This is a genomic window from Bartonella sp. bp_1 (assembly GCF_055808085.1).
In genome coordinates, this window is the sequence record NZ_CM147851.1 from 1,842,501 (window position 1) to 1,956,963 (window position 114,463).

123 protein-coding genes, 5 tRNA genes and 1 pseudogene (2 of these 129 only partly in view) are annotated in these 114,463 nt (G+C 45.1%); 45 read left to right on the top strand and 84 right to left on the bottom strand.

Features of this window, described 5'->3' with window-relative positions:
• Positions 1-1,372, top strand: partial view of a M23 family metallopeptidase gene (locus ACYZ97_RS09115; RefSeq protein WP_473298264.1) — the 3' portion only. The gene continues 599 nt to the left of window position 1, outside the view; the window shows 1,372 of its 1,971 coding nt (coding positions 600-1,971); its start codon lies off the left edge, out of view; it ends in the stop codon at positions 1,370-1,372.
• 3 nt (positions 1,373-1,375) lie between these two features.
• Here ACYZ97_RS09115 and ACYZ97_RS09120 read toward each other — a convergent pair whose 3' ends face one another.
• From ACYZ97_RS09120 to ACYZ97_RS09130, 3 genes are read right to left on the bottom strand one after another with little or no spacing between them, the layout of a single operon-like run.
• Entirely contained in the window at positions 1,376-2,113 is a 738-nt protein-coding gene (locus ACYZ97_RS09120; RefSeq protein WP_473298265.1) for a hypothetical protein, read from the bottom strand.
• 25 nt (positions 2,114-2,138) lie between these two features.
• Positions 2,139-2,840 (bottom strand): SDR family NAD(P)-dependent oxidoreductase, encoded by a 702-nt coding sequence (locus tag ACYZ97_RS09125; RefSeq protein WP_473298266.1) that lies wholly within the window; start codon positions 2,838-2,840, stop codon positions 2,139-2,141.
• A complete protein-coding gene (locus ACYZ97_RS09130; protein WP_473298268.1) occupies positions 2,833-3,546 on the bottom strand; it encodes an IspD/TarI family cytidylyltransferase in 714 nt (237 codons plus the stop codon). The genes ACYZ97_RS09125 and ACYZ97_RS09130 overlap by 8 nt, the downstream gene beginning before the upstream one ends.
• Before the next feature lie 261 nt (positions 3,547-3,807).
• On the opposite strand from ACYZ97_RS09130, the gene ACYZ97_RS09135 reads away from it, so the two are divergent.
• Positions 3,808-5,496 (top strand): tetratricopeptide repeat protein, encoded by a 1,689-nt coding sequence (locus ACYZ97_RS09135; RefSeq protein ID WP_473298269.1) that lies wholly within the window; start codon positions 3,808-3,810, stop codon positions 5,494-5,496.
• 8 nt (positions 5,497-5,504) lie between these two features.
• On the opposite strand, the gene ACYZ97_RS09140 is transcribed toward ACYZ97_RS09135, so the two are convergent.
• Positions 5,505-6,707 carry a L,D-transpeptidase gene (locus tag ACYZ97_RS09140; protein WP_473298270.1) on the bottom strand — a complete coding sequence of 401 codons (1,203 nt, stop codon included), beginning with the start codon at positions 6,705-6,707 and terminating at the stop codon, positions 5,505-5,507.
• Positions 6,708-6,806: 99 nt separating this feature from the next.
• Positions 6,807-9,410 carry an ATP-dependent chaperone ClpB gene (gene clpB / locus ACYZ97_RS09145; protein ID WP_473298272.1) on the bottom strand — a complete coding sequence of 868 codons (2,604 nt, stop codon included), beginning with the start codon at positions 9,408-9,410 and terminating at the stop codon, positions 6,807-6,809.
• Positions 9,411-9,639: 229 nt separating this feature from the next.
• On the opposite strand from clpB, the gene ACYZ97_RS09150 reads away from it, so the two are divergent.
• Positions 9,640-10,458: a VanW family protein gene (locus tag ACYZ97_RS09150; RefSeq protein ID WP_473298274.1), complete on the top strand. Its 819-nt coding sequence runs from the start codon at positions 9,640-9,642 to the stop codon at positions 10,456-10,458.
• 7 nt (positions 10,459-10,465) lie between these two features.
• Here the strand turns inward: ACYZ97_RS09150 and ACYZ97_RS09155 are convergent, their stop codons facing one another.
• From ACYZ97_RS09155 to ACYZ97_RS09205, 11 genes are all read right to left on the bottom strand, one after another.
• Positions 10,466-10,948 (bottom strand): hypothetical protein, encoded by a 483-nt coding sequence (locus ACYZ97_RS09155; RefSeq protein WP_473298276.1) that lies wholly within the window; start codon positions 10,946-10,948, stop codon positions 10,466-10,468.
• Positions 10,949-10,979: 31 nt separating this feature from the next.
• Positions 10,980-11,786 (bottom strand): glutamate racemase, encoded by an 807-nt coding sequence (locus tag ACYZ97_RS09160; protein WP_473298277.1) that lies wholly within the window; start codon positions 11,784-11,786, stop codon positions 10,980-10,982.
• Positions 11,786-12,001, bottom strand: a complete 216-nt coding sequence (yacG, locus tag ACYZ97_RS09165; protein WP_473298278.1) for a DNA gyrase inhibitor YacG — start codon at positions 11,999-12,001, stop codon at positions 11,786-11,788. The genes ACYZ97_RS09160 and yacG overlap by 1 nt, the downstream gene beginning before the upstream one ends.
• Before the next feature lie 12 nt (positions 12,002-12,013).
• Positions 12,014-12,649: a Maf family nucleotide pyrophosphatase gene (locus tag ACYZ97_RS09170; RefSeq protein ID WP_473298279.1), complete on the bottom strand. Its 636-nt coding sequence runs from the start codon at positions 12,647-12,649 to the stop codon at positions 12,014-12,016.
• Positions 12,650-12,670: 21 nt separating this feature from the next.
• Complete coding sequence (infA, locus tag ACYZ97_RS09175; RefSeq protein ID WP_461721255.1) at positions 12,671-12,889, bottom strand: translation initiation factor IF-1; 219 nt, start codon at positions 12,887-12,889, stop codon at positions 12,671-12,673.
• Positions 12,890-13,003: 114 nt separating this feature from the next.
• The gene (locus ACYZ97_RS09180; protein ID WP_473298280.1) at positions 13,004-13,450 is read right to left on the bottom strand and encodes an arsenate-mycothiol transferase ArsC; all 447 of its coding nucleotides are present in this window, start codon (positions 13,448-13,450) and stop codon (positions 13,004-13,006) included.
• Between the two features lie 2 nt (positions 13,451-13,452).
• Entirely contained in the window at positions 13,453-13,929 is a 477-nt protein-coding gene (locus ACYZ97_RS09185) for a UPF0262 family protein (protein WP_473298281.1), read from the bottom strand.
• A gap of 4 nt (positions 13,930-13,933) precedes the next feature.
• Complete coding sequence (hisD, locus tag ACYZ97_RS09190; protein WP_473298283.1) at positions 13,934-15,226, bottom strand: histidinol dehydrogenase; 1,293 nt, start codon at positions 15,224-15,226, stop codon at positions 13,934-13,936.
• A 34-nt stretch (positions 15,227-15,260) separates the two neighbouring features.
• Positions 15,261-15,704, bottom strand: a complete 444-nt coding sequence (locus ACYZ97_RS09195) for a DUF2948 family protein (RefSeq protein ID WP_473298284.1) — start codon at positions 15,702-15,704, stop codon at positions 15,261-15,263.
• Between the two features lie 86 nt (positions 15,705-15,790).
• Complete coding sequence (gene murA, locus ACYZ97_RS09200) at positions 15,791-17,083, bottom strand: UDP-N-acetylglucosamine 1-carboxyvinyltransferase (protein WP_473298286.1); 1,293 nt, start codon at positions 17,081-17,083, stop codon at positions 15,791-15,793.
• Positions 17,084-17,187: 104 nt separating this feature from the next.
• Positions 17,188-17,349, bottom strand: coding sequence for a hypothetical protein (locus ACYZ97_RS09205; protein WP_473298288.1), 162 nt, complete (start codon positions 17,347-17,349; stop codon positions 17,188-17,190).
• Between the two features lie 169 nt (positions 17,350-17,518).
• Here ACYZ97_RS09205 and ACYZ97_RS09210 point away from each other — a divergent pair.
• A tRNA-Thr gene (locus ACYZ97_RS09210) sits at positions 17,519-17,593 on the top strand.
• Here the strand turns inward: ACYZ97_RS09210 and ACYZ97_RS09215 are convergent.
• From ACYZ97_RS09215 to fdhE, 5 genes are all read right to left on the bottom strand, one after another.
• Positions 17,572-17,703 carry a hypothetical protein gene (locus ACYZ97_RS09215; RefSeq protein WP_473298290.1) on the bottom strand — a complete coding sequence of 44 codons (132 nt, stop codon included), beginning with the start codon at positions 17,701-17,703 and terminating at the stop codon, positions 17,572-17,574. The genes ACYZ97_RS09210 and ACYZ97_RS09215 overlap by 22 nt on opposite strands.
• Positions 17,660-17,755: transfer RNA gene (locus ACYZ97_RS09220), tRNA-Sec, on the bottom strand. Before ACYZ97_RS09220 ends, ACYZ97_RS09215 begins: the two co-directional genes overlap by 44 nt.
• A 42-nt stretch (positions 17,756-17,797) precedes the next feature.
• Complete coding sequence (selB, locus tag ACYZ97_RS09225; protein ID WP_473298291.1) at positions 17,798-19,720, bottom strand: selenocysteine-specific translation elongation factor; 1,923 nt, start codon at positions 19,718-19,720, stop codon at positions 17,798-17,800.
• Positions 19,717-21,108, bottom strand: a complete 1,392-nt coding sequence (selA, locus tag ACYZ97_RS09230) for an L-seryl-tRNA(Sec) selenium transferase (RefSeq protein WP_473300673.1) — start codon at positions 21,106-21,108, stop codon at positions 19,717-19,719. Before selA ends, selB begins: the two co-directional genes overlap by 4 nt.
• A 7-nt stretch (positions 21,109-21,115) precedes the next feature.
• A complete protein-coding gene (gene fdhE, locus ACYZ97_RS09235; RefSeq protein ID WP_473298293.1) occupies positions 21,116-22,030 on the bottom strand; it encodes a formate dehydrogenase accessory protein FdhE in 915 nt (304 codons plus the stop codon).
• A 275-nt stretch (positions 22,031-22,305) separates the two neighbouring features.
• Between fdhE and ACYZ97_RS09240 the strand changes: the two genes are divergently transcribed.
• From ACYZ97_RS09240 to ACYZ97_RS09255, 4 genes are all read left to right on the top strand, one after another.
• Positions 22,306-23,304: a sulfate ABC transporter substrate-binding protein gene (locus ACYZ97_RS09240; protein WP_473298295.1), complete on the top strand. Its 999-nt coding sequence runs from the start codon at positions 22,306-22,308 to the stop codon at positions 23,302-23,304.
• 65 nt (positions 23,305-23,369) lie between these two features.
• On the top strand, positions 23,370-24,218 hold the full coding sequence (cysT, locus tag ACYZ97_RS09245) for a sulfate ABC transporter permease subunit CysT (RefSeq protein WP_473298297.1): 849 nt from the start codon (positions 23,370-23,372) through the stop codon (positions 24,216-24,218).
• A gap of 3 nt (positions 24,219-24,221) precedes the next feature.
• On the top strand, positions 24,222-25,094 hold the full coding sequence (gene cysW, locus ACYZ97_RS09250; protein ID WP_473298298.1) for a sulfate ABC transporter permease subunit CysW: 873 nt from the start codon (positions 24,222-24,224) through the stop codon (positions 25,092-25,094).
• Positions 25,091-26,128, top strand: a complete 1,038-nt coding sequence (locus tag ACYZ97_RS09255) for a sulfate/molybdate ABC transporter ATP-binding protein (protein ID WP_473298300.1) — start codon at positions 25,091-25,093, stop codon at positions 26,126-26,128. Before cysW ends, ACYZ97_RS09255 begins: the two co-directional genes overlap by 4 nt.
• On the opposite strand, the gene ACYZ97_RS09260 is transcribed toward ACYZ97_RS09255, so the two are convergent.
• From ACYZ97_RS09260 to fdnG, 4 genes are all read right to left on the bottom strand, one after another.
• Positions 26,108-26,641 carry a YcxB family protein gene (locus tag ACYZ97_RS09260; protein WP_473298302.1) on the bottom strand — a complete coding sequence of 178 codons (534 nt, stop codon included), beginning with the start codon at positions 26,639-26,641 and terminating at the stop codon, positions 26,108-26,110. The genes ACYZ97_RS09255 and ACYZ97_RS09260 overlap by 21 nt on opposite strands.
• A 71-nt stretch (positions 26,642-26,712) precedes the next feature.
• On the bottom strand, positions 26,713-27,396 hold the full coding sequence (locus ACYZ97_RS09265; RefSeq protein ID WP_473298303.1) for a formate dehydrogenase subunit gamma: 684 nt from the start codon (positions 27,394-27,396) through the stop codon (positions 26,713-26,715).
• Positions 27,386-28,339: a formate dehydrogenase subunit beta gene (gene fdxH, locus ACYZ97_RS09270; RefSeq protein ID WP_473298305.1), complete on the bottom strand. Its 954-nt coding sequence runs from the start codon at positions 28,337-28,339 to the stop codon at positions 27,386-27,388. The genes ACYZ97_RS09265 and fdxH overlap by 11 nt, the downstream gene beginning before the upstream one ends.
• A complete protein-coding gene (gene fdnG, locus ACYZ97_RS09275) occupies positions 28,336-31,431 on the bottom strand; it encodes a formate dehydrogenase-N subunit alpha (RefSeq protein WP_473298307.1) in 3,096 nt (1,031 codons plus the stop codon). Before fdnG ends, fdxH begins: the two co-directional genes overlap by 4 nt.
• Positions 31,432-31,637: 206 nt before the next feature.
• Between fdnG and selD the strand changes: the two genes are divergently transcribed.
• Together selD and ACYZ97_RS09285 are read left to right on the top strand one after the other, a co-directional pair.
• Positions 31,638-32,678 carry a selenide, water dikinase SelD gene (gene selD / locus ACYZ97_RS09280; RefSeq protein WP_473298308.1) on the top strand — a complete coding sequence of 347 codons (1,041 nt, stop codon included), beginning with the start codon at positions 31,638-31,640 and terminating at the stop codon, positions 32,676-32,678.
• 266 nt (positions 32,679-32,944) lie between these two features.
• Positions 32,945-33,574: a DUF4167 domain-containing protein gene (locus ACYZ97_RS09285; protein ID WP_473298310.1), complete on the top strand. Its 630-nt coding sequence runs from the start codon at positions 32,945-32,947 to the stop codon at positions 33,572-33,574.
• A gap of 37 nt (positions 33,575-33,611) precedes the next feature.
• Here ACYZ97_RS09285 and ACYZ97_RS09290 read toward each other — a convergent pair whose 3' ends face one another.
• Positions 33,612-34,088: a hypothetical protein gene (locus ACYZ97_RS09290; protein ID WP_473298312.1), complete on the bottom strand. Its 477-nt coding sequence runs from the start codon at positions 34,086-34,088 to the stop codon at positions 33,612-33,614.
• Positions 34,089-34,223: 135 nt separating this feature from the next.
• Between ACYZ97_RS09290 and ACYZ97_RS09295 the strand changes: the two genes are divergently transcribed.
• Complete coding sequence (locus ACYZ97_RS09295) at positions 34,224-35,228, top strand: RluA family pseudouridine synthase (RefSeq protein ID WP_473298314.1); 1,005 nt, start codon at positions 34,224-34,226, stop codon at positions 35,226-35,228.
• 164 nt (positions 35,229-35,392) lie between these two features.
• Positions 35,393-36,292 carry an RNA polymerase sigma factor RpoH gene (gene rpoH, locus ACYZ97_RS09300; RefSeq protein ID WP_473298316.1) on the top strand — a complete coding sequence of 300 codons (900 nt, stop codon included), beginning with the start codon at positions 35,393-35,395 and terminating at the stop codon, positions 36,290-36,292.
• A gap of 111 nt (positions 36,293-36,403) precedes the next feature.
• Here rpoH and ACYZ97_RS09305 read toward each other — a convergent pair whose 3' ends face one another.
• From ACYZ97_RS09305 to ACYZ97_RS09370, 14 genes are all read right to left on the bottom strand, one after another.
• Positions 36,404-38,095, bottom strand: coding sequence for a hypothetical protein (locus ACYZ97_RS09305; protein WP_473298317.1), 1,692 nt, complete (start codon positions 38,093-38,095; stop codon positions 36,404-36,406).
• Positions 38,096-38,165: 70 nt separating this feature from the next.
• Positions 38,166-39,455, bottom strand: coding sequence for an adenylosuccinate synthase (locus ACYZ97_RS09310; RefSeq protein ID WP_473300674.1), 1,290 nt, complete (start codon positions 39,453-39,455; stop codon positions 38,166-38,168).
• 280 nt (positions 39,456-39,735) lie between these two features.
• Complete coding sequence (locus tag ACYZ97_RS09315; RefSeq protein ID WP_473298319.1) at positions 39,736-39,909, bottom strand: hypothetical protein; 174 nt, start codon at positions 39,907-39,909, stop codon at positions 39,736-39,738.
• 77 nt (positions 39,910-39,986) lie between these two features.
• The gene (locus tag ACYZ97_RS09320; RefSeq protein ID WP_473300675.1) at positions 39,987-41,747 is read right to left on the bottom strand and encodes a GMC family oxidoreductase; all 1,761 of its coding nucleotides are present in this window, start codon (positions 41,745-41,747) and stop codon (positions 39,987-39,989) included.
• Between the two features lie 4 nt (positions 41,748-41,751).
• The gene (locus ACYZ97_RS09325) at positions 41,752-42,498 is read right to left on the bottom strand and encodes a gluconate 2-dehydrogenase subunit 3 family protein (RefSeq protein ID WP_473298321.1); all 747 of its coding nucleotides are present in this window, start codon (positions 42,496-42,498) and stop codon (positions 41,752-41,754) included.
• Between the two features lie 18 nt (positions 42,499-42,516).
• Positions 42,517-43,785, bottom strand: coding sequence for a cytochrome c (locus ACYZ97_RS09330; protein WP_473298323.1), 1,269 nt, complete (start codon positions 43,783-43,785; stop codon positions 42,517-42,519).
• Positions 43,786-44,027: 242 nt separating this feature from the next.
• Entirely contained in the window at positions 44,028-44,507 is a 480-nt protein-coding gene (locus ACYZ97_RS09335) for a GNAT family N-acetyltransferase (protein WP_473298325.1), read from the bottom strand.
• Between the two features lie 90 nt (positions 44,508-44,597).
• Positions 44,598-46,202 (bottom strand): phosphoglycerate dehydrogenase, encoded by a 1,605-nt coding sequence (gene serA / locus ACYZ97_RS09340; RefSeq protein WP_473298326.1) that lies wholly within the window; start codon positions 46,200-46,202, stop codon positions 44,598-44,600.
• Between the two features lie 66 nt (positions 46,203-46,268).
• The gene (locus ACYZ97_RS09345; RefSeq protein WP_473298328.1) at positions 46,269-47,432 is read right to left on the bottom strand and encodes a phosphoserine transaminase; all 1,164 of its coding nucleotides are present in this window, start codon (positions 47,430-47,432) and stop codon (positions 46,269-46,271) included.
• A 106-nt stretch (positions 47,433-47,538) separates the two neighbouring features.
• On the bottom strand, positions 47,539-48,396 hold the full coding sequence (locus ACYZ97_RS09350; protein ID WP_473298330.1) for an NmrA family NAD(P)-binding protein: 858 nt from the start codon (positions 48,394-48,396) through the stop codon (positions 47,539-47,541).
• 234 nt (positions 48,397-48,630) lie between these two features.
• Positions 48,631-49,584, bottom strand: coding sequence for a transaldolase (tal, locus tag ACYZ97_RS09355; protein ID WP_473298332.1), 954 nt, complete (start codon positions 49,582-49,584; stop codon positions 48,631-48,633).
• A gap of 898 nt (positions 49,585-50,482) precedes the next feature.
• Positions 50,483-51,205, bottom strand: a complete 723-nt coding sequence (locus ACYZ97_RS09360; RefSeq protein ID WP_473298333.1) for a N4-gp56 family major capsid protein — start codon at positions 51,203-51,205, stop codon at positions 50,483-50,485.
• 197 nt (positions 51,206-51,402) lie between these two features.
• A complete protein-coding gene (locus ACYZ97_RS09365; protein WP_473298335.1) occupies positions 51,403-51,900 on the bottom strand; it encodes a dihydrofolate reductase family protein in 498 nt (165 codons plus the stop codon).
• Positions 51,901-52,174: 274 nt separating this feature from the next.
• On the bottom strand, positions 52,175-53,152 hold the full coding sequence (locus tag ACYZ97_RS09370; protein ID WP_473298337.1) for a quinone oxidoreductase family protein: 978 nt from the start codon (positions 53,150-53,152) through the stop codon (positions 52,175-52,177).
• Between the two features lie 87 nt (positions 53,153-53,239).
• Here ACYZ97_RS09370 and ACYZ97_RS09375 point away from each other — a divergent pair, with 87 nt between their 5' ends.
• A complete protein-coding gene (locus ACYZ97_RS09375) occupies positions 53,240-54,070 on the top strand; it encodes a LysR family transcriptional regulator (protein WP_473298339.1) in 831 nt (276 codons plus the stop codon).
• 62 nt (positions 54,071-54,132) lie between these two features.
• Here ACYZ97_RS09375 and ACYZ97_RS09380 read toward each other — a convergent pair.
• The 3 genes and pseudogenes from ACYZ97_RS09380 to ACYZ97_RS09390 all read right to left on the bottom strand — a co-directional run.
• Positions 54,133-54,279 (bottom strand): annotated as a pseudogene (locus tag ACYZ97_RS09380) (transposase); the annotation flags it as partial.
• Entirely contained in the window at positions 54,276-54,563 is a 288-nt protein-coding gene (locus ACYZ97_RS09385) for a hypothetical protein (RefSeq protein WP_473298341.1), read from the bottom strand. The pseudogene ACYZ97_RS09380 and the gene ACYZ97_RS09385, both read right to left, overlap by 4 nt.
• Positions 54,564-54,792: 229 nt before the next feature.
• Positions 54,793-54,867, bottom strand: a tRNA-Glu gene (locus tag ACYZ97_RS09390).
• Between the two features lie 159 nt (positions 54,868-55,026).
• On the opposite strand from ACYZ97_RS09390, the gene ACYZ97_RS09395 reads away from it, so the two are divergent.
• Positions 55,027-55,102, top strand: a tRNA-Phe gene (locus tag ACYZ97_RS09395).
• A 293-nt stretch (positions 55,103-55,395) separates the two neighbouring features.
• Here ACYZ97_RS09395 and ACYZ97_RS09400 read toward each other — a convergent pair.
• The 7 genes from ACYZ97_RS09400 to ACYZ97_RS09430 form a co-directional block, all read right to left on the bottom strand.
• Complete coding sequence (locus ACYZ97_RS09400; protein ID WP_473298343.1) at positions 55,396-55,800, bottom strand: hypothetical protein; 405 nt, start codon at positions 55,798-55,800, stop codon at positions 55,396-55,398.
• Positions 55,801-56,161: 361 nt separating this feature from the next.
• On the bottom strand, positions 56,162-56,599 hold the full coding sequence (locus ACYZ97_RS09405) for a hypothetical protein (RefSeq protein ID WP_473298345.1): 438 nt from the start codon (positions 56,597-56,599) through the stop codon (positions 56,162-56,164).
• Positions 56,600-56,761: a hypothetical protein gene (locus ACYZ97_RS09410; RefSeq protein WP_473298347.1), complete on the bottom strand. Its 162-nt coding sequence runs from the start codon at positions 56,759-56,761 to the stop codon at positions 56,600-56,602.
• Positions 56,754-57,017, bottom strand: coding sequence for a hypothetical protein (locus ACYZ97_RS09415; protein ID WP_473298349.1), 264 nt, complete (start codon positions 57,015-57,017; stop codon positions 56,754-56,756). Before ACYZ97_RS09415 ends, ACYZ97_RS09410 begins: the two co-directional genes overlap by 8 nt.
• A complete protein-coding gene (locus ACYZ97_RS09420; protein ID WP_473298351.1) occupies positions 57,010-57,246 on the bottom strand; it encodes a hypothetical protein in 237 nt (78 codons plus the stop codon). The genes ACYZ97_RS09415 and ACYZ97_RS09420 overlap by 8 nt, the downstream gene beginning before the upstream one ends.
• Positions 57,243-57,461 carry a hypothetical protein gene (locus tag ACYZ97_RS09425; protein ID WP_473298353.1) on the bottom strand — a complete coding sequence of 73 codons (219 nt, stop codon included), beginning with the start codon at positions 57,459-57,461 and terminating at the stop codon, positions 57,243-57,245. Before ACYZ97_RS09425 ends, ACYZ97_RS09420 begins: the two co-directional genes overlap by 4 nt.
• 2 nt (positions 57,462-57,463) lie before the next feature.
• Positions 57,464-57,772, bottom strand: coding sequence for a hypothetical protein (locus ACYZ97_RS09430; RefSeq protein WP_473298355.1), 309 nt, complete (start codon positions 57,770-57,772; stop codon positions 57,464-57,466).
• Between the two features lie 204 nt (positions 57,773-57,976).
• On the opposite strand from ACYZ97_RS09430, the gene ACYZ97_RS09435 reads away from it, so the two are divergent.
• Entirely contained in the window at positions 57,977-58,360 is a 384-nt protein-coding gene (locus ACYZ97_RS09435; RefSeq protein WP_473298357.1) for an Arc family DNA-binding protein, read from the top strand.
• A 28-nt stretch (positions 58,361-58,388) separates the two neighbouring features.
• Here the strand turns inward: ACYZ97_RS09435 and ACYZ97_RS09440 are convergent, their stop codons facing one another.
• Positions 58,389-58,619 (bottom strand): hypothetical protein, encoded by a 231-nt coding sequence (locus ACYZ97_RS09440; protein ID WP_473298359.1) that lies wholly within the window; start codon positions 58,617-58,619, stop codon positions 58,389-58,391.
• A 151-nt stretch (positions 58,620-58,770) separates the two neighbouring features.
• On the opposite strand from ACYZ97_RS09440, the gene ACYZ97_RS09445 reads away from it, so the two are divergent.
• Entirely contained in the window at positions 58,771-59,274 is a 504-nt protein-coding gene (locus ACYZ97_RS09445; protein WP_473298361.1) for a hypothetical protein, read from the top strand.
• A gap of 1,213 nt (positions 59,275-60,487) precedes the next feature.
• Here the strand turns inward: ACYZ97_RS09445 and ACYZ97_RS09450 are convergent.
• The 4 genes from ACYZ97_RS09450 to rarD all read right to left on the bottom strand — a co-directional run bounded on the left by ACYZ97_RS09450 (position 60,488) and on the right by rarD (position 63,523).
• Positions 60,488-60,802, bottom strand: a complete 315-nt coding sequence (locus ACYZ97_RS09450; protein WP_473298363.1) for a hypothetical protein — start codon at positions 60,800-60,802, stop codon at positions 60,488-60,490.
• Between the two features lie 31 nt (positions 60,803-60,833).
• Entirely contained in the window at positions 60,834-61,040 is a 207-nt protein-coding gene (locus ACYZ97_RS09455) for a helix-turn-helix transcriptional regulator (RefSeq protein WP_473298365.1), read from the bottom strand.
• A 186-nt stretch (positions 61,041-61,226) separates the two neighbouring features.
• A complete protein-coding gene (locus ACYZ97_RS09460; RefSeq protein WP_473298367.1) occupies positions 61,227-62,432 on the bottom strand; it encodes a tyrosine-type recombinase/integrase in 1,206 nt (401 codons plus the stop codon).
• A gap of 197 nt (positions 62,433-62,629) precedes the next feature.
• The gene (rarD, locus tag ACYZ97_RS09465) at positions 62,630-63,523 is read right to left on the bottom strand and encodes an EamA family transporter RarD (protein ID WP_473298369.1); all 894 of its coding nucleotides are present in this window, start codon (positions 63,521-63,523) and stop codon (positions 62,630-62,632) included.
• Between the two features lie 261 nt (positions 63,524-63,784).
• Between rarD and ACYZ97_RS09470 the strand changes: the two genes are divergently transcribed.
• Entirely contained in the window at positions 63,785-64,420 is a 636-nt protein-coding gene (locus ACYZ97_RS09470) for an acid phosphatase (protein ID WP_473298371.1), read from the top strand.
• Positions 64,421-64,432: 12 nt separating this feature from the next.
• Here the strand turns inward: ACYZ97_RS09470 and ACYZ97_RS09475 are convergent, their stop codons facing one another.
• Genes ACYZ97_RS09475 through ACYZ97_RS09495 form a run of 5 tightly spaced genes read right to left on the bottom strand, consistent with a single transcriptional unit; the run spans position 64,433 to position 69,914 of the window.
• Positions 64,433-65,398, bottom strand: coding sequence for a glycosyltransferase family 2 protein (locus ACYZ97_RS09475; RefSeq protein ID WP_473298373.1), 966 nt, complete (start codon positions 65,396-65,398; stop codon positions 64,433-64,435).
• An 11-nt stretch (positions 65,399-65,409) separates the two neighbouring features.
• A complete protein-coding gene (locus tag ACYZ97_RS09480) occupies positions 65,410-65,889 on the bottom strand; it encodes an acyltransferase (RefSeq protein ID WP_473298375.1) in 480 nt (159 codons plus the stop codon).
• Positions 65,890-65,899: 10 nt separating this feature from the next.
• The gene (locus tag ACYZ97_RS09485; protein WP_473298377.1) at positions 65,900-68,107 is read right to left on the bottom strand and encodes a glycosyltransferase family 2 protein; all 2,208 of its coding nucleotides are present in this window, start codon (positions 68,105-68,107) and stop codon (positions 65,900-65,902) included.
• A complete protein-coding gene (locus ACYZ97_RS09490; RefSeq protein ID WP_473298379.1) occupies positions 68,100-69,158 on the bottom strand; it encodes a hypothetical protein in 1,059 nt (352 codons plus the stop codon). Before ACYZ97_RS09490 ends, ACYZ97_RS09485 begins: the two co-directional genes overlap by 8 nt.
• Positions 69,159-69,191: 33 nt before the next feature.
• Entirely contained in the window at positions 69,192-69,914 is a 723-nt protein-coding gene (locus tag ACYZ97_RS09495) for a class I SAM-dependent methyltransferase (protein ID WP_473298381.1), read from the bottom strand.
• A gap of 454 nt (positions 69,915-70,368) precedes the next feature.
• On the opposite strand from ACYZ97_RS09495, the gene ACYZ97_RS09500 reads away from it, so the two are divergent.
• Positions 70,369-70,782, top strand: coding sequence for a sugar 3,4-ketoisomerase (locus ACYZ97_RS09500; protein ID WP_473298383.1), 414 nt, complete (start codon positions 70,369-70,371; stop codon positions 70,780-70,782).
• The gene (locus tag ACYZ97_RS09505) at positions 70,779-71,873 is read left to right on the top strand and encodes a DegT/DnrJ/EryC1/StrS family aminotransferase (protein ID WP_473298385.1); all 1,095 of its coding nucleotides are present in this window, start codon (positions 70,779-70,781) and stop codon (positions 71,871-71,873) included. The genes ACYZ97_RS09500 and ACYZ97_RS09505 overlap by 4 nt, the downstream gene beginning before the upstream one ends.
• On the opposite strand, the gene rfbD is transcribed toward ACYZ97_RS09505, so the two are convergent.
• The 4 genes from rfbD to rfbA are packed head-to-tail and all read right to left on the bottom strand — an operon-like array spanning position 71,866 to position 75,249.
• Positions 71,866-72,741: a dTDP-4-dehydrorhamnose reductase gene (gene rfbD, locus ACYZ97_RS09510; RefSeq protein WP_473298387.1), complete on the bottom strand. Its 876-nt coding sequence runs from the start codon at positions 72,739-72,741 to the stop codon at positions 71,866-71,868. The genes ACYZ97_RS09505 and rfbD overlap by 8 nt on opposite strands.
• A 33-nt stretch (positions 72,742-72,774) precedes the next feature.
• Entirely contained in the window at positions 72,775-73,806 is a 1,032-nt protein-coding gene (rfbB, locus tag ACYZ97_RS09515; protein WP_473298389.1) for a dTDP-glucose 4,6-dehydratase, read from the bottom strand.
• Positions 73,803-74,375: a dTDP-4-dehydrorhamnose 3,5-epimerase gene (rfbC, locus tag ACYZ97_RS09520; RefSeq protein ID WP_473298391.1), complete on the bottom strand. Its 573-nt coding sequence runs from the start codon at positions 74,373-74,375 to the stop codon at positions 73,803-73,805. The genes rfbB and rfbC overlap by 4 nt, the downstream gene beginning before the upstream one ends.
• A complete protein-coding gene (rfbA, locus tag ACYZ97_RS09525; protein WP_473298393.1) occupies positions 74,368-75,249 on the bottom strand; it encodes a glucose-1-phosphate thymidylyltransferase RfbA in 882 nt (293 codons plus the stop codon). The genes rfbC and rfbA overlap by 8 nt, the downstream gene beginning before the upstream one ends.
• A gap of 151 nt (positions 75,250-75,400) precedes the next feature.
• Between rfbA and ACYZ97_RS09530 the strand changes: the two genes are divergently transcribed.
• A complete protein-coding gene (locus ACYZ97_RS09530) occupies positions 75,401-76,972 on the top strand; it encodes a rhamnan synthesis F family protein (RefSeq protein WP_473298395.1) in 1,572 nt (523 codons plus the stop codon).
• 28 nt (positions 76,973-77,000) lie between these two features.
• On the opposite strand, the gene ACYZ97_RS09535 is transcribed toward ACYZ97_RS09530, so the two are convergent.
• Positions 77,001-79,010 carry a hypothetical protein gene (locus ACYZ97_RS09535; RefSeq protein WP_473298397.1) on the bottom strand — a complete coding sequence of 670 codons (2,010 nt, stop codon included), beginning with the start codon at positions 79,008-79,010 and terminating at the stop codon, positions 77,001-77,003.
• Positions 79,011-79,090: 80 nt separating this feature from the next.
• Between ACYZ97_RS09535 and ACYZ97_RS09540 the strand changes: the two genes are divergently transcribed.
• Complete coding sequence (locus ACYZ97_RS09540) at positions 79,091-79,813, top strand: NAD-dependent deacylase (protein WP_473298398.1); 723 nt, start codon at positions 79,091-79,093, stop codon at positions 79,811-79,813.
• A 43-nt stretch (positions 79,814-79,856) separates the two neighbouring features.
• On the opposite strand, the gene ACYZ97_RS09545 is transcribed toward ACYZ97_RS09540, so the two are convergent.
• The 3 genes from ACYZ97_RS09545 to ACYZ97_RS09555 form a co-directional block, all read right to left on the bottom strand.
• Positions 79,857-80,237 (bottom strand): arsenate reductase family protein, encoded by a 381-nt coding sequence (locus ACYZ97_RS09545; protein ID WP_473298400.1) that lies wholly within the window; start codon positions 80,235-80,237, stop codon positions 79,857-79,859.
• Positions 80,238-80,514: 277 nt separating this feature from the next.
• Positions 80,515-80,724, bottom strand: a complete 210-nt coding sequence (locus ACYZ97_RS09550; RefSeq protein ID WP_473298401.1) for a cold-shock protein — start codon at positions 80,722-80,724, stop codon at positions 80,515-80,517.
• A gap of 306 nt (positions 80,725-81,030) precedes the next feature.
• Positions 81,031-81,115: transfer RNA gene (locus ACYZ97_RS09555), tRNA-Leu, on the bottom strand.
• 175 nt (positions 81,116-81,290) lie between these two features.
• Here ACYZ97_RS09555 and ACYZ97_RS09560 point away from each other — a divergent pair.
• Genes ACYZ97_RS09560 through gluQRS form a run of 3 tightly spaced genes read left to right on the top strand, consistent with a single transcriptional unit; the run spans position 81,291 to position 83,327 of the window.
• On the top strand, positions 81,291-81,878 hold the full coding sequence (locus ACYZ97_RS09560) for a YqaA family protein (protein ID WP_473298403.1): 588 nt from the start codon (positions 81,291-81,293) through the stop codon (positions 81,876-81,878).
• 10 nt (positions 81,879-81,888) lie between these two features.
• Positions 81,889-82,416, top strand: a complete 528-nt coding sequence (locus tag ACYZ97_RS09565) for a disulfide bond formation protein B (protein ID WP_473298404.1) — start codon at positions 81,889-81,891, stop codon at positions 82,414-82,416.
• A 2-nt stretch (positions 82,417-82,418) separates the two neighbouring features.
• Positions 82,419-83,327: a tRNA glutamyl-Q(34) synthetase GluQRS gene (gluQRS, locus tag ACYZ97_RS09570; protein ID WP_473298406.1), complete on the top strand. Its 909-nt coding sequence runs from the start codon at positions 82,419-82,421 to the stop codon at positions 83,325-83,327.
• A gap of 20 nt (positions 83,328-83,347) precedes the next feature.
• Here gluQRS and ACYZ97_RS09575 read toward each other — a convergent pair whose 3' ends face one another.
• The gene (locus ACYZ97_RS09575; protein ID WP_473298407.1) at positions 83,348-83,857 is read right to left on the bottom strand and encodes a hypothetical protein; all 510 of its coding nucleotides are present in this window, start codon (positions 83,855-83,857) and stop codon (positions 83,348-83,350) included.
• 134 nt (positions 83,858-83,991) lie between these two features.
• Between ACYZ97_RS09575 and ACYZ97_RS09580 the strand changes: the two genes are divergently transcribed.
• From ACYZ97_RS09580 to ACYZ97_RS09590, 3 genes are read left to right on the top strand one after another with little or no spacing between them, the layout of a single operon-like run.
• A complete protein-coding gene (locus ACYZ97_RS09580) occupies positions 83,992-84,408 on the top strand; it encodes a MerR family transcriptional regulator (protein WP_473298409.1) in 417 nt (138 codons plus the stop codon).
• Between the two features lie 36 nt (positions 84,409-84,444).
• A complete protein-coding gene (locus tag ACYZ97_RS09585; RefSeq protein WP_473298411.1) occupies positions 84,445-85,428 on the top strand; it encodes an aldo/keto reductase in 984 nt (327 codons plus the stop codon).
• Between the two features lie 56 nt (positions 85,429-85,484).
• Positions 85,485-85,982, top strand: coding sequence for a GNAT family N-acetyltransferase (locus ACYZ97_RS09590; RefSeq protein WP_473298412.1), 498 nt, complete (start codon positions 85,485-85,487; stop codon positions 85,980-85,982).
• On the opposite strand, the gene ACYZ97_RS09595 is transcribed toward ACYZ97_RS09590, so the two are convergent.
• From ACYZ97_RS09595 to ACYZ97_RS09610, 4 genes are all read right to left on the bottom strand, one after another.
• Positions 85,979-86,707, bottom strand: coding sequence for a GH25 family lysozyme (locus ACYZ97_RS09595; RefSeq protein WP_473298413.1), 729 nt, complete (start codon positions 86,705-86,707; stop codon positions 85,979-85,981). The two genes, ACYZ97_RS09590 and ACYZ97_RS09595, sit on opposite strands and share 4 nt — an antisense overlap.
• A 62-nt stretch (positions 86,708-86,769) precedes the next feature.
• Positions 86,770-87,105: a DUF6616 family protein gene (locus ACYZ97_RS09600; RefSeq protein ID WP_473298415.1), complete on the bottom strand. Its 336-nt coding sequence runs from the start codon at positions 87,103-87,105 to the stop codon at positions 86,770-86,772.
• Positions 87,102-87,839 carry a DNA alkylation repair protein gene (locus tag ACYZ97_RS09605; protein ID WP_473298416.1) on the bottom strand — a complete coding sequence of 246 codons (738 nt, stop codon included), beginning with the start codon at positions 87,837-87,839 and terminating at the stop codon, positions 87,102-87,104. Before ACYZ97_RS09605 ends, ACYZ97_RS09600 begins: the two co-directional genes overlap by 4 nt.
• Complete coding sequence (locus tag ACYZ97_RS09610; protein ID WP_473298418.1) at positions 87,836-88,330, bottom strand: MarR family winged helix-turn-helix transcriptional regulator; 495 nt, start codon at positions 88,328-88,330, stop codon at positions 87,836-87,838. The genes ACYZ97_RS09605 and ACYZ97_RS09610 overlap by 4 nt, the downstream gene beginning before the upstream one ends.
• Positions 88,331-88,440: 110 nt before the next feature.
• Here ACYZ97_RS09610 and mbfA point away from each other — a divergent pair, with 110 nt between their 5' ends.
• Positions 88,441-89,439 (top strand): iron exporter MbfA, encoded by a 999-nt coding sequence (gene mbfA, locus ACYZ97_RS09615; RefSeq protein ID WP_473298420.1) that lies wholly within the window; start codon positions 88,441-88,443, stop codon positions 89,437-89,439.
• Between the two features lie 98 nt (positions 89,440-89,537).
• Positions 89,538-89,996 (top strand): dUTP diphosphatase, encoded by a 459-nt coding sequence (gene dut / locus ACYZ97_RS09620; protein ID WP_473298422.1) that lies wholly within the window; start codon positions 89,538-89,540, stop codon positions 89,994-89,996.
• A 12-nt stretch (positions 89,997-90,008) separates the two neighbouring features.
• Here the strand turns inward: dut and ACYZ97_RS09625 are convergent, their stop codons facing one another.
• From ACYZ97_RS09625 to ACYZ97_RS09640, 4 genes are all read right to left on the bottom strand, one after another.
• Positions 90,009-90,827, bottom strand: a complete 819-nt coding sequence (locus tag ACYZ97_RS09625; RefSeq protein WP_473298424.1) for a TonB family protein — start codon at positions 90,825-90,827, stop codon at positions 90,009-90,011.
• Complete coding sequence (gene exbD, locus ACYZ97_RS09630) at positions 90,824-91,258, bottom strand: TonB system transport protein ExbD (protein ID WP_473298425.1); 435 nt, start codon at positions 91,256-91,258, stop codon at positions 90,824-90,826. The genes ACYZ97_RS09625 and exbD overlap by 4 nt, the downstream gene beginning before the upstream one ends.
• Positions 91,259-91,263: 5 nt before the next feature.
• Positions 91,264-92,226 carry a tonB-system energizer ExbB gene (gene exbB / locus ACYZ97_RS09635; RefSeq protein ID WP_473298426.1) on the bottom strand — a complete coding sequence of 321 codons (963 nt, stop codon included), beginning with the start codon at positions 92,224-92,226 and terminating at the stop codon, positions 91,264-91,266.
• A 146-nt stretch (positions 92,227-92,372) separates the two neighbouring features.
• The gene (locus ACYZ97_RS09640) at positions 92,373-93,641 is read right to left on the bottom strand and encodes a glycerate kinase type-2 family protein (protein WP_473298428.1); all 1,269 of its coding nucleotides are present in this window, start codon (positions 93,639-93,641) and stop codon (positions 92,373-92,375) included.
• A gap of 127 nt (positions 93,642-93,768) precedes the next feature.
• On the opposite strand from ACYZ97_RS09640, the gene ACYZ97_RS09645 reads away from it, so the two are divergent.
• Positions 93,769-94,080 (top strand): ElaB/YgaM/YqjD family protein, encoded by a 312-nt coding sequence (locus ACYZ97_RS09645; RefSeq protein WP_473298430.1) that lies wholly within the window; start codon positions 93,769-93,771, stop codon positions 94,078-94,080.
• Position 94,081: 1 nt separating this feature from the next.
• On the top strand, positions 94,082-94,519 hold the full coding sequence (locus tag ACYZ97_RS09650) for a phage holin family protein (protein ID WP_473298432.1): 438 nt from the start codon (positions 94,082-94,084) through the stop codon (positions 94,517-94,519).
• Between the two features lie 82 nt (positions 94,520-94,601).
• Here ACYZ97_RS09650 and ACYZ97_RS09655 read toward each other — a convergent pair whose 3' ends face one another.
• Both ACYZ97_RS09655 and ACYZ97_RS09660 read right to left on the bottom strand, forming a co-directional pair.
• On the bottom strand, positions 94,602-95,156 hold the full coding sequence (locus ACYZ97_RS09655; RefSeq protein ID WP_473298434.1) for an RNA polymerase sigma factor: 555 nt from the start codon (positions 95,154-95,156) through the stop codon (positions 94,602-94,604).
• Positions 95,153-95,359: a NepR family anti-sigma factor gene (locus tag ACYZ97_RS09660; protein WP_473300676.1), complete on the bottom strand. Its 207-nt coding sequence runs from the start codon at positions 95,357-95,359 to the stop codon at positions 95,153-95,155. Before ACYZ97_RS09660 ends, ACYZ97_RS09655 begins: the two co-directional genes overlap by 4 nt.
• A gap of 185 nt (positions 95,360-95,544) precedes the next feature.
• Between ACYZ97_RS09660 and ACYZ97_RS09665 the strand changes: the two genes are divergently transcribed.
• The 3 genes from ACYZ97_RS09665 (at position 95,545) to ACYZ97_RS09675 (ending at position 97,829) form a co-directional block, all read left to right on the top strand.
• The gene (locus ACYZ97_RS09665) at positions 95,545-96,336 is read left to right on the top strand and encodes a response regulator (RefSeq protein ID WP_473298435.1); all 792 of its coding nucleotides are present in this window, start codon (positions 95,545-95,547) and stop codon (positions 96,334-96,336) included.
• The gene (locus tag ACYZ97_RS09670) at positions 96,336-97,340 is read left to right on the top strand and encodes a sensor histidine kinase (protein WP_473298437.1); all 1,005 of its coding nucleotides are present in this window, start codon (positions 96,336-96,338) and stop codon (positions 97,338-97,340) included. Before ACYZ97_RS09665 ends, ACYZ97_RS09670 begins: the two co-directional genes overlap by 1 nt.
• A 147-nt stretch (positions 97,341-97,487) precedes the next feature.
• On the top strand, positions 97,488-97,829 hold the full coding sequence (locus ACYZ97_RS09675) for a hypothetical protein (RefSeq protein WP_473298439.1): 342 nt from the start codon (positions 97,488-97,490) through the stop codon (positions 97,827-97,829).
• A gap of 7 nt (positions 97,830-97,836) precedes the next feature.
• On the opposite strand, the gene ACYZ97_RS09680 is transcribed toward ACYZ97_RS09675, so the two are convergent.
• The 3 genes from ACYZ97_RS09680 to secA all read right to left on the bottom strand — a co-directional run bounded on the left by ACYZ97_RS09680 (position 97,837) and on the right by secA (position 102,753).
• Positions 97,837-98,256, bottom strand: coding sequence for a Fur family transcriptional regulator (locus tag ACYZ97_RS09680; protein ID WP_473298441.1), 420 nt, complete (start codon positions 98,254-98,256; stop codon positions 97,837-97,839).
• A 46-nt stretch (positions 98,257-98,302) separates the two neighbouring features.
• Positions 98,303-99,928 carry a phosphoethanolamine transferase gene (locus ACYZ97_RS09685; protein ID WP_473298443.1) on the bottom strand — a complete coding sequence of 542 codons (1,626 nt, stop codon included), beginning with the start codon at positions 99,926-99,928 and terminating at the stop codon, positions 98,303-98,305.
• Positions 99,929-100,035: 107 nt separating this feature from the next.
• On the bottom strand, positions 100,036-102,753 hold the full coding sequence (secA, locus tag ACYZ97_RS09690) for a preprotein translocase subunit SecA (protein WP_473298444.1): 2,718 nt from the start codon (positions 102,751-102,753) through the stop codon (positions 100,036-100,038).
• 408 nt (positions 102,754-103,161) lie between these two features.
• Between secA and ACYZ97_RS09695 the strand changes: the two genes are divergently transcribed.
• From ACYZ97_RS09695 to ACYZ97_RS09720, 6 genes are all read left to right on the top strand, one after another.
• On the top strand, positions 103,162-104,100 hold the full coding sequence (locus ACYZ97_RS09695) for a peptidylprolyl isomerase (protein ID WP_473298446.1): 939 nt from the start codon (positions 103,162-103,164) through the stop codon (positions 104,098-104,100).
• A gap of 91 nt (positions 104,101-104,191) precedes the next feature.
• Entirely contained in the window at positions 104,192-105,424 is a 1,233-nt protein-coding gene (gene argJ / locus ACYZ97_RS09700) for a bifunctional glutamate N-acetyltransferase/amino-acid acetyltransferase ArgJ (RefSeq protein ID WP_473300677.1), read from the top strand.
• Positions 105,405-106,172, top strand: a complete 768-nt coding sequence (locus ACYZ97_RS09705) for a GNAT family N-acetyltransferase (protein WP_473298448.1) — start codon at positions 105,405-105,407, stop codon at positions 106,170-106,172. Before argJ ends, ACYZ97_RS09705 begins: the two co-directional genes overlap by 20 nt.
• Positions 106,169-106,588 carry a (deoxy)nucleoside triphosphate pyrophosphohydrolase gene (locus ACYZ97_RS09710; protein WP_473298450.1) on the top strand — a complete coding sequence of 140 codons (420 nt, stop codon included), beginning with the start codon at positions 106,169-106,171 and terminating at the stop codon, positions 106,586-106,588. Before ACYZ97_RS09705 ends, ACYZ97_RS09710 begins: the two co-directional genes overlap by 4 nt.
• Positions 106,589-106,659: 71 nt before the next feature.
• Positions 106,660-106,962 carry a hypothetical protein gene (locus ACYZ97_RS09715; RefSeq protein ID WP_473298451.1) on the top strand — a complete coding sequence of 101 codons (303 nt, stop codon included), beginning with the start codon at positions 106,660-106,662 and terminating at the stop codon, positions 106,960-106,962.
• Positions 106,963-107,127: 165 nt separating this feature from the next.
• Positions 107,128-108,519: an L-cystine transporter gene (locus tag ACYZ97_RS09720; protein ID WP_473298453.1), complete on the top strand. Its 1,392-nt coding sequence runs from the start codon at positions 107,128-107,130 to the stop codon at positions 108,517-108,519.
• A gap of 2 nt (positions 108,520-108,521) precedes the next feature.
• On the opposite strand, the gene ACYZ97_RS09725 is transcribed toward ACYZ97_RS09720, so the two are convergent.
• Positions 108,522-109,394 (bottom strand): methyltransferase domain-containing protein, encoded by an 873-nt coding sequence (locus ACYZ97_RS09725; protein WP_473298454.1) that lies wholly within the window; start codon positions 109,392-109,394, stop codon positions 108,522-108,524.
• A gap of 68 nt (positions 109,395-109,462) precedes the next feature.
• On the opposite strand from ACYZ97_RS09725, the gene ACYZ97_RS09730 reads away from it, so the two are divergent.
• The 3 genes from ACYZ97_RS09730 (at position 109,463) to ACYZ97_RS09740 (ending at position 110,966) form a co-directional block, all read left to right on the top strand.
• Entirely contained in the window at positions 109,463-110,218 is a 756-nt protein-coding gene (locus tag ACYZ97_RS09730) for a ComF family protein (RefSeq protein ID WP_473298456.1), read from the top strand.
• Positions 110,219-110,289: 71 nt separating this feature from the next.
• A complete protein-coding gene (grxC, locus tag ACYZ97_RS09735) occupies positions 110,290-110,544 on the top strand; it encodes a glutaredoxin 3 (protein WP_473298458.1) in 255 nt (84 codons plus the stop codon).
• The gene (locus ACYZ97_RS09740; RefSeq protein WP_473298460.1) at positions 110,541-110,966 is read left to right on the top strand and encodes a DUF1178 family protein; all 426 of its coding nucleotides are present in this window, start codon (positions 110,541-110,543) and stop codon (positions 110,964-110,966) included. The genes grxC and ACYZ97_RS09740 overlap by 4 nt, the downstream gene beginning before the upstream one ends.
• A 22-nt stretch (positions 110,967-110,988) precedes the next feature.
• On the opposite strand, the gene ubiG is transcribed toward ACYZ97_RS09740, so the two are convergent.
• On the bottom strand, positions 110,989-111,732 hold the full coding sequence (gene ubiG / locus ACYZ97_RS09745) for a bifunctional 2-polyprenyl-6-hydroxyphenol methylase/3-demethylubiquinol 3-O-methyltransferase UbiG (RefSeq protein ID WP_473298462.1): 744 nt from the start codon (positions 111,730-111,732) through the stop codon (positions 110,989-110,991).
• A gap of 321 nt (positions 111,733-112,053) precedes the next feature.
• On the opposite strand from ubiG, the gene ACYZ97_RS09750 reads away from it, so the two are divergent.
• Positions 112,054-113,307, top strand: coding sequence for an aspartate kinase (locus ACYZ97_RS09750; protein ID WP_473298463.1), 1,254 nt, complete (start codon positions 112,054-112,056; stop codon positions 113,305-113,307).
• 154 nt (positions 113,308-113,461) lie between these two features.
• Positions 113,462-114,463, top strand: partial view of a phosphoenolpyruvate--protein phosphotransferase gene (gene ptsP / locus ACYZ97_RS09755; protein ID WP_473298465.1) — the beginning only. The gene runs 1,269 nt beyond the window's last position; only the first 1,002 of its 2,271 coding nucleotides appear in the window; its start codon is at positions 113,462-113,464; the stop codon falls past the right edge of the window.

The following is a 114,463-nucleotide window of genomic DNA, read 5'->3' on the forward strand; positions in this document are numbered from 1 at the left end:
AGAGCAGATCGTCCGTTCGACTGGCATGGGGCTAAGCAATGACGCTGCCCAAGTTGCAGTTCTTCGCTATATGGATCCTATCCAATTTGGCAGTTTCAACTCATCCTTTTCATTTTCTAACACGCCCGATGTAAAAATTGTGCAAGAGAATGTCAGCGTATCTCCTCGCGAAACCGGCGATGATGGATCAGAAGGCTATGCCGAAGATATTATTCCCTTCCGCAAAAAAGAAAAAATCCTCAAAGCACTAAATGACGCCAATTATCAGGGGCAGGATGCCGAAAATATAGCAGAAGCACTGGCAAGCTATAATAAAAGCGATACATTGGAAGCTGGCAGTGTCTTACGCATCGGCATTGAGGCCAAAGCTGAAGGCAATGACCGTATTGTCCGTGCCAGTATATATAATGGCATGCGCCATATACTCAGCGTCGCCATGAACGATCAAGGTCAATATGTATCAAGCGCCGAGCCGGAAATGACACCGGTCCTTAAAACCGCCTTTGAAGGGGGCGTACCAACGGTAAGAGTTGCCAGCAGCAATCTACCGACAGTTTATGATGCAATATATAAAGCAGCACTTTCTTACGACCTTAATACCGATATGGTGCGTCAGCTTATAAAAATGCTGGCGAGTGATATTGATTTACAAAGCCATATATCCATCAATGACAGCCTTGATGTCTTCTATCCGTTAAATGATGAAAATGAAAACACTGCCGACAAGGCAAAAGACCGCGAAATTCTCTATGTCAGCGCAACTTTTGGCGATATTACAAGGAAATATTATCGCTTCCAGTCCAAAGACGGGACCGTAGACTATTATGATTCAGATGGACGCAGCTCCAAACAATTTCTCATCCGCAAACCCGTGCCCAATGGTATTTTCCGTTCCCCCTTTGGCGGTCGACGCCATCCGATCCTGGGCTATGTTCGTATGCATACAGGGGTAGACTGGGCCGCACCGCGCGGCTCACCCATTATTGCAGCAGGAGACGGTGTCGTCATCAAAGCTGGCACAATGCGCGGTTACGGCAATCACACCGAAATCCAGCATGCCAACGGCTATGTTTCATCCTATTCACATCAACAGGGTTTTGCCAAAGGCATTAAAGAAGGTGCGCGGGTACGACAAGGTCAGGTTATCGGCTATGTTGGCTCTACCGGTCTTTCCACCGGCCCGCATTGTCACTTTGAAGTTATTGTAAATGGCACCAAGGTCGATCCGATGCGTATCCGCCTGCCTGACAGCAAAGCACTCAAAGGCAAAGAACTCGAAGCCTTCAAACGCGATCGAAACCGTATCGACAGCTTGATCAGCGGACAGGATTCAACAAAAATGGCAGCAACCTCATTGCCATCCACAAATTAAGCTTTAATCGATAACAATATAAGATGTGGACGGGCTATAGCTGATACGTTTTATGGCATAGCTATCCAAACCTAGAACTTCATGAAGCGCTCTTGTTTCTCCTGGGAAATTCTTATGATTAAGCTCATCGAACGCCAAAACTGTTCCCTTGGTCAAAAATGGACGGATAGCGGTCAGGCAATCTCTCGTTGGTTCATAAAGATCAAAATCAAAATAAGCCATAGCTATAATCGTTTCAGGATGACGTTCAAGGTAATCTGGAACCGTCTTTGACGCATCGCCCTTTACCAATTCATTTTTACTGATATGCGACAAAGGTGCATCTTGCTCATGGTGATGCAAAATATCATTCAATTGATCTTTCCAATGCTCTGTCACCGCGAAATCACCTTTGGAAACTTTGTCACTGTCAAACTGGTGAACTTTTGGAAATCCTTCAAATGTATCAAAGCCTATAATACGCCTGCTAAAATTATACGGCTCATATATACTTCGCATCGCACTGAACAACGATAAATTTTGCCCCCACCTCACTCCGAACTCCATGATAACGCCATGAACCGGCAAAATCATTTTATAAAGTTCATTCATATATTGAATACGCGCGAAATTCTGCCGCGACAGATAAATACCAATATTATCGATCAACTCATCGTCTGGAATAGGAGAGTGACGTAATTTTTGTGCAAGAAATGTTCGATTCTCTATATCCTGCTGGGTTCTTTGAACAACAGTTTTCATATGGCTTATCCTTTATATTCCAGCATTATCTTCGTACGACCAGATTTTGACTATCAATCAACCGACCGATTTTTGAACACATAAGATTAACAATCTGGGCAAGTTGCTCAGGTTGCATGATGACAGAGGGATCTTCATCCGGCGCCAGCTTTTTTCGTAAATCCGTAGCGCAACGCCCGGGGGACAGACACACAACCTTTGTACCGTAAGGCTTTAATTCTTCCCGCATTATATCGCTCATATTAATCATTGCAGCCTTACTGGCCGAATAGGTAAGCCATCCAGGTCTACCATTTATGCCTGCTGTTGAAGCAATATTAATAATTAGCTCAGGCCGAACTTGTCTTTTTATAAAATTCTGAACAAGAAAAAAGGGAGAGAGAAGATTTACATGAAGTGTTTTTAAAAATTCTTCGTGGGATATTTCGTTGATACTCTGAGGGCAGGTATAACCAGCATTATTTATCAAAGTATCAACACTCAAATCCTCTTCTTCTATAAAGTCAAAAATATTTCCAATGTTCTCATGATCATTTAAATCATAAAAAATAGGAATTATTCTTACTTTTTTATGTATATTTTCAAGCTCATTTATCAAGTTATTAAAATGTGCGCTCTCACGTGAAACAGCAATAATTGTTTTTATTTCGCTATTCTTTGTAAGTTCCCTGACAATTGCCGCACCTACACCTCGCGAGGCCCCTGTAACCAATATATTTTCAGTCATAGTGAAGCCCTTTGAGTATATGTTCTGCAAACATAAAATCTTCATAGTTTGTTATTTTGATATTAGAAGCTTTCCCTATCATGTAATGGACAACCAAACCTATCTGCTCGATACACATAACAGCATCTTCATGATAGACTTTTTCACAAGTTGCCGCTTTTTCATGCGCCAGAAGTAGTTTTGAAGTTTCAAATTTCTGCGGCAGCTGAATATTATAGGTTTTTGCCCTATCAACCAAACCTATAATACGATTTTCCTTCTCATCAACTTCACACATCGAATAACTAATGGGCGCACAATAGGATAGATTGGCATATTCACTATTGATGATAGCCTCTATTTCATCCATGGACACCGATGGTCGAGCGGCTTCTTGTAAAATAACATGCTCTTGAGATGCTGCCTGAACCAATATACAGGAAGACTTTTGTCGTGTACTGCCTGAATCAACAATTTTAAAGGGTTTATTATGTATATAAGCCCGTGCTACCTTAAACGTCTCATCATGGAACCCTTCAGGTGCATTAATGATGACTTCTTTAATCGTTGCGATTTTATCGGCCGCAATCATGGAATAGGCCAACATAGGATGCCCATTTATGAGATGGAATTGTTTAGGATAGCGCAACCCAGAACGACTGCCGATACCACCAGATAGCAATAAAAAGCTATAACTGCCCACCCCATAACCTTTTTCAGTAAACAACAAGCTTGCCCCCCTAATATTATTGCAAACTGATATATTGACCTTATCAAGTCATATATTCGCAATAAAAATCCATAAATACACATACATATTAAATAAAAGTTAAGTTTTAATAAAAATTAACTAAAAATAAACCATATAAATATAAATAAATTTTTATTTATCTGTTGTTATAAAATAATAAGACGAAACAGTTTATCATCAACTTGTTTCAGGATGCTTGAGTCCAAGATTAGTAAATCAACAGATTGCTGGGGTTATATGCCTATATTCAAAGAAAAAATGGATGCCGCTTTTCAAGCCATACAGAAAAAAGATTGGCAAAATGCCGGATTGATTTCACTCGAACTGATCGACCTCAATCCGACCATTGCCGAATCTTACGCCTTGGCTATTTTGGCTATGCGCCATCTGCAGCTCTTCGAAAAAGCCGAATCTCTTGCAAAAGTTGCAATCAATAACCTACCACCAAACTTCGCTATTTTGATGGGATACGCCAATATTGCCATCGCACAAAACCAATTCGAAGAAGCCTATAAGCGGTATAAGGAAGTTTTTAAATACTTTCCTTCCGAGCCAACACTATATGATAATCTGATACCGCTCAGCGAACATTTGGGATACAAGAACGAAAAGTTTTATTTTATCCGAAAGCATCAAAATTATCGTTTTCTTTCATACCGTGATAAAACGGATTTACCCCGTTATAATTATCTGAAACGTTTTTTTGATTCCAATAATCCGGATGAAAGATTACGTACAATCGCCAATGGCGACATTTGTTATCGCCCCCGAGAAAAAGGAACGCCTATTCGTATTGGCTTTTTATTCCAATCATTGGCACAGCGCGAAAACCTCATTCCTCTCATTGATAAAATGATTGATGACGAGGATTTTGAAATTGTCATCATTGCGACTAATCGTGTTCCGGACCAGCCCTATAATACTAAAGACTGGTTCGTCACCAATTATTTACAAACCGATAGACTGCAAATTGTTGGGCATGAAGATGCCTCACAATTACCAGATCTATATTCATTAAATCTAGATATCTTATTTTGGCAAATGCCTTATATGTATTCGCTACCTCTTGACTATCATCCGATATGCTCAGCAATGCACATCCGAACAGCCTATACAGCCTATGCCTTTTCCTCTGGAATGGGACGCAAGGATGTCTATGGCATGGGGTTGATGGATTCCATGTGGAAGTTTTACGCTGAAAGTGAAATGGCGGCTGAACATTATAAACAATATGGACGCGACGAAACGGTTAAAACCGTCGGTAATATAAAAATAGAAAACTTGAGAAACATCCTGAATCAGAAAGGAAATTATCCTGTTGTTCTCAAACCTATTACCGGTAGAAAGCCAAAAATACTATTCAACACCCATTTCACTGGAAACTCATTCTATAACTATCATGATATTATTATAGAACTGGCAAGAACCAGAAAATATGACATTACATACCGCCCACATCCCTATACAAGAAGTAAAATGAACGAAGGGGGCGTTTTAAGCTTTGCAGAATTCGATAAAAAGATACAAGATATTATCGATGCAGGCGTTAACTATGATAATGGCGATAGTAAAAGTTCATATGCGGATGCCTTAATGGAAGCTGATTTATTTATCAGCAGTATGACATCATTGGTTTTTGAATATAGTATTACAAGACGTCCGGTACTTTATCTGAAAGACAAGGTTACTGATGAACATTACCATGGTGATTTTTATAAAAAATATATTGAGGATTGTCTTTATACATGCGCTAATCCGCACGAATTGCCCAAGCTGGTCGAAGAAATTTTTGCAAACTACACCACCGATCCCAAAATAGAAAATCGGGAAAAATTCTGGAAAGAGCAAAACTTTCTGGGTGACACCGACCCAAGCGATCTAATTATTCAGGATATCAAAACTTCGCTGGATGCAGAATCATCATAAAACCGGAACTAGTCGACGAACTCTACCGTCACGCCCTTTTTGACCAGATGGGCGAGCTGCTCAGCATCCCAATTGGTCAAACGGATACAGCCATGGCTTGATGTCTTGCCTATACGTGAAGGTTCAGGCGTACCATGAATACCATAAGTCGGTTTTGACAAAGCAATCCATACCGTACCAACAGGCCCGTTTGGGCCAGGCGGAATTGTTAGAACCGTATTATTGTCCCCCTGACGGAAATTGACATGCGGATTATAAGTGTAATTCGGATTCAAAGCGATCCGTTCAACCTGTACCGTTCCGGAGGGGGATGGATTATCGGATGATCCGATCGTCGAAGGATAGGCAACAACCAATTTCCCTTCTGCATTAAAACCACGCACCTGCTTGCGTATCTTATCCGCTTCAATCCGTGTAACAGGCTCATATTGGGGTAACTTCAAATTGGGTACGACGATTGTCTCACCCGATTGTGTAAACCGACTTGTCGGATTGAGTGCCTGCAAATAGGCCTCATCAATATGAAATTTCTCTGCCAGCATTTCACGTACCGATGTATAAGCCATCGCCGGCATTTGTGCCTTCAATGCATAATCAGCCGGAATAGAGGCGACATAAGTCTGATTTATATCCACTTGCGTAATTATATAATGTGTAAAAGCCGGTCCGCCTGTTGCCATCAAGGCCGTTTCAATGGCCGCATGATCATTGGGATCGATAAACTTTCCTGATATTTGGCCGGCCGCAGCAGCAGCTTTATCAAAATTGGAGCCGACAATCCCGTCAATAGCACCTGGTGAAGCTCCAAGCCGTGCCATCAATATCTGTAGACTGGCAATAGCCTCACGCGCTTGCGGTCCTTTGGGCATCTCAATAGCAGGTGCATCATTTTCTGGCAGCCCATCCTTTTCAGCCAATACATCATCAGAAGGCGCTCCCCCTCCCACGACTGCATTTTGGGTGTTGTTACGGTCAAAAGACAAAGGCGGCGGCGTTATACCCTCCGGATAGGATGAGGGTTCGACAATTCGCACAATTTGATTACGATTATTTATATAAATATGGCGACCGAACTGATCGACAAATTCACGCAAGTTTTCTTGCCTGCCTGATAAATCACTAGGGTCATAAAGCTGTGCAGTAGCCACATCAGGATAAAGACCTGAAATAGCAAGGCAGGAAACAAAAAGAGCAAGAAAAACTTTGTACATACAATCACCCGATGATTGCTGCTTTATAACGCTTTCACAGTTAATAAAGAACCCAAAATAAAAAGGCCACACTATCATGTGGCCTTTCTCTTCATTCCATCATACCGCCTGTTCACCAACATGGGCAGGCGACGGCTTGAAATTCAATCGGTCTGATCCGCGTGTAACCTTAACGGTCGCACCATCCAAAATATCGCCCATCAGCAATCTTTCGGCAAGCGGATCCTGCACCTCACGCTGGACAACGCGCTTGAGTGGTCGCGCACCATAAGCCGGATCATATCCCTTATCGGCCAAAAATTCACGGGCATCTTCATCAATATCAAGCTTGATCTTGCGATCTTCAAGCAGTGCTTGCAAACGCAGTATCTGGATATCAACAATCGCACCCATTTCCTTACGATGCAGACGATGGAATAAAATGATTTCATCAACACGGTTCAAAAATTCCGGTCGGAATGAAGCCTTGACCACTTCCATTACCTGTTCACGAGCTTTTTCGGCCTCTTCATCATCTTTAAGAGCTGTCAGATATTCTGCTCCCAGATTGGACGTCATGATGATCAACGTATTACGGAAATCGACAGTACGCCCCTGACCATCCGTTAAACGTCCATCATCCAAGACCTGCAGCAAAACATTGAAGACATCAGGATGAGCTTTTTCAATCTCGTCGAAAAGCACCACCTGATAAGGTCTGCGTCGCACAGCCTCGGTCAAGGCACCACCTTCTTCATAACCCACATAACCGGGAGGGGCCCCAATCAAACGGGAAACAGAATGTTTCTCCATAAATTCCGACATATCAAGACGGACCATTGCCGTTTCATCCTGAAACAGGAATGACGCCAACGCCTTGGTAAGTTCTGTCTTACCAACACCGGTCGGCCCCAAGAAGATGAAAGAACCGATCGGACGGTTGGGGTCCTGCAAACCCGCACGGGCACGGCGTACAGCACGCGACACGGCTTGGACAGCCTCACCCTGACCAATCACCCTCTTGCCGATCTCGTCTTCCATACGAAGAAGCTTTTCACGCTCACCTTCCAACATCCGGTCAACCGGTATACCTGTCCAGCGTGAAATAACCTGTGCAACATGGTCCGGCGTAACCGTCTCTTCTACCATCGAGCCATGGTTTTCATGACTTTCCGCATCAGAGAGCTGCTTTTCCAGTTCGGGTATTGTCCCATAAGCCAACTCACCGGCCTTCTGGAATTCACCATTACGCTGGGCAATCGCCAGTTGGTTACGGGCATCTTCAAGCTGTTTTTTCAAATCCGCAGCATGACCAAGCTTCTGCTTTTCGGCCTGCCATTTCGATGTCATCGCATGGGATTCTTCTTCCAGTTCAGCCAGTTCATTTTCAAGCCGCTCAAGACGATCCTTAGACGCATCGTCTTTCTCAACTTTCAAGGCTTCCCGTTCAATCTTCAATTGCAAAATACGCCGATCAATTTCATCCAACTCTTCAGGCTTTGAATCAACCTGCATACGAAGTCGCGAAGCGGCTTCATCAACCAGATCAATCGCTTTATCAGGCAGAAAACGATCGGTTATATAACGGTTAGAAAGCGTTGCAGCCGCAACCAGTGCCGAATCCGCCACACGAACTTTATGATGCTGCTCGTATTTTTCCTTAATGCCACGCAGAATAGAAATCGTATCCTCGACTGTCGGCTCATCGACAAAAACCGGCTGGAAACGACGGGCAAGTGCAGCATCCTTCTCGACATATTTACGATACTCTTCCAAGGTTGTTGCACCGACACAATGCAATTCACCACGTGCCAAAGCCGGCTTCAACAGATTGGAAGCATCCATGGCTCCGTCGGTTTTACCGGCACCCACCAATGTATGCATTTCATCGATAAATAGTATAATCTCCCCCGCAGCCGCTTGGACTTCTGACAAGATGGCTTTCAGGCGCTCCTCAAATTCACCGCGATATTTCGCGCCGGCAATCAAGGCCCCCATATCCAATGATAACAAGGATTTGTCGCGCAACGATTCTGGCACATCACCATTCACAATACGCAATGCCAACCCTTCGATAATTGCTGTCTTGCCAACACCTGGCTCACCGATCAATACAGGATTGTTTTTCGTGCGCCGTGACAGAACCTGAATCGTACGCCGAATCTCTTCATCACGTCCAATAACCGGATCCAGCTTGCCTTCACGTGCATCCGCCGTCAAATCACGGGCATATTTCTTGAGCGCATCATATTGACTTTCAGCTGAAGCCGAATCTGCAGTTCTTCCCTTGCGCATTTCATTAATCGCCTTGTTCAAGGCCGTTGGCGTGACGCCGCCCTTTGATAAAATTTCCGATGTTTTAGCCGATTTTTCCATAGCCAGCGCTTGCAAGAGACGCTCAACGGTTACAAAGCTGTCTCCGGCTTTCTGCGCCAACTCTTCAGCCGTTGAAAAGACCTTTGCCAAAGGTTGCGACATATAAAGCTGTCCATTGCCACCGCTTACCTTCGGTATGGCAGATAAAGCCGCTTCCAGCGCTATCTTGACATTCTTGATATTGCCACCTGCTACTTCAATCAGGCTAGCACACATACCCTCGCTATCATCTACCAGAACCTTTAAAAGATGCTCAGGCAAAAATTGCTGGTTATCCGATGAAAGCGCATAATTCTGCGCAGATTGTAAAAAACCCTGCACGCGCTCACTATATTTTTCCAAATTCATTCTTGTCTCCTTTTTCCCATAGCCTTTTAAAGCACCATGAGAGTCTTAAGTGACAGGCCTCCTATTATGATAAGGCAAGCCATGTTCTTACAATGATATGGTTATAAACATATACAGCGACAAGGGGCACACATAAATATGAAGAGCCAGCCTTTCGTATCTTATTTTCGCATCATACTTTGGCATACTCCTATCCATCTTCCCTATCCATCTTCAACGGAACCCATGCATGCCCCGAAAACCCTTAAGTTCATATCATCCAATTCTTTATCGCCTATCTGTCGGTTTGCGTCGCTTCATCCGTCAGTGCCAATGGCATCTGGATGGGCGCCACTATGCGATGAACCGACAGAACACTGCACTGCCCTACCGTATAAAAAAACACCAATCCGTGCTGTTGAAAAAATTGGGCGAAACCGACATGCAGTTACAACGTAACAAAGTCGTCAATCTGCAAATCGCTGTTAAAACGCTCAATGGGCTGACGATCCATCCAGGTGAAGTCTTTTCTTTTTGTCGTCTTGTAGGCAAACCGACCGCCAAGCGCGGTTTTTTAGAGGGAATGGAAATTTCCTTCGGCAAGCCACGTGCCGGTATTGGCGGCGGAATCTGCCAGATATCCAACCTCATTCATTGGCTGGTCATACACTCCCCACTCACTGTGACAGAACGCTATCACCATTCCTACGATCCATTCCCCGATGATGGCCGCGTACTACCTTTTGGCAGTGGCGCGACAGTCTTTTATAATTATCGTGACTATCAATTTCGTAATGACACACCGCATACATTCCAGATCAATTTATGGTTTTCAGAAAAATGTCTGGAAGGTGAATTACGCTGTTCGGATGCGTTGGGCTATCGCTATCATGTGGTAGAAGAAAACCATGCCTTTATCAAAGAAGCCGATGGGCGATTCTTCCGCCGCAATGAAATCTGGCGGATCAAAACCGAAAAAGGGCATGGCGGACAAGAGCTAGCCCGCGAACTTGTCACAAAAAACTATGCCCGTGTTGCCTATGAACCGAAAAATTACGAAACAGGTTAAACGACATTCAACGACGAATAACAGGGCCGCCTCGATTATGTGAAGGAACCGACTTCTTAGGAGGGGTTTTACGCTGAGTAACAGGTGCAACAATTGCTTGTTCTTCCTGTAATGCCGGTCCAGTCAATGATGCGGGTGCAGCCGCCTCTTCCACAACAACCGCCTCAACGGTTTCTCCCACATTCAAATGCGCAATAAAGTCGGCTGTATGATCATAGCCGCCCGTCAAATTCTTACCCAGACATTGGAGGCTATAAATCGGCCCCCACGGCACACCCCACCAGCCCAAAATCAATGTCAGCAAAGTAAAAGGAAGGCCTTTTTTGAAGACTGATTCATCCGCACGCAGAAAATAGATGGACGAGCCACGTTTAAAAGTCATTATCAGAATGGAAACACACCATATATATTGGACAAACCGTCCACCCTTGGCGATTTCGACGCGAATTTCCTCTTCACTCAGATTTTCAATGCCGACAATATCGACCATATGTCCCCCTAAAAACAATGTAATGTCTGATTTATTGTGGTGAAACTACATGTAATTTAATATTTACATCAAGCTTATTGAGCATTTCTTGAAATGAATCAACACCATAATCAGCACTCTCGCTAACAAGCGCCAGAATTTGTCCTGTCCCGCTTTCCTCAACATTCGCCAGATCGGCAACAACTGCTTCTGCCGGATCAAGAAAACGAATATCGGGTTTCGCCCGTTCAAAATAGGAAAGGAGCCATGGCAAATGGGTGCTGGACAAGGTAACGACATCAATTTTGTCATCTTGGCGCAGCAACATATCCATAAATTGGTCAACAGCTTTCTGTGTTCCTTCTTTATCAAAAAGAAAAGCACCATTTTCAACACGCTCGACCAATACAGAAGCATTCACCAGAGAAACCAGCTCAGGTGCTTTACTATTGGCTTTGACAAAGGTACGTCCCATTTCGCTATTGACCATCGAAGCAACACCGCAAATAGCGACATGGCCACTCTTGCTGAGACGCTCGGCCTCTTTCAATGGTGGGAAAACACCATAAAGCGGTACTTTGCAATCCTCTCTGATGCGGTCAAAAACCATGATGGAAGGTGCGTTGGATGCAATGATAATGGCAGAGGGATCATAATTTTCCAAAAAACGGAAAGTCTGACGCATAATAGTTTCAAGCTGTTCGGATGTTTTGCTGCCATAAGGAAAACTGGCCCGATCGGCAAAATATAAAATATCACGTTTCGGTTGCTTACGACGAATCAAATCGACAATCGCATAGGAACCGATGCCGGCATCAAAAACAGCAATCGGCTTTATCAATTTTTTGGCGGCAGCCATTACTCTTCTCCATCTGCATCATCAAGCGATTTTCCAGGCAAAACATAAGCACCATTCAACCAACGATTAAGATCTAGAGACCGGCAGCGTGACGAACAGAACGGATAGAATTCACGGATGGATGCCTTACCGCATTCAGGGCATGGCCGTGATGGTCGTAACGGCGTTACTCTTGAATCAGGCTTTGGCGAGATATCTTTTGGTTGATCACTCACAATATGACTACCTTAAAACTCGCCACCGGCCCATTGGGCATAAGGCAGATAATTTTCAGCCTCAAGCAGTTCTAGCGTTTCAGCTAAAGGCAAGCCTACAACATTGGTATAAGAGCCGACCAGTTTAACCACAAACGCACCGGCATAACCTTGTATTGCATAGCCCCCCGCTTTACCTTCCCATTCAGCCGATGCCAGATAGGCATCAATCTGCCGGATATTCAATTTACTAAAGCGCAAACGGCTTTCCACAAGGCGGCTATGCATACGGCCCTTGGCATTAATCAGGCAAACGCCGGTATGAACCTTATGGGTACGACCCGAAAGAAATTTAAGGCACTCACGGGCCTCATCCTCATTTTCCGGTTTTGGTAAAATTGTACGGCCAACACTCACCACTGTATCGGCAGCCAAAACAAGCGCTTGTGCCAATTCCGGCAAGCGATGTACTTCAGCCGCGGCTTTCACAGCCTTCTGCTGCGCCAGCCTCTTGGCAAGAAAGCGCGGATGTTCAAGCCGCTTTGGTGTCTCATCAATATCGGCAGGATGCAGATGATCGGGATTGACGCCGATTTGGTGCAAAAGCTGCAAGCGCCGCGGCGACGCCGAAGCCAGAACCAAAGATTGCGGCTTATTCTTTTCACTCATCCGATTGATCCGGCATTGTTGTTATTTATAGCGGTAGGTAATACGGCCTTTGGTTAGGTCATAAGGTGTCATTTCCACCATAACCTTGTCACCGGCAAGAACACGAATACGGTTCTTACGCATACGTCCCGCAGTATGGGCGATAATTTCATGATCATTATCAAGCTTTACCCGAAACATCGCGTTAGGCAATAACTCGGTGATGATACCTGAAAATTCCAAAACTTCTTCTTTGGCCATGTGTTTCCTGTTGTCATTAGAATGGCAGCAACGGACAAAATTATCCGCTGTTTGCGCGGAACCTATATCATGAACGCCGCTTTGTGAACAACTATTGTTATTTTTACGCCTATATCACGCTTTAAATCGCGCTTGAATACGATTTTTCAGGGTCTCGCGCACATTTCGATAGGCATCCAATATCTGTTCACGCGAACCTGTCGCCAAAGCCGGGTCGGGTGTAGGCCAATATTCAACATCAACAGAAAAGGAGCGCATCTCTTCTAAAACCGCATGATGGGCTTGCGGTGTCAAAGTAATGACAAGATCAAAAAAACCGTCCGACAACTCTTCCAGACCACGCGGATTATGGTCATCCAGCGACATACCATCCTCGGCAATCACGCATGCGGCAAAAGGATCCCGCTCACCACGCTTGATACCGGCAGAGGCCACATAGATATCGGGGAAAAACTTATGGGTTAGCGCTTCGGCAATCGGTGAGCGAATAGAATTCATTCCACACACAAACAAAACAGAACCCGGTCTTGATGTTTTTGATAGAGAGGTAAAATCAGCCATTTTCATCCCCTCCAATGCAAAACACAAAGCAATGTGAAAAGACGTCGCGCTGTTTTAAAATCAATCTCCAGCTTGCCACTTAAGCGTTCCTGCAATGTCGTGGAACCTTCATCATGCAAACCACGACGTCCCATATCGATGGCTTCGATCCGACTGGGCGTTGCCGATCGGATTGCCTCATAATAGGTGTCACAGATCATATAATAGTCTTTGACGATTCGGCGAAACGGCGTCAGGGATAATATATGGGTGGTTACCCATTCACCATCTTCACGGGTGATATCGAATACCAGACGCTTATCAACCAAAGACAGTTTAAGCCGATAGGGTCCCTCACCGGTATCACCAATGGGACTGAAACTATTTTCTTCGATCAGATCAAAAATAGCAGCCGCGCGTTCATGCTCGACATCCGGGGTCGAGCGACCGATGCTCTCGTCAAGTTCTACATCGATAAGACACGCTTTACCCAAGTCCATACCTTTACATATTAAGCCTGATCGCTACCGAACGACCATGGGCTTGTAATCCTTCAGCTTCGGCCAATTCTATTGCTGCAGGGCCAAGCGCCCGCAATTGATCCGCACCCAATTTCAAAATCGAAGTCCGCTTGATGAAATCAAGGACCGAAAGACCGGATGAAAATCGTGCCGAGCGCGCTGTCGGCAAGACATGGTTTGAGCCGCCGACATAATCACCGATAACCTCAGGCGTATAGCGACCGACAAAAACAGCGCCGGCATTACGCACCTTGCTTAACAATGCTTCCGGTTCCTCCACTGCCAACTCCAGATGTTCGGCCGCAATCCGATTGACAAGAGGCATCGCCTCGTCAAAATTCTCGACCAATATAATAGCACCGAAATCCTTCCAACTGGAAGCAGCTGTTTCACCTCGCTTCAGCTTCTTGATTTGGGCATCAACAGCCTGCGCTACCTGATTTGCAAAATCTTCGTCATCGGCAATCAGAATAGATTGCGCCATCGTATCATGCTCAGCCTGAGCCAGAAGATCGGCTGCAATCCAATCAGGATCATTATTTTTGTCTGCAACGATAAGCACTTCGGAAGGCCCTGCTATCATATCGATGCCAACCCGCCCGAATACCTGACGTTTTGCAGCCGCAACATAGGCATTGCCGGGCCCGACAATTTTGGCAACCGGTTTGATTGTCTTAGTGCCATAAGCCAAAGCAGCAACAGCCTGCGCGCCGCCAATGCGATAGACTTCGCTGACATCCGCCAATTTGGCAGCAGCCAAAACCAGCGGATTGATATGACCATCCGGTGCCGGCACAACCATGGTAATCCGCTCTACACCTGCAACCTTGGCCGGTACTGCATTCATCAACACAGAGCTTGGATAACTAGCCGTCCCCCCCGGTACATAAAGCCCTACCGATTCAACAGCTGTCCAGCGCCAGCCAAGTTCGACACCCAAAGCGTCGGTAAAACGTTCATCCTTTGGCAACTGCTTACTGTGATAGGCTGCAATACGGTCATGAGCCAACTTCAAGGCTTCCATAGTCTGCGGCTTGACACAATTATAAGCCGCATCAATTTCCGCTTGGGAAACACGCAAACCCAATTTTTTTAAATCGACACGGTCAAACTGGGCTGAATAATCAATTAAAGCATCATCACCGCGATCACGTACCGCCTCGATAATAGTACGCACAGAATCATCAACTGTTTGCGACACTTCCCGTTTAGATCCGAGAAATTGCACGAAAGCCGTTTCAAAATTATGATCACTCTGACGCAGTACCAAAACCATTTGTGCCTCGCTTTAACTGAAAACAAATCCTATATTACTTATGTGTAGGCCGTGAACGCGCCTGCCAAGCGGATCCAAGGTCACTTAATTGCGCTTCAATACATTCTACATCAAGCCGGATAGCCGCTTCACCAGAAAAGATAAGCGTTATTATGCCGGCTGGCAAATCCTTCGGTAGAAACTGGATCGTCAACAATGACAGAACATCATCTTTACGGTTACGATCAATACCGCGTGTCGCCACTTTCAAAACACGATCGAAACGTAACAGACTACGATGACGTGTTTTATTTTTATGCCGCTGGATTATACCGCCGCTTAAAGTTTCTTCCCAGCCGAAACGATTAAGGGCCAATAAGAAATGTCCTTCCTTGGCCATCCATTCAATATCGCCAACCTTAATGACACTATCTTGCAAATGGGCTGAAATGATCTCCAGATCTTCATCATCCATGGCCAATAGTTTTAATAACGTCATTTAAAAACCTCGAACCGGTTATCCATACAACTCTGGTTAGAGAACTTTGAAGGTGATGTGAAGAGACTTTATGTCCTTATCGATCATCAACCGCTGATACGCTCGATTATAGCACCACATTGCGATAGCTTTTCTTCCAATCTTTCAAAGCCGCGATCAAGATGATAAACGCGATTGACAGTGGTTTCACCTTCAGCAGCAAGACCTGCAATCACCAAGGAAACAGATGCGCGCAGATCCGTTGCCATCACCTGCGCTCCTTGCAGACGCTCAACCCCTTCAATGGTTGCTGTCTGGCCGGAAAGTGTAATGTGGGCGCCAAGGCGGGCAAGCTCCTGCACATGCATAAAACGGTTTTCAAAAATTGTCTCGGTAATATGCGACACACCTTTGGCGCGTGTCATCAACCCCATGAATTGCGCCTGAAGATCGGTTGGAAAACCTGGAAAAGGCTGTGTTTCTATATCAACTGGCTCAATTGCATGACCATTACGGGCAACACGGATACCATCACTTTGACGTTCAATTTCAAGGCCGCTGCGGGCCAATGTATCGAGTACACTTTCAAGTAAAGCGGGTTCTGCCCCTTTAAGCAGGACATCACCACCCGTCATAGCGACAGCCATGGCATAGGTTCCAGCCTCGATGCGATCGGATATAACCCGCACCTGTGCTCCCGACAGGCTTGTTACGCCTTTAATATGGATAGTTGGTGTACCGGCGCCGGTAATTTTTGCCCCCATGACGTTGAGACATTCGGCAAGATTGACAACTTCCGGCTCGGCAGCCGCATTTTCTAAAACAGTCTCGCCCTGGGCAAGGCTCGCAGCCATCAACATCACATGCGTCCCGCCAACCGTTACTTTGGGAAAATGATAATGCGCACCTTTCAAACCACCTGAAGGGGCCTTGACATGGGCGTAACCATTTTCAATTTTCACTGTCGTTCCCAAAGCCTCCAGACCATGAAGAATAAAGTCGACAGGGCGCGTACCAATCGCGCAACCACCGGGCAATGATACGGTTGCTTCCCCCATACGTGCCAAAAGCGGACCAATCACCCAAAAACTTGCACGCATTTTCGAAACCAGTTCGTAGGGCGCGCGTGTTGTTACAATATGGCGGGCCGTAAAATGGACTGTGCGTGAATAAGCCCCATCCTGATGCTCACGGCGGCCATTAACCGAATAATCAACACCATGATTGCTTAAAATACGGATGAGCTGTTCGACATCGGCAAGATGGGGGACATTTTCAAGGCTGAGCGTATCGTCACTCAACAAAGAAGCAATCATCAAAGGCAGAGCAGCGTTTTTAGCACCTGAAATCGGAATAATGCCGTTAAGTCGGTTGCCACCAACAATCTTGATCCGATCCATAACGCTTTTGCCTTTCTTTGTCTGCTGAAGAGAAGAGGATGATTCGCCACCACGTCATTAATACCACCCTTCATGGTATTTATGTGGCGCCTGCCATCCCTTTATCAAGAGGAACGTAAAGGAGCCTTTTTTATTTCGTCTTGGCCTGCATCGTGTGTATTCAAACCGGCCTCACGTTGACGGGCCTGCGCTTTGCGTCGTTTCAAATTGTCACGCAACTGCTTGGCAAGACGTTCATTCTTTTTTTGTTTAGCGACATCATCCATGAGAAAACATGCTATAAAAATTTCGTTGCGTTGCTCATATCACCGCTGTTTGATAAATTCCAGCCCTGCGATTATATCCCGTCATCGCAATTTTTCTTGATGCAAATGCGATTGCCCGCTTGCCTAATTGACCGTGATATGGCAGAACGCCGCCCAACAGCATAAAAATGCTGCAGTAGCTCAGTGGTAGAGCACTCCCTTGGTAAGGGAGAGGTCGGGAGTTCAATCCTCCCTTGCAGCACCATTCTTTCCTAGAAAAATATCACGTTCATAATAATGCCCATGACTGGCCTCTACATAAATCCAATGCTGGCGGAAGAGCATGGGAGTCGAACCCACCCAAGACCGTCTCACGGCCCCTTACGGCTTTGAAGGCCGCATCCATCACCGGATGAAAAGCCCTTCCATTGGTGTTATGGATTTTTTCAGTCCAATAGGCAAGCAGCGCTCAAGAAAAAAGGTCGAGACGATGCGGATTCAAACGGCGGATATCGCCGCGCCGGATCGTCACGCCATGACGGTCGAAGAATTCCAATATAAGAATTGTTACCTTACGGCCATTATCCAGCCGGTCACGCAAATCAGCTGCAACAAATTCACCCTTCACGGCATGTTCGGCAATATCTTTGGCAATCATAATGATTTCAGCCAGCACTTCCCGCGGGAAAAAATAGTCCTGGGCTACTTCATAAAGCCTTCCCATACGGGACAAAGATTTTAGAATACGACGCATATGCGTTTCTTCAATTGCGAACATTTGCGCAAAATCGCGTGTACGTTGAGGGCGAAACCGCTCTTCTCCTATCAAAAATGGCTCGACCTTTTGCCATATTTTTTCATCATCGTCTCCCAATTTTGCCTCATGGCTTGCCAGACCAATCCATGCGCCACGGATTTTGATCAATCCCGCCTCGATCTCATCTTCAATCAAGGCTTTAAAAAATGGCGCCTTGATTTGTGGAGCAATATCACGGCGCAGTTTTTCAAGGCCGACACCAAAAAGATCCGGATCATGCACATGAAATTCTTCAAGATAAAGCATGACAGCATGACGTAACCTATCACGCTCCTTTTCACTCAAGACAAAACGGTCCGCACCATAATCAAAAACCGCCAATTCATGCACATCAAGCAAAATATTGGCTTCCTGTGCCGATAGATTACGGGCTCGACAAAAGCTGACCCAATCGACAAAATAGGGCTTTTCAGCCAAAAGCGCATCAAGCGCTAGCGCATGATCGCTAATTTCCATCGCTTGCAGCTGCGCCAAACGCTGTGGGCTGCGACGCCGTCTTGCTGGCGCGAACGGATTAATCAGTATACCGCCGCCAATGGTCCGGCTGGCTGAAATATCGCGAATGATAATCCGGTCACCGCAAATACCGATCAGCGGTTTTTCTGTCACAATCTGTGCCAGAATCGTATCACCACCCATTGCTTTTTCGCCCTGTAAAAAAACAAGTCGTGCATTGGTTTCAAGCGCACCGTGATGAAGCCGCACAGGAAACCATTGTTCCAATATCTTTGTCTCGGATTTCAAAATATGCAATCGAGCATCAAACCGCGTCGTCGGATAATTGAGAAAAGAATCAACAACCATATAACCGCGCTTCAGTTTTTCCTTCAGCGCATTATCACCGGATAGATTAAGGGCGGCACGATCCCCCTGACATGTATTTGAAGCGGGTTCATCTTGCACATGAATAGAGCGCAAACGTACCGCTTCATCAATCGGTGCCACAACAAGCCGCTCATCGTTTTCAGCACTTCCTGAAATTACAGTGCCTGTAACAATCGTACCTTGTCCGGCCAATGTGAAAACACGGTCAACAGCATGGCGAAAACGACCATGCGGTTCCTTTTCTCCAACGGCCAAAGAAGCTTCATCCAATGCCAACCGCAAAGCATCGATCCCGTCTCCATTTAATGAACAAACAGGGTAGATGGAGGCATTTTCCAAAAAGCTACCAAGTGTAAAATTATCAATTTCATTTTTGACCGCGTGTAAACGATCGCTATCAACAAGATCTATTCGCGTTAATGCAACAAGCCCGTGCTGGATACCCATCAATTGCAGAATATCAAGGTGTTCACGTGTTTGCGGCATAACACCATCATCCGCAGCAATGACCATCATAACAAAATCAATACTGCCTGCGCCGGTTAGCATCGTATGAATAAGTTTCTCGTGCCCCGGCACATCGACAAAACCTATACGTTTGCCGTTTTTCAAAGTCTGATAGGCAAAGCCCAGCTCGATTGTAATGCCGCGCTTTTTTTCTTCTTTCAAACGATCCGTATCAACCCCTGTCAATGCTTTGACAAGACTAGTCTTCCCATGGTCAATATGCCCTGCCGTACCAATAATCATAGGGATAACATAGCTATATTGCTGGCAAATTTCTCCACATCATCCAATGTACGGCAATCCAGTATCAGCGCATCATTTTTGATACGTCCGATAACAGGCATCGGCAATCGACGCATGGATGCCGCCAAATCAGAAATCAAATGAGCCACCTGTGCACGGATAGCCAGACCATAGCTATCAATCGTTTGCGATGGCAAAGCACCTGAACCGACCTGACTTTGGCAGACAATAATATCAATACCGAAATCGGCTCCTAGCACATTTTCAAGAATGGGATGCAAACGATGGGCGCATTGTTCGATCTCCTTTGCAGGACGTGCAATATAACGCAGTGTCGGCAGATTTTTAACAAGCCTTTCTTCATGCTTATAAAGTTTAAGCACGGCCTCCAAAGCCGCTAGGCGCATTTTATCAACGCGCATGGTACGCTTCATTGGATTGGCATTGATTTGAGCAATTAAGGATGCTTTGCCAACAATAAAACCGGCTTGTGGCCCACCCAATAATTTATCCCCGGAGAAGGTGACAATATCGGCGCCGGCCTCGACCGTCTGGCGGACTGTCGGCTCATCATAAAGACCGAAACGTTTCAAATCAATCAATGTACCCGAACCCAAGTCCTCGACTAACGGATAATCGCTTTGCTGGGCGAGAGCTGCAAGTTCTGCCGTAGTGACCGCTTTCGTAAAACCTTCAATATGATAATTGGATGTATGTACCTTCAAAATAATACCGTTATCATCCTGAGCAGCTTGCAGGGCTTTTTGATAATCTTTTACATGGGTACGATTAGTTGTGCCGACCTCGATTAACCGACAACCGGCCGCCGTCATAATATCCGGCATGCGAAACGCACCACCGATCTCGATCAGCTCACCGCGCGAGATAATAGCCGGAGCACCATGGCCCGCAAGTGTATTCAATGTCAAAAGGACAGCGGCTGCATTATTATTGACAATTGTTGCATCTTCGGCCCCCGTCAATTCGCATAGAAGGCTTCGTAGATGATCATCACGCTCACCGCGTTTTCCATCTTGCAAATTATATTCAAGCGCCACAGCATAGCGCATGGCTTCATTGGCTGCAGCGATTGCTTCTTGCGGCAATTGTGCCCGACCAAGGTTGGTATGTAAAATGGTTCCGGTCATATTAAATACAGCCCGCAAAGACGACACAGCCTCATCGGCCAGACGCTTCATGGCCAGCGCGGCCAGCGCCTCCTCATCGCGCCCACTCTTGCCCGCACGCAATAAAACCCGTTCATCGGCCAAGACTGCACGAACCGCTTCAACCACACTGCGATGGCCATAAAAATCAACAGCCTCTACACCACACGATGTTGCCAATATCCGGTCGACCGATGGTAGAGATGAAAAATCTATACGCATAAGTCCCTCAATATCCTGCCATAAACGGATTGAATGCACCACGTTTGAACCGTTCATTCTGCTGCATGAGAAGATCAAGCGCAATAGAGCCGATATCATCGGCAAAGACCTCAAAACCTGCATCCTTTTGATGGTCGACAATCTTGCAATATTTCAAACAATTCTTGCAGGTTTCTGCCAAGATAGTCCCCGGTCCGCCATCGATTTCCTGATATTCAATTCCGCCGGTTGCCTCGCAGAATGTACATTTGACACGCACATAATGCCACAATGTGCCGCAATAGAGACAAGAACAAAAACGCGTCCCTTCACTTTCTTCCCAGCCGACAACGATGGACGCAGTATGGGTACCACCGCAGGCCGGACAAAGATTATGATCAAGCGGCTTCAGTTTCTTGGCATCAAGCCCCTTGGCAGCATGGGCATAAAGCACCTGCATGGCCCCTGTCATCATGATATGATGGGCCATTTTTTCCTGTGGCAATTGCTGATTGATGATATTTTTGGCTATAGCAGTCCAACTTTCCTTATCATCCAACAGATCATCCAGTACCAATTGCAACTCAGACGAAAGTTTTTGCGCTTTCAGGACTTTAAAAAAAGTCTGTGTTACATCATTGAACAATGGCATCTCGATCAAAGCCGGACGATCAAGCGGTGGCATAGCAAAATCGCTTGCTTTCGGATTAATGGCAGCTGAAAAATCCTGAGACACAAAATCAAGCGCCGTTTTATGCTGAGCCCGACTGAACAAAATAAGAAAATCGATATAGTCCTTTACCGGACTGGTTGGCGCCAGTTTTTCAAAACGTCCGGCACGCTCGTCAAAAAGACGATGGATATCGGGAAGCTTGGCAAAAGGTGGCGTACGCACCTTGCCGATTTGTGTCATGTCGCCTTCAAATTTTTTATTGCGTGGCATAACTTACCTAATCCTCAACCATTATTTATATCCTGAAGGAATAGATATAATCAAAAAGATAGCGTACGTCTAATCATCCCTGTCTGATTGCAAAATATCATCCAAGTATAATTTCATTCATCGCCCGATTTTAAGCCCTATGATAAAACAATTATTCTACGCAAGCAGAATTCATTAGATTTATATTCCACACATAATAATGCGATGGCATCTTCATCCCTTTGTTTTTGACATAGCTTTGGTCATTTTATAGCCGAAATTAAATTTGAGGGTTTATGATGAAAAAACTTATTCTGGCATTAGGCATAGCAACAACCTTGTTGACAACAAACGCTTATGGTGAATCGCAAAAGATTTTGAATGCATCTTACGACATTGCGCGTGAACTTTATGCCAAGGTCAATGAGCAATTCATTCCCTATTATAAAAAAGAAACAGGCATTGATCTGACCATCGACCAGTCCCATGCCGGATCTTCCAAACAAGCCCGTTCCATCCTTGAAGGTTTGGAAGCTGATGTTGTCACTTTCAATCAGGTAACCGATATTGATATTCTGGCCAAAAACGGTTTTGTCGATAAAGACTGGCAGAAAGCCTATCCAAACAATGCATCGCCCTATTATTCATTTCCGTCCTTTCTGGTCCGCGCGGGCAATCCTAAAAACATCAAGAACTGGGATGATCTTATCCGCGATGACGTAAAAGTCGTCTTCCCCAACCCAAAAACATCAGGCAATGCACGCTATACCTATCTGGCAGCCTATGCCTTTGCGAAGGAAAAATATGGATCCGATGAAAAAGCACAGGAATTTGTCGGCAAACTATTTAAGAATGTACCTGTTTTTGACACAGGCGGACGAGGCGCCACCACAACCTTTATCGAACGTAATATCGGTGATGTGCTGATTACTTTCGAAACCGAAACATTGAATATCGCTAAAGAATTTGGCGCAGATAAAGCTGAAACAGTTACACCGGAAGTCAGCCTCAAAGCAGAGTTTCCTGTGGCCGTTGTCGACAAAGTAGCCGACAAGCGTGGCACTAAAAAAATCGTTCAGGACTATCTCAGCTATCTCTATTCAAAAGATGGACAGAAACTGTTGGCCGAAAATGGTAACCGCGTTAATGATGAAGAAGTCGTTGCCGAATATGCCGATCGTTTTCCCAAAATCCGTCTGCTGACAGTGGAAGATGTTTTTGGTTCATGGGATGCGATCCAAAGCGAACATTTTGCCTCTGGTAAAATTCTCGACACACTTTACGAAGGCCGTTAAACGCGCCGTCTATCTTAAACAGGATAAAGGCGGTTCACCGCCTTTTCTCTTTTGAAAGGCTTAATGTGTCCAGACACGTCCTCCCCGGTCTAAAGCTCTCTCTCGGCGTAACATTGCTTTATGTTGCGGTGATCATCGCTTTGCCCCTGATTGCCCTGATATTGAAAGCGGCTGGCCTCGGCTTTGCTGACTATTGGGCCATTATTTCATCACAGCGTGCGGTTTCAAGCTATATTGTAACAGCATCATCCTCGCTCATTGCAACCGCTTTCAATATGGTCTTCGGTTTGGCACTGGCTTGGGTGCTGGTCCGATATCGCTTCCCCGGCCGTCGTTTACTTGATGCTGTTGTTGATCTGCCTTTTGCCTTGCCGACAGCCGTCGCTGGTATTGCCCTTGTTACACTGCTTTCAGATGGTGGCTCTCTCGACAAAATATTTGCTTCCCTCGGCTTTTCATTTACCCTCAAGGATATCGGCCTCAATATTGCCTATACGCCACTTGGCATCATTATCGCGATGGCTTTTACCAGCCTCCCTTTTGTCGTGCGCACTGTACAACCGGTACTGGAAGACCTTGACCCCACTCTGGAAGAAGCTGGGCAAAGCCTTGGCGCGAATGATGGAAAAGTTTTCCTGCGTGTTGTATTGCCACAATTAACACCCGCTTTATTGACGGGACTGGCACTTTCTTTCGCCCGTGGTCTGGGTGAATATGGCGCCATTATTTTTATTGCCGGTAACAAACCGTTCAAAACAGAAATCACCGCATTGCTAATAGCCATCCGCTTGGATGAATATGAGTATGGCGCTGCCGCCGCAATCGCATCGGTTTTACTGATAACCGCCTTTACCATGCTGGTTATAACCAATATCGCACAAAACCGTGCGCTTCGCTATTTGAAACGGAGCTGAGCCATGTCTACCCATGATAACCGTTCTGTACGTATCGGCGATCAAGCGGCCATCCGTATTCCGCTCATCATTATTATTGTTGTGGTCTCAGCCCTATTTCTATTGGCGCCATTGGGCGTCATCACCTATCAGGCCTTTGCCCGTGGTCTACCGGTGTTTCGTGCCGCACTTGCCATGCCAGATACAAAGAACGCTATTTTTCTCACTGTGACAGTCGCGTTGATTGCCGTTCCCGTCAATACTATTTTTGGTATCATGTCTGCATGGGCCATTACCAAATTCGATTTTATCGGACGCCGCCTACTATTGGTTATCATTGAAATCCCATTCTCTATTTCACCAATCGTTGCCGGCACATCCTATCTTTTCGTCTATGGCCTACAAGGCTTTTTCGGTGAGTGGTTGAACGACCATAATATAAAAATCATGTTTGCCCTGCCCGGTATCATATTGGCATCCATGTTTGTGACGGCTCCCTTTGTTGCACGCGAACTCATTCCTTTAATGCAGGCACAAGGCCGAGACATGGAAGAAGCCGCTACATCACTTGGTGCAAGCGGATTAAAGACCTTTTTTCAGGTCACACTGCCCAATATCAAATGGGCGCTGCTTTATGGTGTTATTTTATGCAATGCACGTGTCATGGGCGAGTTTGGTGCCGTCTCTATTGTTTCAGGCAATATACGTGGCGACACCAATACACTGCCACTGCATATCGAACTCCTCTATCATGATTATGATACAGTCGGGGCTTTTGCTTCGGCCTCTATTCTGGCCATTTTGGCCGTTATTACCATTATCGCCAAGGTCTGGCTTGAAAAACACGGGGCCGGACGGCGCAAGCCTCAAAAAGATACAATCGGAGAAGCCTCATGAAAATTACACTCGATCATGTGGTCAAAACCTTCAGCACCTTCCGTGCTGTACATGATGTCTCACTTGATATCAAAAGCGGCGAGCTTATTGCATTGCTCGGCCCCTCCGGTTCGGGCAAGACAACGCTGCTACGTATGGTTGCCGGCCTTGAGTTTCCCGATTCCGGCCATATCCTTTTCGGCGAGGAAGACGCAACCAATATCGCTGTACGCGAACGCGGCGTTGGTTTTGTCTTCCAACATTATGCACTCTTTCCCCATATGACCATTGCAGAAAATATCGCTTTTGGCATGAAAACAAAGCGTGCCAAAAAGCGTAGCAAAGCCGAAATTGACGCCCGTGTCAAAGAACTGCTTGCACTCATCCAATTGCCTCAATTAGGCAATCGTTTTCCGGCACAACTCTCCGGCGGTCAAAAACAGCGTGTCGCCTTGGCCCGTGCTTTGGCCGTTGATCCGAAAGTATTGCTACTCGACGAGCCTTTCGGGGCATTGGATGCCAATGTACGCCGTGATTTACGCCGCTGGTTACGCAAGATTCATGATGATCTGGGCATTACCACACTCTTCGTTACCCACGATCAGGAAGAAGCGCTTGATCTTGCTGATCGCGTTGTCATCTTGAAGCAAGGCAAAATCGAACAGCTTGGCACTCCACGCGAAGTTTGCACCGAACCTGCATCATCCTTTGTCATGCAATTTCTAGGTGATACCCATATTCTCAAAACAACCGTCAAAGACGGCAAAGCTGCATTCGGCGGACGCATATTCGATGCAAGCCATCTCCAGGACGGACCGGCCGAAATCTATATCCGCCCCGATGATCTCATCTGGCAGAAAAAAGCCAAGGATACAATCGAAGTCAGTGTTACAAGGATTATGGACCGCCCCGGTAAGCGCCGCTTAATTGTAACCACAAAAGACCATGAAACTTTGGAGCTGGATGTCGCGCCAGAAGTTGAAGTGGCTATCAATGATACAGGCTATCTTGGTATTTCCCGTGCCCGTATTTTCTCATCCCCTCGTGACATATGAGCAAATTTGCTCGATCTGCGAGGGCGTCAGATATTTCTTCGGTATCGGCATGGTTTGTCTGTCGCTAATCCAGAAAGATAGATAATTTTTAAGCGGTACAATCTTGCGAAACATGTGCCACTCATAATGGTTTTCACCAAAAGAGCTCTTGAATATCGCTTTCTTATCATTCCATGACATTTGAACTTCGATCATAAGCTGCTGATTATTACGATAATATTTACGAGCCATCCACGGCGCGACACCATAGGCCATAACCATTACAATCAACATTTCAGCCAATATCAACACAGCAAAAAAAAGCAGCGCATAACCGGCTATTTCTTGGATATCAACAGTCACACCGTCCGACAGCCAGAAGATTAAAAAGGCAATGCCGCTGGCAACAAAAACCAACATAACCAGCAATACCTTGATCATGGCTTTGCGATTGAAAAAACGGGTCAGCATCAGTTCTTGCGCATATTGTGCCATTTCATCAACACTAATGGCCATGCTGATCTTATTGTCCATATCTTTCCACACTCTCAAAACCAAAAAGGCCATCCCTTCATAGGGATGGCCCTTTCTATCAAAATAAAATATTATTTTGCTTCATCGGTCTTTTTTGTTTTCAACATCGCATCATACCATTTCCGGTGATGGACATTGGCAAAACCGCCAGTCACCTTGCCACGAACCATCGCCCGCAAGGAACCACGAATCCAATAAACGGCATACATATGGAAAATCCAGACCGCGATAATACCGGCAGCCACCATCGAATGGACAATCAAAGCCCAACGCTGCATCGGAATAGAAAAGAAACTGCCGAAATAGACATTCCAGATCATAAGCCCTGACACAATCAGCATGACAAGCCCGATTGACATCACCCAGAAAATACATTTCTGGCCGAAATTATATTTACCGATAGCTGGCAACTCTTCCTCATTACCCGCCAAAACATCCTTGATCTTCATTGCCCACTTCAAATCTGAATCTTCCCAGATATTCAAGCGCCAGAAGCGAAAGAACAACCCGGCAAAACTGAACAGCATAACAACACCAATCCATGGATGGACAGCACGGATAAGCTGACCGCCACCAACAAATTCCGACAAAGGAAAAAACAGGGGCCAATACATCATCAAGCCTGTAAAGGCCAAAATAATCATTGAACCCGCAGCAACCCAATGGTTAATCCGTGCGCCAACCGTATAACGGCTGACAATCACCGGATCACCATCGTGAACGGCATCTCCTTTTTCAACAAGCTTAGGATTCATGTTCAGCCTCCTCCAGCTTTTTCTTGGCTTCTTCCTCATCCCGCTTCTTCAAACGGCTCGGTCCGAAGATAAACGCATGAGCCCCGGTTGCAACGATAGCCGCACCAATAGCCCCAAGCCCGAAATATTTAGAAATGCCTTTCCATGTTTTGACAATTGGCGAAATACGTGGCGCCTCAGGAAGATTGGCATAGATAGATGGCTTATCGGCATGATGTAGAAGATACATCACATGGGTGCCACCCACGCCTTCTGGATCGTAAAGACCGGCATCTTTGTAACCGCGTGATTGCAGATCGGTAATCCGTTCTTTGGCATGCTCTTTCAATTCTGCCTTGGGACCGAACATAATCGCCTCGGTTGGACAGGATTTAGCACAGGCCGGTTTTTGACCAACGGCAAGCCGATCCGAACAAAGCGTACATTTATATGCCTTGTGGTCTGTTTTTGATACACGCGGAATATTGAACGGGCAGCCTTTGATACAATAGCCGCAACCGATACATTTATCATGAACAAAATCTACCACGCCATTGGAATATTGTACAATTGCACCCGGTGCCGGACAGGCGGTTAGGCAACCCGGTTCCGCACAATGCATGCAACCATCCTTACGGATCAGCCACTCGAATGTATCGGTCTCGGGATTGACCCATTCAGTAAAACGCATAATCGTAAACGCATCGGGTGAAAGATCATGCGGATTTTCATAAACACCGACATTTTCCTCGATTGCCGGTGACAATTCGTTCCATTCGGTACAGGCAGACTGACAGGACTTGCAACCGATACAACGTGATACATCGATCAGTTTAGCAATTTCTTCCAACTTGCGTGTCGGCGTTGGCAACTCAGATGTTGCCGAAACCCGGATATAATCTTCAGGACCGAACTGATGGGTAACATCCTTTGCTTCAGTTGGAGGATTTACACTGATCGTCATGATTTTACTCCTCCTTTATCAACCGGTGCTCTTGATTTTTCCATATTGATCAAGAAAGCCTTGAACTCGGGGGTTTGCGAATTGGCGTCACCGACAAAGGGGGTCAGACTGTTGGGTCCAAATCCCTTACGTGCAGCACCGACAAAACCCCAATGCAATGGAATGCCAATCACATGGACAGTCTTACCATCACAGATGAGCGGACGGATACGTTTGGTAACAAGCGCTTTAGCAAAAACCTGCCCGCGTTTATTCCAGACACGTACCCAATCCCCCTTGACCACACCTTTTTCAGCAGCCAATTCTTCCGAGATTTCCACAAAGAACTGGGGCTGCAAAGCCGCATTTACACGGTTATTTTTAGTCCAGTAGTGGAAATGCTCAGTCAGACGATAAGAGGTTCCCGCATAAGGAAACTCATCACTGGTACCCAACTGCTTGAGATCTTCTTCGAAAATGCGTGCAACTGGATTGCCCCGAATATGTGGCGCAACCGGATTGACAATCGGCGATTCGAACGGCTCGTAATGAGTCGGGAACGGCCCGTCACGAAGACCGGCAAGCGAAAACAGACGGGCAGAACCTTCCGCATTCATGATGAAAGGACCAACATCACGCGGTTTGGATGTAGGCGGAATATCCGGCACATCGAAACCGGTCCACTTGGTACCGTCCCATTCAATGATTTTACGGGTAGGATCCCACGCCTTGCCATCAAGATCAGCCGATGCACGATTGTAAATAATGCGTCGGTTGGCCGGCCAGGAGAAAGTCCATTTAGGATAAAGACCACTTTCATCATAGTCGGTATTGTCACGCAATGCCATGATGTTACCAGCTTCTGTATAGCTGCCCGCATAAATCCAGCAACCTGAAGCCGTCGTACCATCGTTACGCAAAGCGGCAAAACCCGCAACCTGTTTGCCTTTCTCAAGGATCTTCTTGGTCGGGTCGTCAGGATCATAAACATCCTCCAACACATACCCATTCATTTCCTTGGCCAGCTCAGCCGGATGTGGTTCGTTCTCATCCTCATAGGGCCAATGCAGATTGACAATCGGATCAGGGAAGGCCCCACCCTCTTTTTCATAGAGCTTTTTCAGCCGCAACCAGATCTGCGCCATAATCCATGTATCAACCTTGGCATCTCCCGGCGGCTTCTGTCCCGGCCAATGCCATTGCAGCCAGCGGCCCGAATTGACAACAGCACCTTCATCCTCGGCAAAACAGCTGGTTGGCAACTGGAAAACTTCTGTCCGGATCTGTGATGAATCAACATCGTTAAAATCACCATGATTTTCCCAGAACCGCGCTGTCTCTGTTTCCAGAGGATCCATAACAACCAGATATTTCAACTTGCCCAAAGCCCGTGTCACCTTGCCACGATTAGGGAAAGCCAAAACAGGATTGAAGCCCTGACAGAAATAACCGTTCATCTCGTTGTTATCCATCAGGTCAATGGCTTTCAAGATATCATAATTGGCGATATCAAGCTTAGGCAGATAGTCATAGGCCCAATCATTATCGACTGTTGCCGCGCTGCCCCACATGGACTTCATGAAGGAAACAAAGAACTTGTCATAATTCTGCCAATAGCTGACCTGATTAGGACGCAATGGTTTGAATTTACGGGTCGAGAGATATTTCTCAAGTGTCGTCTCGGCTTCCATCGGAATATTCATATAACCCGGAATAAGATTCGACATCAGACCGACATCTGTCAAACCCTGAATATTCGAATGGCCGCGCAACGCATTCATTCCACCGCCACGAACACCAATATTGCCAAGCAGCAATTGCAGCATCGCCATCGTCCGGATATTCTGAGATCCTTTGGAATGCTGGGTCCATCCAAGCGCATACATGGATGTCATTGTCTTGGTCGGACTTGAAGTCTCTGCAATCATCTCACACACTTTAAGGAATTTTTCCTTCGGTGTGCCACAGATACGTTCGACCATTTCCGGCGTATAAATGCTGACATGCTTTTTCAACAGCTGCCAGACAGAACGCGGATGGGTCAGCGTTTCATCGATTTTTGCATATCCGTCATCGTCCATTTCATAGGACCATGTCGAACGGTCGTAATCACGCCTGGTTTCATCATAGCCACTGAACAAACCATCTTCGAATGTAAAACCTTCCTTGATGATAAGACCGGCATTGGTGAAGTGCTTGACATATTCATGCTGCACCTTGTCATTGGTCATACAATAATTGATGACGCCTGACAAAAATGCAATATCCGTGCCTTGACGGATCGGCGCATAATAATCAGCAACCGACGCAGAACGGGTAAAGCGTGGATCAACAACAATAAGCTTTGCACCGCGATGCTCTTTGGCATGAGTAACCCATTTGAAGCCACAGGGATGCGCTTCAGCAGCATTACCACCCATAATGACAACCAAGTCAGTTGCTCGGATATCTGTCCAAGCATTTGTCATCGCGCCACGACCGAAAGTTGGGCCCAGACTGGACACCGTGGGGCCGTGTCAAACGCGTGCTTGATTATCGAATACAAGCATCCCGGCCGAACGCACAACCTTATAAGTGCAAAAAGCCGTTTCGTTGGTTGTAGCGGAAGCCGCCAAAAAACCCGTTGTTAGCCAGCGATTGACGGTCTGGCCTTTATCGTTCCTTGCCTGAAAATTGGCATCACGATCATCTTTCATGTAACGGGCAATCTTATCCAGCGCCTCATCCCATGAAATTTCTTCAAACTTATCAGAACCCGCCTTACGGATTTTAGGTTTCGTCAACCGGGTTTCAGAATGGATGGTATCGAGCAGAGCCGCACCTTTTGGGCATAGCGTCCCCAAATTGGTCGGATGATCGACATCGCCTTCAACGTGAACGACCTTGGCCGAACCATCTTCTAGCGAACCTTTGGAATACAGAATAATTCCACAGGCGACAGAACAATAGGTACAGGTTTGACGCGCCTGCGTGGTTGCCGCCAGCCGGAACGGTTTGATAGCCGAAACTACCGCCGCTTCCGCTGCGCCAAAACCAAGAGCCCCAAGGGCTGTAGCGCCTACACCCGCACCAGCACCCTTTAAAAAGGCGCGACGCGAGATTTCAATATTCATCGGGCATCCCTCCGATTTTGTTATAGCTGTAACCACATAAATATAGAATTATTCTAATTTAAAGTCAAAGTTTCACCTGTGGTTTTGCATAAAATCAAAGGAAAACGACAATCATTTACTAAAATCTATTCGATATAATATGATATATTGCATATAAAACGTATAATGGAACAATACGCATGAACGTATGACATAAAGGATTAAAAATGAACACCGTACCGTTGACAAGTCTTGCTCACGGTGGTGGCTGCGGGTGTAAACTCGCCCCCTCCGTCCTGCAATCAATGCTTAAAAACCAGCCGGATTACGGCCCTTTCAAACATCTTCTGGTCGGCACTGAAACCAGTGATGACGCGGCCGTCTACGAACTTGATAACGGCACCTGTATCATTGCCACCACCGACTTTTTCATGCCAATGGTCGATGATCCAGCTACTTTTGGTCGTATTGCCGCCACCAATGCCATTTCCGACATCTATGCCATGGGTGGAAAACCAATCATGGCACTCGCCATTCTTGGCATGCCGATTGATAAGCTGGCACCGGAAGTCGTCGCTGAAATTTTACGTGGAGGCCGTGAAAAAGCAGCCGAAGCAGGCATCGCAGTTGCTGGCGGCCATTCGATCGATTGCCCCGAGCCTGTCTATGGCCTTGCTGTAATCGGTACTTGTGACAAGCAGAATCTACGCCGCAATATGGATGCCCAAACCGGCGATTGCCTCTTATTGTTGAAGGGCCTCGGTGTCGGCCATTATTCGGCAGCCTTCAAAAAAGGCAAACTGGACACACAAGCCTATGATGAAATGATTGCCTCAATGACACAACTCAATACCATCGGCGCCGAACTTGGCGGTGAGAGCGACATACATGCAATCACAGATGTTACAGGTTTCGGTATATTGGGCCATAGCCTTGAAATGGCCAAAGGAGCCAACAAAACACTGCAAATCCATTTCGACCGGCTGCCATTCTTATCACAAGCAGAAGAACTGGCTGCTGCGGGCTTTGTCACCGGTGCATCCAAACGCAATTGGGAAAGCTATAAAGAATTTATCAAACTCGATGAATCCCGTCCACTTCACCATCGTCATATGCTGACCGATCCGCAAACGTCGGGCGGCTTATTGCTTTCAGTTGCGCCCCAAACAGTTGAAAGAACTCTGGCATTGGCCCAAAAATGTGGTTATCATCGTGCTGCTAAAATCGGTAATGTTATAGACGGCCCCCCTCAAATCAGCATTATTTAAAATATTTTCTTGGGGGGAATTTCTATCCATCAAGCTTTTTTAAAAAAAAGACTTGGCTTTTCATGCGAACATCGTTAAGTTCCAAACTGTTAGTGAGTAAGAGGTTACGGTTTATACGTATTATATAATCCTGCTCATGACCAAGCCCTTCTGTAAAATTGATGCAGACTTGCAAACAGAAACCGGCACTGTCGTGGACGAAACAAATACAATTTGTCTGCCACCTGCTTAATAATTGATAATAAAACTGTCCTGAAGAGAAAACTATGAGGCCACAACAAAATAGACGTATGCGCGGTCGCAACAACAATAATAACAACAATAATAACCGCCGCGGTCCCAATCCACTGTCACGCAATTATGAAAGCAATGGACCAGATGTAAAAATCCGCGGCAATGCCCAGCATATTGCTGATAAATATATGTCGCTTGCGCGTGACGCACAGGCATCTGGTGACCGTGTTATAGCCGAAAACTATCTCCAGCATGCAGAGCATTATATGCGTATTATTCTGGCTGCTCAGGAACAACTGGCCCAACAAGCCCAGCATCGATCAGAAGATTCAGATGAAATCGGCGATGACGATAATCAAAATAATGTCGAAAGCAACACCAGTGATAGCCAAAACAACGAAGATGATAATCTGGCAGGCAGTGGACCGCAGCCAGACGTTGATGGCATCCCAGGCGAAGTCGCATTAAGCAATGATGATGCTGACAATAATCGTGAAAAACGCCCAATACGTCGACGTCAGCCACGCCGTACATTGGCCGAAAAAACTGACAATAATGATGACACGAATAATCAAAAAATCAAACCGGTAGAACAGGCTTCTGATGAAACCGAACGTCCGCGCCGTCGTCGACGGACTATCAAACAAGTTGAAGAAGCATAAAAAAGGGCGGTTCAACCGCCCTTTCTAATATCCTGAATTATCGTTGCTCTTGACCACCATCATCGGTTTCTTCCTGTTGATCAGCACTCGGCACAACAATTCTAATTGTCGCAAGCTCGCGTCCTTGCTGATAATCATAGATGACCAGATCATGTTCACCATTTTCATTCAGCGTCTCGATTGAAACAATCGTACCAGAAACACTTTGTGACAATATTCGTGTATTGGGTGCAAGTTTGATGAAGCGCTGAAGCGGTCCATTGGATGATGCAGCCATCTGCGACACAGATGTTGCATTTTCAGGCACATCGACAGCAACCGGCTTTTTCGATTGCACAACCTTGTAGATCACCGCTACCAGCACAGCAAGAATCAATATCATGGTGATCGCAACAGAAATCACCATCAAACGCATCAATTTTCGCCGCACCCGCTCGACAGCAGGATCCAACGGCTTTTCTTCCACGCCTTTTGACGCATAGGAATCATTATAAGAATCGTTACGGTTATTCATAAAGGCTCCAGCTCTTCAAAAATGAAGTGTCATACCTTGGATATAAAGGAAACAGTTATAAATGAAAGCCCAGCCGCAAGAAGCCACCAAGTAATTTGATTTTGCTTTTCAGTTATAGACGATCTATGAACAAGCATGACCATTGAAATTAAAACCGGTGAAGATAGTGAAGGACTGCGGCTCGACCAATGGTTGGCCGCCCAAAAAGATATCGCATTATCGCGCTCCCGTCTTCAAGCCTTGATCCGTGAAGGTGCGTTGACAATTGACGGGCAGCTCATCACAGAACCCAAAAACAAGCTCAAAGCAGGCCAGAATCTTGCCCTGACTCTTCCACCACCTGCTGATCCCCTCCCTAAGGGAGAAGATATCCCGCTAGATATTATTTATGAAGATCATGACATTATTGTCATCAACAAACCAGCTGGTCTTGTTGTCCATCCCGGCAATGGCAATGCAACCGGCACACTGGTCAACGCCTTGATCCACCATTGCGGCAATACACTTTCGGGTGTTGGTGGCGTCAAGCGCCCCGGTATTGTCCATCGCCTCGACAAAGATACAAGTGGCGTTCTAGTGGTTGCCAAAAATGATCACGCCCACCAACATTTGAGTGCGCAATTTGCCGACCATGGCCGTTCTGGCGCCCTGAAACGTGCCTATCTTGCCCTGATCTGGGGAACACCTGCGCGCAGCAAAGGAAGTATTGATGCCGCATTGGGTCGTTCAACACGAGAGCGTACCAAGCAGGCTGTTGTCAATGAAAACAGACCGGATGCCCGCCATGCAATTACCCACTTTACCGTTCTTGAGAAATTCGGGGCGCATGAAGATGCAACCGCAACAGCCAGTCTTGTTGAATGCCGTCTGGAAACCGGACGCACACACCAAATACGAGTCCACATGTCCTATATCGGCCACCCACTGATCGGGGACATGGATTATGGCAGCGCTTTCAAAACCAAAGCCAATAAACTACCTGATCCGTTACGCAGACAAATCGCTAATTTTCCCCGTCAGGCACTTCATGCCGCCGAACTTTCTTTTGCACATCCAACAAGCGGTGATATCATGGATTTTTACGCCGATATACCAGCGGATATGGCAGCTCTCATCAATGCTTTTAAAACTGCAGGATAAAATTCTATTACAGCAGAAATGCGAATAGAACACGTTTTGGCCAGACTGCACCATATTTTGACAAAATTTTCTTTTATCATTGTTATTGAAATATAATATACCTATCTACAGTCGTTAGCGAATTCGCCTTATGAAAGGGAATTCCAGAAAAAGGAGGGTGCTTTATGGCCCGATCGACACTACCATCTGTAACCGCCGGTGATGGCGGGCTTACGCGATATCTTGAAGAAATACGCCGCTTTCCGATGCTCGAACCTCGGGAAGAATATATGTTAGCCAAGCGCTATCATGAGCATAACGACCCTAAAGCCGCCCATAAACTCGTTACCAGCCATTTGCGACTGGTAGCAAAAATTGCCATGGGCTATCGCGGATACGGCCTGCCAATCGGTGAGGTGATCTCCGAAGGCAATGTCGGCTTGATGCAGGCCGTCAAACGTTTCGAACCCGAACGCGGTTTCCGTCTCGCTACCTATGCCATGTGGTGGATCAAAGCCTCTATTCAGGAATATGTGCTACGCTCATGGAGCCTTGTTAAAATGGGCACCACCGCCAATCAGAAACGGCTGTTTTTCAACCTACGCAAAGTTAAAAGCAAAATTCAAGCCTTGGATGATGGCGACCTTAATCCCGATCAGGTCAAAGAAATTGCAACGCGGTTGAAGGTCAGCGAAGATGAAGTTGTATCGATGAACCGGCGTTTATCCGGTGATAGCTCGTTGAATGCTCCGATCCGCGCCAGCGAAGGCGAAAGCGGTGAATGGCAGGATTGGCTGGTCGATGATTCCGATTCTCAGGAAGAAATCTTGATTGAACAGGACGAGTTGGAAAACCGACGTCATATGCTTGAAAAGGCGATGGATACTCTGAACGAGCGCGAGAAAATTATTTTTCAAGCCCGCCGATTGAATGACGAACCGATCACACTGGAAGAACTATCTTCACGCTTCAATATCAGCCGCGAACGCGTACGCCAGATTGAAGTCCGTGCCTTTGAAAAAGTTCAACAGGCCGTCAAACAATCAGCCTTAGCCCAAAAACAAGCTTTGCGCCCTATCCATTAGGGCGCAATTTCCAAATCTGGACAATATTAAATATAAAAGCTGATTCAGCAGCCAATTATGCTGCATCCTTTATAGGTATCTATCCTCTAACCAATTTTATAGATCCGGCTATCAAGGTTGCTGGCTGGCATCCGTACCATTTTGACGATTACTCTGCTCATCAAAAAGAGTCGGACGACTTTGTTCCTTGCTCCATGAATCAATCACTTCATTAAAAATCGCTTCACCCGAAGGCCCTTTGGAAAAAGTTAATTCACCAATACGTTTGTTCTGATATTCATTGACCAAACGTATCCATGACAATTGCCGCATCACATTCAGATCCCCATCAATAAAGGGACGCATACTACTAACGGTAAAGTAGAAGAAATTGTCATTGATCTTGAAATAACTCAAACCATTAAGCTTTTGCCCATAAGACTGTTCTGAAGCCTTGAATGTCAATTCTTTGACAGCTTGTATGGTACCACCGGAAAAATCTTCCGGCAAACTATAAACAAGTTCGATAATATAGGCCGCAGGAATAGATTCATCATGATTGCGGCGAATGGTCATGATCAGCGATATATTTTTCTTAGGAATCGTAATATTGCCGCGGATTGCTAATTCTTCAGGACCGTCATTATGTCCCGCCTCATGCAACAAGGTCCACTTGACCTCGCCGGTCTCAACGCTCTCCATATCGTTTTCGGTGCGTGATTCATAAAGTACAGCTTCACCCGGCACATCTGGCAATGCAGCAGGTGTTGATGTTGCTGTTGTCGTACCTTCAACACCGACATTAGTCCCTTGGGCCGGACCAGGATCCGTCTCGCTTCCATCTGGCAAAAGTCGCTGGGTCAACTTTTCTTTTGGCGTTTCAACATCCTTGCTACTATCGGTAGCGACCGGTACATTGCCATCGGTTTTTGTATTCAGACGCGAACCAAGAAAATCCCACGCAATAAACAAAATAGCAGTGACCAAAAGCAGCAAAGCAGCAACAGATGAACCGATAATAAGAAATTTGCGCTTTTTCTCTTTACGCTCACCGCGCTTGGCTGCCTGAGTAAAAATATCAGAAACCAGATCAAAATCGCCGGTTTGTCCCTTTGCCTGACCGGCAGTCGCATTCACGCCAGCCTGATCGACCGATTGTTTATGCGCCTGCGCTGCAAGAACACCATCCATATTAACCGGTTCGGCATCAGGAACATTAGTAGCAACAACCGATGGGACAATATTATCCAGTGGTTGTGCTACAATATGAGAGGCCGCGGCGCCAATCGGCATAATACCCGACGCGTCCTGCACCTTCTGTCCTGTTACAAAAACAGGTTCGGCTGCAGGCACAGATGTTGCACCAGCCCCAACAACCATTGGCGAATCTTTCTGTACCCCACTTGAGGTTATATCGACAGGCTTGGCAAAAATAAGCGGTTCAGCATCCGGAACAATCTTAGATGCTGATACGGGCAAAGCTGGCTCTATAGCAGGTGTCTCCACCGGTGCCGTATTCATTGTTTCTTTTGCAGGCGCTTCGCCCTTAACAATATTTACAGCCTCTTTTGTCTCTTCAGGCTCGACTGTCAAAATAGGCTCAAGCAATGCTTTTTCAACATTGGCATATTCAGCCTCGACCTCTTTTATCGCGGCTTCCAAAGCTTCTAGCTGCTGATCGGCAACCTTTTTAGGGACATCGACATCAACAAGTTTTTTAGCAACCGTTGCACGGGCACGATCATAAACGCGCGCGCGCAACTGCGGTGTCGGCTGAGCCTGACCATCAATCGTCTTTTTCAATAAACCGACAAAATCTGCCATGGATTTTTTTTAGCCTTTTAGCTTTACCTGATTATGTACGGTGCTATCTAGCATTACTAATACGTTGTTATCAATCTTCAAAGGGATCGGTTACCAAAATCGTATCTTCACGCTCAGGACTGGTTGACAAAAGTGCCACCGGCGCGTCAATTAGCTCTTCGATATGACGAACATACTTGACTGCTTGTGCTGGCAAATCAGCCCATTTACGTGCACCGGCTGTTGTTTCTTTCCAGCCTTCCAGCGTTTCATAGATAGGCTTTACCCGTGCCTGTGCGCCCATAGATGCTGGCAGATAATCAATACGTTTGCCATCAAGCTCATAGCCGATACAGACCTTGATTTCATCAAGACCATCCAACACATCAAGCTTGGTCAAGGCAATACCATGAATACCGCAAACAGCGACCATCTGTTTGACCAGAACAGCATCAAACCAGCCACAACGTCGTTTACGTCCCGTTACAGTACCGAATTCATGTCCCTTAGTGCCAAGGAAATTACCAATATCATTATCCTGCTCGGTCGGGAATGGCCCTTCACCAACACGCGTTGTATAAGCCTTGGCAATGCCAAGCACATAATTGATCGCACCCGGCCCCATGCCCGAACCTGTTGCAGCCTGACCAGCAACCGTATTGGATGAAGTCACAAAAGGATAAGTCCCGAAATCATTATCAAGCAAGGCACCCTGCGCTCCTTCAAACAGGATGCGCTCTCCCTTGCGGCGACGTTCGTCAAGTAGACGCCATGTCTGATCCATAAAGGGAAGAAGGGTTGAAGCAACCTGCATCAATTCATCATAAAGGGCTTGAGCTTTGATTTCTGGTTCGCTCATGCCGCGGCGTAACGCATTGTGATGGGTCAGCAACCGTTCAATCTTGGCCATCAATGTATCCGGCTCGGCCAAATCCATAACACGGATGGCACGACGGCCAACCTTGTCTTCATAAGCCGGACCGATGCCGCGCTTAGTCGTACCGATTTTCAAACCTGAAGTCGCGTTCTCACGTGCAGCGTCAAGATCACGATGTAAAGAGAGGATCAATGGAGCATTTTCAGCAACACGCAATATTTCAGGCGTAATCGTAATGCCCTGTGCCGTCAGCTTTTTGATTTCTTCCACAAAATGGTGCGGATCAACGACAACACCATTTCCGATAATCGACATCTTCCCCCGAACCAAGCCGGAAGGAAGCAGTGAAAGCTTATAGCTTACCCCATCAATAACCAGTGTATGTCCGGCATTATGACCACCCTGATAACGTACCACGACATCGGCACGCTCAGAAAGCCAGTCAACAATTTTACCCTTGCCTTCATCGCCCCATTGGGCGCCGACAACAACGACATTGGCCATCATATCACTCCACTAAGAAAAACAAACGATTTCCTTATAGCGAAGCCATAATCAAAGTGCGACTCCTGATTTCACTTTTACAAGGATAAGATAACCATTGCGGCACCGAACCTTGATCCTGACAAGACATATAAAGCTTTTCAGAAGCAAACAGGTGGATAATCTCAATGGTTTGAGCATTGGCAAAGTGGCAAAACGCTATCAAGAAAACGACAATCTATAGACAATGTGCCATTCTCGTCATCCTTGCCTTCTCTTTTGTAATATCAAAATCAATCTGTCATTCATGGAAAAAATAGCTGACCGCCAACATCAGGATAACGACAATCAGTACCTTCATCCATTGGGCGCGCACATCATAAGGCTGACCACGCTGTATGGCCTGTTTTTTTTGCCGCGGAATCACGACACCCGCAATAATAATCAAAATTGCCGGAAAAACATAAGAGATCATAAAAGCGCACCACCACAATCAACAAACTAGATGCGCATCTATATAGACAAACAAATACCCTGCTTCAACCATCGTCCTTACATAAGCGGGCCGGGATCTTTAAGATAAAGTCTGCAGATGGCATCAGCAGCCTTGAAAGCCAAAGCACCGACAGTACCAGTTGGATTATAACCAGGATTTTGCGGAAAAGCCGAAGCACCGACGACAAACAGATTATAAACATCCCAGCTTTGCAGATATTTATTGACGCAACTGTTAGAAGGATCATTACCCATGACAAATCCACCAACCACATGCGATGACTGGTATGGTACAGTATTCCAGTGCCCTTTGGAGGGATGTTCGACAATTTTTGCCGGGTTCATCGCACGCGCAATTTCGGCAACCTTGGATGTGCAATAAGCCGCCATTTTGCGTTCATTATCGGTAAAATCATAGGTCACACGTAATATTGGACGACCGTGTGGATCCTTATAAGTCGGATCAAGCGATAGATAATTGGCGGGCGACGAATAGTTAGAGGCTTCACAACCGATCGACATAGTCGAGAGATAGTGTTTTACTGTCGCCTTCTTCCATTCAGAACCCCATTTCGGCGTACCGGGGGGAACCGGACGAGACGCAATCGGTGCTGCACCGATCGGTGCCACGCGCACACTGCCACCCCCAAAAAAACCTAAGCCTGAATGATCGAAATTATCATTATTGAAATCATCGATACTCATGCCAACGGCACCACCACCAATGAAGCTATTAAAGTTCTTGTCATCAAAGAACAACTGGACATTATTAGCCGTCTGATAGGCATAATTCCGGCCTGTTGTACCTTTTTGTGTCACAGGATCATACGCTTCACCAATGCCGGAAAGCAGCATCAGGCGGACATTCTCAAAAGTAAAAGCGGCAATTACGACAATATCAGCTGGCTGTTCCCATTTTTCACCATTTTCATCCATGAAAACAATACCGGTTGCACGCTTCTTATCGCTATCAAGAACAACTTCAAGGACTTCGGAATTAACCCGCGCCGTAAAATTTTTCTTACGCATTAATGATGGGATAACACAGGTAATAGCACTCGCTTTTGAATAGTTGGCACAACCATAATTGGTACAGAAACCACAAAATGTACATGGTGCCATACTGATGCCGTACGAATTGGTATAGGCTTCCGATACAAGCGAAGAGGGAATAGGAAAAGCATTATATCCCATTTCTTCAGCGGTCTTGGCAAAAAGCGTCGGCGCATAGGTCTGATCAATCGGCCGTGTCGGATATTCGCTTGAGCGTGCGCCCTCGAACATGTTGCCGCCTTTGATTTTTTTCCCTTTCAGATTGCCGGCTTTACCTGACGTACCGGCCACCTTCTCGAACTTGTCATAAAAAGGTTCCATCTCCTCCCAATCGGTACCCCAATCCTGAATAGAAAGAAAATCAGGAATAGAATCTGCGCCATAGCGCTCCATCAAATGACTTTTCAAACGGAACTCTTCCGGTTGAAAACGATAGGTAATACCAGCCCAATGGTTACCGGCACCGCCAATACCATTACCAGGATGAAACGAACCCCAATTACGCATAGGCAATGCAGTTTCACTACTATTATTACGAATGGTAATACCGCTTTGTTTAGGCGGCACCATCAACGCTTGACGCGCATTATAACGCAGTTCATCTGCAACAGTTGCGATATTGAAATCACGTGCCGTATCGCGCCAAGGACCACGCTCAAACCCGATAACATTCAGCCCCGCATCTGCCAATTCATGGGCGATGATAGAACCTGCCCAGCCTAAACCGACAACAACGGCATCTACATGTGGTAATTTACGGGCCATCATTTCAGCCTCTCTTGCTTAGGTTCAATTGACCGGCAATACTGACCGGCTCAAGTGCGAGTTTTTGATTATGTTTATGAATAAAGGCACGGTAATCGTAACGCGCACCGGGAAAGCCGATCATGCGCCAACTCACCATATTTTTATTGCCACCATAAATGGGATCGGCAAAAAAACCTTCCATCGTATTTTGCAACATGATTGAGAAGAACAGTTTGGCATCTATGCCTTGAAGCTCAATATCGCCGGTCTCAAGTTTTGCAAGAATCTTGTCGCGTTCATTCTCATCCAATGCAGCAAAGCGTTTCGAATATTGTGACTGACAATAATCGTTAAGCGCTTTTAATCCGATCCTATAGCGTTGCTGTGGCACCAACTCGGACTGATCCCCCTGATAGGGAGTGCCTTTAACAAAAGGCGGTTGCATATAATAACGTTCAAAAGTACCATAACTTCCAGCCAGCTGCCGGTCTATAAATTCTACACAGCCCGCTTCCTTACCGCTGATACTCAATTCATCAGCCGGTATAAGGCGCTCGACGACAGCCCCCAATGTTTCAACCTCATCAGGAGCCAAAAAATACCAACTCCCATCTGGCAAATATTCTGGCAGGCTGACATCTCCCGGCTGCCATTTCGGTATAGCCGAAACCACACGGGCAAAGCTTGGTGCTGTCGCTGAAAAAACCACAAAAGCAGTGCTGGCCAACAAAAAACTGCGACGTGAGAAGCGGGATGATTGTTTTTTCATAGTCATAATCCTTCAATCTCATCGAATATCTTTGCGATGCTGTGTAACATCCTGTTCATTTACAACACCGTCATGATTACCCCAGCTGTTACGGATATAGGTAAGCACAGCCGCCACTTCGCCATCTGAGAGGACATAACGGAAGCTTGGCATAGCAGGTGCCGTCGGTTTGCTATCGGTAGCAACAGCCCTGGTACCATCCAGTATGGCTTTCACCAGATTGACAGTATTAGGTGTATGGATCGCGGAACTATCTGCAAATGAAGGAGCAATACGGTTTGTTCCTTCACCTGAAACACCATGACAGGCACTGCAATGGGCCGAGAAAATCCTCTCACCTGTCACCATTGCAATCGCATCCGGTTTGACCGTGGCGGCCGGTGCCTTACGCTGGGAACCGACATGACTTTTCAAATAGGTTGCAATAGCGCCAAGATCTTCCTTGTTCAGATGCTGCAGCGAATCATTAACAACCTCTGCCATTGGACCGGTCGCAAAAGCATGTTTGGTACTTCCAGACTGTAAATATTCCACGATCTCATCTTTGGACCATCCACCAATACCTGAATAGCTATTCGATGTCAGCTCGGGCGCATACCACCCCTGCAATACCAGTCCTTGGAAAGCTTGATCCGACTTATCGGCACCAAACATGTTTTTAGGCGTATGGCACATACCACAATGCCCTAAACCGTTGACAAGATAAGCCCCGCGATTCCATTCATCCGATTGTGCGGGATCCGGTTGAAACCCATTCTTATCAAAGAAGAGCGTATTCCATCCCATAACCAATGGACGAATATTGAAAGGAAAATGCAGCTGGTTTTTAGGTGCTTCTTTTCTAACTGCCGGAACTGTTTCCAGATAGGCCTTGATTGCCAGAATATCTTTATCGCTGGCTTTAGAAAAATTTGGATAAGGCATAGCAGGATAAAGAAATTTTCCACCCTTGGCACGACCATATTTGACAGCATTGAGGAAATCCTGATCACTCCAATTGCCAATGCCGGTTTCTTTATCTGGTGTAATATTACCACCTGTAATCTGGCCAAAAGGCGTCAACAACGGTGCACCACCTGAAAAGGGTTCACTTCCTTCTTTAGTATGACAAGCCGCACAATCGGCAGCCATTGCAAGGTATTTACCACGCTCGACCTCGCTTTCGGCAACCGGCCCCAAAGACTTTGGCGCCACACCATCACGCCCCTTGCCAAAATTGACATAGCCAACAAAAGCCCCAGCCAATATGATAACGACACCCAGAACTATAAGGATTTTTCGTTTCATCAGCGCCATCCATTTCACGATTCAATGGGAAAGTCGTTAAAGCACAAAGGAATATGCTTTTCACAATGTTCATCTCCGATGGTATAATGCGCTGTCAAACCAAAACAATATACGAAATCGTGATAAAAGAACCGCACCTACGGTTAGGCTAGAAAAACTGGAACCATTCTAAAAAACACTTTTATGTGAATCATCGACACACACAATCATTCTAGAAAAGACGGGCCCCAATCCGGTTTGGATCAAGAAAACATCTTCACCATATAAATCGCATCTTCACTATAGCTCAGAAGCTTTTGAATGATCTTTCTATCCGGCAATTGCATCACAAAGCCCATTTTCTCCCAAAAAGGAGAAGACCGGTTGACCGCTACCAATGAAGCAGCCTCAAGATTTAACATATTGGCCGCATTGAAAAAATGCTGGACACCTTCTCTGGCCCATCCACTGCTACGCGCCTGTGGCAATAGTGCAAGGTCATGAAGATAAAGCGTATTACTACCAGCCGGAATATCATCAATCATGGTATTTAATGCCGGCAGTTCCTTCAATAACCATGGGTGGGCAATCAGATAACCTGCCGGTTTATTATCCAGATCCAAAACAAAACAGCTTTGCGGTGAAAGCTGCCGCTTTCTGTCCAGCACAACGGCGTCTTCAGGAAAATCAGGATGACAAATATCGGCGATCCGGCAAATATCAGCCAGATCGCCTTCAGACATTAATCGCCAACCATCATAGGTCATAGATATAGTTTTCTATTGATTCCAAAAATGTTTTCGATCCAAATCGAAACCCGTTTAGAATAGGTTTTAAGCCTGCATCATATCGAACTCAAGCGGTCGGGCCTGCTTAATGCCCTGAACCTGCAACAGTTCATCCAAAACAACCTGCGGCACCTGCGCATCAAGATAAAGAAGCGCAATAGCATCACCACCGGGTTCATTACGGCCCAATGCAAAATTGGCAATATTGACACCGTGACGTCCGAAGATCGAACCGATTGTGCCAATAATACCGGGTGTATCGGAATTGGTGATATAAAGCATATGTGAACCGGCTTCAGCGTCAAGATTGATACCCTTGATCTGGATAAAACGTGGCTTGCCATCCACAAAACATGTTCCAGCAATAGCACGGGTACGCTTTGATGTCTTAACGGTCATCTTGATATAGCCATCGAAAATACCAGACTTGTCACGCTTGACTTCCGAAACGATAATACCACGTTCCTTGACCATAATCGGTGCTGAAACCATGTTTACGTCGGCCATCTGCGGACGAATAAGCCCGGCTAAGGCGGCACTGATCAACGCACGCGTATTCATACCTGCCGTTGCACCGTCAAAGACAATCTCGACTTCCTGAATATCTTCCTCTGTCGACTGACCGACAAAAGCCCCAAGAACTTCTGCCAATTTGACAAAAGGCTTCAGACGCGGTGCTTCTTCGGCTGTGATTGACGGCATATTGATCGCATTACTGACAGCCCCTTGAATAAGGTAATCCGACATCTGCTCGGCAACCTGCAAGGCGACATTTTCCTGAGCTTCCGAAGTTGACGCACCAAGATGTGGCGTACAGACAACATTATCAAATGCAAAAAGCGGATTGTCGGCTGCCGGCGGTTCGGTTTCAAAAACATCAATGCCCGCACCGGCAACTTTACCGGATTTCAAAGCCTCAACCAGATCCTTCTCGACAATCAAACCACCACGGGCACAATTGATAATCCGCACACCATTTTTCATTTTCTGGATCGCGGCCGCATCAATGATATTGCGGGTCTTATCCGTCAACGGCGTGTGAAGGGTAATGAAATCGGCACGCTTGAACAGATCATCAAGTTCGACTTTTTCTATACCCAACTCTTCGGCGCGAGATTCTGAAAGGAAAGGATCAAAACCAATCACTTTCATTTTTAGGGCGACTGCACGGGTTGCCACAATCGTACCAATATTACCGCAACCGATAATCCCCAGTGTCTTACCGGTAATTTCAACACCCATAAAACGGTTCTTTTCCCATTTACCCGCTTTGGTTGATGCATCCGCAACCGGCAACTCCCGTGCCACTGCAAACATCATGGCGATGGCATGTTCAGCTGTTGTAATCGAATTGCCAAAAGGCGTATTCATCACAATAATACCGCGGCGTGAGGCTGCCGGAATATCGACATTATCAACACCGATACCGGCACGACCGACAACTTTGAGTTTTTTGGCTGCTTCAATCAATTTTTCAGTAACCTTGGTCGCCGAACGGATCGCCAAACCATCGTATTGGTCAATGACTTCAAGTAATTTTTCTTTGTCTTTGCCAAGATCAGGCAAATAATCGACTTCAACGCCGCGATCTTTAAAAATCTGCACGGCAGCAGGAGACAATTTATCGGAAATAAGAACACGGGGTGCCATAAGGGCCTCCATTAAAAAATAAAAGAAAGAGAAAAGATGGCGCATTCGCCATCTATGAATACACGTTTAAAGAGCGGCTTTTTCTAGCTTGAATGCCCAGTCAAGCCACAGAACCAATGCTTCCAGATCGGAAGATTCAACCGTAGCACCAGCCCAGATACGAAGGCCGGAAGGCGCATCACGATAGGCGCCGATATCATAGGCGACGCCTTCCTTATCAAGACGATTGACAATCGCCTTGGCAAAAGCAGCCTGTTTCTCGTTATCGAGTGCCCGAATTTCAGGATCGACAATAGTTAAGCAAACAGACGTATTGGAACGCGTTGCCGGATCCTTGGCAAGATTTTCAATCCATGGCGTTTTCTGGACAAAAGCATCCAATGTTGCAAAATTTTTGTCAGCACGTGCCATCAAGGCCTTAAGACCACCAAGCGACTTGGCCCATTTCAAAGCATCAATATAGTCTTCAACACACAACATAGACGGCGTATTGATCGTTTCACCCTTGAAAATACCTTCAATCAATTTGCCGCCCTTTGTCATGCGGAAAATTTTTGGCATCGGCCATGAAGGCGTATAGCTTTCCAGACGGTCAACGGCCCGCGGGCTTAAAATCAAAATACCATGGGCACCCTCACCGCCCAGCACTTTTTGCCATGAAAATGTCACGACATCGAGCTTGGCGAAATCGAGATTTTGCGCAAAAGCTGCCGATGTTGCATCACAAATGGTCAGACCATCACGATTATCAGGAATAAAATCGGCATTCGGCAAGCGTACACCCGATGTTGTACCATTCCATGTAAAGACAACATCACGGTTAAAATCAACATCACTCAAATCCGGCAACTCGCCGTAAGGCGCATTGAATGTACGCACATCAGCCAATTTGAGCTGCTTGACAACATCGGTAACCCAGCCTGCGCCAAAGCTTTCCCATGACAACATATCAACGCCGCGCGCACCCAAAAGCGACCAAAGAGCCATTTCAACGGCACCTGTATCGGATGCCGGTACAATGCCGATCCGATAATCGGCTGGTACCTGCAATACTTCACGGGTAAGATCAATCGCTTCAGCCAGCTTGGCTTTGCCAATCTTGGCACGATGGGAACGGCCCAATGGCGCATCAGCTAAAGCCTCAGGCGTCCAACCGGGACGCTTGGCACAAGGACCAGAAGAAAAGTTGGGATTATTCGGGCGTAGGCCCGGCTTATTCAGATCAGTCATTAGTCTACCCTTTCAGATAGGAAGCCTCTCGTTGGGGAGAGGTGGCCCACTGACCCGTCTAATAGAAGTTTTTAAAAAAAACAAGTAAAATAAAAACGAACAACTATTATTTCGTTGGGCAGATAGAACGAATGAATGCATCAAGGTCTGTCGTTCCAAACCATGGGTTATCGGGTAATTCAATTTCATGATTGATATTTGCTAAAGCCATATTGGCATAGGATAAAGCGGCAGCTTGTGAAAAACCAAGCGCGCGATAAGCCGGTTGAAGGTGTTCCTTCGCTATAACATTCAGCTTTATTGCTTTGCCAAAAAAGGAACTGAAAGATTGTTTGACATCCCCTATACTGTAGCGTTTTGGCCCTTCTACGTAATAGCGTTCGGATCGCGCCTTGCTTAATAGAATTTGTGCACAATAATCGCCAACATCCTGCGGCGCAACCATCGGCATAACAAGATCCTCAGGGTAGAAGCTAGTCATTACACCTGTCTGACTGATTTCATCAAATGCAGACTTCCAGTTAGACATTAAAAATGCTGAACGAACAATACTGACATTGGTACAAACCAGTTCGACAGCATGCTCCAATTGATAAAGCGTGCCAAGATCCCCAATATGCTTACCAAACTGGGCACCGTAGGTCGACAAGACAACAACATGTTGCAAATCACTATCTATCAAAGCATTTTTGATAGAATCAATTGTTCTTATTTCCTCAATATCCGGATCACATTGAACGCTTGCTGGCGGATTAAGAACGAATAATCGGTTGCCTTTCGAAAACACGTCGCGCAAACGCGCCGTGTCATGCAAGTCAACGACAACGACTTTCGCACCTTTCTGCTTTAAAGTTTCAGCTTTTAGTGCATTGCGCGTCATTAGCATGACGGGTTCACCACGCTCGATCAAAGCATTTACAACAGCTGAGCCGATATGGCCTGTTCCACCCATAATAATATTCACAATCTTAATACGTCCTTGTTTGATATGGTAGCTTAATAACACAATATCGATGATAGTTTTTGTCAGCAGTAAAACGAATAAACCACGTTATTTGATTCCGTTCCCCTTTGATGATGAAAAGGGCCTGTTTTTCAAATCAGACGCTTTGGCCGCAGGAGTCGTCATCAAGCACTGTCAAATCTCAATAAAAAAGCGGCTTACATGCCGCTTTTCTGTATACCTGTCCCGAATGGATCAGGCCAACCGTCGAGAAACGATTTTAGTCAACGCACAAAGATCAACGGCAAAAGCGCGAATTCCTTCGGCCAACTTTTCGGTTGCCATCGCATCTTCATTCAAATGCCAACGGAAAGCTTTCTCATCCATAATAATTTTTTCAACCGCAGTGACATTATCAGGTGATAATTTCCGTTCAAGCGTGCCCTGATCACTATCAAGAACATCTAAAAGTGCGGGGCTAATTGTCAACTGGTCACAACCGGCCAAGGCTTCGATTTCACCGACATTGCGGAAAGAGGCGCCCATCACAATGGTCTTGATGTCATGTGCCTTATAATAATGATAGATATTGCGCACCGACTGAACACCGGGATCTTCTTCACCCACATATTCACGCTGGTTCTTATTTTTGTACCAGTCATAAATACGACCGACAAAAGGTGAAATAAGAAACACACCGGCATCGGCACACGCAACAGCCTGTGCCTGACAGAAAAGCAGTGTCAGATTACAGTTGATCCCTTCCTGTTGCAAAATTTTCGCGGCCTGAATACCTTCCCATGTCGCAGCCAATTTGATGAGAATACGATCTCGCTCAATTCCGGCTTGATGATAAGCGGCAATAATGGCACGTGCCTTTGTTATTGAGGCCTGAACATCAAAAGAAAGATTGGCATCGACTTCGGTCGAAATGCGTCCCGGTACGTGCTTGAGCAATTCAAGACCGACAGCAACAGCCAAACGATCCGCCACCGCTTGCGAGACTGCCTCTTTACTACCGTTTTGGCTTTTACCCCATTTTACCGCCTGATCAAAAATTTCACTGAAACTTTCAAGCTCCAATGCTTTCAACACAAGTGACGGATTGGTTGTGCAGTCAACCGGTTTCAGACGTGCAACAGCTTCCATGTCCCCCGTATCAGCAACAACCACAGTCATTTTACGTAGCTGGTCCAGTTTTGATACCATTTCATACATCCCCTCTAAAAACGGTAGCCTATACCACCACTCAAAAATATTTTTTGCATGATTTCTGATGACCATACAACCATAATCGACAATGCACAGGCTTGGCGGCCCAAAACACATCAATTATGTTTCACAATTCTCGCCTTCCAATACTGTAATATCATATCAATACATGTCATACTTAGTTTATCGCTCCTGACAATCTCTCAGGCTTTGGCAATTAATACTCAAGCCGATTTTGACGATTTAATAAATAATGGAACCGGCGCAGTTAATGGTGCAGCCAAGGCTGATCTTAGTGGCCATATCATTTATAATGGGTAAGATGACATCTTAAATTACGACGGCTTGAAAGCAATGAATTACCCACCGGTACTGGTACGCCTAAGGGGCATAAAAATATTATCTAACTATTTGCTTTTCAATGACTAATTTATCAATCGATCTCAAGATGTGGCTCAATAACTGCCTCATTATGGGGCACAGTAAATTGCCTCTTCATCATAACAGATTTATCGAAAAAGACAATGTTATCTAAAGCGTAGATTTTATGTTTTCTACAGACACATGACATGCTGAAAATCCTCGACTTGCGCCACAAACCGGCTTTGGCCATTGATTGTCATCTCATTAAAATATAGGGCTGGCCGCTAACAGCTGTCTCGACGGCTCCTAGCTTGCATTCAATCAATGGCATGTTTGCCTCCTGTTGTTTTTGAAAGAGTGGACGGTTGCCTGTTTGATCGGGGGGCAGGCAACCGTCCGACAGGGCGTGGGCAGAGCAATTCCTGAAAAGTGGGAACCGGTTTTCAGATAAGAATTGCGAAAAACAAAATCTTGGAGAAAATCGGTAGTCCAACAAAAGCAAGATTTTCTCCAATGCGCCCTGTATGGGAACTCAAGACCTGATGAAGAGTGTAATGGAGACCGCGCCAGCGGCAGGCGTTCCACCGGTGATCTTCAAGCCGATGGAACGTTCAACATTTGACGAAGCAATGCGATAGGCGCTGGCCTTGTCAGGCTTGATAACCCCGCCTGCCGTGCCGATAGCGCAGGCGGCAAATAGTTCTTTGCCGCACTCACGCTGTTTTGACGTGTCGCCTGATGTTCCGGTCATGATACCGGCATCGAAACTAATCCCCACCGCATCGGCAAAGATCGTGCAGTCACAGATCATGTTGTTCTGCGGCAATACACCGATTTCAAGATAGATAAAACGCATCTCGTCAATATATTTCGACCAGTAATCGGACAGGCGCGCACGGGCAATCTTGCGGATATTATGGATGGTGCGCTTGCGGCTCATTTTACCACCAGCCGAAACACCGTGGCACAACTGGTCGATCTGCACTTCATCCGAGAAGAATTTGAGATTTTCTTCCTTGCCTTGCAGGCGGTTGTCACCGGCGGTCGGCTTTTGCCTCAATTGGACGGACAGGTCATAGCTGATCTTGTCACCGGCATCCTGTTCCAGATCGGTAAGCTGCTGGATAACGGCATTGTCATCGGTGGAAACGAATTTGCGGTCAAAATAGCTTTTCTTGACAGTATCAATGAACAGCAAACCCGACCACCGTTTGGCGGCTTTGGGGTCGCCAAGAGGGATATTGGTAACGGCCATAATAAGTGCCTCTCCTTCGATCGTGAAAGAAAGCACTTTCTGCGCTTATGTTGGGAAATGGGGCAGCACATTTTGCGCTGCTTTGTTTTCAATACGCGATTTTTGATTGTTGCGCAATGGCTTTGCATTTGCACCATCGGTTATGGGCAGTTTTGTCAAAGCACATCCAAGAAGGTTTCACTTGCGCCACTACGCAATTACCAGATGATTGCTGGCTTGATGCGGAGCGGTTTTGTGACAGGCAGCACCTGCACGCCGTTGCCGATGAATACCGGAATGGTGGTGATAATCATCTCGTCAATCAAACTGGCATCGGCAAATTGAGCGGCAGTCTTGCCACCACCCAATAGCCAAACATCTTTGCCATCGGCCATATGCCTTGCTTCATCGAATACGCTTTCTATTGGCTGGTTGATAAAACGAATATCAAGCCCGTCCGGTGATGATAAATCCCGATGCGTCATGACAAGGCATGGCCGTTTTTGATAAGGCCATTTATCATGAAATCCCCATATCCATTCATAGGTATTCGCCCCCATGATAATGCAACCGATCTTGTCATAGAAATTTGCATAGGGCGTTGCATCAGGACCGAGAACAAAGTTCTCCAGCCAATGCAACGAACCATCTTCCGAAGCACTGTACCCGTCCAATGACATGGCGACGTAGTAATAGAGTTTCATCTTTTTGAACATATTTTTAAATTGCGTTACTTAGCTATAACGTGCTGAAGGAGACATGATTTTCATGCTCAAGCGGCTGGATGTCGTGTAATATGCGTGCGGAGCAGAGTTTTTGACTGCACATCGGTCAGAAATGGACCAACTGATGTGATTTTTTGGCATTGTTTTTCTTTGAAGGTGCAGTTTGTATCATGGGAAGAAATAGATTGAATTGGTTTTGTAGCGAAACTCAAAACGTGTGCTTTGGATGTTATATTACGGCAAGCTCAAATCTGCGGTTTATTGTTTAATGTGTGCTATCAGCTTCAGTCACCACGCAAATCCCACCAGATGTTCCTCCATTTTCTAGCGCTGTATGAGCATCATTCAACCTGTCAAAACTGAAAATGTTAGGCGGAGTTTTAGTAAGGAATTTCTCAAATATTCTGAAAACGGAAGCGGCTGACTTACGATATGATTCGGGATGAGCGCAGAAACTCATGGCACTAGGCCTTGCAAATATACCTTGTTTTATTGATGCAATATCCAATTGGTTTATTTGTCCAGCTATCCATCCGATGCTGGCTAATAGGCCAAAACGTTTAAGGTATGAAAAATTTTGATAAAATGAATCCCCACCTATTCCGTCAATGATATAATCAACACCAAGGCAATTGGTGTCCTTCATGATATCATTGGTAAAGTCCTTGCCTCGACCAATCAGGACTTTATCGACGCCTATCAATTTAGCTTTTTCGGCTTTTTCTTCATTGCTGACCGTACCAATAACATATGCTCCAAGTGATTTTGCATAAGGCACTAAAACAGTTCCTAAACCACCAGATGCCGCATGAATTAAAAGAATATCACCAGACTTTACCCTATAAACATGTTCAAGCAGCATATGTGCTGTATAAACACGTAGAAGATTGGCTGCAACAATCTGGTCAGTGAGGGAATCTGGGATTTTTATTGCCCGCCATTCTGGAAGAATGCGGCGTGTGGTGTAACCGCCTATGTATCCTGTATAAGCTATTCGATCTCCCACACAAATATCGTTTACTTGTGGGCCTATTGCCTCAACGAGGCCAACGCCTTCAACTCCTGGAATAAATGGGAGAGAGAAATTATATAGACCTTGACGATGGTAAATATCTAGGAAATTTACTCCAAAAGCTGTCTGTCGCAAGAGAACTTCATTTGCTTTCGGTGAGGACACCTCAATTGGTGTAATAGCTAGTTTATCAACACCACCGGACTCATTTACAAAATAGGCCTTATCCATATCAATCTCCTTTAAGACTTGTATATGGACAAAGTAAAATGATAGTAAATTATCGAAAACTAAACATTTTATGGGAATTATTTAACATTGTTTAATTGGGAAAATCTTAAATATTTGTTGTGTTTCGCCAACTTGGGGACTCTTTCAAAGACTGCCAACTTGTTAGGAGTTGAGCATGCAACCGTATCACGACGCATAGAGGCGCTTGAACGTGAACTAAATATTCCGCTTATTGATAAAAGAGGCAAGCGATGGAAGCTTACACCGGATGGAAAAAAGCTAATCGCATTATCAATGAATATTCCCTCGCAGATGAACCAAATTAATTTACTCTCTGCCAGCAGAAAGACAATTTCAGGAACCGTCACTATAAGTGCGCCGCCTGCCTATGCCGTTGCCAAGCTTGTTAAGCCGTTGGTAAAGCTACAAACACAATATCCTGACCTTTCGATCCAACTCATTGGCAGTACGGATATAGCGGCTTTAAATAGTGGAGAAGCTGATATTGCTATCAGACTAAGTCGTCCTGAAGAAGGAGATTTAATTATCTCACAAATTGACACAATGGTAATTCGCCCCTTTGCATCTAAAGAGTATATGCTTACTAAAAATGATAAGGAAAGAAATTTTATCGGTTACAATCAGTCAATGTCTTCTGCCCCCCAACAGCAGATTTTGAAAGAGTTGGCTAAGTCAAGAAATTTTGATTTCTTATCCAATTCTATTGAAATACAGATGCAAGCTGCCATTGAAGGAGGTGGTATTGTTATGTTACCTGATTTCATGGTAAACGATGGTCAATTAGTGCCTGCTTATCCTGATGTGGTGCCAATAATTAGGAAAATATGGCTTGTTGTGCCTTCTGCAATAAGAAATTCTCCTGCAATAGATGCTGTCATCAAAGCCATTAAATCCTAGTATATTTGTGCATATTGTTGAATTTTGTTCCTTCCAGTCTTTTGGCTGCTCAGGTTGAGATATTCAATGCCACCATATTTGAAATACCATTTATAAAACTTCGCATTGCTGATCCCATGACGGCGGCACAACTCAACCGCTGTCATGCCACTTTGATGCTCCTTCAATATCCCGATAATCTGCTCTTCGCTAAACCGGCTCTTCTTCATCTCGTTCGTCTCCTAAACAGAAAACAAACTAACTTAAGACTGAGGATAATCCACGGGGCAAGGTCAAGGGCTATCTCATGGGCAGGCTTATAGGTAAAGCCAAGCGCTTCTGCCCGTTTTCTGACAGCTTCATAGCGGTTTCGGGCGCGATCAACATCATCGCCGCTTAATAGGCCTGACCAATAGCGGTTATCGGCTTCTTCAAACATATCGCGCTTTGCGCGCGCTTCGGCGAGATCAAAAGTTTTTAGCGAAATGCGCACATGCGGCGCTCTTTCATCCATATGTGCAATTTCAAATGGGACACGGCGTTTATAGTAAAATCTGGAACCTCTTTTGACCAGAAATCTGTCCTCTAGGTAAGGACGCGTTTTCATCCTCATCACTTCCTCAAAACAATTTGTGGCCCAGTTTGTGGCCCACTTTGGGGCACAAAAGCGCCGTGTTTCAAAAAACACTCTGAAATAAATCAATAATTATCTTGGGAAATCAAATGGTTATGTAGGGCAATACTGGTACGCCTAAGGGGAATCGAACCCCTGTTTCCGCCGTGAGAGGGCGGCGTCCTGACCGCTAGACGATAGGCGCATACTGTGCATTTCTTAGGCCTATGAAACCAAAAACACAAGATGACGATCTACATCTTGTCAAAAAAAGAAATTATTTTTGTTTGATAGCTGGACAGAGGCGAATTTAATGTTATAACGCGAGCCGCTTATGCTCTTTATATGTTTAAAGAACATATATGCCCAGATAGCTCAGTTGGTAGAGCAGCGGACTGAAAATCCGCGTGTCCGTGGTTCGAATCCGCGTCTGGGCACCATTCCTCTTAAAATTATTCAATAAATACAATAACTTAAATGATGTAATTTTATTTCAGTCCACCCCTTAGTCCACCTTGGTGACCTCGCTAGGAAACTGTCATGCGCTGGTTTCAACACTCACCTTACCAATCTTATGAAACCACAAGCGAATGTTTGATTTTCCAATGCGTTCATAAGGTTTCAACCCAAACCAAAATGAAGTTTTCAAAATTTCAAACAAGCTAAAATATCGGGGGCAGCGTTCCCCGCACCCTGAAAGAGCAAAACAGGGTTCCTAAATTTTATTGGCTGGCTATTGGTGCTGTGATACCAGCGCATCTTCAAGGCGATCATAGATCAATGCCCTGAGTGTTGCCCTCACAGGCCAAGGGCGGCAAGCTATGGCCTTCTGTCTCAGTTCTCCTAGAGGGATAGTGTCAAAGGCATCCAATACGACACCACCTTTCTCCATCCAATCAGGGCGCTGGTGGAATATATCGGCTATGGCTGCAATAGTATCAGACCATAATTCATCACGGTTGTTCTTGGTTTGCCTGATACATCTCAAAACAAAGACAAGAAAGCCATCGCCATGTTCTGCCCTGATAGCCTTCATAGTGCCTCGGGCATGGGACTGGGCGGCTTCCCTTCTGCGATAGACAGGGATAAGCTTAATCCCCAGACCATCACATAGACTATCAAGCTTGCCTTTTGCCATGCTGGGAAACTCTAATCCTTGAAATGATAACTTGACCAAACTTTAACAGGGAACTGGAAGACTGATTTGCCTTTTATCATATTTGAGAATCACTGCCAAACCTTGCGACTTCATAGCATGTTTATTAACATTTTTGATTATGCAGCGCTGGTCTATGGCGCTTGGCTCTATGGAGTAGATAGACGATTATCGCTTTTTATAGGGCTGTAAAGATATTGGCTTTTGAATAGCATTGAGAAATGCCTTTCCCTTTCTGGTTTAACGTTTCAGTTTCTGTTTTCCTTTTCTTTTTTTGTTTCTGTATCCGTATACGTCTCTGTATCTATATATCCATACCCATTCCATACCCTATGCAATGCCATTACCTGTCATAACCTCGACTATCTGCTCTGGCAGACATCTTCTCAGCCTCAATCGCATCTAGTTCTTGTCTGGCATGATCTCGTATGGCTATGGAAACGATATCATCAACAACGCTGTGCATTCCCTTGACATGCTTCGGGCTTGCTGGCTCATTATGCACAAACCACCGACAGACAAAAACCTCTTCTGTCTCATCATCAAAGATAATAAGACCGGCCTGTATGAGTTCATCACGGGCTTGCCTGTATGAGATTTCTGACCAATTTAAATCTGTTAGCGCATATCCCTCTGGTATCTGGTGGACACCAGCCAATGTCTGATGCTGATTGGTAATATAATAAAGGTGCAAAAGCTGAGCGCTCTCACTGACAGACTTAAACCGCTTTGATCTCCAGAGCGCTGGTGACACCATTGAGAATTTTCTTCCTTTTGCCATTTATTGCGCCCTTGCTTTGATAAGATTGGCTTCGACTATGGCCTTGGTGGCCTCCATTGCCGTCATCTGAAAACGTTTTTTTAATACGGGCACAACAGCCCCTTCAAGCCGTGGCTCTCTTGTTGCCAGCCATAGGGCGGCTTCCTTGATCTTATTACTCATGGCCGTTTCTCGCTTTCAGTGTTTGCCGGATTGCGCTGGTGACTTTTCTCAGATCGGGCAAGCTTTGAAGCATCCTATCTAACGCCTGAGAGGGAAAAACAACAGACTGGAATTTATCACTTTCAGGGTATGGAAACCCCTTGGCATATTTGGCCTTGGCCGTTTCCTCTATACAACGTGAAAGCATATCCTCGGTGTTTTCAGACCAGCGTTCGATATAATCCAGAGCATCGTTCAAAGTGTGTTTCTTATCCATGAGCACGGTTCCTTTCTGCTGTCATTCCAACAGGGGCAGAAAGCCTAGCCTCAGCCCATGCGTCCAAATCTTCCAGACGATAAAGGGGGACACGTCCAGCATATTGCATGATCGGACCACCACCGCGACAGGCATAGGTGCTCAAGGTGGAAAGCGTGAGTTCAATTCCGTATTTCTCAACCAGATAGGCCGGAACGTCTTTTCTGCGTAAACGGGGACGCCACATCATAATAATTTCTCCCTTTCTTGTATTTGTGTGATGATTGCCTTGGCTTTGAAAAGCCGATCTTTTGATACATTACAGACTGACTGAATAGCTCCACATTCCCAGCCTTGAAGGCCGTGAGCACTTAGAAAGATACAATCCACCAATGATATAACCTCGTCCAGATTATCAATGATGTTGATTGCTTGTGAGGATATGTTTTGTTTTTGGCTGTTCATATTCATGCCTCCATGCCAGTGATACGGGGAAGCCTCTCAAGCACCTGCAATGAAATAGGGTCTATTTCCGGTTTTAACTGGGCACAGAGACGGATTAGGACATTTCGGGTACGGCAATAGCTGCGCCCTCTCCATTGCGTCCCATGCCATGTTTTTTTTGAACATTGAATAATCCACTGAATGCCATCACGACATTCAATCACACGCCATTGCGAATTAAGAATAGCGACAACAGAATGATAATTATTATCACTCTCTCGGTGGCTTCTTGCCAAGGCTTCGCCACCCATGCTAAATACAGCTTGGTTCATTAAATAATCTCCATTTTTTCCGATTTGGGGTTGTTGAACTCAGCGTGGAGAGGTTGCCGCCTCTGCCACGCTTTTTTTATTTTGTAATCATAATACTATTGACCCTGATTGATGAATCATTAACCACAATGATATGCTAAGCATACTATTGCGTCAATATTGATGATATGTCAAGCCTATCATAGTCAATAAACGAGTTTCAAGATGTCTAAAATAGTTCCAAGCCGTGGCTCAGACCAGTTTGTAGTTCGCTTCCCTGAGGGAATGAGAGACGCACTTAAAAAAGTTGCGGAAGCAAATGGGCGTTCTATGAATGCTGAAATTCTCGCTAGGTTAGATGAAACTTTCACAGACGTATCAGAAAATGAAATAATTCTAGCAACAATTAAGGGCTCCATTGCAGCAACCATAACAATGATAGAAATGGAAAAAGAAGAAGGGTATCAGCATTTCAGCGAAGATTTTTGCGAAGGCGCCAAAAGAACTGTCATGACGATAGTTGAGGCATTGCAAGGGAAGTTTAACGGGTCTGTTGATTATGAAACTTTCGTTGCAAACTTTGACCCTACGATAGATGATCTTCGTTAATGCCCCAGCGGTATATTATCCCTCATTGCTAGCCGAAATAGGTCACCAATACAAAATTGGATTTTTTCCCAAAACGGGCAAAAACCTCACAAGGTGTTGCCATGATGGCAATGCCTTTTTGTAGAGTAATGGTTTTTGGGAGAATACCAAAACACTTATCGGGGTAACAGATAATCACTTCGAGTTTTTTCCAATTCTGAAATAAATCGGGTTCGCGCTTTGCTTTCCAGAACAGGATTGCAATTAATTGCACAGGCATGGTTGTTATTTTTCGCCCAAATGGGCAAAACCTCAACCTGAGAAAACCTGATATGTTTTTCCCTATTTTGTACAACAAAAGCACAGAGTTTTTGAATCGACTTTTAAAATCCCTTGTGTTTATATTTGGCGATTGATGAAGGGAATCAAAGATGGTGGCAGAAGTTATAACTGCAATTAATTCAATCAAAAGTGCAGCCGATATTTTGAAAACACTGATAAATGTTCGGGATACCAATATGATCAATGGCGCTGTTGCTGAGGTCAATTCCCTACTGATCAATGTCCAAAATGAAGTCCTCCAAGTCCAAGTGCAAAACGCAGAGTTACTTGCTAGAAAACGAGAACTTGAGAATGAGCTAAATAATCTTACAGGCTGGGAAACTGAGAAAAATAGATATTTACTCAATGAGCTCTTTCCGAATTTGATTGTTTATACGCTCAAAGATGAAGAAGCCCAATCTGAGCCCAAGCACCACCTTTGCCCACAGTGTTTTAATGCTGGCAAAAAATCAATCATACAGTGTGTAGGTGATAATCGTGAAGGTTATCAAAATTGGAAGTGCTTTCAGTGCGATTTTAATATCGAATACAACACCAACAACAGTAGCTATAAATATACTCGCGTGCCACGTCCAAACGCTTGGGGATTATAAACGATAGCCCGTGAATTGCATCAATATTGCTTTCCAGTAGGTCTGTGTTATATCACTTTGTAAAAGGTGGTGAGCGCTTTTTCATGTGGGCGGGGCTTTCGCCCCACCCTTTTGTTAGAAATTGATAATCAATTCGATATGTGCAAAATATAAATTGACTTTCAATCTAATCTTCCTGAATTTCAAGCGCCTCACCACCTTTCCATTTTGTCATATTTTCTAGTCAGTCTCATGAGTGTGCTCCTTCCTTAGCATTGCTGACGTTTTAATTTTTCTCATGTGCAAGCAAATGTTATTGCACAACTGTTACGACTTATTTTATAGCGCCCTGTTCACGCGATTCATGACGGGATAAAAATATTTTTCATATTCTTTTTGATCTTGGCACTGGCGGCGTGACTGATTGTTCATTTCCATAAACCTGTCCTCACAAGCCTAGCACGGGCACCGTGCCCGTGTAGCTACCTTTTACGATCATTCCATCACCTTAAGCACGGGCGGCGCGCCCGTGTTATAAAAACTATTCATCAGTGGTTCAGGAAATTTTCTTTAGGATGTCTCAAATTGTCTATTAAATCTGACTTGGGGCAAGCTAATGCGATTTTGGTTTCTAATATTTCCGCTCTTTTGTTTGATATTGGCTCCATCTGCATCTTATGCACAATCATGCACTAAGATCGACAATGACAACCTGTATAATTATTGCCGTGCTAAAAAAGGTGAAATTGAAAGATGCGACTATATAACCGACACAGATAAAAGGCGCTTCTGCCAAGCTGAATTGCAAGGCAAGCGCTGCTTTGATGTCTTTGATAATGATCTTTATTCCTATTGCATGTCCAAAAAAGGGACTGACCGATGCTACGATATACGAGACAAGGATATGCGTGCGCTCTGCAAGTCAGAGACAAAACGGGAAAGCTGCAAAGAGCTTATTTTTGATAATGACCTATATTATTTCTGTCTGTCTATGCAGGGGAAAAAACGGTGCAGTGAAATTGACAATGAAGATCTCAGGTTATTTTGTAAAGCAATCTATTGACGCCCTAGCAATATCCCTATTTGCCACATAGAGCATTGTACAGGACGCATGAAGGTTTTTTTGGGTAGTAAACCAACGTACAATGAAAGCTTTCTGAGGCCGACTTTTTAAATCAATAAAAAAGCGCCAGTCAATATGACCAGCGCCCTTTCACTATCTGCCAGTATTTTGCTACTGTACGGTTCCGTCAATGTTCCATATCGGTTTTGCGGTGCCATGCTCATGATAGGCTATTCCGGCAGTCATGGCATAGTCAAACATTGCTTGTCTTACCATCTGATTGGTCTGAAACTTGTTGTTCAATGCCAGCATGGCAGACCGAACGCTGTCTGACAGAATAGCCCCTTGACCAATCTCAAAGGCAAGGAAAATCCCTATCTGGGGATTGCCGCCCATAAGATACCAAAGCACATTACCAACCTCAATGTCATTGACCAGCCTTTCAATATCTGGGGGCAATAAGTCCTGTTCCTGATTGTCGTTCATCCCAACATTTCCCATTTGCTGCGTTCTTCACTCATGCGGCTTGGCTATTGCGGCTTTCGCTGGCTTTTTCGATAACACCCATAATATCGAAACGCTTCCATCTTGATAATGCGCCAAACTTCATGGCTGGGGGAACCGTACCATCCTGCACCCGACGCCAGAAAGTCGGAACACTCACATGCAGTATCTTGGCGCATTCCTTCACCGTCAAAAGTGTCTCATCATTGTTCATTGTCATGCCTTTCCTTTACCATTGATATGACATGTATAATGGAGCTTTTAGATGACAAGATAAAGAGGCGATAGAGATCGCTTTACTATATGTTTTTATTGATCTTATTTCATTTTCATTGCGCTGATTTCAACGTCTTTCAATAAATTTGAAACACTGAGACATTTTACCCTAGAATGACTATGAATAAATCTATCCTTGTGCGCTGGTGGCATCCTTGAAAGGAATAATTTCGCCATTCTTGCCCGTGACATGATGTGCCCATCTTTCCATTAACGCCCTGCGCTGGTCGATAAAATCAGTACGCCTATAAGCGCGTTCGACACTGCCACCCACAACGTGGCCTAAAACCGTCTCAGACACGTCATGGGGGGCGTTGGTGGCTTCTGCCAACCAATCCCTTAAACTGGAACGGAACCCATGCGGACGCGCCTCTAAACCAGCGCGTTCCATGTATCGGGACATAGACATATCAGACAACACACCTTTGCGAACATTCGGAAACAGATAGCCATCACGAGATAGCTTCCTTGCTTCCTCAATAACAACCAGCGCTTCACCAGACAAAGGAACACGAAACTCTGTCGTTGCGTCCTTACGCCCCTTCATGATCTCGGCTGGTATCGTCCATATATCGCCTTCTATCTGGCTTTCATGGATATGACGCAAAGGGGCAGAACGAACGCCTGTGAGAATAAGCAGCTTTAACGCCAGTTCTGTTATTGAATGCCCTTTGAGGCTTTCATAGAAGGCTGGAACCTCTCGCCAGTCCATTGCCGGTATGTTCTGGGCTTTGTGTCTGGTTTTACCCAACAAGGCACGAGCTTTCATAGTTGCTTGCAAGTCTACATCAAGCCCCAGAGCGGCGGCATGTTTGAGACAGATATTCAACCGGTTCATGGCTTTTCGCGCTGTGTCTGCCTTATCGTGCCAAATAGGTGCCAATGTATCGCGAATGTCTTTCTGGTCTATCTCTGAAACGGGGATATGCCCCAGCTTTGGCAATACGTGCAATTCCAAAGGGGTAAACCAGCGCCCTGCCTTGCCATCGCCCTTTAATTCGGCTTTACGAGCTTCAAACGCATCATGAGCAATATCACGCAATAGGTGCAAACCACGCACCGCATCGCGTTTCTGTCTATCCCTCACCTTGATAGGGTCTTGATTAGCCCTGACAGCCTCACGCCATCTTTCGGCGGCTTGCCTTGCCTCTTTCAATGAAACATCTTGGATAGAACCCAAACCCATTTCACGGCGCTTGCCATGAATGGTATAGCGCAAAACCCACTTGGCTCCCCCATCATTGGCTTTGAACAACCATAGACCAGCGCCATCGTTGTATTTGCCAATTCCTAGCGTTTCCACTTCCTTGACAGTGAGTCGGTTTATAGCCCTCATGCCAATACCTCCAAAAGCCATGTTACCAGTCCACCCCTTAGTCCACCTTTTGAAGTGCGCTAGGGTGATAAAGAATGATAAATAATGGCTATGAACGAAACACGAACAGGCAATAAAGTCAACGAGTTTGATAAGGCATGATAAAAGATGAATTATGCTGAAATATCAATGATTTGCCGCGTCTGGGCACCACCTTTTTACAAACGGTGCCGCCGAATAGCTTGGGTGCCTTCCACGATTAAAACAACAATCGCAAGCCAGACAAATAAATAGGTGATCCACTGCGTGGACTCTATCTTTTCGCCCAAAACCAGAGCAACCACCACAAGAAGAACCGGCTCAACATAACTTAACAGGCCAAAGAGCGCGAGGCTCAATATCTGGCTAGCGGTCAACATCAACGAAACAGCCACAACACTGATTACACCAAGGCCGACAATCAAAAGCCCCATATGAAGCGTAATCTGTGAAGGCGAAAGACCACTTTTAGACGTCGCCAATATCCAGAAGACAACCGGAAGGCTGATCATCATATCAATTAAAAGCCCTCCCAAATTGGCTGTGCCAATCACTTTGCGCAAACCATAATAGAGGGGGTAACCCACGGCGACAACAAAAGCAGGCCACGATATTTGCTCGGCAAAAAAGATTTCATTGGCAACGCCGATAATCGCCAGCCCACAAGCAATCATCTGCAAGGGTGTTATTCTTTCGTGAAAAACAACACCCGAAGTAAAGACCAACGTAATCGGCAACAAAAAATATCCCAATGAAACATCAAGCGCATGACCAGCATTGGGTGCCCACATAAAAAGCCAGAATTGCACCCCCAGAAAAAGGGCCGACAATGGCAATAACAGCCATAAAAGCGGTTCATACTTCAATCTAGAAAAAATGGTTGTAACCATATGCCAGCGTCGCGTTGCAAGAAGCAAAACAGCCAAAAAAGGAATAGTCACGACAATACGCCAGGCATAAATCGACTCTCCGCTTAAATCACGCATCAACGAAGAATAGAAATACATAATAGCAAAACCAACACAGGCCCCAAGCGAACACAAAACGCCTCTAACACTATTTAACGACGCCATTTATTGGCCCATCAACATTGGATTTCTGGACATATTTCTACTTTCGATCGGGCGCCATCATTGCCAATATACGTTTTCCAACCCTATTCATATCCTGACAAACCTATTGGGTCTAGCGGCATAAAGAAAACATCCAATGCTGCCTATCTATACTTTTCAATGCCCTGAAGAACCTGTAAATATTGCTTATTATAACAGGATAATGCGATGCATCGGTTGATATTTTTATGTTTCTTGAGCCTCTTGATACCAGCAGGATGTATGCATAAAACCATCACCGGCGGGGGATATCTCACGCGGCACCAAGAAGCCCACATTCTGCTGGATGTTCCGCCTCCCAAAACAGGAAGTGCACAACAAAAACGCGACCAACAAATTTTTCTCGATACAAGAAAACTTGAAGGTTCTGCCCGTTGGCAGCAAGCCATTTATGACAACAAGCTTGATGCACCGACATTGACAGCGGGCTTTCAAAAGGCGATCGTCCACCCCCTACCAAAAGAAAAGGAACAAGCTTTTAATGCTTTGCTGATCAAGACCCATGAAGATACAGCGCGTCTAGTACGTCACTCTAAAAAACTTTATCGTCAACCACGCCCCAACGCGCTTTATGGCGGCAAGACATGTGTACCAACCGGTGGTTACGACTACCCATCAGGCCACGCCATGGCTGGCTGGACCACAGCCCTGCTGCTAACAGAACTTTATCCTGAGCGCAAAAAACAAATATTCGCCCATGCCCGTCACTTTGGTCAAAGCCGCGTCATATGCGGTGTACACAGCATGAGTGCAGTAGAAATTGACGAATATTACGCTAAAAAAATATTTGAAAAAATAAAACAAAAGCCGTCATTCAAACGCGATTTAGAAAAGCTAAAAACGCAGAATAACTTATAATAACCATCAATTTCATTTTTTTGAAAAATCAATATTGAAAATACTTTTTCCTAAAAAATCGAATTTAATTTTCTTAAAAGGAAAGAAATTTATGTAATATAAATGAATGATATTTTTTATTTTTATAATATTTCTTTTGTAATTATTATCTATCTGATCTTCTATCAAATTTAAATATTCATATTTTTTATCATAAAATAAATTTTTAGCTTCAAAAAGCATTGTATTATTAAATGCATTTAAAATTTTTTCTTTATTTTTAATGCTATTTTCATCATGCCAACGATAAGAAAATAAAACCTCATCGAGATATTTCATCTTTCCAATCTTCGACAACTGTAAAAGCATATACCAATCTTCCAACGGAGCAGAAGGATTATAGGCATCCGTCTTATCCAGCGCATCCTTGCGGATTAAATAACCGTTGGGGATATAATTGCCGCGGATAAGTGTTTTATAGGAACCAAACAGATCGGAAAAAAACTCAACATCCGGCCTAGAAGATTGTAAAAAACTGCCAAAAGTTTTATATATAAAATCAATGCCATGGCCTGATTTCTGTTTAGCATTCCAGTGGACAGGATGGGAATATGCATCAATCATTTCATTATCGCCGACAGCCAATACATAAGCATCGTCAAATTTTAAAGAAGCATGTAATTTCCTTAAAGCTTCCGGCTTCAAACAGTCATCTGAGGCAAGGATGCTAATATAACGGCCTTGGACCATTGATAAAAGTCGCCGGCAGGTTGCCGCTGTTCCTTTATTCTCCTGATGAATATATAGATAACGTACAAACCGTTGAAGGCAGATAGTCTCCAACTCACGCAAAATGTCCAAAGTTGTGTCTGATGAGCCATCGTCAATAATGATCAACTCAATATTGGCATAAGACTGATCGATAACCGACTGGATCGATTCACGTATATATCGCGCGTGATTATAAGACGGAATAAGAACAGAAATAAGATCGGTCAATAAACCACCTTCTACAACAAGCTTTTAATAACACGGGCAGGATTGCCAACAACAAGAGTATTCGCAGGAACATCCTTTGTAACAACACTCCCGGCACCCACCATAGCCCCAGAGCCGATACGAATACCTGGAAGAATCGTTGCATTCGCACCGATGCTTGCATTATCTTCTATAACTGTTTGAAGAAACTGTTCAGGGTAGCATTTAGAACGCGGAAACATGTCATTGCAAAATGTTGCATTAGGACCAATAAAAACTCTATTTCCAACCCGCAGACCATCCCATAATTGAACACCGCACTTAACGGTAACATCATCACCAATCACGACATCATTTTCAATAAAAACATGGTCGCAAATATTACAATTAGCACCAATGACAGCGCCTTTTAAAATGTGAACAAAAGCCCAAATGCGTGTTTGTGGACCTATATTAGAGGTCTCACATAAAGCCATGTCATGAACTTTGTACATGTAATCTTTATGCTCCATATATTGAAATTCATTTCTTTCTACGGACAAAATCTATCATCCGCTGGCCTAATTTTTTCTTTGAGAAAAAAACACGAAAAAAAGATTTATATGAATCATTTTTCATAAGTTTATCATAATCATAAATATAAATCAGACTTCTATCGTTCTGCGGATAGGACACCCCATCTACAGAAATCATCCGGCTTCTTTGTGTTTCCAGGTCATTATGAGCTTTAAACCATTGTCGCGCCGACCGGCTTTTCTCACTCAACAACTTGGAATTAAGTGTACTGATCATATTATTCAATTCATCTATATCACGCCACAAAAACTGCGCAGAATCACAAAAATCAGCGGGAGGATAAATAGCAGGATTAATCACATCATGATTAAGAACGGGAATACCTGCCGACATCAGTTCAACAACAATACGCGCTGAACAGACCGGAAAGGTTGCTACAAATAGATCAACACCATTATCCAACATGGATTGCCCTAGATTATCAGCCCATTCTATGTGACGAAACCGACCGATATCAATGTCAAGTTTTTTGAATGCATTATAAAAACTCTCTAAACTATCAGCATCAAGCTTCCCGTAATGATAATGAACCCCATCAGTCTGCTTCAGAATCGCCGCTACAACATCAGCAAAACTATATTTGTATGCTGACTGCGTTTTATAAACACGCGCTGACGCACTGGCCGTTGTTAGTTTTCCATTCCGATAGGGCTGATATATTTGGGCTTCAAATTTATCATTCAGCAATGGTGGACACATAATAAATTTAGCATTCGGCACCTGATTATTAATAGCATCACGCTGGCTGTCCGTTTTAACAATAAAACTATCAATAGCCGAATTATTTAAACCCAAAGCTAGTCCATGATCATAAACAAAATCCATGATGATGTTTTCAGCCAAGCCCGACTGAATAGAAGCATTCAAAGAAACATCCACATGCGTGATGAATGGATATAAAACTTTAGGATGCAATCGATAAAAAATATCGACTAACGCAGTCGTTTTTTCATAACAATCCAGAGCATTATCAACATGGATAACCTCTATGCGTTCATCATGGAATGCCGCCTGCCAATCTTCATCAGGAGCCTGTATCCAGCCGCTGGAAACAATGTATAATTTGGAATATTTTGTTAAAAGAACTGAGGAAAGATCTCTCAGTTCATTATATATGCCTCCACCACCTTTACTTAAACCCGATACTGCAATGACCGCGCAATCATTATATGGCTGGCTTAAGACACCCATCCCTTTTTGCAGTAATGCCATACGGCCAACTGTTTCACAAAATTGATCCACCAAAGATGTACTGTAGACAGCGTTGAAATAATTAAATTTAGTATTATTAAATACATCAGCACAATACAGAATGCATTCTCTCATTAAATCCTTGAACCAAATTCTTATTCTCGGATTTTTATCGGACGCAGAAGCGGATAGTAGTTTTAATCTCTGATTAAGCACCTCCCATTCAGGAAGAGATGAATTAGATACAATGTGATTTTGGACACAGGATATCATGTTTTCATTCAGTTTTTTTTGTTTTTCAGACTCCATAGATGTCCAAATGCCATTACCATGCCAATTATACAAACTATATACATCAGGAAAGTACTTAAATTTACACTTTGTCTTAAACAAGTGATAAATAAAAACAGCACTATCACCTCGCATAGGATCAAGTAAAAAATATTCCGGTAAAAATTCATCTATTTTTCTATACATTATAGATGATGTATGGCAATATACTTTATTATTTATACAATCTTCATATGTATATGATTTTTCCTCTATAACATTTGAAAGAAAGCTAAAATATTTATCGCCATAAGAAATAATACTATTATGACCAACAGCAAAATAATCATAGTTTGTTTCTAAGAATCTAATTTGCCTATCCAATTTTCTACAGCTCGTAAAAACATCATCAGCATCTAAAACATGGAAATAACGACCACGGGCAACCTGATATGCCCTCATAAAACTATAGCCCTTACCACGATTTTTATCATTATCGAGCACAATGACATTGTCATGCAATTCGGAATAATGATGCGCTATATTACCACTCTTATCGGTTGAGCCATCATTTACAATTATAATCTCAATCGAATAACCTGTCTTTTGCATCAAGACGGAATCAAGCGCTGCCGCGATATATTGTTCACAATTATAGACCGGAATCATTATAGAACAAGTAATATCACGCATTGCATTCTCCATAAATGAGATTAGGGTAACGATCCGTCAAAGCCTGAACTATTGGATCATCTTTATACTTCTTCCAAATAGCAATATTACTGATAGATAAATCTGGATTAAAAAATATTTTTTTATGAATATGATTATTCTTATCCAAACCAAGAAAGTTATTTATTTTCTGTGCTTCATTATCATAATTTAAAATTAAGTTTTCAAAATCAAGATTTAAAATATTATGAGAAAAAATTGGGTATCCATTAAATACAGATGAAAAATAACCATCAACCCCTTCAAAACCCTCCAAAGGAATAAAAGAACCCTTTGCATTTAACTTAAAGTCTAGATAAACATCTCTCACATCTCTTTTACAGGAAATTATTTTAAAATTATTAAAAATGTCTATATTCAATGCGTTGTATTGAATTGAATTAACAAAAACTATGAACTCTTTTTCAGAAAATGAAGAATACATATTATAAAGATATTTATTTATCAAATCATCTAAATTGAATTCATTAATATTTTTTGAAATGAATATATAATTATTTATTTCTTGATTTTCATCGAAAAGTTTTTCATGCCAATTAAACGGTTTTTTACCGACATAATTAACAGACTTACATAGTTTACTTATAAATTTAGCAGTATAATAAATCAATGATTCTGGCTTTGAATTTTTATAATGTGGATAATAGTACAATACAGCCGAAATAAATTTTTTAACAGCAGAATCAAAAGTATAGTAATTATTATTATTTAAAATAACAGATCGAAGATCAAGCAATCCAGAACCATACTTGATTAAAAAATCCTCTCTTTCCATTACATGTACATTTGAAAATTCCTTCAAATAGTCCCGAACTGTAGAATTTCCACTTTGCCCAAAACCAAGTAAAATAATAATATTTTTATTGGTTGAATTATCATTTTCCGTTACATGACAATTAAGTATTCTAAAAAGTTCATATAAAAATTTATCAGAGTTTGATCTTTTAATTGCTTCACCTCGTAATATTTCTTTATTATTGTTTTTTATTTCCTTAGAAATTTTTTCTGACATATTGAAAACCAACCTAACATATTAAAAATAAAGCTATCGAGATGGCTTGAATGTTATCCAGCTTGGAAAGCTAGACATTTCATCAGCGACATTATCAATATTTAACTTATATAATTTTAAATTATATTTCATTGCGAAATTATTCACTGCATGCATGGTTAATGGAAAATAAGCATCATAATCATCTCCACTAAAAATACCACCTGGCTTTAATTTAGGCCACCACTTCTCCAAGGTATCACCATTATTTTGACCACTATGTGCATATCCATCAATATAGATAAAATCAAAATATTCATCTTCAAAAAGCGGTAAAGCCTCATCAAAAGTCAAACGCAGACAAGAATTGCGTTCTTTAAAGGGAGACAAAATTGATAACGCATGCCGATATTCATCTACATCGTGACGACGATCACCATTCCACATATCAATACTATAAAGGAAGGCAAGCTTTGAATTTTGCAACAACCTTAATGAATTTAAGCCTTTAGCAACACCTAATTCAACACCAATAGAGCCAGCCTTTATCAAACGGCCAATATCTTTCCGCCCTATAAGAGGCTTACCTACAAACTCAGATACATCTATTGAAATATCTGAAGGCGCAACAATTTGGGATTCATTACTACTTATTGAATCCTTACCATCAACCTTTTTATGAGAAGGCATTTTGGCAGATATTTCTGTATATTTTTTATTTTTTTTCCACTTAAGATTGATGCCCGTTTTGTTTTTTATAATTGTTCTTAAGCCCATCACAACCTCAACATCATACAGCCTATATTAATCTATTGCCCGTCTTCAAATGATTTGAGACAATTTGTTTTTAAACAAGAGAGATTTCTGCCTGTTTTTGTTTGTTTGATTATGCTGCGTTTTGCCTATAAATCAAGCGACGATTTTGTAATGTTCTAAACTTGATGACGGTTCGTTGTTTCAAGATTTTTTCTCCTGTGCCATAATAGACATCTGCGGGCGTGAGATTATTGAGACTTTCGTGGTATCTGTGGTTATTGTAATATTCCACGAAAACAGCAAACTTATTTTTTTCAACAAATGAAAGAATGTCAAAACCTGTGCCCGCTTTGTGTTAATAGAAAATTTCATAGATTCTTTATAGCAAATCTTTATATATGAGACAGGGCATCATACCACTGATAAAAATGAATTGTCCAAAATATAAGTCAATAATGAGAACATAGAAAAGCACATGAAACTAGACCGCTGTCAATTAATAGACCTGCCTAAAATCAGCGATCAGCGCGGAAACTTGACTTTTGTCGAAGGCAGTCGCCATGTACCTTTTGATATCAAGCGCCTTTATTATCTCTATGATGTTCCCGCAGGTTCTATACGCGGCGGCCATGCCCATAAAGCCTTATGGCAATTATTAATTGCTGTCTCTGGCAGCTTTGATGTTATTCTGGATGATGGCGTAAACCGGAAAATCGTTCATCTAAACCGACCTTATTCAGGCTTGATAATTTGTCCAATGATCTGGCGAGAACTGGAAAATTTTTCTTCCGGTGCCGTATGCATAGTTGCAGCCTCTGCCTATTACGATGAAAATGACTATTATCGCGATTATAAAACATTCCAGACTGATGCAGGAAAACAACCATGATACCATTTCTAGATCTTGGCGCGGCTTATCACGAACTAAAAACAGAAATCGATGAGGCCGTACACCGTGTTTTGGATAGCGGCTGGTATATTTTAGGTGAAGAAGTCGATCAATTCGAAAAAGAGTTTGCCGCTTATTGCGAAGCCAATCATTGTATAGGTGTTGCCAATGGTTTGGATGCACTTGTTCTGGCATTAAAAGCCTTGGATATAAAAGCAGGTGATGAAGTTATCGTCCCTTCCAATACATATATCGCAACATGGCTTGCAGTCTCACGTGTTGGCGCCACGCCCGTATCGGTAGAACCCGATTTACTGACATACAATATTGATCCTGCTTTGATAGAATCTGCAATCACACATAAAACCCGCGCTATTATTGCAGTGCACCTTTATGGCCAACCAGCCAATCTTGAACCGATAAAAGCACTTGCCCAAAGACACCGATTGCATCTTATTGAAGATGCCGCTCAAGCCCACGGTGCGAAATACAAGAACACTAAAATAGGCGGACACGGTGACATTGTATGCTGGAGTTTCTATCCCGGTAAAAATCTTGGCGCACTCGGCGATGGTGGTGCAATTACAACAAACAATAGTCCATTATCCGATCGCTTAAAAATGCTACGCAATTATGGTTCGACAATCCGGTATGAACATCAAATGATTGGTGAAAACAGTCGGTTAGATAGTATTCAAGCAGCAATATTACGCGTCAAGCTTCAATATTTGGACGACTGGAATAAGCGTCGAAAAAAAATTGCTCATCATTATATGAAGCACATAAAGAACAGTCTTGTTTCCATCCCTCAAGTTCCCCAATGGGCAGAACCGGTCTGGCATCTTTTTGTCATCAAATGCGACAAACGCGACGCTTTGCAAAGCCATTTACAAAACAAGGGAATTACAACCCTCATCCATTACCCTATCCCGCCACATCGACAAAAGGCCTATGCCGACATAAAAAATTCGCTCCCATCATCACCGATAGCTGATAAGCTTGCCGGACAGATTTTGAGTCTACCAATCGGACCACAGCAAAGTGAAGCTGATACAGATATAATTATCAATGCAATCAATGACTTTACTTGACGTCAATGGTCATATTCATCAATAAATCATGCCATGTCGATGCTTGAAGACCGTAAACAGACTGTAGCTTCATAGATGATAATAAAGAATTTTCAGGCCGCTTGGCAGCGACACGATAATCTTTTGCCAAAATTGGTATTATTTTATTTTCTTTGCAATCTAGGCACATATAATTTTTTAAAACTTCTACTGCAAAATCGGCCCAATTCGTTTTCCCATCTGGTGCAATATTAAAAATACCACGCCAATCTTGCGGTGGATGCTTACCTAGAACCCGTCGTGCAATATGAACAATATTCGTAACAAGAAAAGCGGCACTTGTCGGCGCCCCCCATTGATCACACACTACACGGATCTCGTCATGCGTTTCAGCCAATTTCAGCATGGTTTTAACAAAGTTATGTCCATAAGGGCTATAAACCCAAGCCGCGCGTAAAATAACATGATCAGGATTATAATCCTGCACTGCCCATTCCCCTTGTAGCTTTGAAAGACCGTAAACATTAATCGGCCCGACTGCATCCTCCTCCGTATAAGGTTCTTTTTTCTCGCCATTAAAAACATAATCGGTCGAGATATGAATTATCGGGATTTGTCGTGCCGCTGTTGCCTGCGCCACATTTCTCGTGCCATCACGATTAACCTTGAAAGCAGCCAATGGATCTTCTTCTGCCTTATCAACAGCCGTATAGGCAGCAGCATTCACTACGATATCCGGACTATATCGATCAAGCGCATGTTCGACTGATGCTTGATCTATAATATCCAAATCGGGACGACCAAGTGTAACGATCTCAACATCTTCCTCGCCAATATCTTCAAATGAGCGAGCAAGCTGTCCATTTTTACCTGTAACAAGTATTCTCAATTATCTAAATGCTCAACTTTATATATTCATCTATCATTTCAATTTTGCACGTTCACGTAAAGGTTGCCACCACCAGTCATTATCCAAAAACCAGTCCACTGTCTTTTCCAGACCGGTATCGAATGTCTCTTGTGCTTTCCAGCCCAGCTCATTTTCAATTTTCGTCGGATCAATGGCATAACGGCGGTCATGCCCTTTACGATCCGTCACAAAATTGATCAGATCCAGATAGGATGAACCATTCGATCTTGGTCGTTTCCGGTCGAGAATATGACAAATAGCTTCTACGACTTGCAGATTGGTGCGCTCATTATGGCCGCCAACATTATAGCTTTCGCCAAGCCGCCCATTCAAAACAATCGTTTCCAGCGCACGCGCATGATCATCAACATAAAGCCAATCGCGGATATTCTCGCCCTTGCCATAAACAGGCAACAGCTTTTCATCCAGAGCCGTCAAAATAACGAGCGGAATAAGCTTTTCCGGAAAATGATACGGACCATAATTATTGGAACAATTGGAAAGCACAACCGGCAAACCATAAGTATGATGCCAAGCCCGCACCAGATGATCACTTGCCGCTTTCGATGCAGAATAAGGGGAAGAAGGGTGATAAGGCGTCTCTTCTGTAAAAATACCGCTTTCAAATGGCAAATCACCAAAAACTTCGTCTGTTGAAACATGATGGAACCGGAATTTTTCTTTACGCTCAAGCGGCATATTCTCCCAATAATCACGCACCGTTTCCAACAGACGGAATGTGCCAACAATATTGGTCTCAATAAAAGCGGCAGGCCCTGTGATTGAGCGATCAACATGGCTTTCTGCCGCCAAATGCATCACGGCATCAATTCTTTCATCTGTCAGAATATTACCAATTTGCGGGTCGGCTATATCAAGCTTGTAAAAATGATAATTGGAAGCACCATCTATGGTTTTCAATGATGCTAGATTGCCAGCATAGGTCAGCTTATCAACATTGAAAACATTATGACCTTGCGCCACCAGATGACGGCATAAAGCCGAACCGATAAAACCGGCCCCGCCGGTTACAAGAATCTTCATATTCCTGCCCCATTCCATTCAAAAACTTCCGTCTCCCGGATAAACGGTGCCTTTTTATCTTTCTCAGAAAGAATAAGCTTGTTCACATCAAAAGGCCAATCAATAGCAATATCGGGATCATCAAATCGGATCGACCGGTCACAATCAGGCGCATAAAAATCCGAAACCTTATATAAAAATTCACAATTATCTTCGAGCGTTAGAAAGCCATGTGCAAAACCTGCCGGAATATAAAGCTGATCCCAGTTATCGGTAGAAAGCTCTATGCCCACCCACTGAAGATAGGTCGGCGCATTACGTCTTATATCAACCGCCACATCGAATACACGACCTTTTGTCACGCGCACCAGTTTTGCCTGCGCATGTGGATTAAGCTGATAGTGCAAACCGCGCAAAACCCCAGCTTGGGCTGAAAAAGAATGATTATCCTGCACAAAAACATCGCCCACACCATAATTGGCAAAAAGACGCGCATTATAAGTTTCAGAAAAAAAACCTCGATCATCATCAAACTTTTGTGGGCGTATTTTCAAAACACCCGGCAGGGATGTCTGCTTGACCTCAATCATTAGCAAGTTCCGACATACGTTTTTTCAAATAGGCACCATAATCTGTCTTGCCCATGCGTTCAGCACGCTTCAACACTTCATCCGCAGTCATATACCCTGCTTCAAAAGCAATTTCCTCTGGACACATGACTTTGATCCCCTGACGCTTTTCAATTGCACGCACATAGGAAGATGCATCATGCAAACTATCATGTGTACCAGTATCAAGCCAGGCATAACCACGCCCCAAACGCACCACATTCAACCGATCTTGCGCAAGATAAAGGCTATTAATATCGGTAATTTCCAATTCGCCACGGGCAGAAGGTTTTAAGTCACGGGCAAAAGATACGACATCATTATTATAAAAATAAAGTCCAGTTACCGCCCAATTCGATTCAGGCTTTTGGGGTTTTTCCACCAAAGACAAAGCCTTGCCTGTTTTTTTATCAAAACTGACAACACCATAACGTTCTGGATCATCGACATGGTAAGCAAAAACAGTAGCGTCCTTGTTATTTTTGCGCGCCTCCTGCAAATGCCGAGACAAACCATGACCAAAAAAGATGTTATCACCCAAAATCAGCGATACATCATCATTGCCGATAAAATCCTTCCCAATGATAAAAGCTTCGGCCAGTCCATTAGGGTGTGCCTGTTCGGCATAAGACAAGGAAATCCCGAAATCGCGACCATCCCCAAAAAGATTTTGAAACAATGGCAAATCACGCGGCGTCGATATAATAAGAATATCACGAATGCCGGCTAACATTAAAACACCTAACGGATAATAAATCATCGGCTTATCATAGATCGGCATTAATTGCTTGGAAACACCCAGTGTTGCTGGATAAAGGCGTGTTCCACTACCACCTGCCAGAATGATACCCTTCATAGCTCACTTCCCTTCCTTGAAGCTTATTGCTTAAATCAAATAGATGTGGCAGACAATATCAATCGTACCAATCAACGCAAAGATACGCCCTGCTTTAGCAAGACTTTTAGTTGATATGATTGTTTGAGCCTAGGAGCCGTCATAGAACGCCATGCCGCAGCCCCAGTCAACCGACAAAGCCACTATTGCAATTCTACTCTCCTCAAAAAGCGAGAGCACCCGTTTTATCTGCAATATTATTCCTGATTTATCCATAACCTATAATCTCGTCCTGTTTCACAACGGCGAAACAGATGATATCCGCAAATGTTTTCCTTATTGCGCCAAAATCTTTATGAAGCCCAATCTGGATCAATCACTTCTTCTGGGGTATTTTCAGGCAAAATACATCACGCATCTTGCCAATTTGCAATTTGTCCTCAGCAATATTCTTGTAAATGGACATCTTGCCCTATTCTTCGACCGCTTCAACTGTAGCCATCTGCAAGTTCTGGATAAAGCCAATAGCCGATCGAATAAAATAAAACGTGCCCTGCAATATGCCACACGCATCATCTATGAAAATTCAACCTTGCGCGAAGAAATCCACACAGCCTATCTGTTTGGTTACCCTGCATGTGAGCATCTTCTGGAAAAACTAGATACAGCCGCGGCCATTATAGAAACAGGTCTCGCGGCAGCCGCACAAAACAGGCAGGAAAAACTAGATGCTACCACTCTGTTAAAAAAAGCCGATTTCGATTGTGTATACTGGAGCGGCGGCAAACATAGCAGGGCAAACAACAAAATAACAAAAACCTATATCCGCAGCTGGAAAAGCGGCCTTTACCCACGCCGCCCTCAACCCGGCTTCCATCCCGGCATCTATGCCCAATATCATGACCTTGGCAAAACAAACATGGATCCCTTTATCCATTATCTGCAACAGGACAAACCACAGGGGCCATGGTGCTGGCAGATCATTGACTCACCGGTACAAATCTCATCTCAAGCCTTCAATCGAAAAATCGCATTACAAATCCATGCTTTCTATCCTGAAATGCTTGATGACATAAAAAAACGGATCATTGTCAATCAAAGCCGACCCGATCTTTTTATCAGTGTTAAAAATACAAATGATCAAAATCGCGCACAGCAAATTTTTGCCGATTATGATGCTTTGGTTGATGTCCGAATTGTTCCCAATCGCGGACGTGATATCGGCCCCTTACTCAGCGAATTCGGCCGACAATTGATTAAAGATTATGATTTCATCGGCCATATTCATACCAAATACAGTGACCATATTACCGACCGTCATTATCTAAAACGCTGGTATGAATATTTAATGATTAACCTTCTAGGAGATGGACAGGCCCTTGGTGCCATTGACACCATTATAGAACAAATGCATTCAACCGAGGGGCTTAATCTTGTTTTTCCTGATGATAAAAACGCTATAAGCTGGGCAAAAAACCGTAAGGCTGCACAAGAACTGGCTCCGCGCCTCGGCTTGGAAATATTACCCAACTATATCAACTTTCCCGTCGGCACCATGTTCTGGGCATCAAAAGATTTGCTACAAAAATTTATTGATCTGAATTTGGACTGGAATGACTATCCGGAAGAGCCCATTGCCAAGGATGGCACCATGCTGCATGCTATCGAACGGCTTTTCGGTGTGGTCAACTTGCAAATTAGTAAAATATCCGCCTGTTCTCTTTTCGGTACACTTCGGCGCTAACCCATAAAGAACAAATAGCGTTAAAGCCCTAATAGCTATCGAAAAAACGTCCAAGCAAAGGTAATCGATGCCAGAATGGAAGACGGGCACGATGCTTCATAATCTCACATTGCAAAGTATCAAGCTCCCGATCAATGACATCGACTTCATCATAACGACCTGCATGTTTCATCCGATCACGGATCATATGATAATAGGATCGGGCATGGTGCATATGTTCTAAACCGACTTTTCCTTTATCGGTCATACCCCAATCACAATACATTTTTGCTAAATTTGCGCAAATTTGCGCATAAATAAAAGAATTATCGCTTATATTTTTATTGTTGAGAGCACTTTTAAATGCCTGCTCAGATTTTAGATAATCGGCATTTTTATCTTCACTAAAAGATGCAAGCCGCCATAGGACCAAACCAAGCTGGTTCTGGGTTGCAATCCATTCTTCACTCTGCTCCATTTCATCAATCATCGGCAATATGGTTTCGAGTGATTTTCGGGCGCCAATCAAAAGCGGCGCAACAGGACCACAATCAGACCGTCTTGCCATCATATAAAGCAAATGGCCAACATTACTTTGCAACCGCAAATATTCACCAAGGTCACGTTGCGGCGTATAATATCGCAAGGCCTGACGGAAAGAAAGTTCTGCTTTTTTAAATAATTTCAAACCATTAGCACTACTATCGACTTCACCGATATACGCCATGACCAGTCCAAACCATTGGTTCAAACGGGCCCATAATAATGGTTCGGCTTTCTGATCAACTTCGCTCATGGCAGACTCATATATCTCTGCCGCTTCACGATAAAACTCAAATCGCGCGTCACCCGTTTCGCTATTACCGCATGCATGCAAAACAGTTGCCAACTCTATCATATTGGAAAGCCAGTCCGAAGGACGCAAACGTTTTATTTCCGGTCCAATCGCACTGCGCAATATTTCGCACGCTTCCTGACGCAATGAAAAAGTCAATTCATCCCGATGCAGATTAGCTGCTGCGGCCATATCCTTTCCCAGCGCTCCGCGTGTCAGCGCCAGCCCCAACATATCACGCTTTTGTTCAAACCGGCCCAGATTATCACGTAGCAAAATAATAGCGCGCTCAAACAGAGGCAATCTTTCAACATCCTTGCTACTATGTGCCAATGCCGATAGTGCTGCTGCAAGTTCACCCTGCAATCGTGTCCATCCATCAGCGCCAATATCGGGACTGGACATTGCATGTGCCCGCGAAAAACTATCAACAGCATTTTTAAAGAACTCATACCGCGCTTGGCCTTCTTTTTGCTGGCCTGCCAACATATAAGTCCGCCCCAACTCAAACAGGGTAAAAGCCTTATCCTTATCCGGTATCTCCTCACCATCATAAGCCAATACGCTTTTAAAGGCATCAATCGCCTGAGATAAATAGGCAATCTTTTTCTTTGGCTCTTCAACCCGTGCCAAATCACTCAGGCTGATTCCCATTCCATTCAATGCAACAACCCAATGCTCAAAACGTTCCTTGAGCCGGAAAGTTTCAGCTGCAGTACGCAAAATATCAACTGAAGCCTTGTAGTAGTGCCCCTTGTCCCCTTTGCGATCCACATCTGCAAAAGCACGCATCAACTGGCCACGTTCAAGATTGATCAAAGCCCGATCAAAAGCACCGTCATACTGATCAATCGCATCATAAAGCTCATCAAGAAGACCATTGATATAATGTAACCGCGACAGCCCCATATCGCCGCCTTCACGCACTGCATAAGTACGCATATGACGAGCCAAGGCCAATGTAAGCATGCCCCAGCGATAAAAATTGTCCGATCGGTTAAAAACTTCCAAAGCACTGCGATAAGCATCCATAGCATGTCGATAATGCTCAAAGGCGGTCCGTTCGCCTTCTTCATCAGCAAGTGCAATCAGCGCCTCAGCCAAATTTACATTGGCATCCGCCCATTCATTTTTATCAATGTGACGCGCTTTCAACGACAAAGCAAGATCGGCCTGTTCAACCTTTTCGCGCAGGCGCGAACGATTATTCCCCTCTAGCGCCATTTTTTCCCTTCCATTTCGATGCATCACACAGCAAAATAAGCTTTTAGCATAAAAGAAAATAAAAATAATCAGGTTTCATTATGATTCTAAATGAAAAATCATCAATCGTCATTCTAACGGGGGCCGGCATCTCCGCCGAATCAGGTATTGCCACTTTTCGTGACAGTGGCGGTTTATGGGAAAATCATGCCATTGAAGACGTCGCAACACCGCAAGGTTTTATACGCAATCCCACGCTCGTCTATGAATTTTATAACCAGCGGCGCAAGGATGCAGCAATAGCACAACCCAATCCGGCACATGAAGCTCTATCACGGCTTGAGCGCATATGGCGCGGTAATTTTTTGCTGGTCACACAAAATGTCGATAGCCTACATGAAAAAGCAGGATCAAAAAAACTCATCCATATGCATGGCGAATTGAACAGTGCGTTATGTATGAATTGTCACAGCCACAATAGCTGGGAAAATGACATTAATGCCCTCTCCACCTGTCCACAATGCGGCCATGCAGCGTTGCGCCCCGACATTGTCTGGTTTGGTGAAATGCCCTACCGGATGAATGAAATCGAGCGTTCTTTATATACAGCCGATATCTTTATTGCCATCGGTACATCGGGTCAGGTCCATCCGGCTGCGGGTTTTGTCAGTCTGGCCAAGGCAGCAGGTGCCCATACAGTTGAAATCAATCTGGAATGCGATAATCCAGCAAGCAGCCAGTTCGATGAACATCTATGCGGGCTGGCCGGACAGATGGTGCCACAATTTGTCAGACGGATTGTGGCACAATGCCTGAATATATAATCAACCTATTTTCAAGCGCATTTTCAGCACGTCCTCAAATTCATCAATCATCCTGTTTCATATCGACAAAAAGATCGGCAGCCAATACGGCAGGACGACACAACCTAACACCATAAGGTGTCACCATAATCGGCCGATTGATCAATTCAGGATGTTCATGCATCAGCCGTGCAACATCCTCTTCATGCATATCTGCATTATCAAGACCGTATTTTTCATAAGCCGGTTCTTTCTGACGCAAAAAATCACGAACACTACATTGCGCCCTGACGGCAAGTAAAAGCAGCATGGTCGCACTTGGCGGCGTTTTAAGATACTCGATAATATGCGGCTCGAAACCCGCTGCACGTGTCATCTCGACAACAGTGCGCGATGTGCCACAACGCGGATTATGATAGATAATAATATCAAGAGCAGGCGTCATATCATCCTCGATTCAAATAACAATATCAATTACACAGACTATTGCCCAAATTATGAAAAATAGAAAGCCGATTAAAAGAAAGTGATCATACGGAGCAGTCCCATCTTTCGATATTGCAATGCCGCCCTTCAAGAAACCACAAAAATATTATTGGCTTATCAAATAAAAATACTATCTCCATAATGAAAAAGGCCAGACAATTTGCCTGACCTCTCATAGGTATCAAATTCTTGACAGTGCCAGTACATCCGTGGTCACCGGAGAATTGATAACATTTTTAAGCAGCGGCTAAATTACAGGCCGATGTTTTACCTGAACGTTTGTCTTGCTGCAATTCATAGCTGATAGCCTGACCGTCACGGAGCTCGCGCATACCGGCTTGTTCAAGTGCACTAATGTGAACAAAAACATCTGCTCCGCCGTTATCCGGTTGGATAAAGCCAAAACCTTTTAAAGAATTAAACCATTTAACTGTGCCTGAGGTCATAATAAACCCTTTCATAGCAATAGAGATCAATGCAGAAACTGCATCTAAATATCGATTTTTGATAAGAGGGGAAAATTAGGACGCTATAAGCGTAAAAAGAAACTACTCGAAAAAAATATCGTGTGCCATGCCTATAGCTCCATAACCAGCATGTCAACATAAAAAATTTTATTCATCCCATACGCTGAAATTCGAAACAACATGACGATTCTGCATATGCTACGACATCAAAGAGATTTGACATTGACGGCAGAGACAAAAGCAGGGGAATGAAATACCAACATATGAACATGTAAATAAAGAACTTGGTGCGGGTGGTCGGACTCGAACCGACACTCCTCTCGGAACCAGATTTTGAGTCTGGCGCGTCTACCAGTTCCACCACACCCGCACAGTCTGATGATATGTAGACCATATCTATAGCGCTGACTATCTTATGAATGGGGCCAACGTCAACTGTTTCATGACCGTTCTTGGAAAAAAATACTGAAAATCTTCAGCCACACTGGAAATTACCCCATGGAACAGCTACACAAATGCCTATAGAAACTTGAAACGGCACCTTAATGCTCAAAAAATTGACGAATTGGACGATCTCTCTTGCCCAACGCAAATCAGCACAATACTGGCTTGCCCTCATCGCCTTTATCGAAAGCTCCGTTTTCCTCATTCCGGCCGATGTACTCTATATACCCATGTCTCTGGTCCGGCGCGACAAAGCCTATCGCTATGCATTTATTGCCACACTATTTTCTGTTCTTGGCAGTATTGGCGGTTGGCTGCTTGGTCATTTCGCCTATGAAGCCATTGCCAAGCCTGTGCTGGAATTTTATGGCAAATATGAAAGTTTCGAAGCACTACGTTCCAATACAAGCATAGAAATCATCTTTCTACTGCTGATCACGTCCGGTCTTACCCACCTGCCACCAATCAAGGTTGTAACAATCCTCGCCGGTGTTATCGGTGTCGACATCTGGATTTTCATCCTCTTGGCCATTATCACACGCAGTGCCCGATTCTACCTTCTGGCGTGGATTATCCAGCGTTATGGCCAAGTCATGCTTGATTTTGCACTCAAACGCATAAAATGGATCGTCAGTATCGGTTGCGTTGTACTGGTCCTTGCCTATATTCTCTATAAAGTATTTTTCTAGGATAATGACCATGGCCGAGCAGACAACGCATATTGAACTTGCAGACCGGCGGCATAAATGGCTGGCACTGTTTTTGGGCATTGTCATGGCGCTAACCGTGTTGATTGCGCTCGGCTTTGAGCACATTGGCGGAATGATGCCTTGCAAATTATGCCTTGAGGAACGCATTCCCTATTATATCGGCGCCCCTTTGATGATACTGACCGCATTTCTGGCCGCACTCTATGTACCGTCATGGCTTGTCAGGCTGCTATTTTTTGTAGCCGCTCTATTCATGTTCTATAATCTCACTCTCTCGATCTATCATGCAGGTGCAGAATATAAATTCTGGCCCGGTCCTGCAGATTGTTCCGCCGCCACAACAGCAATCACAACAGATGCCGGTAATTTGCTTGCCAATCTTAACAAGGTGCGTCCACCTTCATGCGACAAAGCCGTTGGCTATTTCCTCGGCCTTTCATTTGCCGGTTGGAACGCCGTGGCCAGTCTTGGCCTCGGCATCATTGCCCTCATTGGCGCGCTAATCCGGCCACGCTGATAATGCCTGAAACCATGTCGGCCGATCTTATAAAACCGGTCTTGCGCTTTGCACCCAGCCCCAATGGCTTCCTTCATCTCGGCCATGCCTATTCAGCCCTGCTGAACTTCAATCAGGCACAGCTTATTGGGGGGCAGTTTTTGCTAAGAATTGAAGATATAGACACGCAGCGCTGCACACTAGCTCTTGAGGCGGCCATCTATGAAGACCTGACATGGCTCGGCATAAGCTGGCCGCAACCGGTACGCCGCCAAAGCGAACATTTTGACGACTACCACAATGCACTGGAAATCTTGATTGATGCCGGCCTTGTCTATCCGTCTTTTTTAACCCGCGGAGCCGTGCGACAGATAATTGAGGAATCGTATCAAAGAGGCGAGACATGGCCCTGCGACCCCGATGGCGCACCACTTCATCCGACATTCGAACGGGATTTTCCGGATCAGGAAAAACGCCAAAGGATAGCCTCGGGCGAAGCCTTTGCATGGCGTCTTCATATGGAAAAGGCCGTCAAATATTACGGCCATAACCTCCACTGGATAGAAAGTGGAGCAGGCCCTCAAGGGGAAAGTGGCTCTATCAAGGCTAATCCTCTTGACTGGGGCGATGTGGTGATTGCACGTAAGGAAGTCCCGACTAGCTACCATCTTTCCGTTGTCATTGATGACGCCTTGCAAGCGGTTACCCATGTTATACGCGGGCGTGATCTTTTTCATGCCACGGCCGTCCATCGTCTATTACAAGAAATATTGGGGCTACCGGTACCACACTATCATCACCATGATCTGATATTGGGCGATGATGGATTAAAACTATCAAAAAGCCGCCATGATACCGCAATCAGAAATCTGCGTGACACAGGTCTGACCCCGTACGACATTCAAAAAATGATTGCCCTTCCAAAGGAATAAAATCAAATTATTATCAATAACTATAATTTTTTTGACGCGCATTGACGCACGGCTTCCAACATCTGGCGACTACCATCCAGTGCAATAATCGGCAAGTCCGGCGCATTCTCAATTTTGACCTTCAGCCTTTTGGCCTTGCCTAAATGCTCAAGGTATTTGTCGGGAAAATCGCCGAAAAGAAGATTTCCACCCGTAACATCCCCCACCATACCTTCAGCGACACCATGAAAATCCAATGCGCCGCCAAGGATAAAATTGGTAAAATAGGTCTGCCCCTGTTTGATCCACTGCCCGTCTTTCTCAAAGTTGAGAATGACCCTATTCTCGTTCTTGCCAATCATAACCATTATAACCGGTTTATCCGAAGGCTTGGATTGTTCATAATTCTTCGGCATCGCATAACAACCGATTTTATTATAAACAATAATCCATGCCCCTGACGAACCGTAGCTCTGATAGGTTTGGGCTTGTACGCATAGCGGCATACACAGCAATAAAAGAAATAAAAAAGCCTGATAGAACCGTTTCATGAAATCTCACCACGCCTTTCGCGCCGACAAGGATACCTTTATCATGAAAATATAAGACCAGAAATATATTTTTATCTATTGACTTAGAGTGTGCTCAAAGCAGTAAATCCATATGCGTCGAAAAGGAAAAGAACATGAAAATCGGAGAACTTTCCCGGCGCAGCGGATTGTCAAACTATACAATCCGCTATTACGAACGCATCGGGCTTTTGCCCGTAGCCGACCGTGATCGTGCCAAACAGCGTGATTATGATGAAGCCATTCTAAACTGGATTAGCTTCCTCAAAAATCTCAAGGCAACCGGCATGCCGCTTGCTCGGATGCTGGATTACGCACACTTGCGCGAAGAAGGACCACACACCATCCCAAAGCGGCGTGAAACATTGCAGATCCATCGCGAGAAAGTAAAAAAGGATATCGCCGTACTCCAAGAAAACTTGCGTCTATTGGATAAAAAAATCGTTGCCCATCAAGCCATCGAAACCGAAATGCAAGACGGGATAGAAAATACCGACTGGGAAAAGCGCTTCCGGACACTGGCCAAATCCTGAGTTTCGACACTCAATCTGAAACCAGAAGGATCAATCATGAAAACCAGATTTTTAAACACGCTGGAAACCAGCGCGATCGGCCTCGGCTGCATGGGACTTAGCTGGGCTTATGGCCCAACAGACGATCAACAGTCGATTAAAACCATCCACCATGCACTTGAACGCGGCATCAATTTTCTTGATACTGCGGATGCCTACGGACCACACACTAATGAAGAACTGGTCGCCAAAGCCATTACAGGCAAACGCGATCAGGTTGTGCTGGCCACCAAATTCGGCCTAACTCGGGGGTTAAAGGAAAAGCCATCCGGCAAAACCGTTAATGGTCATCCCGATTATGTTATTGCCGCTTGTGAAGCCTCTCTCACAAGGCTGAAAACCGATTATATCGATCTTTACTATCTTCATCGAATCGATCCCACTATACCGATCGAAGAAACTGTCGGCGCCATGGCCGAGCTTGTTGCACAGGGTAAAATCCGTCATATCGGTCTGTCAGAAGTCTCAAGCGCAACAATCCGCCGTGCCCATGCGGTACATCCGCTCACAGCCATCCAAAGCGAATATTCTCTCTGGACACGCGATATCGAGGAAAACAATGTACTTGAAACCTTGCGTGAACTCGATATCGGTTTTGTTGCCTATGCGCCTTTAGGACGTGGCTTTTTAACCGGTGCGATCAAATCTCCATCGGATTTTGCCGAAGACGACTATCGTCGTTCTTCACCGCGTTTCCAAGGCGAGAACTTTATTAAAAATCTTGCTATTGTTGAAAAGCTTGAAGCCCTTGCAACCGAGCATCATGTCAGCAGTGCCCAACTGGCTTTGGCCTGGGTCTTGGCTCAAAATAATAATATTGTACCGATATTCGGCACCACAAAGGCTAGCCGTATTGACGAAAATATAGGCGCTCTTGATATTTCATTAGACAATGCACAATGGCAAGAAATCTCGACACTATTACCCCCTGCAACCGGCGCCCGTTATCCGGCACAAACAATCGGTGAAATCGATGGTTGATTTCGGTTTCTAAAACCATAAAAAAGCGCTAATAGGATGATTATGGAAAAAGGGAAGTGTCCATGATCATCCGCAATGCCGAAGAAAAAGACCTCGCTGCCATCACCGCCATTTACAATGATGCGGTTGAAAATACATTAGCAATCTGGAACGAAAAACAGGTTGATATTTCCAATCGACACGAATGGCTTCAAACCCGTCAATCTACCGGTTTTCCAGTCCTCGTTGCCGATGAAGGAAACGGGGCTTTGGGCTATGCCAGTTATGGGCCGTTCCGTCCCTTTGAAGGCTATCGTTTTTCAGCCGAACTTTCGATCTATGTCGATAAAAAAATCCGCGGCAAAGGAGTCGGTAAAAAGCTGTTGTCCGCATTGATAGACCATGCCACAAACAACAATATCCATGTCTTGATTGCCGGTATCGAAGCCGGTAACACCGCCTCAATCAAACTACATGAATCTTTCGATTTTATCGAAACAGGGCGCATGCCTGAAGTGGGCATCAAAAAGGGCCAATGGCTTGACCTTGTTATGATGCAGAAGAATTTTGCCTAATTTGCTTTACCGAATTCTGCGAATACTTCATGGGAGCCATTAAAAACATTAAGATCAATATGTTTTTCGCGCCCCTGATAGCCCTTAAGCAAGCCCTTCGGATTATATTGCCAGATGACCCAATCGGTTCCTTGTGGCAGATTCGGCTCCGACAAGATTGAACGATACCATAAAGGATAATCGGCAAATTGCGGCTGCACATAAACCGGATAGGCATATTCATCTGTATAAATAATCGGCCGGACACCATAATGGTCTTCTATCTTTTGCAATAAGACACGCAATCTTTGGGTAATCGCAACCACTTCCTGACTATCATCGACAACTTCATTTTCTACATCAATAACTGGCGGCAGCATATCGTGTTCTTTGGGAACAGACCGGATAAAATTTTCAGCCTGTAAAGCACCATCGGTCTTAGCCGTAAAAAAATGATAAGCCCCCACACGCAAACCGGCTTTTTTCGCTTCTATCCAGTTTTGTTGAAATTTCGTATCCTGGAAATCACCGCCTTCCGTTGCCTTCATATAGGCAAAGTGAATGCCTTGATCCTTGATTTTATGCCAGTCAATATCGCCTTGATGATGTGAGACATCAACACCGCGCACAGGGTAATCTTTATAGCTTGGCATATTGGGCCAATAAAGCCCCGTATAAGCCAGCACAGCCAAAGTAGCCAGACCGATAACCAGTGTGACCAAAAAGGACCAAAAAAACGGACGCATATATACCCTCTTAATAACAATGCCTCAACGGGGCCACATCCAAGATCCTGTTAGACAAAAAATCAGCCAATCAAATCGTTCATATGCTGATTAAAACCCGTATCGGCCCCTGCACTATTTATAGTTAAAAAATAGTCATGCCAACCGGTCTCATCTATTGCAGCAAGCAATAGATGGCTTGCCGCCTCATCCGGCACTAACCAAAGTGCAAAGAAATCATGATCAACCGCCCTGATAACGCTTCTATCCGTGCGACCAAAAGCAACCGACTTGATACCAGCTTCATCCAGTGCCGGCATGCCAGCCCCGATTTTATTAAAAAAGATCATTTTTTCATGGATAGATAAAGCATTCCATGCTGGCTTGGCACTATAAAATTCGATCACATAATGATTCATAATTTTTCTTTCCTGAGCGTGCGCAAAGCGCGTTTGATGATATATTTTGTCGTAGATGAATCACTGGATTCCAACCAACTGCTGCAAATTGATTCTACCCATTGCGGCTTTGATTTGGACGCATCATTCAACCAGTTGGCCACACTATCCTGCACATAGCGTTCCGGATCAGCTCTCAAAGGTTTTAGAATTGGTAAAGCACGCTCCGGATGCTCTTTCATCAGGCCAAAGTGTGTAACCCATACACCGCGTGGGCGCGTAAACTCACAACCATAACGCCGAATAAAAGGGGATGGATCATGGCTCCATCTTGAGAACAGCTGAATAGCTTCTTCCGGTGCATCTATGATATGCTTGCGCAAGGCAACGCCTGCCCACTCACGCACGCCAAAATGATGATCATCAGCCAAAGGCCTTATTTTATCAAGACGTTCAGCCAATGACATATTTTCTTCAGCACCGATTATAAAAGCAGCCCAACTTCGCACCGTATCGGAGAAATGGTTTATCGCCCTCTCTAAGGCAGAGGGGCCTAAAATTTCAGCTGCTACGCACATACGCTGTGAAATCCCAAGTCCGGATGCCGCCCGCATATATTCTATTTTTTGTGGCGCAACGTCATGAAAGACCGCAGCCATGATCGTTGCAAAATCAACCGCCAGACATTCGCTCAAATGACGACATTCTGCCTGTCCACTATCAAGAAGTACCAACCGCTCCCGGTCAATATTCATGAGATTTGCCCCACATCGGTTTGCGCCCATATTTTAGATAACAGATTATCGAGTAATCGTAGCTCATCATCACTCAAATTATGGGTCAAATTATTGATCCAATCGCCATGTGTAGCAAACACACTTTCAATCAGCTGACGTCCTTGTGGCGTCAAACATATAACAATCTGGCGCCGGTCTGTCGTATTGCACATTCGCATGACATATTGGCTCTTTTCCAAACCATCAATCAACCCTGTGATTGTTGCACGCGTTACTCCGCAAAATTGTGCCAATTGATGGGGAGCACAATCACCATTTTGTTGCAAAAAATAAAGAATGACAAATTTGGCTTCCGATAGAGCAAACGGTTTCAACCGCGCCGCACAATCCCCATCGATGGCACGGGACGCCGATAACAACTTGAAAACGGCACTCAAAGCACTTTGACGGCGGTTGTTGCCGTGCGACATATCAGCCAGAAGTTTTTTATAGCGCAACTCAAGAAACATAATAAGGCACCTAATTATATATCGCCTTACTTAAATGATAATTGACATAAAGACAATATCCTTTATCTAGTTTAGAATAATTCTAATCTAACTATTCAAGGTATCCTCTTATGGGTCTGTTTTCTTTTACTGCCAACAATCCCTTTTCAGGAAAACGTCCGTTTGCATCTCTCAGCGAGCAGGAAATACTGGCTCTTGCCATTTCGTCAGAAGAAGATGACGAAAAGATCTATCTCAACTATGCCGATGGATTGCGTGAAGCATTTCCCGACAGTGCCAAAATTTTTGAAAAAATGGCCGAAGAGGAAAGTCATCATCGCAGACGTTTGATTGAACGTTACCGTCATCGTTTTGGCGATCATATCCCTTTGCTGCGACGTGAGCATGTTAGCGGATTTTATGAACGTAAACCTGACTGGCTGGTACGGCCGTTGGGGATCGACAAGGTACGCGATGCTGCCGCAGCCATGGAAGAGCAATCAGCCCGATTCTATCGACAAGCTGCCGCACGCACAACCGATGCCGAAACACGCAAATTACTCGGCGATTTGGCCATGGAAGAAGAAGGCCATGAGCGCCTTGCCGGAAAACTGGAAGAAAAATACACGCCTCTTGATGTACGTGAAGAGGAGCGTGCCCATGAGCGAAAGCAGACCATTTTAACATGGATTCAGCCCGGCCTTGCCGGATTGATGGATGGTTCGGTTTCTACCCTTGCACCAATTTTTGCTGCCGCTTTCGCCACCGGGGATACAAGGCAGACTTTCCTCGTAGGCCTTTCCGCATCCCTCGGTGCCGGTATTTCGATGGGATTTACAGAAGCCGCCCATGATGACGGCAAACTTTCTGGACGTGGTTCACCAATCAAACGTGGCATCGCTAATGGTGTCATGACAGCAATTGGCGGGCTGGGCCATACATTACCCTATCTGATACCTGATTTCCATATGGCGACAACACTGGCTTTCATTATTGTCTTTATCGAACTCTGGGCCATTGCATGGATACAGAATAAATTTATGGAAACACCTTTTTGGCGCGCTTCCCTGCAAGTTGTTGTCGGCGGCGCTCTGGTCTTTGCCACCGGCATTTTAATTGGTAGTGCCTGACATAAAACACATATAGTGGATGGCCGCAATTCCAGCTTGTAACATACTGAAAAATGGGTTTAATCGCCTGAGATATTATTTTTCAGTAAGGATTTATCATGCCAAAACCGGTTCTCGGACTTATCCGCCTGCCACATTCCGAGGGGCTTGAACTTCCCGCCTATGAAACAGCAGGATCAGCCGGACTTGATTTACGTGCCGCTGTTCCCGAAGGTCGACAGATTATTCTACTCCCGGGCAAACGCGTTCTCGTTCCTACCGGTCTGATCTTTGAACTGCAAGAAGGCTATGAGGCACAAATCCGTCCACGCTCCGGTCTAGCACTTAAAAATGGTATCACCTGCCTCAACACTCCCGGTACCATTGACAGCGACTATCGTGGTGAAGTGCAGGTTCTGCTAATCAATCTGGGGGAAGATGAATTCCGCATCACCCGTGGCATGCGCATTGCCCAAACAGTCATCGCACCCGTCACACAGGTCAAAATAGAAGAACGCACCGAAGCCAGCGAAACGGCTCGCGGTGCTGGTGGATTCGGTTCGACAGGGCACCATTGAACGGATCTGACCTTAGAACCGCACCGGTAGGGTAATTTCATCCCCACGGCCATCCGGTGGTGCGGGAATAGGGGAAGAACGTTGCGCAACCTTGATCGCCAACGCATCCAGCTGCTGATTTCCGGACGAACGTACCACACGGGCTGATGAAATACGCCCCGATGCGTCATAACTGAACCGTACGCCGACAAGACCGCGCCCACCCGGCACCTGACGCCCCATCCGATGAGCAACAGCATTGACCTTGCGTTGTACTTTTGCAATCCAGCCAGCGTCATTCTTACCGCCGGCACCATCTGTACGGCTATTATGGGGGGCTGCAAATTTCGGATCCGGACGTGCATTGATCTGCGGTGCAGCGCCCTTGCTCGTATTTTCAGCCGTCTTGACATCCTTTTTGGCTTTTTCAAATTTTTCCGGCGGCTTTTTATTTTCCGGCTTTTCAGCCTTTTTAATTTCTTTCTTTGGTGGTTCAGGTTTTTCAACCGTCTTTTTCTCAGGCTTCTTGATCTCTTCAACAAAATCAGAAGGAGGTGTAATCAGCGGATCAGGTTCGGCCATTGCCAATTGTTCCTGAACTTCCGGCACTTCTTCAGCCTGGGTCTCAGGTTGCAATTCTTCTGATATATTTTCAACAACAGGCGCAGTAATGTCCTCGGCAAATTCCAACATAATTGCGGGGGGCAAACCTGCAGCCTGCTCGGGCTCTGGTTGTAAACCATAAAACCCAAAAGCCCCTGCCACATGGGCACCCAGCACAATTATCAAGGCGAGTCCCCAACGCACTGCACTTTTCCAGTAAAACCCACGATAATGAAACTCATCTTTCATGGTGCCTTCGCTGCTCCTCCTTCAAGGCCGACAAGACCGAGTTTAAGGTAGCCGCTTGACCGCAAACCATTCAACAACTCTGTCACACCGCCATAATCGACATCCTTATCAGCGCGTATGAATATTTTTGTTTCCAAGTCACCTTTGGTCATAGAATCTAGTACAGATTTAAGCTGAGCCAGATCGGTTGCTGTCTCACCGACATATAACATGTGGTCTTTCTGCAATGTCACATAGACAGGTTTATCGGGGCGCGGCGTTGCCGGTGTCGCACTCGATGGCAGCTGCACCGGAATATCGCTGGTTGCCAGAGGTGCCGCCACCATAAAAATGATCAATAAAACAAGAATCACATCAATAAACGGTGTTACATTAATATCATGGGTGACCTCAAGCTCGTCATCATCAAGATCTTTGAGTTTGGCAGCCATTATTCTTACTCCGCAGCATATACAAAAGATGTCTTGCCACTTTTACGGCGTGCAGCACGATAATCGAGATCACGGCTGATCAAACGTTCAATGCCTGCCGAGACATCAGCCAAAATCTGGCGATATCCACCAATCGACCGGGCGAATACATTATAAATTACGACCGCAGGAATAGCAGCCACCAGACCAATAGCCGTTGCCAACAAAGCCTCGGCAATGCCCGGTGCAACAACAGCCAGATTGGTTGTCTGCTGCTGTGCAATATTAATAAATGAATTCATAATACCCCAGACTGTACCGAACAGGCCGACAAAAGGACCGATAGAACCAACTGTTGCCAGAACACCAGTACCACGTGTCATACGACGTCCGGCACCAAGCTGAATACGTGAAAGCACCGAATTAACACGTTCTTTCACACCTTCTGCGCCAACCGCGTCAACCGCATCCAAAGACGCTTGAAGCTCATTATGAGCAGCACTGACCATATGGCCACAAACATCATGTTCGCCACCTGCTGCTGCAACAAGCTGATCCAGCGACTGGACCTCATAGGTTTTCTTCATCGCCCGAGTGGCTTTGTGTTTAGCGCCCATTAATTCAAGCGACTTGGCAACCCAGATCGTCCATGTCGCAATAGATGCAAGAATAAGGCCAATCATCACGGTTTTCACAACCCAATGGGCCTGTTTATACATACCCCACGGGGTCAAATCATGTGATGGCAAAGCCGGAGCTGACCGCTCGGACGTCGTCAAGGTTGGGACGTTATTTTGTAAAACCTGCACATTCTGTCCCCCTGCAGATTCAGGCACAGCAACTGAAGACAAAGCAGAATCAGCCGTTATTGCGGGGCTATTTAATGGTGATGCTGTCTGTAAACCGCCTTCCGGCGATTGCGCAAAAGCGCTTGTTGATACCAAAACAACAGCTGCAATCAAAGCCGCCAAACGGAACTTCTTCGCCATAATAAAAGCCTCTTTTCAAAACTTGTCATTAATTGTCCAGTTTTGAAATACTTTTAATCAAGAATAACATGATAAATCAAGTCATGTATTAAATCAGACGACGATTCTTTTTCATATTCCGTTATAATGGCAGTCAAATATAGGGGCTAACGAATAATAATAGCGCGAAAATCATTGACATTGGTACCCGTTGGTCCGGGGGCGAAAAGACTATCAACCGCATTGAAAGCTACCCATGCATTATTTTCCTGCAAGGCTTTTGCCCCATCCACACCGGCCGCTTTCATGTCAGCAATCGTTTCACCGTTACAAAAAGCACCGGCATTATCCTGTGACCCGTCAATACCATCTGTATCGGCTGCCATTGCCTCGATACCGCCTGTGCCAATAATATCAAGCGCAAAAGACAAGAGAAATTCACTATTGCGTCCCCCTTTTCCTTTTGGGTTCTTTATTGTCACCGTTGTTTCACCACCAGAAAGCAGGATAACCGGCTTTGCAAACGGTTCGTTATTATCCTGAATATACTTAGCCATAGCCGCATGCATATGGGCAATCTCGCGTGCCTCTCCCTCAATAGCATCAGACAGAATGACCGCCCGATAACCGGCAACCTGCGCTTGTGCCTGCGCCGCCTTCAATGAAATAGCACTTGACGCAATAACATGCACTTCATTGCGCGCAAAAACCATATCATCAGGCAAGGGCGCCACACTTGCATCACTCTTGATATGCGCCATGACATGGGGGGCAAGCTTGATATCATAATGGTGAATGAAACGCAGCGCATCCTGCCTATCTGCCCTGTCGGGTACAGTCGGCCCCGATGAAACAAGAGCGGGATTGTCACCAGGAATATCAGAAACAATAAACGAAATAACCTTGGCAGGATAAGCCTGTTTGGCCAAACGGCCACCTTTGATCTGCGATATATGTTTGCGGATAGCGTTCATGGCACCAATTGGTGCGCCGCTTTTCAATAAAGCCTCGTTAAGCGCTACTTCATCAGCAAGTGTCAGCCCATCGGCCGGCAATGGCAATAAGGCTGAACCACCACCACAAATCAGCGCTACAACAAGATCATCCTCGCTCAGACCTTCCACGGTCTGCATCAGCCTTTGTGCCGCATGAAAACCGTTTTCATCAGGCACCGGATGGGCCGATTCAAGAACCTCAATTGTCCGACAAGGCGCCTTATATCCATATCGTGTTACCACAACACCCGACAATGGCCCATAGCCATTCTCGTCCCACAAACGTTCAAAAGCCGCCGCCATCTGTGCGGCTCCTTTACCGGCACCGACAACAACCGTACGGCCTTTAGGTTTTGCCGGAAAAATACGTTTTAATGCTTCATAAGGATCAGCTGCCTCAACGGCCACATTGAAAAGATGGGTCAATAATTCCTGGCTCATGAAATCCTTATCTCCTCATTTACGTAAAGATTATGCACCAAACTGTATTTTTGCAAAAACCACCCTATATAAAGTAAGGCATGAGACGCCAGTTATTTTTTCCCATATGCATGAAAGGAATATAAAAATGGCAAAAGAAACATCCAACCAGGCTGAACAGGATCTACAAAACCAGATCGAACAATTACGTAAAGAACTGAAAGATATTGCATCAACCCTCAGCACGATCGGTTCACAAAAAATAAACAAAGCCAAAACAACGGCCGAAAATCTATTGTCCAGCGCCAAGGAAAATGGGGAAGAGACTTTGGACGAAGCAAAAGAAAAAATCCAAAACATTGAACAGCAACTATGCACATGCGTGCGTAAGCGCCCTGCTGCCAGTCTAGCAGTCGCTGCAGGCATCGGTTTTGTGCTGGCTCTGGTTTTGCGTAAATAAAATGCTGCGATTATTTTTACCGCTTCTCAGCAATTTTGCAGCTGGCAATATCAAATTGACCATACGGCGCACACGCAATCATATTTTTTGTTGGCTGATTGTAGCATTCGCCCTGTTAATGGCCTTGATATTTTTATGTCTCATCACCTTCTTATGGCTGATAAGCATCACAACGCCAATCATAGCGGCTTCCATTATTTTCAGCTTCTGGATTAGCCTTGCCATCATCGCATTGATTATCGGGCAATTAATCACCGCACGGAAACAGCGCGAATACGAAAAGCAAAAAAAATCAGAACAGCAAAATATTCTGGCTGCAACCGCTATTGCAGCTCTACCGTTATTGACCAATAAAAAGGCGCTTGTTGCCATCGGACTGCCGCTCGCAGGCCTGGCCATTTCATTGCTCATGAAAAAGGAGGGCGACGAGGCAGAATAAAAATCTATCCTTTTATAAAGCTATAATGGCGGGGATAAAACCAAATCTCCGCCTTTTATATAAAGAAACAGACACGACAGACTTATGAACTGAACGAACGCAAGGTTGCATTAGCCGAATGGGCATCCGGCCCATAATCAGTTTCACCATCAACGCCGAGTATTTCCTGCAATCGCATCCGTGCACGACTGACGCGGCTTTTAATTGTACCAGTCGCACAGCCACAGATGTCAGCCGCATCTTCATAGGAAAATCCTGAAGCACCAATCAGGATAATGGCTTCACGCTGGTCATCAGGCAATTGATCAAGCGCTTTCTTGAAATCCTGTAGATCAAGTGTGCCATATTGCGAAGGATGTACAGCCATATTATCGGTAAACAACCCATCCGAATCCTGAACTTCACGCCCCTTTTTACGCATCTGGCTATAAAATTCATTACGCAGAATTGTAAAAAGCCAAGCCTTCATATTTGTTCCCAGCTCGAAACTATCCTGCTTTGCCCAAGCTTTCATAATCGTATCCTGTACCAGATCATCAGCCTTATCCTGACGTCGGATCAATGAAATGGCAAAAGCGCGTAATGCCGGAAGGGTCGATAACATTTCACGTTTGAATTTTGTTACCGCCTCAGTCATGACTTGATGTCCTTTTCATCAGTATCAGCAGCTTCAAAGGCCTGTTCGGCAGCATCGAGCTTTTCCAACAGATCCAAAAAACGTTCGGGTACAGTCTCTTCTTGAACAGCCGTATAAAAAGCACGCAGCCGCGTTGCGATTTCACTATTTGTTCCTAAAATATCTTCATCATTCATAGAGAACTCTTCGCAATTCTCATCCATGCCATGCTGTGCATCTTTTTTTTCGATCATAATTTGCCCCATAATACCGATTTTAGATTATATTAGCCATATAAGAACATAATAACACGCTTCGCAAAAAAAAGTTCCATTGTTTAATGGAACTTTTTCAATCTATATGCGTTATAGATAGAAATCACGCTTCAGGGGCAGAAGGAGTATTATCAATGCCACTTTCCACGCGCATAGCACCACATCTTCCTTATCTTAGACGTTTCTCACGCGCTGTCACAGGCTCACAGACATCTGGTGACGCCTACGTTGCCGCTATGTTGGAAGCACTTATTGCCGACATCAATATATTTCCAAAAACTTCAAGCGACCGTATCAGCGTCTATCGCTTATTTTGCCAGCTTTTTGACCAGACGGCCCCCTCTATTGCCGATCCATTTCCTGCTTTCGGCATTGAAGAAAAAGCACAAGCCAAGCTTTCCTATCTTACACCACGCGCACGGCAGGCTTTTTTACTGATTGCCGTTGAAGATTTTAATGAAAATGAAGCCATGGAAATTATGGGGCTTGATAATAGCGACTTTAAAAAACTAATTACGGAAGCCGCCAAGGATATTTCCGAACAGGTCGCCACACGTATTCTGATTATTGAAGACGAGCCACTTATTGCGATGGATATTGAACAGCTGGTCGAAAGCCTCGGCCATCAGGTTGTCGGTATTGCCCGTACGCGTGATGAAGCCGTTGAAATGTATAAACGCGAAAAACCCGGCATGGTACTGGCTGATATCCAGCTTGCCGATAATTCATCAGGCATAGATGCTGTCAATGATATTTTGAAAGATGATAATATTCCGGTTATCTTCATTACGGCCTTTCCTGAACGCCTGTTAACAGGACAAAGACCTGAACCGACTTTCCTGGTGACCAAGCCGTTTAATCCTGAAATGGTCAAGGCGCTCATCTCACAAGCCTTGTTTTTTCAGGAAAACGCAACGGCTGCCTGATGAAAGCCTTTTCGAGCATAAAGCCACCTGTTGATGGCAATCACCTCGGCGCTTTGATGCAAGCAATCTCAAGCGCCGAGATATTCGTATTGTATCAAACACCGGATCTCATCTATCGCTGGGCAGAAAACCTGCCTTGTATACTTTCCGATAAATGGCATCATGGCTGCCGCGACAGCGATATGCTCGACATTGAACAAGCAGACAGTCTTGAAACAATAAAGCTGCATGTCCTCACATCAGGCAAAGCCCAAATTATAGAAATGCGATTTGAACAATCCGGACAGCCGTTATGGTATCGCTTTTCCATTGATTGTCATCGCAATGACAATAATGAAATTATCGGCATCATTACAACCGGCATTGATATCTCGGAATTGCGGCGTCGCGAACAGGTCTTGAAAATATTATTACGTGAAGTTTCTCACCGTTCAAAAAACCTGCTGGCAATTATCCAGAGTATTGCAAACCAGACTGCTCGGTATAGCGATTCTATCGGTTCTTTTTTGCGCAAGTTCCAAGGCCGCATCCAGTCACTTTCCTTCAGTCAGGATCTTGTTACAGATTCCGACTGGAGAGGTGCCGGTCTACACGAACTCATTCTTTCACAAGTCAGCAACTATCTTGGTGCAGATAAAACACGCCTAACCATATCAGGCGACGATCCCTATCTCTTTCCTGGGGCGGCATTGCATATCGGTCTTGCACTACACGAACTGATCATCAATTCCATCTCCTATGGCGCATTGTCCCAGCCCAAAGGGCGCATTGAAATTCTTATACAGACATCAGAAAACCGGCAAAACAATGAGCTTGTCTTTGAATGGCGCGAAATTTTTAACACAAAATTGCCAACCAGCGAGACAATGAAGTCATGTTTCGGCAGCGCAGTATTAGAAAAAATTGTCCCCACATCCATCAATGGGAAAAGTGAACTCCATCTTGATCACCATCAACTCGTCTACCGACTTTTCATTCCTGAAAACCAATTTGACATCCATTAACCCAACCTGAGTAAAGCTGTATTTTGTTTCATTTTGAAACATTCTTGCCCCCGGCAAGGAACCAATTTTGTTTTTAAGCATTCCTTAACCATAAGCGGCACGCATAGCGGCGCCAAAAAGGAACACATAAACAGATTGGTTTTTAAGATGAATGGTATTCTTGCTGTTATGTTACTTGTATCCTGCGCGGATAATTTTGACCAATGCAATGTTGCAGATGATCTTTTGACTGTCTATCCCAATGTCAGCGCCTGCGAAAAAGCTTTGATGCCATCTGTCCAAACCATCTCATCACAAGGCCAACAAGTTTTTGGTAAATGCGTTTCAACCCGTCAGGCAGACCTTGAGGAAGACCCCTCAATCTATTGGCATGTGAGCAATAATGGCGATTTTTATGTTGATATTGATGCCGACAGTAAACAACAGCCGAACCATTCCAATATAACCACAATTGCGATGAAACCGCTCAAAAAACCGGCTTCTTCCTGATAAAGGACTATTTTATCTTACGCTTGCGCCCATATATTTCAAGGCGGTGGTGCACAATATCATAGCCAAGTGAACGTGCAATTTCTTCTTGGAGTTTTTCAATAACATCCGAACGGAATTCGACAACCTTGCCGGTATCAATATCAATCAGATGGTCATGATGTTCTCCAACAGCATGTTCAAAACGCGATGGCCCTCCATCAAAAGCATGACGATGGATAGACCCGTTGGTCTCAAGTGCTTTCATTGTACGATAAACCGTCGACAATGATATTGACTTATCAACAGCACTGGCACGTTGAAATATCTCAAATGCATTTGGATGATCGTGCGTTGACCCGAGAATATCAAGAATAATCCGACGCTGGCGCGTAATGCGCAATCCCGCCTGTCGTAATTCAAGTTCATAATCCGGTTTATTCGTCATAGCATTATAAACCCCGTTTCCAACTCCCAATACAAGATTTTATCTTTTATCGACCAGACACACGGCATGCCGCCAAAACATCCAGCCGATGATCATAGACCTGCGTCGAGACATCCATCAATCCCAGTGCTGTATGGAAAAGATTATCATGTGAATACGCCTTGTCCCGCTCACGACGCACACAGTCCATATCGACATGGTTATCTGTAGCAAAGCCTTGAGATAACCACATGATAAAAGGAATATGTGTTTGCGTGTCCGGCGCAATAGCATAGGGCATAGCATGAAGATAAAGTCCGTCTTCACCTAAGGATTCACCGTGATCAGACATATAAATCATAGCCGTGTCCAGTGTTTCTTCACGACTTTTTAAAATAGAAATCACGCGATCCAGCAATTTATCGGTATAGACAATTGTATTATCATAGGAGTTCACGATCTGCTCGCGCGTACAATCAGAAAACTCCGATGTCAGACATTCCGGCTGGAAGGGTGCTTCATCACGCGGATAGCGCAAATAATAGGCAGGTCCATGACTGCCCAATGTATGCAACACCAGCACGGTATCACGATTCAGCCCGTCAATGCGTTTTGCCAATGTATCAACCAGAATAGCATCGCGACATTCACCGGCACTGGTGCAATAAACCGGATCATTATCATTCTGGAACTCTTCTATCGTAATACGGTCACCAACACCCTTACTGCCGGTATTATTTTCCCACCAATAAGTTTGTAAGCCGGTGTGATTGAAGATATCCATCAAGTTTTCAGAGTTTTTACCCTTATAACCGCTATATTTCTTACGTGGATAAACAGAAAACATACAAGGCACAGAAACGGATGTGTCCGTGCCGCAACTTGTTGTATTGGGAAAATAAAGAATATCACGTTTTGCAAGCAACGGATTGGTCTCTCGCTTATATCCCCCCAAAGAAAAAGATTGCGCACGCGCCGTTTCGCCCACAACAATAACAAGTAAGCGTTTCTTGCCATCGGCATGAGGGCCGAGATTTGTTTTCGCATCCCGGCCAACAAGTTCAAGTGCCCCCCTCTCACGCTCAAACATGTCACCAATATATTGCACTGTACTCTTGATTGGCGTCACCGGTATCAATTTTTCCATCATCACCGAACGCTCGTCTCGATACATGGCAACATAAGAAGAAAAGTCGGCATAGATCAGACCGAACCCGATAACAAAATATGACAAGACCGCAAATGTATTAAAAGCCACTTTCTTAAAGAATGATCGATGTTTCAACCGCACCCACACAATCATCAGACAAGGTACGATGCCATATAAAAAGATATGGGCAAGCATGGGCGATGTAATCAAATGGCTTGATTCCGTCGGAGTCGTCGCAAATGTACTTTCAATGACATGCCGGTCGATAATAACACCGAACTTGTCGGTATAATAAGATGACACTGCAGCAATCAGAATAAGAAAAATAGCCAGTGGCTTGATCACAAAACGCAGCGAAAAAATAGTCAACCCGCCTGCAAACAAGCAAAGCAATGCTATGGCCAAAATAGCAAGCTTCATCGGGTGGTCATGAAAATAACTAAAAGCCCGTAACCAAAAGGATGTATTCATCCAGAAAAGCAAATAGGCAGCCACTATAAAGCAGAAAAAGGCACTTGGCAGTACCGGACGATAAAACCGCATTGCATATCTCCGTATTATCAAGGCACTTTTAATCTAAAATAAAAGCGTTAAACCCTTTGATCAGAAATTATTTCCAGTACTCTAAATAATTATAAGCACTGAAAAACCTATACAAAAGACCCATGACAATGTTTGTATTTCTTACCTGACCCACAAGGACACGGTTCATTACGTCCAACTTTGCCCCAGCTCATCGGATCTTTGGGATCACGCTCTTCCGGCCGTACGACACGACTTTCCTGCTCGCGCGACAGCAACATCGTATCATTGCCTACATCCTCACCGTCAAAAGCAGGATGTTCAGCATGCATTTCAGGCAACTGCTGTATCTCTTGCTCCTGCGAGACAATCTCGAAACGCATCAGTTTCGAAATAACATCACGCCGCAGATTAGAAAGCATGGCCTGAAAAAGCTCAAAAGATTCCGTTTTATATTCATTGAGCGGATCACGCTGGGCATAACCGCGGAAACCGACGACAGAACGCAAATGATCAAGATTAACTAGATGCTCACGCCACAACGTATCGATGGTTTCCAATAACATGGCCTTTTCAAAATAGCGCATGATTTCATCGCCAAAACGCTCCGCCCGCTCACGAAAGCGCTGCTCGACCGCTTCATTCACACGGGTAAAAATTTCCTCTTCACCAATGCCATCTTCTTGAGCCCACTCTTCAATCGGTAGTTCCATATGGAACAGATTGATCAATTCTTCTTGCAGACCTTTCACATCCCATTGTTCATAATAAGTACCGGGCGGAATATGATTTTCAACCAGCGTTTCAATAACCTCGCCACGCATTTCATCAATGGTCTCGGATAAGTTTTCCGCATCCATAACTTCCATACGCTGTTCAAAAATAACCTTGCGCTGGTCATTCATAACATCATCATATTTAAGCAAGTTCTTGCGGATTTCGAAATTGCGCGCTTCAACCTTTTTCTGAGCTTTTTCAAGCGCCTTGTTAATCCATGGATGGGTAATAGCCTCATCTTCTTTCAGACCCAGCTTCTGCAACATGCCATCCATGCGGTTGGAACCGAAAATACGCATCAGATCATCCTGTAACGACAGGAAAAACTTCGAGCGGCCCGGATCACCCTGACGACCTGAGCGACCGCGCAACTGGTTATCAATACGGCGGCTTTCATGACGTTCAGTAGCTAAAACATAAAGACCGCCAGCGGCCAGTGCCTTTTCTTTCAAGACAGCAATATCAGCACGGATTGCCTCTATTTTTGCATCGCGCTCCGGCCCTTCAGGCACATCCGCCAATTCCTGTTTGACGCGCATTTCAAGATTACCACCCAACTGGATATCGGTACCGCGACCGGCCATATTGGTTGCAATAGTAATGGCACCAGGAACACCCGCCTGTGCCACAATAAAGGCTTCCTGTTCATGATAACGCGCATTCAAAACCTGAAAGTTTTTCACGCCGTCCTTACGTAGACGCTCGGCCAAATGTTCCGATTTTTCAATTGAAGTCGTTCCGACAAGAACCGGCTGGTTCTTTTCATGTGCTTCACGGATATCGCGAATAATGGCGCGGTATTTTTCTTCAACTGTCCGGTAAACCTCATCATCCTCATCGATACGCTGAACCGGCAGATTGGTCGGAACCTCGATCACATCAAGGCCATAAATATTACCAAACTCTTCCGCTTCAGTATTGGCTGTACCAGTCATACCGGCAAGCTTTTTATACATACGGAAATAATTCTGGAAGGTAATCGAAGCCAAGGTCTGATTTTCTGGCTGGATTGTCACATGTTCCTTGGCTTCCAACGCCTGATGTAGACCTTCTGAGTAGCGTCTTCCCGGCATCATACGTCCGGTAAACTCGTCAATAATAACAATCTCGTCATTGCGTACAATGTAATCTTTGTCGCGAGTAAAAAGCTTATGCGCCTTCAAGGCATTGTTGACATGATGAACAATAGCGACATTCTCGACATCATAAAGCCCTTCCCCCTTAAGATGACCGGCCTCGGCCAACATCTTTTCCATTTTTTCAGTGCCGACTTCAGTAAAGGTCGAGGTTTTCTGCTTTTCATCAATCTCATAATCTTCCGGCAGAAGCTTTGGAATAAATGTATCGATCAAATTATAAAATTCTGTACGGTCTTCCAAAGGACCGGAAATAATAAGCGGTGTACGCGCTTCATCAATCAGGATCGAATCGACCTCATCGACAATAGCGTAATGATGACCGCGCTGAACCATCTGCGTCTTGTCAAAAGTCATATTATCACGCAGATAATCAAAACCCAGCTCGTTATTTGTGCCATAAGTAATATCGCAAGCATAGGCCGCACGGCGCTGGTCATTATCCATATCATGGACAATGACACCAGTTGTCAGCCCCAAGAATCCATATATCGCACCCATGGTCTCGGCATCACGGCTAGCGAGATAATCATTAACCGTCACTACATGCACACCCTTGCCTTCGAGTGCATTGAGATAGACCGGCAAGGTCGCCATCAGGGTCTTGCCTTCACCTGTACGCATCTCAGCAATGCCGCGGTCATTCAATACCATGCCGCCAATCAGCTGCACATCAAACGGACGCATGCCATAAACACGCTTTGCCGCTTCCCGCACAGTAGCAAAAGCTTCAGGCAACAGCGAATCAACGGTAGCGCCATCGGCCAAACGTTTACGAAATTCCTCAGTCTTGGCTTTCAACGCTTCATCACTCAATGCGACAAATTGCGGCTCGAGTGCATTGATCTTTTCAACCAATGGGCGCAAGCCCTTCACACGGCGCTCATGCGCGGAACCAAAAAGCCTGCGGGCCAAACCACCTAAACTGACCATTACTGGTCCTTTCCCTAAAAACCAACAGCACAACTATGCGCCGCTTTACATCTTGACGGCAAATGAACCGCCTCATCAACATCGCTTTAACACTACCCGCCGGACCCACGCAACCATCACAACTGGATCAGCCAGTTTTCTCAACCAAAAACCGTTATCCGTCTATGGAAACACAGCTGAAAAACAACCGATATTGTTTCACAGATAGGAATGCAAAACCATGATGTCAACGCGCTTTTTACTCTTGGTTAAAGGGTACGGTGGTAAAACAGTTACTGATCGCCGATGCGCTTGTACGATAAAGTGATCAGCCAGTCGGTCTGAAAGTATGAAAAACAGGAAAACAGCAAAGTTTCGCCTTATTTTTCAGGTCAAACCGTTTCATTCCTTTCACGGAGATTAGTGTTTATGAAATTTGCAACCACCCTTCGCGCACTTGCAGCCGCAACAATTCTTTCAGGTTCGACAATCGCACTGGCACAGGCCCAGTCCCCGCTACCCAATCTCAATCCGGCAGCCGCGCCTGCGGCCATACCTGCTGATCCGGCGCATGTCGTCGCTGTTATTGACGGCAAAGACATTACCGTTGCACAGCTCGACGAATTGGCCGATACAATTGATCCCAACCTTGCCCGTATGCCGGATGAACAGCGCCGTCTAACTACATTGCGCATTTATGTCGATATGATTGCTCTTTCCCATGCGGCCGTCGATAAGGGACTCGACAAGGGACCGGAATTTGAAAAACGTATGGACATTGCACGTTCCAATGTTCTTCAGCAGCTTTATTTCCAAAAAGAAATCATGGACAAGGTCAGCGATAGCGAGCTCAAGGCGCGCTATGACAAAGAAATTGCCAACCTGCCTAAAGAAGAAGAAGTCCATGCACGTCATATCCTTGTCAAAACCAAGGAAGAGGCAGAAAAGATCATTGCCGAACTGGACAAAGGCGGCAAGTTTGAAGAACTTGCTAAAAAATCCTCACAAGATGGCTCGGCCTCGGTCGGTGGCGATCTAGGATATTTCAGCCATGGACAGATGGTCGAACCCTTTGAAAAAGCTGCTTTTGCATTAAAGCCCGGCGAATATACAAAAACACCGGTCGAAACGCCCTTTGGCTGGCATGTGATCAAGCTTGAAGATCGTCGTCCCAAACAGCCACCGGCACTTGACGATGTAAAAGATGCCATAAAAGCCATGATCGTGCGTGAGCGCTACCAGCAGGAAATTGGTGATTTGCGTGCCAAGCTCAACCCTAAATATCCTGATGAGGCTGTTGCCAAGGCCATGGCCAAACCGGATGATGAAGATGCACCTGCTGGTGAAGGCGAAGAAGACAACGAATAAGCACTCTTTCGCAAAACAAAAAACAATGATACCGAATGTCATATGACATTCGGTATTTTTATATCTGTCACATGATCTGAAGGAGAAGATGATGGGCGCAACCGTTTCCCCCCTGGCCCCTAAAGAAAAAATCAAAATGCCTGTAATTAATGGTGTCAAAATGGCAACTGCACAAGCAGGTATAAAATATAAGAACCGTACCGATCTTCTTTTTATGATTTTTGACAAACCAGCTGACGTTGCCGGTGTTTTCACCCGTTCACGATGCCCTTCTGCACCGGTCGATCATTGTCGCGCATCACTACAGCATGGCCGTGCACGCGGTGTCGTTGTCAATTCAGGCAATGCCAATGCCTTTACCGGCAAAAAAGGCAGACAAGCAACCGAAATAACCGCTGATGCAGCTGCCAAGGCGCTGCAATGCAGCAGCAATGAAATCTATCTAGCCTCAACAGGCGTCATTGGCGAACCGCTTGATGCAGGAAAATTTTCCAATCTGCTGCAGGAACTGCCGGACAAAGCTACCGGTGATCAATGGCTTGAAGCCGCACAAGCCATCATGACAACTGATACCTTCGCAAAAGTAGCAACACGTAGTCTTGATATAGACGGCAAACACGTCACCATAAACGGCATCGCCAAAGGCGCCGGCATGATTGCGCCCGATATGGCAACCATGCTGTCTTTTGTTGTTACCGATGCCAATATCGCATCCAATGTCCTACAAGACCTTTTACGTCAGGGCGTCAACCAAAGTTTCAACAGCATTACAGTTGATAGCGATACATCAACCTCCGATACGCTGCTATTATTTGCAACAGGAAAGGCAGAAAACCAGCGCATCGAAAATATAAATTCCACGCATATCACTTCCTTCAAAGCTGTCCTTGACGATCTTCTTCTTGATCTTGCCGTTCAGGTTGCCTGCGATGGTGAAGGCGCCAGAAAATTGATCGAAGTCAATGTAACAGGCGCTGTTTCAGATCAGTCTGCCAAAAAAATTGCGTTTTCCATTGCCAATTCACCACTGGTTAAAACAGCTGCAGCCGGTGAAGATGCCAATTGGGGGCGTGTGGTCATGGCCGTTGGTAAAGCCGGCGAAGAAGCCGACCGTGACAGGTTGAGCATATGGTTTGGTGATTTTCGTCTTGCCGTCGATGGCGAACGCGACCCCGATTACAGCGAGGAAGCCGCATCCAACTATATGAAAAATGATAAAATCCGCATCCGCGCCGATATAGGCCTTGGCCATGGTACAGCACGCGTTTGGACCTGTGATCTGACAAAAGAATATGTGGCAATCAATGGCGATTACCGTAGCTGATCCGCACGCACTTGGCATGGTTCGCCAGCTTGAAGCCTTAATGGCAAGGGCTTGGCCGGCAGAACATATCGATTATGATGGCACCTATGCAATCCGTCGCACCCATGGGCATCCATCAAGGCGCCTGAATTCTGTTGTGCCGCTTGATCCTGCTGATGATGCAGATTTTGCCACACGCCTGCAGCGTCTTTGTATCGAAGGCAACCTTGCGCTTAAAACAACGCCTTTGGCCCCTCCTGCGCTTATGGCATGGTTACAAAAAATGCGCTGGAACCGAGTGCTGAACGTTCATAACATGGTATTGGACCTTCAAAAAGCATCCATAAAAGCAGCGACATACAACGGCCCTCACGCCATGGTCATGTGTGATATCGACAATTATGTACAAGCATCGGCTCTCAACCATATTCATGACAATCAGGTTGCCGCAGCCTTACGTGGTGTTATAGAACGTATCAAAAGCGAAACAATTCCCTTGATCTATCGTGATGACGGTCTAGACATTGCCAATCTTCTAATCGTAAGGGATGGAAGCTTTGCCGGTATTCTCGATTTTGCCATTTTGCCGCAACGCCGCGGACAAAAGATCGGATCACATATTATGGATACACTGTTGATCATGATGCAGGAAATAGGCGTTGAAAAAATGTGGCTGCAAGTCAGCGATGATAATACACCCGCAATCAGGCTTTATTCAAAATATGGTTTCCAAACTCTTTACGATTATCAGATATGGGAGAAGCCATGACTGGAACCAATCATAAACTGCTTCTCGTCGTTGCCTGTGCATTGATCGATACCGATAACCGCATATTGCTGGCTCAAAGGCCGGAAGGCAAATCACTTGCCGGTTTATGGGAATTCCCCGGCGGTAAGGTCGATGCCGGAGAAATACCCGAAAAAGCCTTGATACGCGAGCTTGATGAAGAGCTTGGAATCACAACGAAAATTGACTGTCTTGCACCCTTGACCTTTGCTAGTCATACTTATGAGAGCTTCCACCTATTAATGCCGCTCTATATTTGCCGCCGCTTTGAAGGCATCCCCCAATCACGTGAAGGGCAGGCCCTCAAATGGGTACACCCCCAACATCTTAATAACTATCCAATGCCTGATGCAGATATTCCCCTTATACCGCATTTACGTGATTTGTTAACCATTTAGCATACCCGTTTAATCACTTTTTAATATCTCATTTGCTAAGCTCCCCTAAAGAAAAACGTGGAGTTTTTGTGATGCGTAACCACGAATTTATAGATTTTCATGGATTGGACACTCCAAGAGGGGCCGGTCCGGGTTTTTTGCGTATTGTTCTCCTGTTCGGTTCCATTGCCGTTGCTTTAGGTCTTATATTAGTTCCCATTCTGGCTGAACAAGCCGATCGGCAACTGACACAGAACCTCTTTGATAATCAGCCCGACTACACCATGACTGGCTCTATTCATCGTGACAACAGCTTGAAAACAACACCATCTGCCAACTTACCCACACTCGGCAACTTGCCCATTAACAACCACAGCGCATTTGCCCCGAACTAAACGGTACAAATTTATACAAACGGATGTAATTTTTATATAAAGGTCGTATAGGGCAATGTTTTTCTAACGATGCCCACCACACGCGAAACCGTTCTTTTGCTTCTTTTGCTTCCTACCTGTATAAAAGAATGGGAGCCCTTCATTCATCCAGATTAGGCAAAAGAAATGACCCTATATTTTATCATCAACCTTGTTGTGCTTGCTGCATTGCTCATTTTACTGGCACGCACCCGCTCGCTAAACTGGTCACTTTCTCGGCGGGTTCTGGTCGGTCTTATTATCGGCGTTGTTTTCGGCGCCGCCCTACAGGCCATATACGGCTTCAAAAACGATGTGCTAAGCCGTTCCATCGAATGGTTCAACATCATCGGCAATGGTTATGTATTGCTCTTGCAAATGGTTGTTATGCCTTTGGTTTTTGCTTCCATTCTTTCAGCTGTTGCCCGTTTACACTCGGCTTCCTCTTTGGGAAAAATCAGTTCCCTTACCATCGGCACTCTGCTTTTTACCACAGCTATTTCTGCTTTTATCGGCATAATGATGGTCAATACTTTCGGCCTGACATCGCAAGGGCTTGTGCAAGGCGCGGCCGAAACCGCCCGTCTAAGCGCCATTGAAACCAATTATATCGGCAAGATTGCTGAATTAAGCGTTCCCCAACTCATTTTATCTTTCATTCCTAAAAATCCGTTTGCCGAACTCACCGGCATCCATCCGACATCGATTATCAGCGTCGTCATTTTTGCTGTTTTTCTAGGTCTTGCCGCAATCCGCCTCAAAAAGGATGATGAAGAAAAAGGCAATGCCGTTCTTTTTGCGATTGATACATTGCAAAGCTGGGTGATGAAACTCGTACGCCTTGTAATTGCATTGACCCCTTATGGCGTTCTCGTCTTGATGACCAAAATGACCGCAACCTCCAATATAGAAGATGTATTGAAACTTTTAACCTTTATTGTCGCTTCATATCTGGCAATGGCTATCATGTTCGGCATTCATGCTGTGTTGGTTTCACTGTGCGGGATCAACCCTTTGCGGTTTTTTCGCAAGATATTGCCTGTCCTCACCTTTGCTTTTACCAGTCGTTCTAGCGCAGCCAGCATTCCATTGTCCATTGAAGCGCAGACACAACGATTAGGCGTCCCACAAGCAATAGCCAGTTTTGCAGCCTCTTTCGGGGCAACTATCGGCCAGAATGGTTGTGCAGGCATCTATCCGTCCATGCTGGCGACCATGATTGCACCGACCATGGGCATCAATCCGCTTGATCCTGCCTGGATTGCTACGCTTGTCGGTATTGTTACATTAAGCTCTATCGGCGTTGCCGGCGTCGGCGGCGGCGCAACTTTCGCCGCCCTCATCGTCCTGCCAGCCATGGGCATGCCTGTTACACTAGTTGCCTTGCTGATTTCAATCGAACCGCTCATCGATATGGGCCGCACCGCCCTGAACGTCAATGGTGCCATTACGGCTGGCACTGTCACAAGCCGGATATTGCATGAGACCGACAAGGTTATTCTTAACAATGACGAGGAAACACAATTACACTCGACATAAAATTAGCTTTTATCATTCAATATCGTCGCCAGCGAAACAGTTGCGCTGCCACGTTTGGCAGGCTTTTGTTGGCTTTCATGCGGTGCCCAACCCGACATCCAAATGAATGAGAATGTCGCGCGGATACGGCCATCAAGATCGCTGAACCGCTCGGCATAAATTTCTCCTGCACGCATAAAAAAGCGCTTGGAAACAGGACGACGCGAACGGTTTAAAAGTGCATTCTGCGCACCAAAAGCACGTAAATCACGCATCAAGGCAAAAATATTATCATACCGAACAGTCACGTTTTCAACATCGGTCACAGGCAGGGCAAAGCCCGCACGCTGCAACAAGGAGCCAACATCGCGAACCTCGGCAAAAGGAAAAATACGTGGACTGACCCCACCATAAATTTCACTTTCTGCCGCCAACAAACTTTCGCGCAATTCATACAATGTTCCCGCGCCCGCCATCACACCAAGAAACAGACCATCCGGTTTTAGTGCATTTCTGATCTGGATTAAAACACCGGGTACATCATTGACCATATGCAATGATAAAAGCGAAACAATAAGATCGGAATTCTGCGGCATAAGATCAATATTTTCACGTGTTCTGACTTGTCCATTTTGTTCGCGCAAATAGGCCTTATCAGTCTCGATCCGTTCGGTCGCACCGACTTTTCCCGATTGTCGCAATATATCGACTGCCAGCCCTGTATGGCCATGCAAATCAATAGCTTTTTCAAATTGACGCTCGACAGTTGCAAGCCGCTCACCGAGGTCTTCAGCGACACGGGCAAGCAAAAAATCGTTACCCGCCACATATTGCTGGTAGGCCCGGCAGCGAAAACGCTCAATCAGCGCATGATCGAAAATTGACGAATGATCCATAGCCTTTTTTGTTCCTTTTTATCACCAAGGTCAATTGTTCTTAAACATATATTCCGGCATGATGCATTATGACTAATAAATTGCCAATCACTTCATGGCCTCAAAGCCTGAAGCGGTTCTTAACCGATATATTATTGCCACCAACATGTTCAGGGTGCGGTGTCGCAGTTTCAAGCCACGGTGTTCTATGTACCGACTGCTGGACATCCCTTGATTTCATTACGCCACCACTTTGCCCAATAATGGGCATACCATTGTGCTATGATGCAGGAGAGGGCTTTATAAGCGGCGAAGCCTTCAATACACCACCGCCATTCCGGCGGGCGCGCTCGGTGCTTATCCATGACGGGCTAGCCCGTAAACTGGTCACGCGTCTTAAATATGGCGAACGAACAGACCTTGCTGCAACCATGGCAAACTTGATGATTACAGCCGGTCGTGAGCTGATCGACGAGGCTGATATTATTATTCCGGTCCCGCTGCATCATTGGCGTTTTTTCAAGCGTCGCTACAACCAATCGGCAGAACTTGCCCGCCACATTGCCCATAAAACACAAAAATCTTTTCATGCCGGTCTTTTACAACGCCGTAAAAGAACCCGACAACAGACAAGGCTTAATGCCCGCGAACGTGAAGATAATGTACGAGCGGCCTTTCATGTCGAAAAACACAACCGACCCCATATCGAAGGACAGCACATCCTGCTCATCGATGATGTCTATACAACAGGCGCCACCGTCAAATCGGCCAGTCGTGCACTCCTGCGCGCCAAAGCACAAACCGTTGATATATTAACTTTTTCACGCGTATGGCAAAAGCCATAAACAGCCTACTACAGCAAGATGCTTGAGCTTGGTTATCAAGATGATTATATAAAACAAAACGGAGAATAATCATGGCCATTACCATCTATACCAAACCGGGTTGCCCCTTCTGTACGCGCGCAATGCAGCTTCTAGCCCAAAAAGGCGTTGATTTTGATGAAATTGACGCTAGCGGTGATCGCCGTTCTGAAATGGTTGAGCGCGCCCACGGTCACAATACATTTCCGCAAATTTTTATCAATGAACATCATGTCGGCGGCTGTGATGACCTTTTTGCGCTGGATGCAGCCGGAAAACTTGATCCATTACTGGCGGAGGCAGGATGATCCATTTTTCGCTGGCATGCGATCAGGCTCACGAATTTGATGGCTGGTTCCGTCATAATGAGGATTTTGAAAAACAGGTTACGCAACACCTTGTTTCCTGTCCGGTTTGCGGCTCGACAAAAATAGAAAAAACACTCATGACACCGGCTGTTTCGACCTCGCGTAAAAAAGAGCGGGTCGGTATGGGTCTGAATGACGAGCAGCGCCAAGCATTGGAAAAATTACGCAAACTCGCGCAGGAAGTACGCGAAAAAGCCGATTATGTCGGTGAAAATTTTGCCGAAGAAGCCCGTAAGATCCACTATGGTGAAAAAGACCCTCATGCCATCTATGGCGAAGCCAATGTCGAGGAAGTCAGCTCGTTACTAGATGAAGGTATTGCCGTCATGCCGCTACCTTCCCTACCGGAAGACAAGAACTAGATTTAAAACAGTTGATATAAAATCAGAGTCGTCGGGCCAGCAACATATAATTGATATCCATATCTTTTGACCGGTTCCAGCTATCTGTCAACGGATTATAGGTAATGCCGGTTTCATCAATCAATGTTAGACGGCTTTTCTCAAGGTGGGTCTTAATCTCGGCAGGGGTAAGAAACTTATTATAATCATGTGTACCTTTCGGCAGCCACCGCAATACATATTCAGCACCAACAATCGCCAGCGCCCAAGCCTTGAGCGTCCGGTTGAGCGTAGCAACAAACATCAATCCCTGCGGCTTGACCATCTGGGCGCTTGTTGCCATGAAAAGATCGACATCGGCAACATGTTCAACCACTTCCATGTTCAAGACAACATCAAATTTTTCACCTGCCTTTGCAAGCTCTTCCGATGTAGTGGCGCGATAATCGATCGTCAGACCACTTTGTTCGGCATGGATCTTCGCCACTTCGATATTGGTTGCAGATGCATCGGCCCCGACAACTTCAGCTCCCAAACGGGCCATCGGCTCACACAACAAACCGCCACCACAACCAATATCAAGCAATCGCAATCCTTTTAATGGCTGATTAGCAAGCGGATCACGATCAAACGCTAAGCAAATCTTTTCTTTAATATATGACAAGCGTGCCGGATTGAATTTATGTAATGGACGGAATTTCCCGGATGGATTCCACCATTCTGCGGCAATGGCTGAAAAATGTGCGACTTGCGTCTCATCAATGGTTGTACGGGCGACTTCGGCCATAGCGCTCTCCTTCAACAAAGGATTACCAAACACATCATTGGCCAATCCCTATTTTCTTGCGCGAATATATTAGCCATTTTAACAATATTTCAAAATAGCTGTCACATTTTATCAACTCGACCTGATTGGCACAAAAGTCAAGAGCCAAACCGAAGGATTCAAGCGACGCGAACAGCTTCATAATCAAAGTGATTTACAAATATAGGCACCTATACACCTTGCTAAATCCATCGTTTTTGGCTATGCAGCCTGAGTATTTTTATCGACATCAATCAATTGCCACCTTAAAAATGGTTTTCTTCAAAGAGGCAAAAAGAAAAAATGGCCCGCATTGTCATGAAATTCGGCGGAACATCGGTTGCCAATATCGAACGCATCCGCAACGTGGCACGCCACGTCAAGCGTGAAGTTGATGCCGGCAATGAAGTCGCTGTTGTTGTTTCAGCCATGTCCGGCAAAACAAACGAACTTGTCGGCTGGACACGTGAAGCTTCGCCTATGCATGATGCACGTGAATATGATGTCGTTGTCGCCTCGGGTGAACAGGTTACTGCCGGCCTCTTGGCCATTACATTGCAAGCCATGGGTGTTCATGCCCGTTCATGGTTGGGCTGGCAGATTCCGATCCGCACAGACAATGCCCACGGAGCTGCGCGCATTACCGATATTGACGGCTCTTTTCTGATTCAACGTTTCAAAGAAGGCCAAGTCGCCGTCATTGCCGGTTTTCAGGGGCTGGCGCCTGACAATCGCATTTCGACGCTAGGCCGCGGCGGTTCCGACACCAGTGCCGTTGCCATCGCAGCAGCAGTTCAAGCTGATCGTTGCGACATCTATACCGATGTTGACGGCGTCTATACAACCGATCCACGTGTTGAACCAAAAGCCCGGCGTCTGCCAAAAGTAGCCTTTGAAGAAATGTTGGAAATGGCCTCATTAGGGGCTAAGGTATTGCAAGTTCGCTCGGTCGAGCTTGCCATGGTGCATAAGGTGCGTACATTTGTACGCTCTTCTTTTGAAGATCCGGACGCTCCGGGTATGGGTGATCCGATTAACCCGCCCGGCACGTTGATTTGTGATGAGGATGAAATCGTGGAACAGCAGGTAGTAACCGGCATCGCTTTTGCCAAAGACGAAGCCCAGATATCATTACGCCGTCTGGCTGACAGACCCGGCATTTCAGCCGCTATTTTCGGTCCTCTTGCCGACGAACACATCAATGTCGATATGATCGTGCAAAATGTTTCCGAAGACGGCTCAAAAACCGATATGACTTTTACCGTCCCGTCGACAGATGTCGATAAGGCCGTGCGTATTATTGAAAAACAATGCGAAGAAATTGGTTATGATGTTATCCAGTCCGATTCCGATCTGGCAAAAATTTCGGTTATCGGTATCGGTATGCGTTCTCATGCGGGTGTTGCGGCAACGGCATTCAAAGCATTGGCCGAAAAAGGAATCAATATTCGCGCCATCACCACATCGGAAATTAAAATTTCAATCTTGATTGATGCCGCCTATACCGAACTGGCTGTGCGCACATTGCATAGCATTTACGGCCTAGATAAAGATTGATAACTACATTTCGGTCAGACCAGATCAAACCAATAAATAATATAGGGTTTGGTATTGATCCGAATCGTGGTTACTATCATGCTTCGAAAATATGGGCGCTCAAATGGTCCCTTATGTTTTGCAAGATTAACGGAATGGGAGTTCAAGCAAGATTATGAAGCAGGCGAAGGCAGGGCCGAGAGTGCTTCTCAAGCGATTGCGTGCTTTCATGGCAGAAGCCATGGAGCCACAAACGCGTCTTGACCGTATCGTCAACGAAATTGCGAACACTATGGTAGCGGAAGTCTGCTCCTTTTACGTGCTTCGCTCTGATGGTATTCTTGAACTTTATGCCACGCACGGCCTTAATCCTGAAGCCGTGCACCTTGCACAACTACGCCTTGGCCATGGTCTTGTTGGTACCATTGCGGCCAATGCACGCGCACTGAACCTGACGGATGCCCAGAATCATCCGGCCTTTGCCTATCTACCGGAAACCGGCGAAGAAATTTATTCATCCTTTCTGGGGGTGCCTATTTTACGAGCCGGCCGCACACTCGGCGTGCTGGTTGTCCAAAACCGCAAGCAGCGTGTTTATAGCGATGACGAAGTCGAAGCGCTTGAAACCGTTGCCATGGTTCTGGCTGAAATGATCGCTGCCGGCGAACTACCACGTTTTGCCAGACCCAATCTTGATATCGACGTACGCCGTCCCTTTAGTTTAAAGGGTGAACACCTGAATGAAGGAATTGGCTTGGGTCATGTGGTTCTCCATGAACCCCGTATTGTTGTGACCAATCTTTTCAATGAAGATTCAAACATCGAGCTTGAAAAGCTTTCCAACGCCATGGGATCCTTGCGGCTTTCAATCGACGACCTGCTCAAACGCTCCGATGTCGCCATTGAAGGCGAACACCGCGACGTTCTGGAGGCCTACCGTATGTTTGCCTATGATAATGGCTGGGTCAGGCGTCTGGAAGAGGCTATTCGCAACGGTTTGACAGCAGAAGCAGCCGTTGAAAAGGTTCAAAGCGATACACGCGCCCGTATGCTCCACATGACAGACCCTTATCTTCGTGAGCGGCTTTCCGATTTTGATGATCTCGCCAACCGTTTGCTACACCAGTTAATGGGGCGCACCCGCGAAACTGTTGCTGAATCCCTGCCCAAGGACGCC

Bases quoted from the DNA above. Each gene is read 5' to 3' on its own strand.
- ACYZ97_RS09645 (WP_473298430.1), top strand. From the start codon at position 93,769: ATGGCAAAAGAAACATCCAACCAGGCTGAACAGGATCTACAAAACCAG.
- ACYZ97_RS09575 (WP_473298407.1), bottom strand. From the start codon at position 83,857: ATGAAACGGTTCTATCAGGCTTTTTTATTTCTTTTATTGCTGTGTATG.
- ACYZ97_RS09660 (WP_473300676.1), bottom strand. From the start codon at position 95,359: ATGGATGAGAATTGCGAAGAGTTCTCTATGAATGATGAAGATATTTTA.
- ACYZ97_RS09595 (WP_473298413.1), bottom strand. From the start codon at position 86,707: ATGCGTCCGTTTTTTTGGTCCTTTTTGGTCACACTGGTTATCGGTCTG.
- ACYZ97_RS09180 (WP_473298280.1), bottom strand. From the start codon at position 13,450: ATGGCTGATTTTACCTCTCTATCAAAAACATCAAGACCGGGTTCTGTT.
- ACYZ97_RS09150 (WP_473298274.1), top strand. From the start codon at position 9,640: ATGCCCCGAAAACCCTTAAGTTCATATCATCCAATTCTTTATCGCCTA.
- ACYZ97_RS09320 (WP_473300675.1), bottom strand. From the start codon at position 41,747: ATGGCCCGTAAATTACCACATGTAGATGCCGTTGTTGTCGGTTTAGGC.
- ACYZ97_RS09240 (WP_473298295.1), top strand. From the start codon at position 22,306: ATGATGAAAAAACTTATTCTGGCATTAGGCATAGCAACAACCTTGTTG.
- ACYZ97_RS09295 (WP_473298314.1), top strand. From the start codon at position 34,224: ATGACCATTGAAATTAAAACCGGTGAAGATAGTGAAGGACTGCGGCTC.
- exbB (WP_473298426.1), bottom strand. From the start codon at position 92,226: ATGGCGAAGAAGTTCCGTTTGGCGGCTTTGATTGCAGCTGTTGTTTTG.
- ACYZ97_RS09195 (WP_473298284.1), bottom strand. From the start codon at position 15,704: ATGACGTTATTAAAACTATTGGCCATGGATGATGAAGATCTGGAGATC.
- ACYZ97_RS09605 (WP_473298416.1), bottom strand. From the start codon at position 87,839: ATGAATATTGACCGGGAGCGGTTGGTACTTCTTGATAGTGGACAGGCA.
- selD (WP_473298308.1), top strand. From the start codon at position 31,638: ATGAACACCGTACCGTTGACAAGTCTTGCTCACGGTGGTGGCTGCGGG.
- ACYZ97_RS09580 (WP_473298409.1), top strand. From the start codon at position 83,992: ATGAAAATCGGAGAACTTTCCCGGCGCAGCGGATTGTCAAACTATACA.
- ACYZ97_RS09540 (WP_473298398.1), top strand. From the start codon at position 79,091: ATGATTCTAAATGAAAAATCATCAATCGTCATTCTAACGGGGGCCGGC.
- ACYZ97_RS09415 (WP_473298349.1), bottom strand. From the start codon at position 57,017: ATGGATAAGAAACACACTTTGAACGATGCTCTGGATTATATCGAACGC.
- ACYZ97_RS09255 (WP_473298300.1), top strand. From the start codon at position 25,091: ATGAAAATTACACTCGATCATGTGGTCAAAACCTTCAGCACCTTCCGT.
- ACYZ97_RS09675 (WP_473298439.1), top strand. From the start codon at position 97,488: ATGAATGGTATTCTTGCTGTTATGTTACTTGTATCCTGCGCGGATAAT.
- ACYZ97_RS09480 (WP_473298375.1), bottom strand. From the start codon at position 65,889: ATGGAGCATAAAGATTACATGTACAAAGTTCATGACATGGCTTTATGT.
- ACYZ97_RS09370 (WP_473298337.1), bottom strand. From the start codon at position 53,152: ATGGATAAGGCCTATTTTGTAAATGAGTCCGGTGGTGTTGATAAACTA.
- ACYZ97_RS09545 (WP_473298400.1), bottom strand. From the start codon at position 80,237: ATGACGCCTGCTCTTGATATTATTATCTATCATAATCCGCGTTGTGGC.
- ACYZ97_RS09500 (WP_473298383.1), top strand. From the start codon at position 70,369: ATGAAACTAGACCGCTGTCAATTAATAGACCTGCCTAAAATCAGCGAT.
- ACYZ97_RS09485 (WP_473298377.1), bottom strand. From the start codon at position 68,107: ATGCGTGATATTACTTGTTCTATAATGATTCCGGTCTATAATTGTGAA.
- grxC (WP_473298458.1), top strand. From the start codon at position 110,290: ATGGCCATTACCATCTATACCAAACCGGGTTGCCCCTTCTGTACGCGC.
- ACYZ97_RS09315 (WP_473298319.1), bottom strand. From the start codon at position 39,909: ATGATCTCTTATGTTTTTCCGGCAATTTTGATTATTATTGCGGGTGTC.
- ACYZ97_RS09680 (WP_473298441.1), bottom strand. From the start codon at position 98,256: ATGACGAATAAACCGGATTATGAACTTGAATTACGACAGGCGGGATTG.
- ACYZ97_RS09400 (WP_473298343.1), bottom strand. From the start codon at position 55,800: ATGGCAAAAGGCAAGCTTGATAGTCTATGTGATGGTCTGGGGATTAAG.
- ACYZ97_RS09450 (WP_473298363.1), bottom strand. From the start codon at position 60,802: ATGAACGACAATCAGGAACAGGACTTATTGCCCCCAGATATTGAAAGG.
- ACYZ97_RS09625 (WP_473298424.1), bottom strand. From the start codon at position 90,827: ATGAAAGATGAGTTTCATTATCGTGGGTTTTACTGGAAAAGTGCAGTG.
- selA (WP_473300673.1), bottom strand. From the start codon at position 21,108: ATGCGTATAGATTTTTCATCTCTACCATCGGTCGACCGGATATTGGCA.
- ACYZ97_RS09455 (WP_473298365.1), bottom strand. From the start codon at position 61,040: ATGACAATGAACAATGATGAGACACTTTTGACGGTGAAGGAATGCGCC.
- ACYZ97_RS09335 (WP_473298325.1), bottom strand. From the start codon at position 44,507: ATGTCTGAAGGCGATCTGGCTGATATTTGCCGGATCGCCGATATTTGT.
- ACYZ97_RS09205 (WP_473298288.1), bottom strand. From the start codon at position 17,349: ATGGATGATGTCGCTAAACAAAAAAAGAATGAACGTCTTGCCAAGCAG.
- rfbC (WP_473298391.1), bottom strand. From the start codon at position 74,375: ATGATTGAGGTCAAGCAGACATCCCTGCCGGGTGTTTTGAAAATACGC.
- ACYZ97_RS09560 (WP_473298403.1), top strand. From the start codon at position 81,291: ATGCTCAAAAAATTGACGAATTGGACGATCTCTCTTGCCCAACGCAAA.
- ACYZ97_RS09365 (WP_473298335.1), bottom strand. From the start codon at position 51,900: ATGTTCAAAAAGATGAAACTCTATTACTACGTCGCCATGTCATTGGAC.
- ACYZ97_RS09410 (WP_473298347.1), bottom strand. From the start codon at position 56,761: ATGAGTAATAAGATCAAGGAAGCCGCCCTATGGCTGGCAACAAGAGAG.
- ACYZ97_RS09460 (WP_473298367.1), bottom strand. From the start codon at position 62,432: ATGAGGGCTATAAACCGACTCACTGTCAAGGAAGTGGAAACGCTAGGA.
- ACYZ97_RS09740 (WP_473298460.1), top strand. From the start codon at position 110,541: ATGATCCATTTTTCGCTGGCATGCGATCAGGCTCACGAATTTGATGGC.
- ACYZ97_RS09285 (WP_473298310.1), top strand. From the start codon at position 32,945: ATGAGGCCACAACAAAATAGACGTATGCGCGGTCGCAACAACAATAAT.
- selB (WP_473298291.1), bottom strand. From the start codon at position 19,720: ATGATTATTGGTACGGCAGGGCATATTGACCATGGGAAGACTAGTCTT.
- ACYZ97_RS09125 (WP_473298266.1), bottom strand. From the start codon at position 2,840: ATGACTGAAAATATATTGGTTACAGGGGCCTCGCGAGGTGTAGGTGCG.
- secA (WP_473298444.1), bottom strand. From the start codon at position 102,753: ATGGTCAGTTTAGGTGGTTTGGCCCGCAGGCTTTTTGGTTCCGCGCAT.
- ACYZ97_RS09490 (WP_473298379.1), bottom strand. From the start codon at position 69,158: ATGTCAGAAAAAATTTCTAAGGAAATAAAAAACAATAATAAAGAAATA.
- ACYZ97_RS09310 (WP_473300674.1), bottom strand. From the start codon at position 39,455: ATGGCCAATGTCGTTGTTGTCGGCGCCCAATGGGGCGATGAAGGCAAG.
- ACYZ97_RS09435 (WP_473298357.1), top strand. From the start codon at position 57,977: ATGTCTAAAATAGTTCCAAGCCGTGGCTCAGACCAGTTTGTAGTTCGC.
- ACYZ97_RS09120 (WP_473298265.1), bottom strand. From the start codon at position 2,113: ATGAAAACTGTTGTTCAAAGAACCCAGCAGGATATAGAGAATCGAACA.
- ACYZ97_RS09360 (WP_473298333.1), bottom strand. From the start codon at position 51,205: ATGGCCGTTACCAATATCCCTCTTGGCGACCCCAAAGCCGCCAAACGG.
- ACYZ97_RS09155 (WP_473298276.1), bottom strand. From the start codon at position 10,948: ATGGTCGATATTGTCGGCATTGAAAATCTGAGTGAAGAGGAAATTCGC.
- ACYZ97_RS09655 (WP_473298434.1), bottom strand. From the start codon at position 95,156: ATGACTGAGGCGGTAACAAAATTCAAACGTGAAATGTTATCGACCCTT.
- ACYZ97_RS09550 (WP_473298401.1), bottom strand. From the start codon at position 80,724: ATGACCTCAGGCACAGTTAAATGGTTTAATTCTTTAAAAGGTTTTGGC.
- ACYZ97_RS09140 (WP_473298270.1), bottom strand. From the start codon at position 6,707: ATGTACAAAGTTTTTCTTGCTCTTTTTGTTTCCTGCCTTGCTATTTCA.
- fdhE (WP_473298293.1), bottom strand. From the start codon at position 22,030: ATGCCACGCAATAAAAAATTTGAAGGCGACATGACACAAATCGGCAAG.
- ACYZ97_RS09405 (WP_473298345.1), bottom strand. From the start codon at position 56,599: ATGGCAAAAGGAAGAAAATTCTCAATGGTGTCACCAGCGCTCTGGAGA.
- ACYZ97_RS09530 (WP_473298395.1), top strand. From the start codon at position 75,401: ATGCCGCAGCCCCAGTCAACCGACAAAGCCACTATTGCAATTCTACTC.
- ACYZ97_RS09535 (WP_473298397.1), bottom strand. From the start codon at position 79,010: ATGGCGCTAGAGGGGAATAATCGTTCGCGCCTGCGCGAAAAGGTTGAA.
- ACYZ97_RS09330 (WP_473298323.1), bottom strand. From the start codon at position 43,785: ATGAAACGAAAAATCCTTATAGTTCTGGGTGTCGTTATCATATTGGCT.
- ACYZ97_RS09185 (WP_473298281.1), bottom strand. From the start codon at position 13,929: ATGGACTTGGGTAAAGCGTGTCTTATCGATGTAGAACTTGACGAGAGC.
- rfbA (WP_473298393.1), bottom strand. From the start codon at position 75,249: ATGAAGGGTATCATTCTGGCAGGTGGTAGTGGAACACGCCTTTATCCA.
- cysW (WP_473298298.1), top strand. From the start codon at position 24,222: ATGTCTACCCATGATAACCGTTCTGTACGTATCGGCGATCAAGCGGCC.
- exbD (WP_473298425.1), bottom strand. From the start codon at position 91,258: ATGGCTGCCAAACTCAAAGATCTTGATGATGACGAGCTTGAGGTCACC.
- infA (WP_461721255.1), bottom strand. From the start codon at position 12,889: ATGGCCAAAGAAGAAGTTTTGGAATTTTCAGGTATCATCACCGAGTTA.
- ACYZ97_RS09650 (WP_473298432.1), top strand. From the start codon at position 94,082: ATGCTGCGATTATTTTTACCGCTTCTCAGCAATTTTGCAGCTGGCAAT.
- ACYZ97_RS09670 (WP_473298437.1), top strand. From the start codon at position 96,336: ATGAAAGCCTTTTCGAGCATAAAGCCACCTGTTGATGGCAATCACCTC.
- ACYZ97_RS09265 (WP_473298303.1), bottom strand. From the start codon at position 27,396: ATGAATCCTAAGCTTGTTGAAAAAGGAGATGCCGTTCACGATGGTGAT.
- rpoH (WP_473298316.1), top strand. From the start codon at position 35,393: ATGGCCCGATCGACACTACCATCTGTAACCGCCGGTGATGGCGGGCTT.
- ACYZ97_RS09640 (WP_473298428.1), bottom strand. From the start codon at position 93,641: ATGAGCCAGGAATTATTGACCCATCTTTTCAATGTGGCCGTTGAGGCA.
- ACYZ97_RS09720 (WP_473298453.1), top strand. From the start codon at position 107,128: ATGACCCTATATTTTATCATCAACCTTGTTGTGCTTGCTGCATTGCTC.
- ACYZ97_RS09585 (WP_473298411.1), top strand. From the start codon at position 84,445: ATGAAAACCAGATTTTTAAACACGCTGGAAACCAGCGCGATCGGCCTC.
- serA (WP_473298326.1), bottom strand. From the start codon at position 46,202: ATGGCACCCCGTGTTCTTATTTCCGATAAATTGTCTCCTGCTGCCGTG.
- ACYZ97_RS09565 (WP_473298404.1), top strand. From the start codon at position 81,889: ATGGCCGAGCAGACAACGCATATTGAACTTGCAGACCGGCGGCATAAA.
- ACYZ97_RS09685 (WP_473298443.1), bottom strand. From the start codon at position 99,928: ATGCGGTTTTATCGTCCGGTACTGCCAAGTGCCTTTTTCTGCTTTATA.
- ACYZ97_RS09440 (WP_473298359.1), bottom strand. From the start codon at position 58,619: ATGCCTGTGCAATTAATTGCAATCCTGTTCTGGAAAGCAAAGCGCGAA.
- rfbB (WP_473298389.1), bottom strand. From the start codon at position 73,806: ATGAAGATTCTTGTAACCGGCGGGGCCGGTTTTATCGGTTCGGCTTTA.
- ACYZ97_RS09730 (WP_473298456.1), top strand. From the start codon at position 109,463: ATGACTAATAAATTGCCAATCACTTCATGGCCTCAAAGCCTGAAGCGG.
- ACYZ97_RS09160 (WP_473298277.1), bottom strand. From the start codon at position 11,786: ATGGCTGCCGCCAAAAAATTGATAAAGCCGATTGCTGTTTTTGATGCC.
- ACYZ97_RS09260 (WP_473298302.1), bottom strand. From the start codon at position 26,641: ATGGACAATAAGATCAGCATGGCCATTAGTGTTGATGAAATGGCACAA.
- ACYZ97_RS09750 (WP_473298463.1), top strand. From the start codon at position 112,054: ATGGCCCGCATTGTCATGAAATTCGGCGGAACATCGGTTGCCAATATC.
- ACYZ97_RS09715 (WP_473298451.1), top strand. From the start codon at position 106,660: ATGCGTAACCACGAATTTATAGATTTTCATGGATTGGACACTCCAAGA.
- ACYZ97_RS09505 (WP_473298385.1), top strand. From the start codon at position 70,779: ATGATACCATTTCTAGATCTTGGCGCGGCTTATCACGAACTAAAAACA.
- ACYZ97_RS09725 (WP_473298454.1), bottom strand. From the start codon at position 109,394: ATGGATCATTCGTCAATTTTCGATCATGCGCTGATTGAGCGTTTTCGC.
- ACYZ97_RS09600 (WP_473298415.1), bottom strand. From the start codon at position 87,105: ATGAATCATTATGTGATCGAATTTTATAGTGCCAAGCCAGCATGGAAT.
- gluQRS (WP_473298406.1), top strand. From the start codon at position 82,419: ATGCCTGAAACCATGTCGGCCGATCTTATAAAACCGGTCTTGCGCTTT.
- mbfA (WP_473298420.1), top strand. From the start codon at position 88,441: ATGGGTCTGTTTTCTTTTACTGCCAACAATCCCTTTTCAGGAAAACGT.
- fdxH (WP_473298305.1), bottom strand. From the start codon at position 28,339: ATGACGATCAGTGTAAATCCTCCAACTGAAGCAAAGGATGTTACCCAT.
- ACYZ97_RS09420 (WP_473298351.1), bottom strand. From the start codon at position 57,246: ATGATGTGGCGTCCCCGTTTACGCAGAAAAGACGTTCCGGCCTATCTG.
- ACYZ97_RS09495 (WP_473298381.1), bottom strand. From the start codon at position 69,914: ATGGGCTTAAGAACAATTATAAAAAACAAAACGGGCATCAATCTTAAG.
- ACYZ97_RS09290 (WP_473298312.1), bottom strand. From the start codon at position 34,088: ATGAATAACCGTAACGATTCTTATAATGATTCCTATGCGTCAAAAGGC.
- ACYZ97_RS09710 (WP_473298450.1), top strand. From the start codon at position 106,169: ATGACTGGAACCAATCATAAACTGCTTCTCGTCGTTGCCTGTGCATTG.
- ACYZ97_RS09345 (WP_473298328.1), bottom strand. From the start codon at position 47,432: ATGACTGATCTGAATAAGCCGGGCCTACGCCCGAATAATCCCAACTTT.
- ubiG (WP_473298462.1), bottom strand. From the start codon at position 111,732: ATGGCCGAAGTCGCCCGTACAACCATTGATGAGACGCAAGTCGCACAT.
- argJ (WP_473300677.1), top strand. From the start codon at position 104,192: ATGGGCGCAACCGTTTCCCCCCTGGCCCCTAAAGAAAAAATCAAAATG.
- ACYZ97_RS09385 (WP_473298341.1), bottom strand. From the start codon at position 54,563: ATGGATGAAAGAGCGCCGCATGTGCGCATTTCGCTAAAAACTTTTGAT.
- ACYZ97_RS09425 (WP_473298353.1), bottom strand. From the start codon at position 57,461: ATGAACAGCCAAAAACAAAACATATCCTCACAAGCAATCAACATCATT.
- ACYZ97_RS09305 (WP_473298317.1), bottom strand. From the start codon at position 38,095: ATGGCAGATTTTGTCGGTTTATTGAAAAAGACGATTGATGGTCAGGCT.
- hisD (WP_473298283.1), bottom strand. From the start codon at position 15,226: ATGGTTTTGGTACTGCGTCAGAGTGATCATAATTTTGAAACGGCTTTC.
- tal (WP_473298332.1), bottom strand. From the start codon at position 49,584: ATGGTATCAAAACTGGACCAGCTACGTAAAATGACTGTGGTTGTTGCT.
- ACYZ97_RS09135 (WP_473298269.1), top strand. From the start codon at position 3,808: ATGCCTATATTCAAAGAAAAAATGGATGCCGCTTTTCAAGCCATACAG.
- ACYZ97_RS09665 (WP_473298435.1), top strand. From the start codon at position 95,545: ATGCCACTTTCCACGCGCATAGCACCACATCTTCCTTATCTTAGACGT.
- ACYZ97_RS09695 (WP_473298446.1), top strand. From the start codon at position 103,162: ATGAAATTTGCAACCACCCTTCGCGCACTTGCAGCCGCAACAATTCTT.
- ACYZ97_RS09705 (WP_473298448.1), top strand. From the start codon at position 105,405: ATGGCGATTACCGTAGCTGATCCGCACGCACTTGGCATGGTTCGCCAG.
- ACYZ97_RS09325 (WP_473298321.1), bottom strand. From the start codon at position 42,498: ATGAAAAAACAATCATCCCGCTTCTCACGTCGCAGTTTTTTGTTGGCC.
- ACYZ97_RS09430 (WP_473298355.1), bottom strand. From the start codon at position 57,772: ATGAACCAAGCTGTATTTAGCATGGGTGGCGAAGCCTTGGCAAGAAGC.
- clpB (WP_473298272.1), bottom strand. From the start codon at position 9,410: ATGAATTTGGAAAAATATAGTGAGCGCGTGCAGGGTTTTTTACAATCT.
- murA (WP_473298286.1), bottom strand. From the start codon at position 17,083: ATGGATCGGATCAAGATTGTTGGTGGCAACCGACTTAACGGCATTATT.
- ACYZ97_RS09445 (WP_473298361.1), top strand. From the start codon at position 58,771: ATGGTGGCAGAAGTTATAACTGCAATTAATTCAATCAAAAGTGCAGCC.
- rarD (WP_473298369.1), bottom strand. From the start codon at position 63,523: ATGGCGTCGTTAAATAGTGTTAGAGGCGTTTTGTGTTCGCTTGGGGCC.
- dut (WP_473298422.1), top strand. From the start codon at position 89,538: ATGCCAAAACCGGTTCTCGGACTTATCCGCCTGCCACATTCCGAGGGG.
- ACYZ97_RS09470 (WP_473298371.1), top strand. From the start codon at position 63,785: ATGCATAAAACCATCACCGGCGGGGGATATCTCACGCGGCACCAAGAA.
- ACYZ97_RS09610 (WP_473298418.1), bottom strand. From the start codon at position 88,330: ATGTTTCTTGAGTTGCGCTATAAAAAACTTCTGGCTGATATGTCGCAC.
- ACYZ97_RS09170 (WP_473298279.1), bottom strand. From the start codon at position 12,649: ATGAGTGAAAAGAATAAGCCGCAATCTTTGGTTCTGGCTTCGGCGTCG.